Source organism: Spirosoma agri (genome assembly GCF_010747415.1).
Classification (GTDB): Bacteria; Bacteroidota; Bacteroidia; order Cytophagales; family Spirosomataceae; genus Spirosoma; species Spirosoma agri.
The window spans coordinates 1,614,803-1,730,145 of the sequence record NZ_JAAGNZ010000002.1 but is presented as its reverse complement, the minus strand read 5'-3'; the positions used below and the strand labels follow the sequence as shown (position 1 = coordinate 1,730,145).

Genomic DNA, 115,343 nt, shown 5'->3' with positions numbered 1-115,343 from the left:
GCACCGCGTTGTAGCGCCCTACGGCTTGAACGGGGGTGAACCAGGCGCAACAGGCCGCCAAACGCTGATCTATGCCGATGGACAGGAAGCCGATCTGCCCGGCATTTTCACAAGGGCGATGCAAGCGGGCGAACGGGTCCGGATCGAAACACCGGGAGGTGGGGGCGCTAACGAGCTTTGACGAATCAACGATGTCACGCCAACGGCCTACCGAATGCAGTCCATCTACGAACCCGCGTTTGTTGAGCAGCTTTTTAACCAGATGAGCCTGACTTACGAACGCATGAACACGATCACCTCGTTTGGTTTCTCCAATCGATGGCGTCGCCAATGCGTGTTTGAACTCGACATAAAACCGGGTCAGACGGTGGTCGATTTGATGACCGGCATGGGCGAAACGTGGGATTACATCTGCGAACGAATGGGGCCGGACGGAACACTGATTGGCGTTGACTTTTGCGAGGGCATGCTCCGGTATGCCAGTCAGAAACGGCAGCAAAGCCGGTTTCGACCCTACACCATCGCCATTCATAAGCAAGACGTATTGGCGGGCACGTTGCCTGCCCAATCGGCTGATCATGTGGTCGTTTCTTTTGGCCTAAAAACATTCAACGCGGAGCAGACGAGCCAACTGGCTCATGAGATACGGCGCATTCTCAAACCGGGTGGTCAATTCTCATGCATCGACGTATCCGTACCCAAACCAGCGTTTCTCCGCTTTCTGTATCTGTTTTACTTACGCCGGGTAATTCCTGTTCTGGGTGCTCTGTTTCTGGGTAATCCACAAACGTATCGGATGCTCGGTATTTATTGCACAAATTTCAGGAACACGAAGCAGGTCTTACCCTTCTTCGAGGAAGCCGGATTATCGTGTCGGACAACTACCTATTTTTTCAACTGCGCATCCGGCATCGTCGGTTCCAGGTCAATCGACTAACGCATTTTGTTCAACATGTGCCCCTAGATACGTAATTGGCCGGCAATGGTGCCTATTAAAGTTTGACTTCAGAACAAGGTACAGAGAAGGAATACCCAATCGCAGGAGGGATGGTTGACGCCCCAAAACACGATATGATTTACGTGGCAACGGTACCCAACAGGTTGATCAAATAACGAAACAAACGGTTTGATTCGTGGTTATTGGAGTGAGTAGCCTGCACAAAGCAGTCCACGAACGAATTAACACTATACCAAACTCACGTTATCATGCAACCCAATATTGGTCTTGATGAAGATGTCCTCAAGCAGGACAATACACTACTGAATGAGTTCTTATCTGATCTGCACGTCCTGTACATCAAAACGCGCAAATATCACTGGAACGTTGCCGGACCGAATTTCATGGAATACCATAAATTCTTTGAAAAGCAGTACAAGGCAATAGAAGCCGAAATTGACGAAGTGGCGGAACGAATCCGTCAGCTGGGCGGCAAACCGCTGGCAACGATGGCTGAGTTCATCCACAATACAAGCCTGAAAGAAGATGCCGGTACGCCTGGTAGCACATCCGACATGTTTAAAAACTTGCTGTCCGACCACGAGCAAATCGTTCGTGAACTCCGTGACGATGTTGAAAAATGCGACGAAGAACTGAATGACGCGGGCACCGCCGACTTCCTGACCGGCTTGATGGAAGCTCACGAAGCTATGGCCTGGATGCTCCGGAAATACCTTTCGTAGGCCCGAATAACGCCTAGTATACGCGAATGATGCGTGGTAGATGTGATTTGTAAGGAGTTTTCTTTACATTCATCATTTATCACGCATCATTCGTTTTTCCACTTCGTGCCCAAATCGCTCTCCCTACGTGCCGGACTTGGCAGTGTCTTGTTCTGGTCGGTTATTTCAGCCGCTTTTATCGGTCCCGGATCCGTTACAGCCTGCGCCATTGCCGGATCAAAATACGGATTACAGTTGCTCTGGGTACTTACCTTTGCCACTCTGGGCACCGTCTGGTTGCAGGAAGCTGCCGCCCGGATCACCATCGCTACCGGCAAAGATCTGGGCCAGGTCATCACGCAAACGTACGCGGGAGCAGGCGGACGCCGAATTGCCTGGGCTTTATTTCTGGCTATTTTTCTTGGTTGTGCGGCCTATCAGGCGGGTAATATTCTTGGGGCCGTTGCCGGTCTGGCCTTGCTCACGGGTTTTCCGGTTCCTACGTTGACGATCATCGTCGGACTGGTTTGTACTGCTCTGCTTTGGATAGGTTCGACGCAGGGGTTAGCCAACATGCTGGGCCTGGTTGTCTTTGCCATGGGCGGTGCGTTTATCTACGTAGCGTTTGGCACACCCGTAACTCCGATGGCATTGACTAAGGCCCTCGTTACTCCCTCTTTTCCGGATGGGTCACTCCTGTTGATCAACGGCTTGATCGGAACGACAATTGTTCCTTATAACCTCTTTTTTGGTTCCAGCATCGTTTCTGGTCAGTCGCTCGGCGAAATGAAGCTCGGCATCTGGGTCGCGGTTGTGTTAGGGGGCATTATTTCAGTCGTTCTGCTCCTGGCGGGGCTGCTCATTCCTAACGATTTTTCGTACCCGCACATGGCTCAGGTACTGACCGATCAGCTCGGCACCTGGGCCGGATCGTTGTTTGCGTTTGGGCTATTTGCGGCCGGATTTGCGTCTTCGCTCACCGCTCCCCTCGCGGCATCGGTAACGGCGCAGAGTCTGCTGGGTATTCGTAAGAATTCGCCCGTTTATCGGGGTATATGGCTTACCGTCATGGCCACCGGGCTAACATTCGGCTTATTGAACGTAACGCCAATTCCGGTCATCGTAGCCGTTCAGGCTATCAATGGTATTCTGCTTCCTTTCGTAACGATCTTCTTGTTTGCCGCTGTCAATAACCGGTCGATCCTGGGTGACAACTACTGCAACTCGATGAGCCAGAATCTGGCGATGGGACTCGTGGTCGTCGTAACGGCGGTGCTCGGTCTCTGGAATGTCTGGCTGGCCATTCAGGCTGGGTAGCTTACAATAACGCATACAAAAGCAGTGATCCGCCTGGTCTACAGATTGTACCGGACGGATCACTGCTTTTTTTGTGGGTATGCCAGCAAAGAACGAAATCGGCGCTACCCCAAGTCTGTACCATCCATTGGTAACCTCCTCCGAACAACCGACTCGTCGCTTAACGATACAGCAAATAAGGCAATTAGGCAAAGCACCCTAAGTGACTGCAAATCGAAGTAATAACTGCCTACTCGTTGAGTAGGCAGTTATTATCGAAAGAATATGTATTCATTTTTTCGAATTGTTGTTACTATGTAGTTTACAAATCGTCTATGACCATGGATTAAACATGGGTTTTAGTCCTATGGCTTCTTCCAACCATTTGTGTTAACCGAAAGCGTGCTATGAAAATCAACAACACCCCATTACTAACCTTGTTCCTGGTCACAGCAAACCGTGGAAAAATGGTGCTTGATCTGATTGGAAAACCTGTCTAGCTAACGGATTAATTCACCAGCCAGGCAGTCTCTAATAGCTATACGTACCGATGTATGAACCTTAAACGTTACGCTTACTTCCGGTTATTGAGTACCCTGATCCAGCGACATTTTTGCTTGGTACCAGGTACTATTTTGCTCGTCTGCACTAGTCTTATGGGAGCCGTGACAGGCTGTGTGTCGGCGAAGAAGATCGTTTATTTCCAGGGCGACATGGAGACGGAAAACTTCGTTCGTATGCCGGAGCCTTATGTGCCCCTTATCAAGGCGGGCGATGTACTCTCCATACAGGTAAGCAGTCTTAATGCCGAAGCCGCCACGTTTTTCAACCCATACACCGCAATGGTCATGGCGACCAACGGGCGTATTACCCAACCGACCAACACGAATGGACTTCCCGAAATGTCCGGTTACCTGGTAACGCCCGATGGAAAAATAGACATTCCTATGATCGGGGCCGTAAGGGTAAGTGGGCTGACTACCTCCCAAACCCGCGAAGTGATCCGGGAAAAACTAAAAGTGTACCTAAAAGAACCAACGGTTAATGTACGCAATCTCAATTTTCGGGTTTCAGTGCTCGGTGAGGTCATCAAACCGTCGCTTTTTACCGTTCCCAACGATCAGATAACACTTATCGAGGCCCTAAGCCTGGCGGGTGATGCCACCATTTATGGCCGGCGGGATAACGTACTTGTCATCCGGGAGGAAAACGGTCAGAAGACGTTTGCCAGGCTCGATATTACCAGGCGAACCTTATTCCGCTCTGCTTATTACTACCTCCATCCGAACGACATAGTCTACGTAGAACCGGGTAAGGCCCGCGTATCTAGTGCCGATCGATTTTATCAGGTGATGCCCGCCATTCTGAGCGCGCTGTCGTTTGCGGCCATTATTCTAACCCGTAGCTACTGATCTTATATGGCAACAACGTCATCGAACTATTCCTACGTTCCTTACCAGGTCATGGACGTTGGCAACACCAATCTCCGGGCCACACTGCTGCGTTATATACAGCATTGGTACTGGTTTCTGTTATCGGTTGGGGTCCTGCTTGCCATCGCGTTCGTTTACTTACGCTACCAGCAGCCTATCTACCGAAGTCAGGCAAGTCTGTTGGTGAAAGACGAAAAAAAGGGGCTGGACTCGGAAAGTATGCTCAAAGAGCTGGAAATCTTTGCGCCCAAAAAGGTTGTCGAAAACGAGATTGAAGTTTTGAAGTCCTACACCCTGATGGGACGGGTTGTGAAACAGCTTCACCTCAACGTGTTCTACTATCAGGATACACCGTACGGTAAACGGGAAGTGTATAGCCAGTCGCCCGTTCGCGTGATTGTCGAACAGGCTAGTCCTGGGTTGTATAGCGATGATACTCCCATAAAAATTTCATTCACTAATACCAAGACCGTACAAATCGGCGAACAGTCCTACCCGGTCAACACCAGCATTCAAACGCCGTACGGGCGATTACGCATCTTTCCGCGTCAGGCTATTTCGGCGGCCACTGAGCCCGTCTTTATCCGTGTTCTCCGGGAGCCCAAAGTCGTTAACGGTTACCTGAGGGTACTCAAAGCCGAACCAACCAGCAAAGCCTCCACCGTCATTATGCTTTCGCTGGAAACCGGAACCGCCGATAAGGGGGAAGCTATTCTGAATCGCCTGATCGATGTTTACAACGAGGCTGCGGTGCTGGATAAAAATCGGGTAGCAGCCAACACGCTCAACTTCATCGAAGATCGGTTACGACTGGTAGCGGGTGAGTTGGAATCTGTTGAAAAAGGGGTCGAGCAGTACAAATCCGATAATGGCATAACCGACCTGACCACCCAGGCGCAGGGATTTCTGGAAACGGTTCAGCGGAATGACGCCGAACTCAGTCAGGTTTCCGTTCAATTGGGGGCGCTACGCGAGATCGAAGAGTACATTCGCCAGCAGCCGGGCAATCGAAATGGTACACCCGCCACGCTGGGCCTAAGCGACCCGACACTCATCAATCTGATTCAAACCGCCACTAAACTGGAAGCCCAGCGTAATGACCTGGCGCAGACCGTTCCGGAACAAAATCCGTTGCTACGGACCCTTGATGCGCAAATCAGGAGTGTGAAAGCCCACATGGCCGAGAACGTGAGCACCATGCGGTCTATATTAACCAAAGCCCAGAATCAGTTTCTTCGGACCAACCAGAAAATGGAAGGAACGATCCGAACCATTCCCAGCAAGGAACGCACCCTGCTGAACATTACCCGGCAGCAAGCCATCAAGAACGACCTGTACACGTATCTGCTGCGAAAGCGGGAAGAAACCGCCGTATCCTTTGCGTCTACGATTTCCGACTCCCGCCTGATCGACGTTGCCCGCAGTGACGAAAAACCGACCAAACCGAATCAGCCACTGACCTATTTTTTATTTCTGCTGGTTGGTTTGCTCATTCCTGCGGGTGCTATTGCTACCCGCGACGTGGTTCACAATCGGGTGATCAAACGAACCGACGTAGAAGCACAGACGCAGACACCGATCCTGGGTGAGATCGTTCGTAAACGATCCCCCGAATCGCTGGTCGTGTCGTCACGGATGCATTCGGTCATTGCCGAGCAGATTCGGGCCTTACGCACCAACCTCAGCTTTCTGCGCGAGAACCGCACGAGTAGTCAGGTCCTGCTATTCACATCCAGCATCAACGGCGAGGGAAAATCATTTCTTTCCCTGAATCTTGGCGCTAGCCTTGCCCTGGTCGGATCGCGTACGGTGATTCTGGAAATGGACCTGCGTAAGCCACAACTCCGTAATTCACTGGATCTTGACGACGGGCCCGGTCTAAGCAACTACCTGATTGGCGAAACGACCGTCGATGCCCTGATTCAGCCCATTGAGGATAACGAAAACTACTACATCATCCGGAGCGGCCCGCTCCCGCCTAACCCATCTGAATTGCTGAGCAGCAATCGGCTTGAGAAGTTGATTCTGGAGCTACGGGAACGGTTCAATTACGTCATAATCGATGCGCCACCAATTGGTTTAGTTACTGATGCACAGCTCATTGCCCCCTACGTAGATGCTACGCTTTATGTCGTCCGGCACGATGTAACGCCCCGAAATTACCTCAAACTGATCGAGATGTTACACCGTGAAAAGCGGTTCAACAAGCTCAACATTGTCCTGAATGGCGTAGGCGATGGCGAATCGAACTATTACAGTTACGGCCAGACCGGCAACGCCTACAGCCAGCATGATACCGGCAAAAAAACGCTGTTAAGCCGCTTACTCTCCAATACCTAACGTGTCTTTGCTATGGTTCTAGATCCCCTTCCTATCAAGGCCCGCGTTAAGCCTCCCTTTGTTGTTGGGTCAGCAGCTCATACGGGTAAACGCGCATTTGATCTCGTCGTGGCCAGCCTTGTTACGTTATTACTGCTGAGTTGGCTCATACCACTCATCAGTCTAGCCATTGTACTCACCTCGCGAGGTCCGGCACTATTCATGCAGACCCGCTCGGGCCAGCACGGACGGCACTTTACCTGTTTCAAATTCCGGACGATGCATTGGTCCGATGGTAACGATCCGTTTCGGCAAGCCTCAAGAAACGATACAAGGGTCACCCCGATTGGTCGACTTCTGCGACGCACAAACATTGACGAACTTCCTCAGTTTCTGAACGTTCTGCTCGGCCACATGAGCATTGTCGGGCCCAGGCCCCACCCTATTCAACTTGATGCTGAGTTCTGGTTCAGTATGCCGGACTATCCTTCCCGCTATCAGGTACGACCAGGCATCACAGGGCTGGCACAGGCTAGAGGCTGCCGGGGCGAAACCAGTAGCCCATTGAAAATGAAGCATCGTTTGCTGTATGATCGTTTTTACATTCGAAAGGCATCCGTACTCCTGGATTTTTCCATCTGCCTGCGAACGCTGGTTACCATGCTAACAGGAAATACTGACGCTTTCTGATACCGATGAAAACAGGTTTATTATTCGCTAAATTTACCAGGTCTGGAGGCATCAGTGCCCGCAGTCTGCTTATCTATCAGAATGTGTTCCAGTCCGTTTTTGTAAAAGGGCTGGGTATCGTGATCGGCTTTCTAACCATACCCCTTACGCTCAGTTACGTCAGCGTTGGTGACTTCGGCATCTGGATGACAATCACCTTCATGACCTCCTGGTTCAGCCTGGTTGACGTTAGTTTCGGCAACGGACTACGAAACAGTTTGGTCTTGTTTTTCAGTACCGGAGACACAAAAACGGCCCGAAGCTACGTCAGCACGATCTATTTCTTATCGGGTATAATCGCATTAGTGCTGATTGGTGGGGTTGTACTTATCGGCCATTATCTGAGCTGGACAACGTTACTGACGATTCGTAGTGACAACCCGGACCAGGTCAATAGGATCATTACCTACACCCTTGTTAGCTTCAGCGTTCAGCTTTTCTTCAAGCCAATCAATTCCATTTTACTGGCCGATCAGAAAGCCGCACTGGTTAGCTGGATTTTGCTGATCATCAACCTGCTTACTATCGCTATCATCTATATTGGAGCCAGTTATCTGGACAAATCGTTGGTAACCATTGCGCACATTTACAACCTGATCCCCATTGCGGTATTCAGCCTGATTTCGCTGTATTTTTTCACCCGGACATACGCCGATATTGCTCCCGACTTCGCGTCGGTCGACTTGTCATTAAGCCGGGAGCTATTCAGCATGGGCGGCCAGTTCTTTGTTCTTCAGCTGGTCAGCGTTCTGGTATTCACGTCGGGTGGCCTGTTTATTTCTTACTTTCTGGGGTCAGATCGTGTAGGGCCTTACAGCATCGCCAACAAGTATTTTAGCGTGATAACAGTACTGTACAGTATCATCATTACGCCCTACTGGTCGGCGTTTACCGATGCGTACGTGAAACAGGACAGATTGTGGATACAGCATACCCTTCGCCAGTTGAACCGAATCAGTGCTGGTATGACGGGTCTGGGCGTCTTGATGCTGCTGGCATCCAACACTGTATTCAGCCTCTGGATTGGTCCACGAATCCACATTCCCTACGATCTTTCGGTCTCCCTCCTGTTCTACGTAGCCAGCTTTCTGTTTCTGAGCAATTATAATTCTCTGATTAATGGAACCGGCAAAATTCGCGCCCTGGTGTATGCGTCGGTGGTTGGTGTGGTCCTGTACCTACTTGTAAACGTTGCGCTGTTCCGTTGGCTTGACGTTGGTCCGGCGAGTGTCGTGATTGCGGGTACAATCTGGAACGTTGCTCTGCTTCTGTTGTGCCTGATCGAATACAAAAATTTGATGCGTTCTATGTCGTCGGGACGTATCAACGATCAGGCTCATGCCTAAAAAGACAGCTTCTTCGATCCTCCTTGTTCGCCAGCGTATGCCTATGATTTTCTCCTGTATTCGACTCGCTTTCCGAACCCTTCGCTTTGTGTGGCGACGCTGTCGGCGGATTGTGGGCGCGGTGATAACCCGTATCATTTTTTACCTTAATAACGTCACCTATGGCCCCGGCTTGAGAACCTACGGTATCCCGGTAGTTGACATCAACGATGGGTGCCAGCTGAACATCGGCTCATCGTTCAACGTCAACAGTGGCCGACATTTTAATCGAATCGGGCGGCAGCAACCGAGCTTCTTCATTGCCGATCTGGGCGGCATCATTCAGATTGGCGATCGCGTTGGTATGAGCAGCACGGCGCTAGTTTGTCATCATGCCATTACCATTGGCAACGACGTAACCATTGGGGGTAACACCGTTATCTACGATACAGACTTTCATACGCTGGATTCGATACAACGAACGAATTTTCAGGATAATAACCTGGCGAAGACGGCACCCGTCATCATCCGGGATCGTGTATTTATCGGTTCCCACGTAACCATTCTCAAAGGAGTAACCATCGGTGAAGATGCCGTCATTGCCGCCGGATCAGTCGTCACAAGAAACGTGCCTGACAACCAGCTGTGGGGCGGCAATCCCGCTCAATTGATCAGATCGCTCACTGCCCAACCCGCCTATGAGTAGAAACATACTGATGCTCGTCTGCTGTACGCTCGCCCAACTGACACCGCTTGCCTACAAGTCTATCTTTGGCTACAACGAGTACTACATCTACCCGTCTATGATGAGCCACACGATGCTTATCATCCCAATTGTTGTGCTTTTCCTGCTAAAGAACCGCTACAGCAAAGCCTTTCTGATCATTTGGATCGCCTGGTTGTACGTCGGTGAGCTGAAAATTCTAACCTATTTCGCTATCAACCCGTACTATATTTCCATGGACGAGGGCTGCATCGTGTACACGGTTTTCCTGATCTTTTTGAGCCTGGGCATGCTGTTGCACGATGCCAACACCTACATACCCGTGCTATCGGAGGAGGTTCGGACGGTGGGCAGGCCTTTTTACAACGATCTGGCCTGGTTCGAATACATTATACTCGCATTCCCGCTGATCTGGATTCTTGATTTTGTACGCAATGTAGGCTTTATCCCCATTCTCTCCGGCGGAGACGTAACCGATACCATGTATGGGCTAACCTATGGGTACATCTACAATTTTGGCTTTTTCAACTGCCTGTCAGCCGTTTTGTTATACGATAAATTCCTGAAAAGTACGGGCCGGGGCGGTAAGCTAATCTGGCTGGTCATGCTGGTAATGGCGATGCTTATCATGTCGGCGGATAGCAAGCGGCTGTATCTACTGGTATCACTACTGGCCATCTTCGTCTATGACAAGCTCATGGCGGGCGAACTGACCATCGACCGTAAAACAATCATTATGCTGTTCAGCGGTGTGTTTCTGTATGTGCTGTTGCAGAATATCCGATTAGGGAACGCGACCGAGTCTCCTTTCCAGCGCGATGGGTTTCCGCTGGGAGCCGAATTTCGGGAGTATGTACGAGCGGTCAACGAATTTAAGCCGGGCGAGATTCCGGGTTACGATCTGGCAGCCAGCACGGTAGGGGCTTTTGTCAATTCGTTCCTGCTCCGGCTGGCGGGTTTCGACAAATCGGAATTAGTCCATAAAGACAGTGCTTATTCGTTTATGAAACTCTTCGATGAAGAAAACACCCTGGGTATTCGAACGGGCCTAACCTCCGAACTCTATTTTGCTTACGGCTTCTACGGCTTGATCGTTATCACCTGTTTCGGATGGCTCATCAGCTACCTCTCGTACCGACTGGTGTGGGTGACAAAGAAATCGACACTGGTCTTTTTGAGCACCGTTTATGGGCTACTTGTCTTGACGGTATTCGGTCAAAGCTCAGTAACGGTCGGCTGTCTGTGCGTTTTGCTGTATCTATACGGACTACTGGCACTGGTGAAGCAACTAAGTCGCAGGCTGACAGATACCCAGCCATCAATGCCATGATCTACATCATTATTGCGGTTCATAATCGGCGGGCATTGACGCTGGGATGCCTGACCTGTCTGGCGCAGCAAACGCTAACCGACCAACGGGTCGTTGTCGTAGATGATGGCTCTACTGACGGCACGAGCGAACACATTAGCGCACAGTTTCCGGACGTAGTGGTACTGCCCGGCACCGGGTCACTCTGGTGGGCGGGCGCTACAAACCTCGGCATCCGCTACGTGCTCGATACGTTCAGTCCCGGTGCTGATGATTTTATCCTGACCCTGAACGATGACACGAAAATTCAGCCCGATTATTTAGCCAGTTTATTAACAGCTTACAGGGTGAACGCGCCCTGCCTGGTCGGTTCCGTATCGGTTGATGTCAACGCACCGCAAAGACTGCTCTACGCCGGTACGCACCTGAATTTGCGTTTCCCAAACATTGAGAACTGGGCCGATACCCGCTTCAACAATAGCTACGCGTTGCTGACGAAGACAGGTTCTTATTTTGTGTCAGAAAGTCTTCCGGGACGGGGCATGTTGATTCCTCTACCCGTATTCAATGTGATCGGTCTTTTCGATGAAAGTCATTTTCAGCATCACATGGCCGATCTGGACTTTTCAGTCAGTGCCCGCAAAGCAGGCTTCCAACTGGTGATTTCCGCAGCAAGCGTTGTGCATGAGTACACTGATGCGACGGGGATAAACGTCATGAGACCAATGTCGCTGAACCAATTCTGGCAGGCGCTCTCTGCGACAAGATCACCCATCAATTGGAAGACTCGCTATCATTTTGCGCTGAAGCAGGCCCCCTACACGTACCTCTACTTCGGCCTCGATATGCTTCGAATCATTGGTGGCTATGCTCTTCGGCAAATAAGAGGTCATTTATACGCACTCTGTAATTCCAGTTCGTTCGCAAAAAAGATGAGTCCATGAAACAGAACCTTAAATCGATCGTGAAGAGCAACCAAGCGCTTTACACTCTGGCCCAGCATTGGCTGGCAGTGAAGAACAGACTGGCAAGGCCCATTCGTGGTAATAACAACCGAATCGTCAACAAAGGCGTTTTCGTAGGCGTAAAGATCGATATTGTTGGTCATAACAATCGGGTCGAGGTTGGTCCGGGCACCTGCCTATCGAACATGATGATTTACATCAGGGGTGACAATCACCGGCTACAGATCGGGGCCAACAGTAAGTATAAAGGGGGGAGCGTTTGGTTTGAGGATTCGGACTGCCAGATTAGCATTGGCGACAATACCACCATCGAGTCGGCCCATCTGGCCGTAACGGAGCCCCATAAACGCATCACGATAGGAAACGGTTGCCTGTTTTCAGCGGGCATCGACGTACGAACCGGCGATTCGCACAGTATCCTCAGCACCGAAACTGGACAGCGGATCAATTACGCGCAGAACGTCACGATCGAAGATCACGTCTGGGTAGGATTCAACGCTGTCATTCTCAAGGGGGTAACAATTGGCCATAACTCTATTATCAGTACCAATGCACTTGTCACCCGAAGCATTCCGAGTCATTCCATCGCTGCGGGCGTTCCGGCAAAAGTCATCAAAAGCAACATCGACTGGTTGCAAGAACGCATCTATGATACAGAGTAACTAACTGTTTTCCAACACACTAACCGCTTCATTGACAGTACCAACCAGTTCTTCGTATAAGGCCAGCGTTGCCTTGAACGAGACGGTTTTCGTGTATCGTGTCAGAAACTCATCGTACGCCTGTTGAGCCAGGTGATGAAGATGGTCACTATGCAACGTAAACGTCTGGAGAACCCGGATCAGGTCAGCACTGTCACCCGTCTTGAACAGCAGTCCAGTCTGGCCATTTTTCACAATCTGATTCAGATTCTGCTGGTCCGAGCAAATGACGGGTGTAGCAGACGCGAAGGCCTCCAGAATTACCGTGGGTAGCCCTTCGTACCAAAGCGAGGGAACGATCAGGGCACGGCATTTCTTAAGCGCAGTCAGTACAACTTCACGAGGTTGTTTACCCCGGTATCGAATCGTTGCCGTACGCTCAGTCGCCCGTAAGACGTCATCCATCAGTGGTCCATCACCAATGATGTCAAGCCGAAACCCCTCTTTTTCAGCCGCCTGAAGCAGCACCGAAATACCTTTCTCTGCCGTCAGCCGACCCACGTACAGAAAGAAATCAGCCCGTTCTTCCGGGTTTGTGTACCCCGCATCAGCAACAAAATTTGGCTTGACACACACCTGTTCGGATCGTAGCCTGAGCGATGAACTGAGTATTTTCTGCCGGGCAAAATCAGTAACGACCATGAACCGATCTACACTTTTCCAGATTCCTGTCACCTTATGAAGTAACGTAATGGCCGACAAATGAGCCGACTGTGCCATCGAGCCCCGAAAGCAGGCATTTCGGATACCGGCCAGCGGCACTAATTGAGTCAGACAGGTTTCGCAGGGCGTTATTCCTCCGCGCATCAACAACCCATTGACGCAGACCAGACGGTAGTTATGCAACGTCATTACGACCGGAAGATGCCTTTTTTTGGCCATCCAGATTACCGCTGCCGAGGCCGTATAGAACAGATTATGAATGTGCACAATATCTGGCCGAAACTGGCGAATGACCCGATCCAGCCGACGAGCTGATTGGGTATTATAGAGTGACCTGACCGCCGACAGCGCATTACCTACCAGGGTTCCGTCGAAACTGTCGTTATCAAAAATCAATGTTTCTACGGTAACGCCGTTGTCGCGAAGCAGATTAATCTCCTGCTCGAAGACTGTGTCCTCTCCTCCCCCCTGCTGGTAATAGTTGTGGATCAGTAATACGCGCATGATTCGGCAGGTGTAGTGATTGTGATTGAACAAGTCCTGATAGAGACGGGTACTGACTGGTTTATGACCGCACGCCAACCCGAAAAAACGGTATACTATAGGTCAGCAGTTTATTCCATGCCCGCACCGGAACGCTGAATTTCCACCGAAAGCGTCGATCGTAAGTGGGGTGAGGCTGTACCTGTTTTGGAAGCGTAAACTGCGTTTGCTGCCCGCTGTCCAAAACAGGTCGATAGCGGTCATAGACGATTTCCGTGGTTGAGTCGGGTGAGTCAATGCCAATGTTGAGCACTTTGGAAACTGTCGGATAAATCGTCAGTCCCCCGGCCTTGAACGCACTGTAACACAGTCGAATATCCCAGGCATCAATCTCCCGACTTTTCGCCCGTTGCAACATTCGGACCCGATCGCTTCCACCGGCATTAAACTGTCGTCGGGCAATGGGATCAGCCATAAAATCGTCAAAATCAGTCAGTGCCCAATCGACACCTTGCCAGCGATCGGCCCAGATAGCCCATCCCCATGCGCAGGTTCTTGGAAAAAAATACCCGTCGACGGCATAATCGTCCGGTTGCCTGAAGGGGAACGTATAGCCTCCTATGGAAAAAACGTTCGGTACGCCGGCGTAGTGACCGAGGCACTGGTTCATAAAATTCAGGAAATTAGGCGTTGTCACAATGTCGTCTTCGAGGACAATCACCGTCGAATGATGCTGTAGAATCTGCGTTACCCCGGCAATGATCGAGTCGGCACAACCGATGTTGCTTCTGCTGTAAAACCGATGAATCGTTTTGAACCCGCGAATAGTGTCCACGACAGCCCGAACCGCTTCGACCTTACCTACCTCGTGAGCATACCGGGGCCCATCGACAAAAACATAGAGTTCAGTCTGGGCAGCCAGGTAATTAGCTTGCAGTGCAGCAAGCGTCCGTTGCAGTTCGTGAGCACGTTTAAAGGCAAAGAGAATAACCGGAGCAGGCATGAGAGCAGGGAGCAGCAGGTGAGGTAGATCGGATTGTGAATTTCTGTAAGTTCATGACCGACCAGGCTGCCGGGCAAGTTGGCGCAGGAAATAATAGATAAACCATAGATTCGTAACGACGTATCGTTTCACTAACCGGTGTGGCTCCTGACCAAGCCGAAAAAGCCATTCTAAACCCCACTGCTGCATCCAGTGGGGAGCCCGCCTGAAATCACCGATCAGCACGGGCAAGGCTCCACCAATGCCCAGCAGTACGGCTGGTATTTGGGCAGACATGGCAGCCATCCATTTCTCCTGTTTTGGGCACCCGAGGGAGACAAACACCAACGCAGCCCCGGAAGCTGTAATTTCGTCGACTACGCGTTGCTCTTCGTCGGGATGCAGGGGCCGGAAGGGTGGAGCATAATGGCCCACGATGCGTAAGGTCGGATGATGGTTTGCGCAGAAGGCCGCACATCGCGTCAACACATCCGATGAACTACCATAGAAGTACACCGGCAACTGCTGCCGTGCCGCTTCAGCAAGCAACGTGGGGAGTACATCAAGCCCTGTAATACGCTCCTGTTTAATTCCGTAGAAAGCCCGCAGCGCCCAACGCAACGGAACGCCGTCGGGCGTTATCCAGGTAGCCTTGTTCACCTGTTGCGCAAACGTTCTGTCGTGCCTAGCCTCCACCAGCATGTGTACGTTGGCAAAGCAACAGTAGGCTGATTTACGCAGACGGGCAACTCGTAAAACATCCTGAATGAACGCGTCATATGTCTGAAGGGTAAGATTGAGACTGATTACTGACTCCCGCAGTAAGACCGACGCTGATTTATGAAGCCTTTCGTCCTGATTGGCTGTCATAGAAGACCATTGCTGGGTATTAACGGACATACGATGCACGGGAAAAAAGATAGAGTTAGCGACGAAATAGCCCGATCGAACTCCCCATTCACTTCGCTCTCCGCTTAGACGCGCATCAAAAAAGGCAAGTAACTTTTATTACACGAACAGCTAATTATAGCTACACCAATAGTAGATTTCTAATTGCTTTATTAACTATGAACTGAGTCGATGTGATTGGCGCTGGTACGCGTCCGAAGGAGGTTAATTTGTCAGCTTACCCCTAGCTATTCTATCTTTTCTACTCAACGGTCGTATTGATTGACAGCCGGTAAAAAGTAAATTTGGTTTAGACAGTACGAAACCATTCTGCTATGTAACTTTACGGCTGGCAAAATACTTTTTATGGCTTAAACTTTCTGGCTATGAGGCATCTTTCCACTTTTAATGCGGTGATCGTCGTCGGCTTTCTCGTCGGCTCACTGAGCAGTTGTGCCCCAACGATCACGACGTCTTACGATCTCAAACCCGTTTCGGGCGATGTTGCCATGATTGATGGTCGCCCAGTTACGAAGGCTGAGCAAAATGGTGTGGGCGTTGTGGCTTCCTTCGAGCGGGAAGACATGGAATTCATCACCCTGGATATTGAAGTTAAGAACCGCACCGATCATCCAATTCAAGTTAATCCAGCCGATTTTCACTTTGTTGGGCTTGGTGCAGCCCAGGATACCCTCCCTGACCCCAACAACACCGGTCTTGCCCTTACCCGCACAGCCGCCGACCCGGCGTATGAGGCCGGTCGGGTAAAGCTAAAGCGGAAACAGGAAGAGCAACGTCTGAAGCGAGCTAAGATTTTCAATACGGTCCTAATGGTAGCCGCTATCGCTTCCGATGTGTCGTCATCCGGTAGCAGCCGGTCTTATCGGGAGTTTGCCAACAATCGGGCTGGACACTACCTGGCCTATCAGGGAATTGCGGTCAAACGCGCCATCGATCACAGCACCTTTGCCGATCGGATGCAACGTTACGACTACGAAGACTACCGCTGGCGGGAATTAGCCCTGAAAGCAAACACGCTCGCACCCGGTGAATCCGTTCGGGGTTTTGTTTTTATGCCTAAGGTGGCAAAGGCAACTTATCTGGCCATGACGTATGAACTACCTGAACAGCAGACAACAGTACCGATTCTGTTCAAGCAGGCATTCATTACGCAAACAAAACGTAACCGACGTTGACGTCTCAATACAGATTTTAAAAACAATGCCGCAGCTATCCATAGTTGCGGCATTGTTTTTACCTGTTATTCTTCGTCATCGTCAAACGCCTGTTGCGCCCGTTGCAACTCCTGAAGGGTTTTCTGGTTAGTCTGCTTCCGAGCCAGGTTGATGCCTTTTTCGTATAGCGCTGCGGCTTTGTCCCGTTTATCAAGATCAGCGTATAAGGCTGCTGCATGATAATACGTCGGCAAATAATCCGGATGTTCAGCCAGTAATTGATCGAAATAAATTCTTGCCTGATCAGGTTTACTGCCTAGAAATTCCATAGCCAGCGCATAAATATTAAATGGCTCATTAGGTTCTTCCTGCACAAATCGAATTAATTGTTGGATACGTTCGTTGTTCATTCGTCAATAAAAAAATAGTATGCTTGCATACTTTTAGTGAAGACTGTTTGTAATTTAGCCGCCAAGTTAGGAATTTGGTTGTGGTTCATCAGGTAATCGAGCGAGTAAGTTTGTATTCCTTGTTAGTTTCGGAAGTGCCCAGTTACCTGATTGCACCATAGCCACGGCTATCCAAAGTACCTTCAACAAAACCCCAATTAGCATGAAAATTTTAGTGTGCGTGACGAGTGTTCCCGACACCACCACCAAGATTGCCTTCACGGACAATAACACCAAATTGAACAAGGCAGGGGTGACATTCATCACCGGCCCCTATGACGACTATGCGCTGGCACGGGCCGTTGAACTGAAAGAAAAAATGGGCGCGTCGGTAACCGTTCTCAACGTGGGCGAAGCGGATGCCGAGCCGGTTATCCGGAAATGTCTGGCCATCGGTGCCGACGATGCCATTCGGGTGAACGCCGAACCAACCGACGCTTATTTCGTAGCCGAACAAATCGCGGCAATCGCCAAAGAAACAAGCTATGACCTGATTCTGATGGGCCGTGAATCCATCGATTACAATGGTGGACAGGTACACGGTATCGTGGGTGAAATGCTGGGTATACCGTCTATTTCGCCCGTTATGCAACTGGACATCGATGGCGATACCGCGAAGATCACCCGTGAGATTGAGGGTGGAAAGGAGCAGCTGGAAGCGAAACTGCCGCTGGTTTTGGGTTGTCAGGAGCCAATTGCCGAATGGAAGATCCCCAACATGCGGGGCATTATGACCGCACGGACAAAACCCCTTAGATTGGTTGAACCAACGGGTACCGACAAACTCACTACGGTTGCCAGCTATGAACTTCCGGCACCACGGGGTGCGGTCAAAATGATCAAGGCCGACGAAGCCGAAACGCTTATTCAACTCCTGCGTACCGAAGCAAAAATCATCTAATATCAGGCGGTACACGTTTCGACTCGCCTGGTCGTGACGTCGCTTGTATTCCTATTGCAACGACGTTCTGACAGCTAGTTACTGTGTACAGCTTCTAACTCCTACGAACATGTCTGTCCTCATATTTGCTGAATTAGACGAAGGTAAAATCAAGAAATCGTCTCAGGAAGCCCTATTTTATGGTGCTAAAGTTGCTGAGCAAACCGGCACATCGGCAACCGCCATCATCATCGGTGCTGCCGACGATAGCGAATTGGCATCGGCTGGGCGCTTCGGTGCTACCAAAGTACTTCACGCAGCCGATGCCAGGCTCAACGAGCCCAATGGCATGGCCTATGCTACCGTTGTAGCCGCAGCCGCTCAGCAGGAAAGTTCGACGGTGATTGTGCTGGCAAAATCGTCACTGGCCGATGCCATGACGGCCCGTCTGGCCGGAAAATTGAAGGCGGGTCTGGCAGCGAATGTTATCGAATTACCTGATCTGTCAAACGGATTCCGGGTGAAGAGCAGCATTTACACCGGCAAAGCGTTCGCCTTTAATGAGCTGAAAGCTGACATAAAAATTCTGGCAATCCGCAAGAACACGATCACGCCCGAAGAAACAGAAGCAACAGCTCCGGTTGACTCATTCAGCCCATCGCTAAACGACGCTGATTTTGCTATTTCCGTCAAAAGTACCGAAAAAGCGTCGGGCGATGTGTTGCTTCCCGAAGCGGATCTGGTTGTATCGGCAGGTCGTGGTCTTAAAGGACCCGAAAATTGGGGCATCGTGGAAGAGTTGGCACAGGCTCTGCACGCGGCTACAGCTTGTTCAAAACCCGTTTCGGATCTGGATTGGCGCCCACACGCTGAACACGTTGGACAAACTGGCCTGAAAATCAGTCCAAATCTGTACATAGCTTGTGGTATTTCGGGCGCGATACAACACCTGGCGGGCGTAAACTCCTCGAAGGTAATCGTTGTTATCAATAAAGATCCCGAAGCACCGTTCTTCAAATCAGCGGATTATGGCATCGTCGGCGACGTATTCGATGTACTGCCACGCCTGACAAAAGCGGTGAAGGCGTTGTAGGTTAGGGCCATTTGTGGTTCGTCGTGACTGATCAAAAGTCACTGGTGAATAGTTTTCTTAAAAACTTACGATTACTGACGGCTTTTGACAGACGACAGACGCCTAAAAATTGCTAAATTCGCACCGTGGATAAGATTAAGCTGGAAATATTAGGACTTTCACCCAGCCAGTCGCAATCGGGCTCGTTTGCTTTGGTACTAGGTGAAGAATACGGTAACCGACGGTTACCGATCATTATTGGCATGTTTGAAGCGCAGGCTATTGCCATCGAAATCGAGAAGATTGTGCCAAACCGGCCGATGACGCACGACTTGTTCAAGCAGTTTGCCGAGCAATTCAAATTTACGGTACGTGAGATCGTAATTTCTGATTTGCGCGAAGGCATCTTCTTCGCAAAGATAGTTTGCTTCGACGGTGTTCGTGAATCGGTTATTGATGCTCGCCCGTCCGATGCCATTGCAATCGGCATTCGGTTCGACGTACCTATTTATACGAACGAGTCGATCTTATCCGAAGCCGGTATTACTGCCAGTTCGAACGATGAGGAGGAAGAACAGGAAGAACTAGTTCGTTCATCGAGTCGCTCGTCAGCCCGCTCGTTTGGTGATCAGCTGAAAAACGCATCGTCCGAAGAACTACAGCGTATGCTTGAAGAAGCCTTAGGCAACGAAGAATACGAACGTGCCGCCAAGATTCGGGACGAAATGAGTAAGCGCAACTAATCAAAGTACATACAGAACAAAAGCCATCTTGCGGGATGGCTTTTGTCGTTAACAGGGGTACTTATTTTTTCCTGCGTTTTTTCACTACCAGTTCCTTGTAACCAAAGGCCGGGTCCGTTTCCCGGACGTAATCCAGATCAGCCATCACCCCAATCACCAGTTCAGCGGTCGTGTAGATTTTACATCCTTCCAGCAAATGTCCGCCAAGTGTTCGGCCCGTCGAATCCGAAACTGACATATGGATGTGGCTGCCGTTCAACGAAAGCGTCCCCACGAGCGATACAATTTCGAAATGACCCTTCCAGACGGTTGGCCCCTCCTGGTTCGCCAACCGTAACGTTACATCCGTCAGGCTGCCAACACAGGTCAACAGTGCCCCGGCACCGATCCGCTCTCGTTGCACCAACGCGTCTAATTCCTTCTTCAGATCCTGACCGGGTCTCAGACGAAACGAGTAGGTAAACATGGTGCTGCTAACGGCGGCAATAGTAGACGGAACAGGTTGCGATTGTGCATCAGGTATTAGCATAAACCAATAGAAAACGATCAGCAATAAAAAACTTCGCATTTGTGTTATCAACGTGTGAGACAGAATCGAGGTATGCAAAATTACACAATTCGGTCACGGCGGTTTGCTACCGGCATGGCCCTTTTCCTTTTATTTTTCAGCACGGCTCTAACAGTTCCCAGTCAACCCGGACCGGGTATTCCGCGGCCATCAAAATTTGTTGCTATTGACTATAGCACAATTGACAGGTACGCACAGAACGCCCCCGAGTCCGCAGCCAAGAATCTGAACACGCTGAGTGATTATTTGACATCACCCGCGAAGACGGAATTGGCAAAAGCGCGCTCGGTATACGCCTGGATTACATCCCATGTTCGTTACGATGAATCGACGTTCAGCGGTCGTAAATATTCATCAGAAGTGGAGTATGCCAATCGGGTCTTACGAGACCGTAAAGGCGTGTGTACGGGTTTTTCGCTCCTGTTCAAACACCTATTAGGTCGCACCGGCATTCCGGTCGTTACCATAAAAGGGTACTCACGAACCAATGACAGCGAGGCAGGCCAGCCTATTCAGCGTGTCGATCACGAGTGGAACGCGGTTAATCTCGACGGCGAGTGGTATCTGCTCGATATTGCCTGGGCACAAACAACGGCGAAACCGGGTCCCGATGGCGAACTTCGCCCCAACGATTTTTTCTTTCTAACCGAACCAGCTGCTTTTGCCGCTAACCATTTTCCGACTGATCCACGTTGGCAGCTGTTAAATCCGACTGTTAGTAAAACACAGTTTGATCAGTTCCCTAAGGTGTACGATGCTTATTTTCGGCTGGGATTCGATCCGGACTTTCCCAAAACAGGATTAATTCGTACCAATGACGTTCTTACTGTATCGCTGCAAAATGACAGCGAGGTTGAGTTCTTATGTTCCATGGGTCGGCAGGGTGGCTCAACGGCTACTGATCTCCCTGTCACTATCCGTCGGTCAGGCAGTACTTATCAGCTATCCGTTCCCGTTTCGCAACGGGGAAACTCTACATTGTACATTTTCGCTAAGTCGAAAGGCCCCCGTTCAGAACGCGTAAAATCGTACGAAGGGATTGCTTCGTTTACAGTAGTTAAAAGCTAGCTTGTTTGCTGTAAGTAATCCACCGACAAGGGGATTATCTCATCTGTACAAAAGACCCCGATAGAACAAATTCGCGATCGCGTTGATGTTCTATCGGGGTCTTTTGTTTGCTGACCTTGTGACTAGTACGTTAAGAGTTCTGGCAGAACGAATGGTATTTGTATTTAATACGCCGAATCCGGGAAATAAGGCCTATTAAATGCAAACAACACCTGCTCGTTCTTACCTCCTAAACACAGAAGCCAGATCAAGCTGAACTCGGATAGTGAGGCTGCCATCAACGAGCGTATGAATACCTTCTTCTGTCCTTTCGATCTAGTGACTGATTTTAGTTCACTGTTAAACCAAAAAAGCCGGAAGCGTTGGCTCCCGGCTTTTTTGGTTTTAGTGCTTTGACTATTCTACACCGAACATTGCATCTGAACGACGTCCGCTGTTACCAGCCCGACGACGGGTTGCTTTTTTCTTAACGGGTGCAGGAGGAGCAAGCAATTTCGCTTTCTGCTCATCCGTCAGTGGCTTCAAGTCAGTGATCGAGTAGCTGTTGTCGCTAATCGTCGTGTTGAAGCTACCCACTGGTTGCTCAGGCTGACCGTTGCAAGGCAGTTTCGTGACAGTGAATACGGCGCGGAAGTACTGAACCTGTGGACGTACCCGGCGACCCTTGTAGCGAATTGCGTTACCGCTTTCAATTTTAGCTTTTTCAGCCTGTAGCTGCTGAGCCAGACCACCTGGCAGATCACGCAGGTTCAAGATAACGGTGTTCGTATCGAACTCGATTGCGCTGCCTGCTAGACGACGGTTCAGACCACGGTAGCGTAAGCGGGTAACGGTGTCACCAACTGATGTGATCGTTCCGTTACAGTAGCAAACATTAGCCACTTCACGTGTGTACGGCGTACGGTAGTATACTTCCAGACGCTCCAGTTTGTGACGGTATTCGCACTCAGCAATAGTGTTTTTCGGACGAATAACTGAGAAGCTTGTTGTTGCTACCTCACTCATGCAGGAACCACACTTAGCCGTTTGACGATTGTGAACCGTTACGTAGTAGAACCCTGGGTTTGCCTGACCATTCGAGAAGTAAGTGGTCGGGAACGTCAGCGTTGTGTCGGTCGTGTTCTCTAACTGAGCGATCACCTGATCCGATGCACCAGCAACTACCGAATCCGGACGATAGTACAAACGAGCCGTAAAGGTTTCGTTCTTTGGGTTCGGTGTCGTACTACGCCAGCTGATAACAGGAGCGGTTGCTGAAGTATTAACTGGAGGCAGTTGCTGAGCGTTCGTGCTATCAACATAGGCCAGCGATACACCTTTGAGCGAGTTGCCGTTGAACTGTACGCGTAGTTCTGGAATAGAATCGCAAGTTGGACAAACCGTTGGTGTTTTTGGGATCAGCTTTTTCTGAACAAATCCTTTACGAACTGCCAGACCAGCACTGAACCCACCGTGGGTACGCTTGAACTCATACAATACATCCTGCTGACCGTTTACGATCAGGTAGTTCAGCTTGGTGATGAAACCCTGTCCCTGAATACCGATGTTCCAATTGTTCCGTCCAATCGGGAAGAAGATGGCCAGATTTCCGATCGCACCTAAGTGGTACAGATTAGAACTAGGGTTAACAGAGCGAATCAGTCTACCACCTTCTACAAGTGGTCCGCTTTGAATAACCCCACCCTGCGATGGAATGAACGCAGAGATCGTAGCCGCTTCGGTACGGAATAAACCACCACGGGCACCCGCTTCGATAAACGTCGTTGCATCTGGATTCTTGCGGCTCCGGGCTATCGTGAATGTCACAACGGGTCCAACCGTTAGGAACATATCCTCAGAAGCACGCTGGCGAATCGTAACCTGATCACGATTGATACCCTGTGCTGCTGCCAGCCCATAGAGATAATCGCGATAGATGCCGCGTGTAACATAGTTCTGGTAGCCAAAAGCAGTTCCCACACCGATACGGAACCGACGGGTAGCCGGCGTAAAGAAGTAATCGATGTTGGCTGTAATGTTGAAACCAGCTCCGTTATACAGCGTGTTATCGCGTTTGGTAGGACCAAACGTATTTTCCCACGTACCGCAATAGGCGAAGTTTGGTCCAGCATACAAGCCGACACGCCAGGGCGAGAGTCGGCGTACTAGAACAAAGGTTTGGAATGTGGTATCGCAATCGTCCAGCTCAGCAACATCGCTAGCCTGAGCCTTGAATTCGTCCCGACGTAACGTGTCAGTAAAAACTCCTTTGCCCAGGCGATAGATATTCTCTCGCGGATAAGATTGATTCGTTGTTGTCCCGGAGGTAGTCCGGACAGTGTCAGCCTGTTGGGCCTGTGTGCCAAAAGGGGCAGCAAAACTCAGCAACACGAGTCCAGCCAGCATCCGCAGGGGGTGTCGTTGGATAAATGTTCGCATAGGTACGTAATTAATTTTGACGCAATGTTTCAAACTAAACTTTAATTCTCCCAAAAGCCATTAAAGAAACTTATGGAACGGTCTGACTGCTTTTCTAGCAGGTTTACTACTTCTTTGGCCAAGTGCCTAGGCTACAATATTCTGTAAGTGGTTCTGAGACGAATAAAGACTTCGTTTGCCACACAAAACTATCATAACTTTATCACAAAGACCGCCGAATTCACTTTAAATCACTATCTTTTCCTTGTGACACTTTCTTTCGAGTAAGCAATATTTGCTCAAGCGTCTTTCAGTCAGTCTATTGCTTTATGATTCCTAAGAAGCCTTGTCCGTTGGAACACTGCTACAAATTGGTGTGGGATGGTCCGCTCAAAAGTGATAGCTGATTTTTCCTATTTTACAGGCTTACTCAACTATGTGTATCGGCTAAATGTAGATGTTATTTTTGAATAACAGTCTATTGTATTTGACCGGCCAATTATAGGTATTAACTGGTAATTCCCCAACAAAAGGTTTCATATAACACTAACTTTCCTAGCTTCTTCCCAATTCTTCTAGGATTTCTTCCATATTACGATCATTTTCAATCGGTTGTTGGATAGCTTCCAGCTCCTGCTGCACCATCCGAAGGATACGCGCCACGTAATCTGCATGCCAGCGCTGTCGTACGTATGCCTGTTCGGGTGTCGGCTCGAAGCGTTCAATTTCTTCCTGAGCCAACACACCTTTGGTAAGCAACAATCGTTCCAGGGTATCCAGTCGCTCGTGTGTAACAGCCAGTTCGCCAGCCACTGCCATCGTGATGTTCAGCACTCGCTCCACTGCCCTGTCATCAAAAAAGTAGGGACGCTGACCTTTAGCTTTATTGCCCGAAAGCAGGATGTCATTAATCATAAGTTCTTTTTATGATTATTGTTTTTTGAGTGACTAGAAAAACTGTGCCTATCATTATTTTATTTTTTCCAGGCTCCAAATACGTTTTGTTTTACCGGCAATCGATCCGTGTTTGTATCATTCTCAGGCAGGATGCCAAATTGCAGTAAATCACGCTCCTGAAAACCGGCCGATTTCATCCAGTCTGCTTTGTTCATCCTGTGCATAACTCCCTCAAAAGGCTGGTTGTTATTGAATGTGTCCCAGTCCTGCGTAAACTCGTCGAAGAGTGAAGTGCCGGGGGTATATTGTGCCTGTTCGATATGAAGCATGAGACCGTTCGGTGACAGTACCCGATAGAGTTCCTGAATGATCGTCTGCATAGCACTGATTGACGTTTCATGGAGCACCATCGTCGATTGAACCCAATCAAACGAATCGTCCTCGAAAGGCAGTTCTTCTCCGTTAGCCTGTATAAACTGCACATTCGTCACGCCCAGCGATACCGAACGGGCATGACCGTAGCGCAGCATTGGCGCACTAACATCGAGACCGATCACGGTAGCCTCCGGATACATGATCGCCAGTGGCAGCGTGTTGTGACCAACGCCACAGCCTATATCAAGAATTCGTTTCGGCTTAAAGTCAGGATAGTTGGCCGTCAACCATGTGGCCAGGGCTTTTCCCTTTCCATCGGAATAGGGTCCAGACTTGCCGCCAGTGGCCACAAACGTGATTGCATCACTGGCGGCAGCATTGGCGACATCGTCAGGAATATAAGCGGTATAGTAACTACCGGGCAAACCACCATGGTCGACCATGCGCAGATAACTGGGTATTTCTAGAGCCGGGTCAAGCTGAAGTGTTTCGGGACGCTGACTAGTATAGTATCGGGTCTTATCAGCAAGGCTTTCAATCTGACGCAACACCAGCGAACGAGCCGCCTGCTGGGCCATTTCCTGAGCAGAACGTTTCAGAGATCCCCACATCTGATAATGCGGGTCCTGGTTCATTGCTGCTCTAACCTCATTCACAGTACCGAAATCACGACCTTTGGCAGATTGAAACAGGGGCTTTATCCGCTTGTCAAACGCTATTTTGTTACCCGGCTTGACAACAGCGTCAAGATGACGGTTCAAGCTTGTCAGAAAATTAAAACGCGCCGTTTCATCGTGGGCAACTTCAGGAAAAACACCGTGCTTGTCGACGTGATTATAGACCGGAGGCAGGTTAAAAACTTGAGCCTTCTCGTCAGATCCATTCATTACCGTGTTCCATTTTTCTTGATGCTGCTTGATTAACTGCCTGTTATCCGAAAGGTTTAATACTATTTTATTTCGTCAAATAACTACAATTTTCCTTCAATTCGATCAATAAATCCGATTCGAAAGACGCCATTTTCGGGCTTACATCCATCTTTCTCTTGGTTCAACGTCCTTTCATGAAATCACCAGCGGCTGACTTCAGAAGCCCCGCGAAGGAATTCAGGCACAATAATACACCTCGATCGATCAAGGCTTTTGCCTGATCGCCGGTAGCAGCGGTAGTCCCCGCAATCAATCCGGCCTTCCGGATTTTCTCCACAATGCCAGCAATGGTCCGCTTTACTTCATCATGACCAGGGCCATCGTAATAGCCCATCGACATAGCCAGATCACGTGGCCCAATCACAAACCCATCGACACCCTCAACGGCGAGTAGTTCATCCAGGTTATCGATGGCCTCCCGGTCTTCAATCTGTGGTAAAATCAGCGTATGTTCGTTGGCAAATGCCACGTATTCGCCCTGGTTCATGGCACCCAGCAAATAGTCCGACGAGCGCGTCGGGGCAAACCCTCGTCTACCCAATGGCGGGTATTTTGTGGCTTGCACCAGCGCTTCGGCTTCGGCAGCGGTATTGACTCCCGGCATCATAATACCCATCACGCCTGAATCCAGATATTGGAGAATCAGCTTGGGGTCATTGCTGCGGACACGGGCCAATGGGGTAATCCCGCTCAACTCACAGGCACGCACGATATCCAGCACCTGCGCCGTCGTAACCGGACTATGCTCGCCATCGATCATATAGAAGTCTAGCCCCGAAAAGCCACAGAGTTCAGCGACGGTCGGATCGGGACTATTCGACAGAACCCCCAGTACGGGCTGGCCATTTTTCAGCCGGGTTTTAACGATATTTTGTTTCATAGTGGTTCAAATCGAACGTTATCATACGCTCCGGCAAATAATCATTGGTGATCACGCACGAACGGTTTGCGAAAAATAAGTATAACGATACCGTGTCCCGTTCGTGCCAGCAAGATACGACCGAATCAATTCCGAATACATAACTTCCGTCCGGACGCGGCAAACGTCATCCCGATACAAAAGTCGCGCGTTGGCAATAATACCGGGTTCCGGGTATTCATAAACTCCTCATTCCCGCTTAGCTTTATCGTTCCTTTGTTTGTCTGTTATGCGCTGGCTATTCATCCTCTTTCTCGTTGTAACGCAATCCGGACTGGCGCAGCAGCCGTTCGCCATTCGTCACCTGACAACGGCTGACGGTTTATCACAAGGATCGTGTTTTTATATCCGGAAAGGTTCGCGCGGATTCGTCTGGGCAAGCAGTCAGAATGGTCTGAACCGATTCGACGGCGCACGATTCACCAAGTACCAGTTCAATGACCGCGATTCGACAACGATCGGCAAAGGCGAAGTACGCGGCATCGTCGAAGCACCTTCCGGCGACCTCTGGGTAGGAACAGAAGAATGCCTGAATCAGTACGTTCGACGAACCAATTCGTTCCGGCGCATCTACGCCACCGATCGCCAGGGTCGCCGTCAGCCAGCCCTCCAGGAACCTTTTTTTGCCGATGACTCAACCGTTTGGTATGCCAGCAATCGGGAGGGGATTATGCGCCTGAATTACCGCACCGGTCGTAAAACGTGCATTAACCCGTCCATAAAACCAAAATTCAGCGTTACGACCGATTGGATTGAACACCTGCCTGATCAGCAGAGTCTCCTATACCTGCTGCCAATGGGGTTTGCCCGTTATAATTACAAAACCCACCAGATAAGCACATTTCTGACCGGTCAGTCTACCGATCAGTCCGTTACCAATCGTTCTTCCGGGCGCTTTCAGCCGGAATACCTGTTTCAGTCCATTCACCGATGCCACGTCCGGGGGTCACACTACGGCAATTACTGCCTGACTGGTCCACAGGGCATTTTCGAGTTCGATGCCAGTTTGAGCCGATTGATTCGCCACCACCCATTGCGGTCGGGCACGTCTGTGTTTCGTTTTGTGAGTATGGATGACGATGCGCAGGGGCGCTGGTGGATCGGCGTCGAAGGATCGGGCGTGTGGTTATATGACCCGGATAAGATGACGCTGCTTCGTGAAATAACGCCAGGAGCGGCTAAAAGCAGTTCACTATTAACCAATCAGGTAGCCGAAGTGTACGTTGACGATCTGGGCCTTGTCTGGGTCAACAGCGACCCGTTTGGCATCGACCTGATTTACCCCAATGCCTCTACCATCTCAACCTTACCGGATGATCCCACTGACATGACGGACCTCAACAATCATCCGATTCGGGGTTTGTACGAAGATCCACAGGGGAGCATCTGGATAGGCACTACGGATGGTGGCATTCGCCATTATGACCCGGCCACCGGCGCGATGAAGGCTTATACGGCCCAGCAGGGCGTTACCACGGAGGGAAATGTTCGGGAAATTATTCGTACGCGCAACGGCCGACTGCTCGTTGCCAATTTACAGGGGCTGCTTCAATACGATAAAAAACAGGATCGATTCACCCAGATTCCCAATGCGCTCTGTACCGATCCTGATTGCCGCTTTGCCAGAGGCATCCTCGAATTACCCGACGGCAATTTCGTGGTCACTACGTTTGGTGGCCTATTCCTGTTAAGTCCTGATCTGAAGCCGATTGACCGCATTGATCGTGAGGGTACTTATTTTGGGGCCTCTTATTTCGACCCGGCAACCAATTTGCTGTATACGGGCCGGCGGGATCAGGACCTGATCGTCTACAAGTATCAAAAAAATAAGCTGGTACAACAGTACGTGACGCTGGCCGGCCATAACATTATGGATTTTTACGCCGATCCATCGCGGCATTGTTTATGGCTTTGCACCGACCGGGGACTGGTTCAGTTCGACCCTGCCACCAGAAAGACGATCCGTACGTATACGATTCGGGATGGTCTGCCCGACGATGTTGTCTACGGTTTGTTACCGGACCGGAAAGGACTTTTCTGGGTAAGCACAAACGACGGACTCGCCAAATTCTTTCCGGATAAGGGAAGTGCCAGCCCCGTTGTGTCGACAAAAGGACGTGAGTATAATAGTCACGCAGCCCTGATCAGCTCCGATAGTGTTTTCTATTTTGGTGGTGTACATGGTCTCGATCGGTTTCTTCCCGATCAGCTGGATAAGTATAAGGCCAATGTACCGGTGCGGATTATAAACTTTCTGGTCAACGACCAGCCTTACCAGGCCGACGGATTTGTTGGCGAGACGGGCATTGTCAACCTCAATCACCGGCAGAACACCTTTTCGATCAGTCTGGCGGCCTTAGATTATTTCAGCAATGGAAAAAATCAATTTCTCTATAGTTTATCTACCGTCGATAAAGGATGGGTGCCCCTCACGAATGCCAATCAGGTTCGCTATGCTGACCTGTCTCCCGGTGAGTATGTTTTTCGGGCGAAGGCGATCGATGCCCGTGGTCAGGTTACGCCCGTAACCGAGCTGCACATTTCTATTCAGCCGCCGTTTTGGCAACGCTGGTGGTTCTGGCTGCTTAGTTTTCTGCTCGTTGCGTCACTTATTACATTTCTGGTCATCAATTATAACCGTCGGAAACTTGCCAGCCAACGGCGGCTGCTCCAGAATTCACTGGCTACGCAGGAAGACGAACGTCGGCGTATTGCGCGTGATCTGCATGACGATGTAGGCAACACGCTGGCCGCCATAAAAGGTATACTTGGGCTAGCCAAAGAACGTATAGACGTCACCGCTGAAGTGCCCGAAGTGACGCGTGCCTACGAGCTTCTGGATAAAGCCAGCCAGGATCTTCGGACCATCACGCACAATCTGATGCCCATCGAGTTCGAGAAGTATGCCTTGTCGGATGTTGTCTCGCAGCTGGTAGACCGGGCCAACCGCTCGTCAAAAACCGACTTTGAATTTATTCTTTTTGGCGATGTTCGTCGGTTAGAGCCGGAGCGGGAACTGGTCACGTACCGCATCATTGCCGAGCTGGTCCAAAATGCGCTTAAGCATGGTGGACAGGGACTTGCCATTGTTCAGTTGGGGTATCTTCCACACCAGTTAAGCATACTTATTGAAACGCCACTGGATGCAAAACAGGATAACTTTGCTTTTTCTGACCGAACAACGACGGGAATCGGGCAAAAAAATATAACTTATCGGGCTGAATACCTGCATGCGCAACTAACGACGGATAGTAACGACCAGAGTTATACCGTCATGCTCGACGTTCCCTATGATACAGTCGGCTCAACATCCTATTAGTCTTTTAATCATTGACGACCACCGTCTGTTCAATGATGGCTTGAGGCTAATGCTTACCGATGTACCCGACCTGCATATCGTAGGCCAGTTATACCACAGCCGTGAAGCCATTGAGCAGGTGCGTCTACTCCAGCCGGACCTGTTGATTATCGACTTCAATATGCCCGACATAGACGGCCTCGAACTCACCCGCCAACTGACCGCTACCCTCGGACCGCAACGTATCCTGATCGTGAGCATGTACGGTGAAAATCGTCATATCGAAGAGTTTCGCAGAGCAGGCGCGTCGGGTTATATGTTGAAAACATCCAGCAAAGACGAACTGCTGACGGCGATCCGGTCAGTAGCCCGGCGAACGCCTTATTTTGATCCTAAACTAGCCGACGAGAAGCAGTTCAGTAATCACGCCGACGATGTCTTTCTGAAGAAGTACAAGCTGTCGCCCCGCGAGGTCGAAATCATCCGTCATATCAAAATGGGGCTGAGTAGTCCGCAGATAGCCGAAAAAATAAACCTTAGTCAGCATACCGTCGATACGCATCGTAAGAACATTCACGCCAAACTCGGTATCAGTACGGTTGCGGAACTTGTACGATTTGCAATAGAAATGAACCTATAGTCGGCTAAACGGATAAATATACCCGGATTCGGGTATTGCCCACGTCACGAGCGGAGCGTAGTTTTGTTTACTTTCTATCCATACTATACGGAATCGCCCTCCTTCTTATCGGTCGTCTCGTTCATACGGGACGACCGTTTTTGTTTTGCGGTCAGAAAAATCGATCGGAAGCTACCCGAAAGGTGTTGCAGTGCGCTTCTACGATATCGGTCAGGCGGGGCGAATACCCGCCACCCATCGAAACCGTGATCGGCAAACCGAAGTGAATAGCCTGGTCAAATACGAAGGTATCACGCGTCTTGCACCCCTCCCGACTTACACCCAGCTTGCCCAGACGATCCGACTCCAGAATATCCACGCCCGATACGTAGAATAGGAAATCAGGCTGTTCGCGTCGGATCAGGCCGGGTAGTGTTTCGTAGAGTTTGTTCAGATAGGCCTCATCAGCCATACCCGTTGGCAGTTCAATATCCAGATCGGATTGTTCCTTTTTGAGCGGGTAATTGTCTTTCCCGTGCATACTGAACGTGAACACGCGCGGCTCCTGCTGAAACAGTACGGCGGTACCATTTCCCTGATGCACGTCCAGATCGATGACCAGAATCTTTTTCGACTGTCCGGTTTCGAGTAAATAGTGGGCTGCCACGCCAACGTCATTGAGCATACAGAACCCTTCGCCCCGGTCCGGAAAGGCATGGTGCGTACCACCCGCAACGTTCATGGCAACCCCATCGCGGTAAGCAATCCGGGTGCAGTCGATCGTGCCCTGCGTAATGATCCACTCCCGTTCGACAAGTTCGGGCGTCAGCGGAAACCCAATCCGGCGCACCATGGCCGGGGCCACCGTGAGGGTTTTCAACGCGTTTACGTAATCGGCGGTATGTACGCCCAGCACCCAGCGGTCGTCAACGGGTGACGGTGCAAAAAAATTGTCATCGGTACAGGTGCCTTCGTAGAGCAGTTGCTCATGAATCAATTCATACTTAAGCATCGGAAAGCGGTGTCCCTCAGGCAATCGGAGCCGATAAACCGGCGAAAAAGCGATTTGAAGCATGTAAATAACCGAATCCCGTTCGATAAGGATACGGCTTAGTTAACCCCGCGTTGTCCGATTGTGTTACCAAACCGCGTAGTTTGAGCGTTTCTAGGGTTTATCTAACATCTATGAAAACAGCGATCATTACGGGCGGGGGCCAGGGCATTGGCCGGGTTATTACGCAATATTTACTGACACACGGCTATCGGGTTGCCATCTGGGAAGCCGACACCGACGCGCTGGCCGAACTCCGCGAAGCCTTCAAAGCATCTTATGCCCAAATTTTGTTCGTCTCCTGTGATGTATCAAGTGAAGTGAACGTTCGCAAGGCCGCCGAGCAAACCATTTCTCACTTTGGCCAGATCGATGCGCTGATCAATAATGCCGCCATCATGATCGAAAAACCACTCGATAAGTTAACGCTTGATGAATGGAACCGGGTCATCGGCACCAACCTGACCGGGGCGTTCCTGTGCGCGAAACACATCGCTCCGTACCTCGCTTTGCAGAAAGGAACGATCATTAATATGTGTTCGACGCGGGCGTTCCAATCTGAGCCCGACACCTTCCCCTATTCCGCCAGTAAAGGTGGATTATTGGCCCTGACTCACTCGCTGGCGGTTAGCCTCGGGCCGGACGTTCGGGTGAACGCCATCAGTCCGGGCTGGATTGACGTTTCGGCGCTGAAGAAAAAAGCCAAAGCAAAGCCCGACGAACTTCGGCCTGAAGATCATGAACAGCATCCAGCCGGTCGCGTCGGTCACGCCGACGACATTGCCCGCATGGTTCTGTTCCTGATCGCGCCGGAAAATAATTTTATCACCGGACAGAACTTCATCGTAGACGGTGGCATGACCAAGAAGATGATCTATGTGTAGACAAGACCAAACAACCCCTACCTTTGTCTGGTTACTATCACACATTATTCATCATCGCCCTCTATGAACATTGAGTTCTCTACTGCATCTGATATTGCTCCGCTTGAAGTACTCGATTTGCAGGTAACAACCGGCCCGGCATCGGGAAAATCGCGCTTGTCCCTGAGTCTTCTGCTGCGCAACGAACGAAGCACGAATCATCTGCACATACCAACGCTATCGTGGTTTGATGCGAACCAATTACAGCGTTTTTCAAAGGAGCTGGCCGTTGCTCAGTACCCCGAAACGTGTGAAGTAGAGTTGATCGATGCGGGTATCCGGCTGTCGGGGTCTGTCCGTCGCCTGGCAGGCCGCTGGACAACGGGTCGGACCATTCGCATTGAGCCGTTGCCCTCATCAGCCAATCAGTTTGCTGTTTTTACCATACACACCTCGAACACGGACATCAAAACGTACGCAGGCAAATTGAACAACCGGCTCTGGGAAGTATTCACGAGGGGTTAACAGGAACCAGCATCCGGTAAGCCAAACGCTGGTTCAGTGAACCGGATGCGACAAACTTTTTTCAGACAAAACCACATGGAAAACACGAATCAGGATGCGATGCTGAACGAGCAGGGACAAACGTTCCGGCCCGACACCGGTGGCCCGATCCAAACGCCCGATCAGGGAACAATGCTGAATAACGAGTATGACCCGACCGATTTATCGGGTGATGCTCATTCAGCCCCTACTACGCCCACCGACGAAGAGGAAGCTGCAACCGGCAATGACGGCACTGGGGCTGTTTCGGGCAGTCCCAATATGGAGCCTGACAATTCGAATTACGGAAACGGGGATACCCTTGGCAACAATGACGGTACGGAAGACAGTCCGGAAGAAACCGATTATTCCAATTAGTCGGCTTCGTCAATAAACGAGTCACAGTAAAAAGCGGTACGCTCAATTTGGGCGTACCGCTTTTTACTGTGACTCGTTTCCGTACACAGACCTATAAACTGAAAGTACTTCCTGACGTGTCGGTACGGCCATAGCCCAGGGTAGACGAAGTACCGGCAGCACTGTTATCGGAATAGCGGGTGCCATCGGAGTTAACTACACTGCCACGACTTACGCCATCGGTATACTCATCATTACGGTCCAAGCCATTATCACTGTCATGATCCGACTCCGAAGCGGCACGGCTGTTGATAAATGACTCCGCGAGAGTCGTGAGTTTCTTATCGGTGTTCTTCTCCTCATCCAGCGTCTGCTGAAGAAGTCGGGCGGCTTCCGTGTAGCCAAGTACTTTTGCTAATGTGACCGCCGAACCGTACGAAGCGATCTCGTGATGCTCTATTTTCTGACTGGCAATGATCAGCCCGGCATCACGGGTCAACGAGCCCGATCCTGTGTTCGAAACAACGCGTTGCGCGTCGTCAACCAAGCCGTCGATTGCATCACAGGAGCCTTCTTCTACGTCGATGCCTATACTACCGAACACCTGTTCCAAACGTGATACCTGATTCCGGGTTTCGTTCTGGTGTTGCAAAAATGCGTTCCGAACTTCATCCGTTGTGGCGGCATCAGCCTGCTCACCCAAGGCGTCTACGGCCTGTTTTTCAGCGTAATATATATTTTTTAGCTCAGTGGTGAACAAACCGTGAAGTCCTTCCTTCGTCTCCAGATCATTACCACCAAAAAAATTCGCGATGCTTTCTCCAAACGTTGCCATGATTGCTGTGGTTTTGCGTTTAACTAGTTTGCTTTGCCTCCTTTTCGACCAATATCATGCCAACCGCTGATACTCTGCTCGTTATAGTTTTATCATAAAATATTGTGTTTATCTTTTTCTACAAATTCTGTGGATTATAAAGATAATTACCCATACCAGCCGATATTCCGCAATGTCGGATAAGAGCAAACGGTAACAGAAGGATAATACTGGGCTGCTCACCTCAACAACTTCGTCACCGCATCGTCGCCCACCACGGCACTGGCCGGTCGTGGGTGATCGACGGAAAAGACCTGTAAAGCGGCAGGCTCAAGCAGCGTAGTCGGGGTCTCGTCAATCTGCCCATTTTTCAGAACTCGGTTCAAATCCAGTTTGAGGTGCTTGGCCAGAAATCGGTAGGCGGCTTCGCGTTTGCTGGGCCCGTAGTCGTGACCTTCGTTGGGCAGGTGCACGTTTTCGAGCCGGTCTGTGGCTCCGTAATAGTCGTAAATTTTCCGGATGTAGGGAAACTCCACGTCAGGCGTGTTTTTTGTCCAATCCTTTCCATCAGAAACGAGCAACATCGGTCGGGGTGCAGCCAGGGCGGCTATTTCAACATTACTCGTCTGGTGCGTAGGCCGTTTGTGGATCGGCATACCGCTTTCGCAGACGCACCCGCCAAAAAAGTGAGCGGACACCATCACAACGGGAATTGATACCGCTATCCGCTGATCGAGCGCTGTAAGCAAAAACGTCTGCGTTCCCCCACCCGATTCGCCCGACATCCCAATCCGTTTTGCATCAACATCGGGTAAACTAAGCAGAAAATCCAGCGCCCGGATGCCGTTCAGGGTTTGCAGTTTCAGCGCCTGCGGTAGTTTATGCGCGCTTTGCTTCGAATCGCCGTAGCCCACCATGTCGTAGATGAACACGACCGCTCCCATGCGGGCCATTGTGGCACACCGTTGCTGCGATTGTTCGACAAAGCGCGCGTCCAGCTTAGGGGTATGCCCATGCGGACAGATAATTCCCGGCGATTTTCCGACCGGATTTAGTGGCCGATACAGATTGCCCGTTACCCAAAAGCCCGGTAAGCTCTCGAACGCTACATTTTCAACAGTGTAGCCATTCAGTTTTTTCAGGCTGTGGTAAATGGGTTTGAGCGGTGCAAACTGCGGCTTGTCCGGCAAGCCCATCCCCTCGCGGATTCCCCGTCGGATCAGCGAAGCACGCGTCTCCCACGTTGCACGATCCTGGTAGGTGCCGGCAAACGTGCGCAGGGCCTCAGCACCCTGTGCCTCGGTAAAATACGCACCCTGGCACAAATCGGGTCGCTCCGGATTGGGTTGGGCCGTCGCACTTAGGGTTACGAAAATACTGGCAACCGCAATAAGCTGTCGGATTTGCATGGTTGATCGATCGTAAAATCGTTTGCAGAAGATAAACCGGTTACTGACCTGGTTTTTCCAGATCGGCCAGTGTCCAGGCCTGCGTCCGGCCTGCGGTTTCCTGCCGTATCTTCTTCACCTCATCGGCTTGCACGAACGGCTTAAAATTACGTCGTTTCAGGACTTCGGGTGGAACGTCTCCATTGGCAGGTCGTGGCGTAGTGGATGGCGGACTGGGGGGAAAATTACCGGTATATCCAAACTCATAACGGATATAGCTCAGTACGGAAGCAATCCATTCGTCGTCGTTGGCGGCCATCGACGGCATCACATCCGGGTAGTTTTTCTCATCGACCGGACCATGCAGACCGTGCAGCAGAATTTTGATCAGCACATCTTTGTCACCAACGATCCGTTTTGAGCCGAACAAAGGCGGAGCGACCATACTGCTGCCACCAACCGCCAGTCCTTTCCCATCGGGACCATGACAGGTTGCGCAGAGCGTCTTGAACGTGGACGCTCCACCCATAACCAGCTTCCGATCCGCATCGTCCAGACGGCCCAGACGAAGTCCGTACGTTTTAACCGCATCATTTTTGAGCTGACTTTTTCGGACGCCAACCAGCATGTCGTTGGTAGCGTTCTGTGCCATGATTTCGCCGTTGAGCGTTCTACCCGCTGCCAATTTGCTATCGTGCGTTGACAGTAAGAGCTGCGTACGAACGTCAAAATCGGGGTCGTTTTTCAGGTCGCTCAGCTTGCCAAGTACCTGCTCGTCGCCCTGCTTTAGGTAGCGTTCACTAATCCAGACAGCCGCCCGTCGGAGTTGCGGATTCTCGTCCGTCATCATTGAAAAGAGCATGTCCTTATCAATGGCATCCAGCCCTTCCAGCGTCCACAAGGCATGGAGCCGTCCCAGGGCCGATGGCTTTTTGTTCGATGCTCCCGGCTGCCCCATTGCCAGCTGTTTCAGTGCCGGAACGACCGATTTGTCGCCCAGGATGACGAGTTGTTTTTGAGCGTTATCGCGCCACCAACCATTCGGATGATCGAGGTACGTCACTAGTTTATTGCTGGGTTCATCGAGCATATGCGGTTGCGGACCCGGTTTCATGCCATCGTGTACCAGTCGGTAAATGCGGCCGTGCTGTACGTTCTTGTCCAGTCCCAGCCGCTGAATCTGCGGACGCAGGTAACTCCCTTTTGGCGTCCACTGCGACTCCTGAATGATACCCCGGTTCATATCGACAATGTACAGGCAACCATCGGGCCCGGTGTAGGTATTGACGGGCCGGAAGTTCATATCTGTCGACGCGATGAACTCCTGTTGTTTATAGGCATTCTCCAGTGTCAGCTTTCCATTGGTGTTGATCACTTTGGCGCGACGGATGATCCGGGCTACGGGCTCGCCAACGAGATAATCGCCAACAAGATCGGCAGGGAGCTTATCACCTCTGAAAATAGATTGTCCGTTACTGGCCGTGAAGTGGTTAAGTGTACTGTCGGGGAGCCGCAGCCGCCGTAAGCCACCCTGAATATCAGGCGTCGCGATAATGGGCCAGACCGCCGTAAACTCCTCACTGTATTGATCCGGAAATTCGAGCCCCCCATAAACGGGATTGATCTGAAAGCCCGACGCCGGGATTTCACCACCCGCCCGGGAGAAGAACAGACGGCCATAATTATCATGCGTCAATCCCCACTGCCCGTTCGAGCCGCTGGTCAGCGAATCGACTTTCAGCATTCCGTTGGTATACCGAAACCGCACCGGATCGACCGTAACGTAAATCCAGTTATCCAGATTCCAGTCCAGACCGCTCCGCTGGTGCTCCAGATTGCCGGGTGCTTTTTTACCAACCTGGTAAACGATCCGCTTGGCATCGGCGACACCATCGCCGTTCGTGTCTTTGTAACTCCAGATATCGTACGTATCGGTTTCGTTGACCAGCAATTCGTGATTGACACACAAGATCATCCGGGGCAGGAGCAGCTTATCGATGAAGACCGAACTCTTGTCCATTTTGCCGTCGTTGTCGGTGTCTTCCAACAGCATGATGCGACTAACCGGATCGTGTTCATTGGACCCGTCAACGTCCTGCATGTACGTATCCATCTCGGCCACATACATTCGGGCATTGCCATCCCAGGCAATCGCGACGGGCTCCTTGATCATAGGATCACTGGCCACCAGTTCCATGTGGTAGCCTTTGGGCACCCGGAACGAACGTAAACTTTGCTCGGGTGTCAGCTGCTCCGGCGACGGATTTGACGTAAAAGCAGGGACCGTATCGGGCGGGGCGGCTTGCTGAGCGATTGCTTGATCAGCCGTCGTTGCTGTTTTCTGGGCGACCCGACAGGTAACGACCAGCATGGAGAACGCAATCAGACTCACGATCGGGAGCTTACGTTTCATTGAGTATGTGTTTAGGACATACGCAAAAGGAAATTATCCTATGCTCTTACTTACTCAACAGTGACCGCCCTCGGTAAAATCGTCGTTCGTCGGGTGCTTACCACTCGGAGTGCGATAAGGAATACCGACCAAAACCGGCCACGGCGTTTCCCAAAGAGGCAGGGACAGGTTCTGAGAAGCAAAGCGTGGTATTTGAGCCGTTCCGCTTGACTAGCTGTGCGAACAGATCTATTCCCACAAAGGCACAACGGCAATAAAGTATAATTATCTAAAAATCATCACCTTACTCTACACTTTTGCCTATTATCCGTGTTCAACCCAAAATTCAATCTCATTCACTTCATAGGTACTTTAGAGGCAGCGGCAAATAGCCCTAACCAGGATAGCAGACCAGTAACAAAGCAGCCAGACTAAAAAGCGTTGAGGAGTACTTTCAACGCCTGTCAAAGCTTCGTTGCGAATGGGCAGATTGAACGAGGCATGGCCAATTGATGTACACCTATGGACAGCACGTTCTATCAATAACTAGGCAGTGTGTCTAAATAGGTCAGTTTTACAAAAAAAGTAGCTTGAACCACTGGCACTGAACACGCAACTTGGGCTGCGTTTGGTACTTTTATAGACGTGAAGATATCCGGACTAACATCGTTGTTAGGCTCACTTAAGATGAAGCAACTACGTCAGGTAGGTATGAAACAACTCATTTATGTAGTCAGTCTGCTGACGCTTGTCAATTGCTCGACGAAAGAAAAATCAACCCATTCCGTTGTCAACGACACGACCCAGGTACCGATCAATGCCAGCGATGTACGCGCTGCTAACGCTTCGGTGAGTCAGGCTCAGGCAACGACCACTCTCGCTGTTGGTGCCCAGAAATGGATCTACCAACGAACGAACGATAACGTCGGTCAGCCCGTCTATAAGGCCTTAATTACGTCGTCCAATCGGCTCGAATTTCCTTTTCCGTACGGAGGTGGATCATCGGCGACCTTGACCATTCGAAAACGCAGCAGTGGTACGAACGTATATCTGGAAGTATCGAAGGGTCAATTCAACCGAAGTTTTCAGGGCGGAAATGCGCGCATCCGCTTCGACAACAAGCCCGCTGGTTCTTACGCTTTTTCGGCGGCTGAGAACGGCAGAGGGAACATCATCTTCTTCGATGCAGAGCAAAAACTGATCAGTCAGCTGAAAGCCGCCCGACAAACGATCATCGACGTAGGGTTCGATGGGCAGGGCTCGCGCGAGATCACGTTCCGAACGGCTGATCTGCGCTGGGATCACTGATCCTGTGAGTCACAAAAAAGGCGCAGAGGGCGTAACGATCAATTCGCCGTGTTCTCTGCGCCTTTGATTTTCGTGTCCTGAACGTTACACTTTCCTGAAAACAACGATACTGTTATGTCCCCCGAAGCCAAACGTGTTGCTCATGGCAATAGCCACGTTGGCAGGTAGTGCTTCTTTGGTCACGATGGTCAGATTATCCGGAATGGCCGGGTCCAGCACCGTCGTGTTTATTGTGGGTGGAATAACGCTGTCACGCATCGACAACAGACAGATGATCGCTTCGATGGCTCCGGCGGCTCCCAGCAAATGGCCCGTTATCGACTTGGTCGCACTGATTTTAAGTTTCGTCTTTTCGGTTCCGGTCAGGCTCAGCACCGCTTTGATCTCCGACAAGTCACCGACCGACGTTGATGTGGCATGAGCGTTCAGGTAATCGACATCCGCCATCGTGATGTTCGCTTCCGTCAGCGCCAGTTGCATCGCTTTGGCTGCCCCAATACCTTCGGGATGGGTAGCGGTCATGTGGTAGGCATCGGCAGTCATCGATGCACCCGTGATCTCACCGTAGATATGCGCGCCCCGCTGAACGGCATGATCATACTCTTCAAGTACCAGCGCACCGGCCCCTTCGGCCATCACGAAGCCGTCGCGGTCTACGTCGAACGGGCGCGAGGCAGCCGCAGGATCGCTGTTCCGCGCCGACATCGCCTTCAAGGCACTGAACCCACCGAACGAAGCGGGCGTCAGCGGAGCCTCACTACCACCACTGATAATGATTTTCGCTTTGCCAACCCGGATGTAATTGAAGGCATCCATAATGGCCGTGTTCGACGTTGCGCAGGCTGAAACCGTCGTGTAATTGATGCCCATGTACCCATTGCGAATCGAGATCATGCCCGACGCCATGTTGGCCAGTAGCTTGGGAATAAAAAACGGACTGAACCGGGGCTGGCCATTACCCAACGCGTATTCATTAACCTGTTCTTCAAAGGTTTCCATTCCTCCCTGACCCGTGCCCCAGATAACACCAACATCGAACGGGTCCATCTTATCGAAGTCAAAACCAGCGTCTTTAATGGCCTCATCCGACGCGATTAGGGCGTATTGCGTGAACAAATCCGTCCGCTTGATGTCGGCTCGGCTCAGGTAGTTGGTGGCATCGTACCCCTTGAGTTCACTGGCAAATTGCGTGCGAAACAGGGATGCGTCGAAACGGGTGATCGTGGCCGCGCTACTCTGCCCGTTTACAACATGTTGCCAGAATGTCTGCACATCGTGACCAACGGGAGTCAAAGCTCCCACACCCGTAATAACAACTCGGCGTAACATTTCTTTTTTTGATTAATGACTCATCGATTGCACATCCAACAGTCGCCTGCTTTGAAAAGCATCGCCTAAAAATGCGTGGCAAATGTAGGAACATTTAATACCATTCGGTATATTTATACGATCAAATTAGTTGAGCAATAAGTTCAGCGGATCGCCGTAAATCAGCAATTACCAGTTAACCAGCCCCGTTGGGCCTGCCGGGAACGATCTGGCGTGCTAGTATCAACCAGCCCATATGCTTCATGTAGTACCGAAACGTATCGTTGACCTATGACAAATAAAGTATCCAAGGCCGAACGAACCCGCCAGTTCATTATCGAAACGACGGCAACTATTTTCAACACGAAAGGGTACGCCGGCACGTCGTTGGCCGATCTGACCGAAGCCACCGGGTTGACGAAAGGCAGTATTTACGGCAACTTTGACAGCAAAGAGGACGTGGCGCTGGCGGTTTTCGATCACAACTTAGCCAAAGTCAAACTGGCCGTTCAGCAGCGTATGGAGAAGGCAACGTCGAACGCCGAGAAATTACTCGTTTATGCCGACGTGTACCGAAGCTTTATTCGCACGTCATTTCTGCCCGGCGGGTGCCCCATCCTAAACACCGCTACCGAAGCCGATGACACGAACAGTCTGCTGAAAGATAGAGCGGCAAAAGCCATTCTGGACTGGAAGAAAACCAATATCGACCTCTTGAAAGCAGGCATTAAAAGCGGAGAATTTCACGACACCACAGAAACCGAGCGGATTGCCTTGTCCATTATCGCGCTGATTGAAGGCGGTGTTATGATCGCTCGGGTTACCAACAACCCCGCCAGCCTGGACAAAGTACTGAAAACGGTCGAACTGCTGATCAGACAGGCACAGGTAGTCAACGAATAGGCAGCTGTGCAACGCAAAGATGCGATAAGTATTCAGCGCGTTCCTCAACAACAAATCATCATTGGTAATAGTAATCCGTTGCTGTCCAGAAATAAGGTTTCCCCTGATTGTACCACGAATCCTGATGATACTCGATCTGCCGGGTCATTCGCTCCTGCGAGTCGTACTCGTTCCGGTAGGTATAGGTAGTTGAACGAACGCCGGTAGCATAGGAATAATCGAGTGTCTTCATTGTAAGCAAGGCATTTCGGTTGGTTTCGCCCAGAAAAGTAAACGGGGCGGCTGGTGCCCTGTGGCCAGTATCATAGGTGAACTCGGTGACCATTTCCAACGTACCCGTTCGGGTGCTAAATTGCTCAATACGAACAACATTGCCATTTTCGATCGTAAACACCTGGCGATTCCCCTGTTTCTCGACGGTCGTCAACATACCTTCAGAAGAGTACTGTCTCAACGTGTCCACGTCAATGTAGGAACCACGCCTTTTCGTCCGATTCAATACCCGACGTTGTGCGTTGTCAAGACTGAATTCGAAACGGGAGCCTGTCCCTCCTTCCAGTTCCTGAAAGCGTCCGTTGTTGTACGAGAATAGACTTTTCTGGGTTCCGTTCGTAAACGGTCCCATAGCAGTAGCGGTATATTGCGTTCGGTTATAGCTGACTAATCGGTCCTCGGCGTCGTACTGAAAACGCAGGCTATCCTTACTGGACAGCGCCTGCACTACGCCATCGATTTGCACCGTATCCAGCGAAGGTTCCTGATCAAGAATCCGCACATACTGGATCGACTGGCTGGTTATCCGCTGGCTTGGTGTAGCTACGGGAGCAAGGTCGGTAGTCTTATCCCGACAGGTTGTCAGGCTGCCAATCACCATAAAGCAGAGTAGTAAATTTCGCATAAACGTCAGGCAGAGCTGTCTCTATAGTATGGTACAACCTCGTCGTAAAGTCCGGTGTTCACTGTAGCTCCGAATTCACGTTAACTATACTGTTCTTTACAGGCACTCAAACAGAAATGCTCGTCACCGTGAACGTGATTGGTGGACCGAATAAACCACTGAAACTGCTTTTCATCAAGTCGACCCTTCACCGATTTCGCCGGTTGGCTGTTTGCTTTTTTACGATACAGAAAGCCAGCGAACCGCTTAGGCCAGGTTTTCTTTTAATCACTTCTATAAACATTCGTGAACGATATAATGTACTGTTCTTGAAAAACAAGCTCTGTTGCATAACAAGTTTGTTTTGGTGTGGATAGAAGCAGAAAGCCCGGTTCATGTTGAAACCGGGCTTTTTTTGTTATCAAGGTCCGCACCAATTGAGAAATAAAGCTTATTCCTGACTTATAAAGGTCAGCTAGAGCGACGTTGTCAACCAACTTTGCTGTGACGGTTTTTCCGGAAATCAGTCCTATAAATGAAATAAAGGTAAACACTACTCACTAAGCCAGACTCACCTTGAAGTCTGGTTTTTTAGTTCAGCGATACCCTGGCAAGTTGACCAGATGTTATTGAGAAGTCAGGGGTGATTCACCGAGATGTTCCAGATAATAAGACAGGGCATCCTGAGCGGTCAGGCCACGTTGCTGGGCAATGATAAGGATTCGGTACGTGATGCTACAGACTTCGGGCAAGGCACAGAAATGCTTCCAGACGTAGTAGGTATCGTTATAGTTTTGACCAGTCAAACTCATGATGTGAGTCAGTCCGGTTTTTTGGTGACAACTTACTTTCATAGTGCATGTGAAATTGGCGGAAAAATGCACAAGTATACCGTTGCGTTTACCTCAACAAATTAAGGAATAATTAAATCGACTGTGAAAGCGTCTGACGCGACCAAATCTCCCCGATCGGGTTGTTTTGTCGTCGCTTCTTCACTGATAGACAAGCCATAGGCAGTAAAACAAGAATACCCACCAGCAAACGCGAGTGGGTATTCGAATTATCCTTTTCAACTTTTATTAGCTACTCAACGTATTGTTGTGATCGGAGTATATGAGACCGGATGGCTCTTCTTAGCGCGGCTAAAGGCGATTCGGCTTATTGTGTTTTCTTAGAAAATGATGCTTACAATTCCAACTGCCCACAAAACCGAGATAGCCACTATAGATAGCCAGGTGATGGCGTTGGTTGGATCGAAGGTGTTTGTTTTAGCAGTCATGGTGATCATTGCTGGTTGAACGGGTATGCACGTCCTGATCGACAAGACAAAGTAAAGCAATCGCCATTAAAACTGGCTTATTACTTAAGTAATTATAACCATTTTTTAACCTCTATAAAAATACGATTAAAATGATATAATCACCAGTACGTCCGAAAGTTCAATAACTTTACTGGCGCTACTTAAAACTGAATCAGCGGATAAACGACTAGTTATATAAACAACTAACAATCTCAACAGCAACAATATAGTACTCAAAACAAGCAATGCATCTTTTCAAGGCCTTTCTTATCCCCTGCCAAACTAGCTACTGATTAATTTGTACTTTACCCCTATCTTGTTACTACTATTATAGCCTAAATTAACAGGCAGTATACGGTGAGAAATAACCATTAAATCGAAACGTGTTTCGAACTGCTGATTTCGGCAAACAGATGGACTTCCTAACTGAAGGAAGCTACCACGTTTATGCGGCAAGCCGAGCCTCAACAGTAAAAAGCTATCTATTTTACTGACCGAAATCGATCGGGCTCGGGACCCCTATAACCGCAGTATTATACCGGTTGGACACAGTTGTAAGGTCGCAGTTGAACCGGCGCTAAACTAGCTTGTTCATGAATGGTAAACTCCATTTTCGCTCGTTTACGGACCCAAACAATATTTTATCCGATTAGCCAATTGAAGCCTGATCGCTCGAAAGCCTAACTTACGATCGAGTCATCCAATGATACCGGTTCGATAGCAAGTCGTACCATTACACCCAGCTCATTCCAGTACAGTGCGATCAAGCCATCGGGCCGCTCAGCCAGCAGCGTAAACCCATTGGAATCAGCATAGTGCCGACGGGCGGCCAGCATGTCCCGTTCAGCATCATCGACCAGTAGCGTTCGTTTTACGCCGAAAGGCATGTTTGTGGGCCAACTTTGAGAACTTATCTGACTCTTCATAATAATTGCTTATTGGTTGAGAAAGTAGACCCTAAAGGCACTGGTTGAGTTGGAAAGGGTCAGCAAATTGATTGCCTTCTGTTAACATTCAACAGTCCTCCTGCCCTTGAATGTGTCGTGTGGCCACTGTTCTGCCCTACAAGTCGGCAGTTGACCCTTATTGGTGGGGAACGAGTGCTTCCAATCGGACTATGCACTCACGCTGGCGTCGACGTTTTCGACAAGCTGAATTACGAACGCCCTACATCAGATAAGGTCTCAAGGTACTGATTTTACTCAGTCTACCACAATATATTCCACGAGTGGACGAAAGAACACAGATACGGGTTTAAGCTGATGGGCGATTCAGTGCGCTAAATACCACGTTAGAAGCCTAGTGGCTATATTTGCAGACTACCGTATCAATTCCATCGGCTGCAATGCGTCTGCTCTACGTCCTGATTTTCGCTTTGGTTGTTCTGGTCTTTTATCTGAGCTGGATTCCTAATCCGAGATTAAACGATGTCTGGTTCATTCCCGGCTGGTTGGCGCGCTGGACAGATACGCCCGCTAATGAGGATATCCGAACGGCTGTTCCTTTTGTATTTTTAGGGCTGTGCACAGGTGTTTTATTGCCTACCCCCGGCCGATCGTACTACCGCTGGTTCATCGCGTGGCTGCTTCTCGTAGGTGTTGTTGCACTGGCCGAAGCGGGTCAGTTGTTACTTCCGCGCCGGGCGTTCCGATTGGCTGACATTGCCTGGGGTGCTGTTGGCGCGCTCGTCGGTATGCTCGCGGCTTTTGCGCTGATCAGCCTCAAAAACCGGTTCAAGGCTTAATCTTTACACTAAAAAAGGCATCCAGCGAACGAAAAGTCGCTGGATGCCTTGCTTTTGCTCGACTTATCTAGCGGAATCGCTGAATACTGAAGTCCCGCGCATTACCAACTTCACCAATGCGGGCGTTGAGCGTATAGATCTGGTTATTGACGGCCACACTCGTTGTGGCACCGGTATATACATCGGCGTCGTATTTGACAATAGTAGCCGTTTGCCAATTGTCCGTACTGCGCACTTGAGCCACCCGATTACCACCAGTCACAACGTATAGGTCATTGTTGAGAAATGTCAGACCATCACCGGGTAGCGCCCCCGTACCACCGACTTCCGTAATGGCATTACCATTCTGTAAATCCACTTTGTATAACTTCCCCTGTCCCGTGTTTGCCACGATGAGATAACCGTTCGGGTGGTAAGCAATGCCATTTAGGCCGAACGTCGGGCTGGCGAACCGCACATCATCGCGCACCAGAACGCTGGCAGTCCCACTTGCGGTAACTTTGTAGATCACGGGCGAAAACGAATCCGTCACGTAGGCCGTACCATCCGGCGCAATCGTCACGTCATTCGCGAAGTTCGGTTCGGCAGCCGGGATCAACGCAGCCAGATCGGTCCGGCGTTCCAGCTGGCGAGTGCTCAAATTGAAAACCAGCAACTCTGCCGTTTGACGCGTGGTGGCAGTGGTACTCTTGACCGAGCGACCCTGATCACTGTTGCAGACAAACACGCGACCATCGGCGACTTTCATACCGATACCGGCAATGAATCCGGGAGCGGTCAGCAAATCTTCGTAACGCCCATCAGTATCGACCGTACCCACTTTACCCAGCGGAATCGACGTGACCAAAAATTTTGCCAGTTGCGACGAGTAAGCAATACCTTCCGGATATTGACGGTCGGCAACAAAATTAATCCGCTCCGGGAAAGGTGCATTTGGACTGTTGCGATGATCTTCGCAGGCGGTTAACCACACAGCGGGCAGCACAAGCAGTGCACAAGACATAGACGATACGTTCATAACAAAAATTTTTACTTGGTTAGTTAACTGATTAGCTGTCAATAGATCATTATCGACATTACTATAGGAAGTATCGTTTACGCAATTTGTTCAGTCCTCCGACCGGATTGGCTATATTCTTATTTACCGACGGCTAAACTCGCTGCTTATGGACGCTACGATCAACATAAACTATCCGTTACAGCGCTGATCAATTTGTGCGCGTGAACCCGCTCGCACTGCCATTTACTCAGTTCACCGGATAAGAAAAGGATTTTCGGACCCGTATGTCGTTAACGATGAAAACGCCTGTAGCCGAACCAGGAATTGCCGTCATCACTGGCCGTTTTTACCGGCCTGAATGAGTCTCATTTAACGGAGCAAATCAATGAACCAGCACCAGACAAACCGCCATTGGTGGCAGGAAGGAATCATTTACCAAATATATCCCCGATCTTTTCAGGACAGTAACAACGATGGCATTGGCGATATACAGGGCATTTTACAACGGCTCGATTACCTGAACGATCTTGGCATTTCGGCCATATGGCTTTCGCCCATCTACCCGTCGCCCATGGCCGACTTCGGCTACGATATTGCTGACTATCAGAATATTGACCCGCTATTTGGCACACTGAACGACTTCGATACGTTGGTAGCAGCTGTCCATTCACGCGGTCTAAAGCTGATCCTGGATTTTGTCCCAAATCACACCTCCGATCAGCACCCCTGGTTTCTGGAATCCCGCTCCTCACGCGACAACCCCAAGCGCGACTGGTATCTGTGGCAGGACAAACGGTCCGATGAATCGGTGCCCAATAACTGGCTCAGCGCGTTTGGCGGCAGCGCGTGGGAATGGGACGAACTCACCCAGCAGTACTACTACCATGCTTTTCTGAAAGAACAACCCGACCTGAACTGGCGAAACCCGGATGTGCAGAAAGCCATGCTCAATGTCATGCGCTTCTGGCTGGACAAAGGCGTCGATGGTTTTCGGGTGGATGTCATGTGGCACCTGATCAAGGACATACAACTGCGCGATAACCCGGTCAATCCTGATTATCAGCCGCACATGGCCACCTACGATCAGCTTCTCCCCTTGTACTCTACCGACCAGCCGGAGGTTCACGATCTGGTCAGGCAGATGCGGCAGGTTCTGGATAGCTATCCGGATCGGATGATGGTCGGCGAGATTTATTTACCCATTCAGCAGCTGGTTACCTACTATGGTATCGACGGCAACGAAGCTCATTTGCCGTTCAACTTTCAGCTGCTGCTGCTGCCGTGGGAGGCCCGTCCGATTGCTACAGCCATCGATCAGTACGAAACTGCCTTACCGGCTGGAGGCTGGCCAAACTGGGTACTTGGCAACCACGATCAGCCACGAATTACGAGTCGGGTTGGTAAAGAGCAGGCGTGGGTGGCGGCTATGCTGCTGCTGACCCTTCGCGGTACACCTACCCTCTACTACGGAGATGAAATTGGCATGCGGGATGTTCCGATTCCGTTCGACGAAGTGCAGGACCCACAGGGCCTGAACATGCCGGATAAGAACCTGAGCCGGGACCCCGAGCGCACGCCGATGCAGTGGAACGAAAATCTGAATGCAGGCTTCACGGAAGGAAAGCCGTGGCTCCGACTGGCGAGAGACGTTGTGCGCGAGAACGTCCGGCACCAGCAGGAAGATACTTATTCCATGCTGTCGTTTTACAAGCGCCTGATCAAATTGCGGCAACAGGAACCTTCACTCATGGTTGGTGACTACATACCCGTTCATGCCGATACGCAGCTTATTGCCTACATCCGGCAATTCGATACGGATTCGCGTTTCCTGATTGTCTTGAACCTCAGCCATCGTCCCGGTTTTTTCAAGGCGAAGGATAGTTCTCTCAAGGGCGTTGTCGAAATCGCAACAACCCCCGAATGGGAAGGTAATCCAGTTGGCAGCACAATCGGTTTGCGTGGGGACGAAGGGATTCTGGTGCGTTTAGACGATTGAGTACAAGAGCGAGATAGCGGCAAATGACCCCACGCGCAACGGTATCGTTCGGACTATTTAAGAGCCGTGACCCACTCATCACTCCCACACGTCGTGCAGGTGTCGGTTGCCCGGTGAGGATCCGGCTGTGCATTGCCGCACCGATTACACACACGCTGATCGGGCGCTTTTTCCTGCTGACCGACGAAATCAGTATCCCAGATGGGCAGAATTGAAAGCCCCGGTTTAGGCTCGTCTTCCTTGATCAGCGTAAACGCGCCATTAGCCTCTAAATAAAGCCGTTTTACGTATCCCAAATGAACCAATCCACCTGATCTGAGCTGCGCAAAAAGTAATTCACGGCTTATACGGGCGCTTTCCATATTCGCCAGTTGAATGACTGAATTTTCCACAAGAGTGCTTCGGTCCCCCTGCGACAGGGCCTCGAACGATTCACGTTTGGCGGCCCAATAGGACACGATCCGCTGCGTGAATACGACAACAAGCGCAATAATGTAAGCTGGCAGCAAACCCCGGCTGGCATCCAGAATGGGTATCCCGATCGCAGCCGCCAGCGAAACCATCGCGGCCATTTCATTACGACTTAGCTGAGAAGCCATCCGTCTGCCCATCAGACGCATCGCCAGAACCAGCAGCAGATAGATCGCAGCCGCCCGAATAAGAATTTCGACGTAAAAGATTCCCGGCACTTCACCGACGAGAATCCGTTGCCAGTCGTATAAATTGATGTCTTCTTTTTTCATGATTGACTACAAGATCGCGTCTGACCACTGATTGGTCCGGCAAACAGAGCAAGGCCCCGGTTTAGGTTGGGCGGGAACGGTTTTCCCACAATTGGTACAGGCAAGGATTTTTTCGTCGGGATACCCGTGGATCGATTGAATTTCAGCATCGGAGGGCGGTAAGACGGACAAGCCAGGTTTGCCTTTTTCGTCCTCGTAGATACTGAACATCCCGTACGCTTCCAGGTACAGGCGCTTCACGTTGCCCAGGTTATAGACATTCTTACTGCGCAAGGCCGCGTAGATCTGCTGGTGCGACAATCGGTTTTTGGCCATTGCCTCCAACTGGATAATGCCGTCTTTGACGACAACCGTTTCCGTTCCCTGAATTAATTTCTCGACGTTAGTGCTTTTGAATCCAAGCCAGTTGGTGCCCCGTAGAAACACGAGCGCACAGAGTAAGGCCAGCATTCCCGACAGCAGACCACGGTCTGGTATCTGCATAGCCGGAGAGATCAGGGCTCCCATTGTCAGCATAACGGCCAGCTCCAGATTAGTAAGCTGCCCGTTCATTCGTTTACCGAGCAACCGCATCACAACCAGAAGAGCCAGATAAATCAGGAGCGTACGGACAAACACCTCTACCAAAAATCCGACGGGAGCATCACCGATCAAAATCCGTTGCCAATCCTCTAAATGGATTTCTTCCTTTTTCATGCTTGCCTAACTTTTCGTTACCCCGAATTGATTACTCATACCGAAAAAATCTAACTGTATCCCTGATGGATGGTAAATACTGACGAGGGAAAGGCCCGGCAATGAAGAAAAGGATGCGAATGCCAACAGGAGGCTCCCCAAACGTGTTGGATTTGACAGGTAGTTATCCGCTCAACTCATAGTCATGAAACCACTTATTCTTATGCTGTGCCTTGGCCTCCTTGCGTCCTGCCAGCAGAATACGTCCGAAACTGAATCAGAAAAAGTACCGCCCGCTCCCACGCCAACTGATTTTATGAACGAGTTATGGTACAAAAATACCCTCATCTATAGCGTTGATGTTGAGGTGTTCCAGGATTCTGACGGCAACGGAATTGGTGACTTCACGGGTCTCACCCAACGGCTGGATTATCTGAAGCAGTTAGGCGTTGGTACGATTTGGCTGGCTCCGTTTCAGCCTACCCCGAACAGGGACGACGGGTATGACATCGCTGATTTTTACGGCGTTGACCCGAATCTGGGCACACCGCAGGATTTCGACAAATTTATTCGTCAGGCCAATCAGCAGGGCATTCGTGTCATGATGGATCTGGTCACCAATCACACGTCCGATCAGCATCCGTGGTTCAGGCAGGCCAGACAACGTACCGATTCACCCTATCGTTCGTGGTACGTCTGGGCCAAAGAAAGGCCGGAGAAATGGAACAAGGGCATGGTATTTCCGGGTGTTCAACAGGCGATCTGGACATTCGACAAGCAGGCTGGCGAGTACTATTATCACCGTTTCTATGACTTTCAGCCCGACCTGAATATGCAGAATCCGGCTGTGCAGCGGGAAATGCGCAAAATTGTCCGCTACTGGCTGGACAAAGGCGTTGCCGGCTTCCGCGTCGATGCCGTTCCTTTCCTGATCGAGATAGCGGATGCTAACTTCGACCCGGAAAAACCAAGCCATCAGTTCGACATCATTACGCAGCTGCACCAGTATATTCAATGGCATAAGCGCGATGCCATTCTGCTGGGCGAAGCCAACGTTGATCCGAAAGAACAGGAACCTTATTTTGGTAAGGACGGCCAGAACATGCAGATGATGTTCAACTTTTTTGCCAACCAGCACCTCTTCTACGCGCTCGCAACGGCGGAGACTGCGTCGTTGAAGAAAGCGCTGAACGAAACCAAAGCCATTCCGCCAACGGCCCAGTGGGCCCAGTTCCTGAGAAACCACGACGAAATTGATTTAGGACGACTCAGCGATTCCGAACGGAGCAAGGTATACGCCAAATTCGGCCCTGACACGACCATGCAACTCTACGACCGGGGTATTCGTCGCCGACTGGCTCCTATGTTGGGTGATCCCCGTTTGATTGAGTTAGCGTATAGCCTGCTGTTTTCGCTGCCCAGCATGCCGGTCATTCGCTACGGCGAAGAAATTGGCATGGGTGATGACCTTACGTTGCAGGAACGTCTGTCAGTTCGGACACCCATGCAGTGGTCGACCAGTACAAACGCCGGTTTTTCGACGGGGACGAAGATGGTACGTCCGGTGATCAGTCAGGGACCATACGGGTATTCGAAGGTCAATGTGGCTACCCAGCGTTCAGACTCCGCTTCACTCCTGAATCGAGTGTCCCGATTTGCCCGTTTGCGCAAACAATGCCCCGAAATAGGTTTGGGTGCCTGGAAAGTACTTGATACAAAATCGGACCATGTACTGGCTATCCAATACAACTGGCAGGGTCGTACCTTAGTCATAGTCCACAACTTTAGCCCCGAGCCGCAACAGTGCGCCATCAATGCGACCACTAAAGGTCAACGCAAGCTGGTCAATCTGCTCGATAACCAGTCGAGTGCAGTCGGCGCCACTGGTATCTACACCGCTCAGCTACCGGCCTATGGTTATACGTGGTATCGGCTGTCCAGTTAAAAAGATCCTGTTATCAACTACCGGGCGCTGAATGATCTACTACGCGTTAACACCAGACTTTCGGCTGGACGTTGCATCGTGACTGCTTCTTCAAATGCCTGGAGACACTGATCAATGCGAGCGCCAAGTACTTTTTCTGTCGTAACGAACACGTTGATTGATCAGTCAAGAAACCCAGGCGGGCAGGCAACCGCGAGTGAAGTGAAGCCGACCCTTCCTGTTTGGGGCCACCCGGAACAAAAAATAGTAACCGAAGTAAATCAGAATGAATGTACTAACCCGCAATCGAAAAGGGACATCCCGTACGCGGAAACGAAAAAGACGTTCTACGAAGCGACAGTATAACGGAAGTCTATTTAGCCGAAGCCTTATCAACCGTTGTTTCCGTTTAGTCAGACGCTTGCTGCGCATTATCGGCAGCTACCTGATTTATACAACCTGAACCGTCAGCAGATCGTGACAGCGGCTTGCTTGTATGGCACCAACTGCTACAAATCGGCTTCAGCGCAACGTCCGACCCGCTATTTTATGCTCAACTGATTGCCTTACAACCCGACTCCAGCGTCATCGATGCGCAGTGGTGTAGCGAATTAAAACCCGATTCTCCAGACCAATTACACGACGGCATCACACGTTCGTACCCCCGGGCGATGGTCGCCACAACCAGTCTGTTTTCGTGCAACTACCGAATTCATGGGTCGATTTGCCTTACCTGAACCGTTAAGTTACAGACTGCGTAACAATCATCGGAACGACACAACGTTCTCTATAAGACAGCGTATATACGGACGCGTGAATTGCTGAACGGAACGTTACCCGCAGAAGGGTATATTTCTTGATTGACTTGCATTAACTAGCTGTCAGATAGCTTAGTTACAGATTGTCAGCCCGACCGATCAGCCAGATTCGTACGGTTGATTTGTCAGGCGATCGAGCGATCAGTGTGAACTATACAGGATTCGCCAGCTGTTGCTAAATTCCGTCCACTGGTAAGGGTATGTCGAAGTAATAATTTCTACTTCTATCCAGCATGGTATATACTGAATTTATTATTATCTACCTTTGTGTTATAAACATAAGCAAACCACTATGCCTACAGGCAATCTACCTACTCAACCCGCTTTTACGATTACCGCACAGGCAGCCAGTAACAAACAGGGTATTATTAACGTGCCCGCCAGTGTTGATTCGTACTTTGGTGAACATGGTAAAATTGTCGTAATAACCCTACCCGACGATCAGCGTATCCATTGCACCATCGAGCGCAGAAATACGGCCAAAAGTGGAGCGCGGTTATCGCACCCCTTACTCAAGGAGTACTTCGGTAATAAGTCCCAGCGAGGATGGGAGTATCGGGCCAAAATTGTTGGTACCAACGCAATCAGCATACGACCCATTGAACCGGCTACGGAACCTGTGGATGAATTGGTTGGTGACCCCGCTGATGAGTCGATCACCAAGTCCATCGATGAGTCCGTGGCTGAACCGACTAATGAGTCTGTGGCTGAACCTGCTGACGAATCGGTCGTTGAACCCGTTGACGGATCTCAAAAGTAGTCATTGACAGGATTTATAGCCCAATTCCTGCACAACGCATCGCCCGTTCAGCCAAAGTACGTTCAGTAGTGAGCCTGATCAAAGCGTAACTGTTGTCAGACTTTGCGGCTGAGTTTACCATCGAAATCAATTTGTAAAAGTCAGTAGCGGCTGATCTATCTGTATAATCGATCGATCAGCCGCTACTGACTTTTATGGCTATTATGGTTCACAATCCGGACCATTCACTGCCCCATTTAAGCGGTTCGGATCGACCCGACGAACTGTCAATTTTTACTCGCTCGGTATAGTAACCCACCCGAAGTAGCTCCACGTTTCCCCGTGAGTCGCCTTACGATATCTGCTTACAAGTTGTTTTGGGCTAAAACAGGTACTTTCTTTAGCGACTTCATTTTTGGACGAGAATCGTAAACAAGCCGGGAAGGCTCTGTTAGCTCAATTACCTGATAGGTCCCAACCTGATGCTTTTTCTTTACGGAGCCTGTAGATAAGAGATTTTGTGTGTAGCCCAAATTAGAAATTATACACGAATACGAGTCCGTTAACCGGTTGTAATCAAGCTGGTTAAGTACAGCAGGGAAATAGACATAGTTGATGGTGACAGGCTGGTTAAGCGCATTTTTCGTCAATGTCCATAATGGGTAAACAAGATCTGGCCCTTCGATCATGATTCCAATGGATGTATGATTTCCTTTTTTCAGAATCGCCACGATTTGATCCCATTCCGATTTTTTCGATTCAGTCAGTACGAAGAAGAAGTCCTGCCGTTTTTTTACAGTCCATATGCTGGGCTCACTGGGCGGTAGATAGCCTATTTCTTCGAGCAGTGCGTATGCAGGATGTTCGTTTAGCTTACAATCATACCAGTCGGGGTCAACAGGATTGGGTTTATAGCCAATTTCAGCCAGCTTTTGCGTCAGCCTTTCTCTGGACAGATACGACGGAAAACTGGCCGAACTAACCGACGCCGGCGAATAACCGACAATCTGTTTAACCAGCGATCGAACAGGAATTATATTTTTTCCATTGTTGCTGTAAATGTAGGGCAGTGCCGTAACCAGCAACACTACACTAAGGAAACTTATCCAGCGTGAATGATTTGTCAGTTGACTGGCTACTACCTGTGCAGTGAAGGGAGCCGCTAACAGAAAGAGTGGTAGTTGTGTCCGGGAGTGAAAGTATTGCCATTTGAAACCAGCCGAGTACATCAATAAACCGCCTACAAGGCAAAGTCCGTATGTACGAATCACGCGGTCTGTAGGACGTACGCAAACGATTATCCCGGATACGATGGCCAGGAGCAGATGAAGGCAGTTCGTCGATGTATCCTCATTGATTGTGAACGTGAGTTTGTAGTCTCCCATCGTCGTTGCCGGATCGCTTATATTAATGCCTAGGTAGCGATGGAAGGAATACATCCCAGACAGTAGCGCATCGTTGTAATTCTGGCTGGGCAAGGCCAGATGCATAACCAGATTTTTGCTTAGACTGGACAGTAAACTTTGCCCGGTTAAGCGCTCATTACTGTAGCTATCCAGAAATAGCGGAGAGTCAGAAGAAGGGCTCAAAATAGAGCCTAATACCTGGTAGTTTCGGTACCAGAAGGGGCCATATATAGCGAGTAAAACGAGTAAACACACGACTGCTAAGTTGACTCCTGCCCACCACCCATAGCGATAGATGTATTCAATACCAAACCAGGCAACAAAAGGAAAAGCAATCAGGAAAAAGGAATATTTGGTGAAGCCCCCGAGAGCGATTGCCAAGGCTAAATAGCCTATATAGGCTTTCTGATGAGGACCACGTCTGATTAAACGAATACCCAGATAAATAGCGGATAAGGTAAAATAGCCGGTCAAATAGTCATTCTGTGTCGTCGTACTTTGCAAAATACCCATCGGCAATGTAAGCACGAGTACTGCTGTTAGCCATTGTCCACGCGTTGTAGCTCCTAACTCTTGTGCAATCAGTGATGCGGCCAGTAATGAGCTTAGCATAGCCAAACACTGGATGGAATTCATAAAATAGTCTGAACCGCTCAGTAATTGACTATGCAGAATAGTGTACTCCGACAAGACATTGTAGTAATTCTGAACAGTGAAGTTCGTCGGATAATAGGAGACATTTTTGTTCTGAATCCAATGCTGTATTCGCACAAGATGATAACTAAGTCCATCCTGATTATTGGGCATACAGTAGAGGGCAAGAACTATAAGGGGCAACACCCATGTGACAACAATTAGTAAAAAGCCAGGAGGTAACTGCTTATAGCGGAGAGAAATGCTGGATGGAAACGTAAATTTTCTTTTTCTATACAGTGCAGTGGCGAGTACGCTCACTAATAACGCCCAGCTTACACACACCGCACTACTGGTGAGCGAGTGACTGACAGACAATAATTCTGTTGACAGTGCCGTGTATAAAACAAGCAAGAGTGTTGCCTGTAGATAACTTATACGCCAGTCAATTTCACGGTTCCGTAGAAGACAGAACAGGCAGTACAAGCCAATCATGGGTAATAGTATACACATAAAAAGAGCAGATTATACCTTGATGAATAACGATTATGGGGAATCGAAACCCTTCAGCAAGGTATAATCTGCTCTTTGGTCGTGCTTTTCAATTTGGGACAACTTATTGTCAGTTTGAGACATTATAAAACTTTAACTGGTAAAACAGCTCTGTTTTAAATCAATAAGTTGTCGATTGGCAATCTGTATATATTCCACAGTAGTATAATGGTAAAAAACCTATTGTGGAAAGTCTAGCCCACAGCTTCAGAAGGGACACATCAGCATGATGTATGCGCGGATGTGGACGGAACGCTTTTTGACGGGAACGGGTAAAAACACAAAACCCGCTTTATGGGCGGGTTTTGTGGAGCTGTATACTCTGTTAGTGACCGATACGGGAATCGAACCCGTGTTACCGCCGTGAAAGGGCGATGTCCTAACCGCTAGACGAATCGGCCATCTTGTGTCCAAGACCCAACGTTTTTGCGTTACCGCTGCTTCGTTGTCGAATCGTGGTGCAAAGGTAAAGCGATGTTTTAATAATGCAATACCTATCGCCAAAATTTTTTCAAAAAAAGCGTTCCTCCGCGATTTACTGCTATTTTTGAGGACGTTAGCTTTTTTATTTTTTTCAACCTGATTCATGAAACACCTTTTGCTGCTGGCGGGCCTTCTGGTCGCGTCGCTGTCAGCGTCATCGCAAACGACCAGCCCGGCCTCCTCCCGGCTGGATTCACCCGCTCAATTTCTCGGCTACAAGATCGGTGAACGGTTTACACCGCACTACCGGGTCCTGGCTTACGCTGAACAAGTTGCCCGACAAATGCCCACCCGCGTTAAACTCCTCCCCTACGGCACAACGCACGAGGGACGCCAGTTGATGGCGGTGGCCGTTGCTTCGGAAGCGAATCTGGCCCGGCTCGAGGAGATTCGGACGAACAACCTGAAACGCATCGGTATGGTCGATGGCCAGCCCTCAAACGCGACTCAGCCCCCGATTGCGTGGCTCAGCTACAACGTTCACGGCAATGAGGCTGTCAGCTCAGAAGCGTTTATGGAGGTGTTGTATCGCCTGTTGAACACATCCGATCCGGTCTCACAGAAAATTATGAATACGTCGGTTGTCATTCTCGATCCCGGCCTGAATCCTGATGGGCACGACCGGTACGTGAACTGGTACAATCAGATGATGGGCCAGAATCCGGACCCTACGCCGTTTGCCCGCGAACACAACGAACCCTGGCCGGGCGGTCGCTATACGCACTACCTGTTCGATCCAAACCGCGACTGGGCCTGGCAAACGCAGGAAATTACGCAGCAGCGCATGGCGCTCTATCAGCAATGGATGCCGCACCTACACGGTGACTTCCACGAAATGGGCGTTGAAAGTCCGTATTATTTTGCGCCATCGGCTAAGCCGTATCACGAAGACATTACGCCATTTCAGCGGCAGTTCCAGCAAACGATCGGTCAGTATTGCAGTCGTTATTTCGATAAAAATGGCTGGCTGTATTACACACGTGAACGCTTCGACCTGTTTTACCCAAGCTACGGGGATACCTATCCAACCTATAATGGGGCCATCGGCATGACCTACGAGCAGGGTGGCAACACCCGCGCGGGACTCGCTATCGAGAAACGAGACGGGGATACGCTGACCCTTCGCCAACGCATCGACCACCATTATGTGGCCAGCATTGCCACGCTCGAATCCGTGGCCGACCGTCCGGCGGAAGTCGTGAAAGAGTTTGGTCAGTTTTTCGACAAGTCGCGCAACTCGCCCGTCGGCCCATACAAAAGCTATGTCGTCAAATCGAATGGCGACGCTGGACGACTAAAGGCGCTTCAGCAACTACTGGATCGCAACAAGATTACGTATGGCTATGCCGGAAAGGGGCAAACGCTGACCGGATTCAACTATACGAGTCAGAAAAACGAAAAAAGTGTATCAGTCGCTGCCGAAGACATGGTCATCAGCGCGTATCAGCCGAAATCGACGCTGCTCAAAATTCTGTTCGAGCCAAATTCGGCACTGGAAGATTCGGCGACGTATGACATTACGGCCTGGTCTCTACCCTACGCCTTTGGCCTGCAAACGTATGGCCTAACGACCCGATTAACGCCCACCACCTCGCAGTCGGCAACGACCAGCGCACCCGCGTCTACCACGATTACGAAGCCGTATGCCTATGTGGCCCGGTGGCAGTCGCTGCCAGCCGTACAGTTGCTGGCTGGCCTGCTGAAACAAAAGGTACGGGTCAGGGCCGCCGAAAAACCGTTCGAGTTGGAAAATAAGACCTATCCATCGGGAACCCTGATCGTGACGCGGGCCGGTAACGAGCGGTTCGGGGATCGTTTCGACGCGCTTATTCGGGCCGAAGCCACCAAAGTAGGGGCCGACATAACGCCCGTACAGACCGGTTTCGTCACTAAGGGCTCTGACTTCGGATCTGATTTTGTAACGGGCCTGAAAGCGCCCCGCGTGGCTGTTGTTGTGGGTGAAGGTACTCCTCCTCCGGCAGCGGGTGAAGTCTGGCATTTTTTCGATCAGGAACTCAACTACCCCATCACCCTGCTTGATGGCAATTCGCTGGCAACGGCCGAATGGAATAAACTCGATGTGCTGATCCTGCCAACGAACTACAATTACGCTCGCTTTCTGAATGATAAAGTACTGACTTCGATCAGGGAATGGATTCGGGCCGGGGGTAAGCTCATCGCACTGGAACGGGCTACGTCGTTTCTAGCGGGTAAAGAAGGGTTCGATCTGAAAGAAAAAGAGGATAAGGGCGGCAAGGACAAGCCTAAAGACAAAGGGAATCAGGCCGATTCGCTGAAACTGTACGGCGATCGCGAACGGGCAACAATTTCCGACGAAACACCGGGTAGTATTTACCGCGTTAACATCGACACCACCCACCCGCTGGGCTTTGGTCTGACGGGCGGTTATTATACACTCGTTCAGAACACATTGAATTACGATTTCCTGAAAGACGGCTGGAACGTTGGCTACCTGAAAGCGGACAATTACGTAGCTGGCTTTTCGGGAAAAAATGCGAAAGACAAGCTGAAAAATACACTGCTGATGGGCGTTCAGTCGTATGGCCGGGGCAGCGTAGTTTATCTGGCCGACGACCCACTTTTCCGAGGCTTCTGGTACAACGGCAAACTGCTCTTTGGCAATGCCGTGTTTATGGTTGGTAACTAAACAAATTAATTGAGCCACGAAGAGCATCCATAGGGGTGCTCTTCGTGCTTCGTGGCTTACCTACCTGTTACTTCACGGGAATAGGTTTCTCCAGATCGGCCTTCATGTCTGTAGGCAATTGAAAAACCGCACCGTTCTGATCGCAGAAATAAAGAAACGATGCTGATGGCTGACGGGCATTTCCATCGGCCCAGAAGGCATAAAACCCAGGATGCACATCAACCGGACGCCGGGGGTAAGTTTGATTCCGGACGGTGTTGGCCGTGATAGCTTTCGTCTTTGTCCAGCGTTTTCCCTGATCGCGGCTTTCCAGCAGGACCAGATTACCACCCGTGCCATAGGGTTGCGGACCTGCTTCGGCGGGGCCAATAATTCGCCAGGTATTGCCTTCCACATAAAGCGAACCCATGTCGTAGTTGTGATCTGACTGAACCACGTCATAAATACCCCATTGGCTCCCCGTCCAGTGAGCTACGTGCCAGACAAATGGCCCATTCGCAGGACCAGGTTCGGGCCCTTTACTGGTGATGTAGAGAATGATCGGTCGCCCGGCGCTATCATACGCTACGTCGCTGATGTACGCATTCAAGCCCATACTTTTGTAGTCCTTTACCAAGGCCGGATTGCTAATTTCTGCCAGTGGCAGCTGGACCGATTTACCATTCGCCGAATGCCAGGTTTTGCCAAAATCGTCTGTTTCGACGTAATACACGTTCGTGCGGTAATCCAGGCCAGCACCTACTTTGGTGTTTGGGTGGTAATTGAAAGCGCTACCTATCTTGTTTTTCCAGTATCCACTGGTCTGGTAGTGCCCTTCTTCGATCGTCGCCAGATCGTGCCATGCCGACCAGGTGACTCCATCCGGACTCGTGATGAACGCGATCGTTCGACGGGGTTTGTTGGCTCCGTATACCAGCACATTGCGGTCGTAATGGGTCATCAGGTTGAGGAATCCCCTTCCTTTCTGGTAGTAGGTTTGCAGGTACGAAAAGTTGTCGAACGGAATCCGCTGCCCTTTCTCATCAAGGCGCGTCGCCGGAATCGACTCGAAGGCGCTTATGTCGTACGGTTTACGGCTACGATGGATGAACGAGGGTCGTTCGGTACCATGTGAAGTTGAAAACACCCAGACATAACCCTGCCCGTCGAGTTGAATAACTGGGTTATCGTGGGCGTCGTCAGTCCCTTTTTTCAGCAGAAGCGTAGGTCGGCAAACCAGCCCTGTCTTATGATCGAAGTAGCCAACCATGTGGTACAGCTCACGGGATGTCGAATCTGTTACGCCACCGTAGCAGAAGAACGTTCGGTCGACCGCTGGTGCATAGACCGAAAACGGGTAGTGATTCGCCGGATACGTCCCTAACCCTCCGCTGTATTTGTAGGCATACTCATTTTTGGTTGCCCCGATAAAATACCAGATACCGCGATAGCCAGTGGCCTTTTCATTGAGCGTCTGCGCGTAATCCGTACGTGGTAGAGACAGACACAATACGATCAGGATTATACGTATCATTCGGAAAGATAAAGTAAACCAGTTTTCGTGTTCACAAAGCGGTTTATTGGATCGCTTCTACCCAAATAAAGAGAGCGGTTGCCTACCTTTACGCCGTTTGTATCCTAGTAACTTCTTTTGGTATGCCACGCATCATCGACCTGTCTAAGCCGATTCGTTACAACGCAACTGACCCGTGGTTTATGAAGGTCAAGATCAAGCATAAACCCCACCACAAGGCCAAATGGCTGATCCGGCTGCTGGGGCTCCCCTTCCGCCTGTTTCCCAAAGACTTCATGGGTTGGGCCGACGACACGATCCAATCAATGGGCGTTCATTCGACGACACACCTGGATGCACCCTGGCACTACGCGCCCACGGTGGCTGGACAACCGGCTAAAACGATTGATCAGGTGCCGCTTGACTGGTGCTACGGCGATGGCGTTGTCATCGATATGAGCCATAAAGCGGATTTTGACCCGATCACCGTCGCCGACCTACAAGATGCGCTTCAAAAGGCAGAAACGGTTCTTAAACCGGCGATGATCGTCCTGATCCGCACGGGTCGCGACAAATTGAACGGCACGAAAGAATTCCCGGAAAAGGGAACCGGCATGAGTTCGGAGGCTACCCGCTGGTTGATCGATCAGGGCATTCGGGTGATGGGCATCGATCAATGGGGCTGGGACTTACCGCTTCCTTACATGATCAAACAGGCGAAACAAAGTGGCGACTCCGAACTATTCTGGCAGGCGCATCTGGTTGGCCGGGAGCAGGAATACTGCCACATGGAGCAGCTCGTCAATCTGGATGCCTTACCCGCTTCTGGTTTTAAGGTTTGTGTGTTTCCGCTCAATATCGTTGGGGCCTCGGCCGCTCCTGCCCGCGTGGTAGCCCTATTGGATGAGTAAGTCGAAACGCACTATTAGCGACCTTTGTTGATACGCGTCCGATTGGATTTGGTGGGTGTATTTGTTGTGGTACTACTACCACCCGTCTGATCCGGCAGCCGCGATGTAACGGGAGACCGCCAATCGGGTAGTTCGTCCCGGGTGATGACATCGGCGTCAGTAAATACCGCTTTGAGTAAATCAGGTGACTGTTTTTTGATATAATCCGTTCCTGTCCAGGCCGAAAACCAGGCCCAGTACGTCTTGAAACCACGAATTTTTTCCGGGTTAGGCAGATTTCCCGTCTCCGATAGCGTCACAAGCTTCTTCCCGTTTAGTTGGGCTTGTGCGCTGGCCCAGCTTCCGCTCATGTTGGCCGTTGAGTCGGCGTAAATATCCATCCCAACAATATCGACATACTGATCGCCGGGATACCAGTCAGCGTTAAATGTATCCGTAGCCGTATACACCCAAATTAGGTTATGCAGCTGGTGGTACTTGGTAAGCCGGTTGTATACAATGTGCCAGAGTTCTTTGTAGGGCCCGGCTCCTTTAGCCCCCCACCAGAACCACCCCCCCGGCGCTTCGTGGAGCGGTCGCCACAGGACCGGCACATCGGCCGCCTGAAACTTCTTTAGTTGCACCGCAATCGTGTCAATATCCCGTACTAAAAGCTGATACTGCTCTGCGTTCGTATCAGCCAGCACAGCCGCGAGGTCGAAAGTCGTCGCGTCGGTATAAAAACCGCGCCACCATAGTTTACCCGGAGCCTGATTGATTAGATCGGCCGGAGCGTTCCAGTGCCACAACAGGCTAACGATACCCCGACCGTCCCCTTTTTTCGCCCAGTCGATGATGGCTTCGCTGGTTCGCTGGGGTTTGACGCCGTGTTGAATACGCGTCGGCGAGTAGTCCATCAGATCGAACGAACCGATGGCCGGTTCTTTACCCGTTTTTTCCACAATGTATTCTACATCATCCTGTTGACCGGCGATAGTCTTATTGCCATACTGATCAACCAAAAATGAAAATAAACCCTTGGTCGACAGCGTGGCTTGAGCATCAACGAGCGCCTTTGGTGGCTTGGCGGGCAAGGTAGCCGTCGTGGGCGTCAATTGAATGTAGTCGACGTCGAAATGACCCCACCCGCGATAGATCGTGATGGTATTTAACCCATCGTGCAGCAGCACTTTACCCAGTTCGTTCGCCTGAAAACCGGTCGAAGTTTGCCGGAGCGTCCCCTGTCCTTTTTCGTCATTGATCTGAAAATTGACACCTTTATTGCCACGGGGAGACGCGTAACCGATGGTCAGCTCATAAAGGCCAGCCGACGCACTGAACGTCATACGTAACTTATCCGTCAGACTATCGATACCCGTTACATAGCCGGTTCCCGAAAAGCCGGGATTTGCAAAGGCCACCTCGACACCGGTCAGATCACCTAATTCAGCCTCAGCCCGACCGTTTACTAACGGAATAACCGTAGGTGATTTCCTAGCCGGGGTCCTCGAATAACCGTTTCCCGACGAGTCGGATAACGCCTGTACGGCCTGAACGGGGCTGAATTCTTTATGCTGACTGGTTTCGGTGTCGATTCGAATTGGGTTAGTCGCAAAGCCGGTCGAGGCAGCAGTCAGGCATGAAGCCAGGGCGAACGCCCGCGTTTGCCAGCAGGCGCGAACCGTTTGCCGTAACCAGGTACGTAAACTGATAAGCATAAAAAAGTAAGATAAAGCAGTAGCTGGAAAGCTGCGAAACACAGCCTCTAAACTACCCACTAAGACGTACTATTGGATCAATTCGCGCGGTGAAGTCAGCGAAACTAGGTGGAGAGGTATACTAACGCGAGAGGCAAGTTTTACCTGCCTCTCGCGTTGACTACTTTTTATTTAACCAACATGATGTCGTCGAAATAGAACGTTTCATCCTGGTTGTTCGGTCCCTGGATTCGGAAGCCAACCTGCGTCAGGTTTTTGCCGGGTATCCAGAAATCGATGTCGGAGATCTTGAATTTGAAGTAGGTCCAGGTCCCCGCCTTTACGTCGATCTTATTCTTGTCATTGAAATCGCCGAAACCGCCTTTGCCTGCATCCGTTGTCAGGTAGAGCGAATAATCAGCCGAACCGCCCTTGATCCAGCCCGTTACGTACGTGTAATCGGCCGAATACGGAATGGCTGATGACCAGTTGGCAAAGGCGATCAGGTGCCAGTTGCCCTTCTGGAAGTTTTTGCCAATCGAAGCCTTCCCGGTTTTGAACTCCTTAGTCGATACGACAGCCGCATCGCCCCACGAACCGTCCTGGAAGCCAGCACCGTAGGCATCCGTAAAGATTGTATACGCCTTGTCGATGTTCACAAACTCCTGTTTAGTACGCATACGCCCGGTGCTGTTCGTTATGGTCAGCGTAGCACGGCTCAGCGTGGAAGCTGGCATTTTGACAACCAGTTGTTTTTGACTCTTGGACACAATCGTAACCGGGTCCGAAATACCCTTGACCGAATCGGACAGCATCACCGCGCTGACATCGCTCAGGTTATTGCCGGTGAGCGTAATCTCGGTTCCCGCCGAGAAATTGTAGTTCGTCGCATCGGCAACGGTTGGGTAGGCCAGTGCTCGGAACGGAACGGTCAGCGTTCGTCCGGCACTGTTGGTGAACACAATGTTCTGCGCACCGCCCACCACTTCGTTAGGAACCCGGAACATGATCGCATTATCGGTGTTCAGTGTCGACTGAAACCCAGCCGGTACGTTCTGTTTATCGAACATGATCGTACGCATATCGCCCAGCCCCGAACCGGTGAGCGTAATCAGGGTTCCGCCCGATGCCGAGTCGGGAGAGAGTGCAGTGGCCACCGGATTACCCGGCGCAATCTGCGGGCTTCCATCCGTATCTTTTTCGCAGGCGCTTATCACAAAACCGGTCAGTACCGTCAGTACCGATAAGCTCGCTATTCGCGTGAATCTATTGACTTTCATTTGTTTGTTTCGTTGGGTGATTGATTACGTGGGGGTTAAGACGACCTATTTGTAATAGGGAACAGGCTCTTTACCCAATTCTGGGTCCTGCACGATCTCACCGGACGGAATGGGCAGATACATCTTGTCTTCGGTGAAGTTGGTGATGTAATTAGCCCCGGTCACGGTGCCCCGGTTCTGTTTCTCGATCATCGTTTTTGCCTTCGCAAAACCCTGACGCTGAATGTCGTACCAGTAATCCCCTTCGAATGCAAACTCAACCCGGCGTTCGTGCAGAATATCGTCAAGTGTAAACGCCGTTTTAGCTGTCAGGCCAGCGCGGGTCCGCACTTTATTCAACGCATCGAGCGCTTTGGCGTCACTGGTCGACTGTCCGCCCGCCAGCGTTGCTTCGGCGTAGATCAGCAAAATATCGGCGTACCGCAGCAGCACCACGTTGTTTCCTGAACTTTGACCCAGAACGGCCTCACTACCAAAACTTTTACCGGGACCGGCGAAGTACTTGGCAATGTTGGAGCGGGTAGCGTTCAGGTTACCACCATCTTCGGTAGGCTGTAGGGTATCGTATTTGAATCCATTGGCCATGAACGCATTGTACTTCGGTGCATTGGCCCGTTGTGGTTTCCAGTTCGGATTAGTCCAGCCGTGTTCCATCACTGACCATTTCCGACGCAGATCACCAAACTCGTATTCTTTCAGGATGTCGAGCGACGGCACATACATCTCCCACGCATCGGCTTCAGCAGTGCGCAGATTGCCCGCGCCCCGGTCCGGATTCTTCAAGTTGCCGGTTCCCCAGGGGTCAGAGGCCAACTGATGCTGAATCGAGAATAACGACTCTGAGTTGTTGTTCATGCTCATTTTCGTGAACATGCCGTTGTAGTCACTAACCAGACTGTACCGCCCGGAGCTGATTACTTCATCGGCTTTCGTTTTGGCATTCGCGTAGTCTTTGCTGTACAGATACAGTTTCGACATCATCCCTTTAGCCGAATATTTTGTCAGCCGTCCTGCCGCATCCGACTCGGGCAAACCCGTTTCGGCCAGTTTCAACTCCTCCAGAGCAAACCGCAACACGTCTTTTTGCAGATAACGCGGGATGTTGAAATTACCCGACAGGGCCGTTTCACCAGGATCGGTAATAATGGGAGCCGCGCCCCAGGTCCGGGCAATGTAGAAATAGACCGTACCGCGAATGAAATGACACTCCGCAATGGCCGGGTCCAGATAAGCCGCGCTACCACCCGCAGCTTTCTTTTCTTCAAACGTTTTGATCATCACGTTGGCATAGCCAATGATCTTGTAAAACGCACCCCAGGCGGCACCGATTCGCTCGGAAGCCGACGAAACCGTGAAGTTCAGGTATTCGACGTCGGTATACGTAAACATGTTGCCCGACATCACGTCGCCAATGGCGTCCTGCGCCCGGCTTTCGTAGTTGCGCCAGGGCAGACCGCTGTAGAGCGTACTGGTTGCAGCCCGTACCTCTTCCGCGTTAGTATAATAGTTTCCGGTTGTGGTGCCGGACAGCGAAGGCCGCTCGATGTACTCTTTCGAGCACGCCGACAACAAAGCTGCCGGAATCATCAACGCATATAGTGGCTTGAGTTTCATCTTTTAAAAAGTGAAAGAGTGAATGAGCGAACGAGTGAACCCGTCTATGGTGAAATAGGTCCGGCGCAATAAAGCGTTGTGCTTCAGCCCGCTCTTTCACCCTTTCGCTCACTAATTTTAGAATTGCAGGTTAGCGCCTACGGTAAACGTACGCGGGTTTGGATAGTGACCCGTGTCCACGTTCATCAGTTTGATGCTGTTGTTGAATGCACCGATCTCAGGGTCGTAGCCAGAGTATTTCGTGAATGTTTTCAGGTTCTGAATCGATCCGTAGATACGCAGGTTAGACACTTTCACTTTGTTCAACAGCGTTTTCGGTAGCCGATAGCCAAGCGTGATGTTCTGAATGCGCGCATACGACGCATCTTCCACGTAGCGATCTGACATGGCGATGTTGTTCTTGTTGGTATTCGTAAAGCGGGGCAGTGATCCGTTTGGGTTCGACTCAGTGTAGCGATCCGTTACAGTTTTGAGCTGGTTGGTGTACGCGTTGTTCAACCCTTCCAGCTGCCAGCGCAGGAAGTTGTACGCTTTTCCGCCCTGACTGCCCTGTAGGAACACCGAGAAGTCGAAATCGCCATAGTTCAGCGTGTTGGTAAAGCCCCACGTAAACTTGGGTATCGGGCTACCGATAAAGGTCAGGTCCTGCGCATCGATTTTCCCGTCGCCGTTGATGTCTTTATAGCGAATATCGCCCAGCCACGTTTCGTTCTGATTGACTTTGTAGCCAAATTGGGGCAGACTAGCGTCCAGATCAGCCTGTGTACGGAACAACCCGTCCGTTACCAGTCCCCAGAACGAGCCAACCGGCCGGCCGGGTGTTGTGTGCGTAATCAGGTAATTGTTGTAATACACTTTACCATCCAGCGCCGAAGCTGCACTAGCGGCCTTTTCGTAACGGTTGGTGAATTGGGTAAATACAACGTTCGTTTTCCAGCTGAAGTTACCTTTCTTGATGTTGGTGCTTGTCAGGCCAATATCAACCCCGGTGTTCGTCATCTGACCGGCGTTCCCCAGCGGAGCTTTCAGGTCATCCCACTGATCGCCGACGCCAATCAGGTTTGGTCCCGTCAGGAAGATGATCATATCGGACGTTACTTTCCGGTACACGTCGATGGTCGCGTCGACACGGCCATTCAGGAAGCCCAGGTCAACCCCGGCGTTGGCCGTTTTGACGGACTCCCATTTCAGGTTCGGATTCGGAATGCCATTGATCATGTTGGACGAGCCAAAGCCGACCGGACCCGAGAAGAACTGAACCGCACCTACATACGCTGGATTGGGTGCGCCACCCGGAAAGTTCTGATTCCCCACAATTCCGTAGCCTACCCGAAGTTTTGCGTAACTCACCACTTTCGACACATCACCTTTCATGAACTTCTCATTCGACAATGTCCAGCCAGCCGATACGCCGGGAAAATAACCCCACCGGTTGTTGGGTCCGAAGTTCGACGAACCGTCCGTCCGGAAGCTGGCCGAAAGCGAGAAGCGATCATCGTAGGTATAGTTGGCGCGGGCAAAATACGACTCCATCGCCCACTGGCCTTTACCGCCACTCAGTCCCCAGGTCGTCTGATCAGCACTACCCGTGTTCAGGTCAAAAATGTTGGCCTGCAAATCGACTTTAGTACCCGAAATCGACTGGTAGTATGAATTTTGAACCTGATGACCCAGCGTTGCCTGAATGCCGTGCTTTTTGATGTACTTATTGTAGTTCAGGTAGTTGGTGATCGAGTAGTAGTAGTTATCGGACCGCGAATCGATCAGTTTGCTACGAAACGATGTGCCGCCTACATTACCCGCTTTCTGAAAGGCGACGTTGTTATCCTGCCCCAGCGTGTACGACAACTCATTGCGCAACGACAGGTCTTTGGTCAGTTGCAGTTCGGCGTACAAACTGCCAAAAATGTTGTTGGTCGTTTTCGTATTACCCCGGTACTGGCTGTTGCCGACCAGGTTGGCGTTGTTGTATTGCACACCACCCACCGTCTGACCGCCACCCCAGGTGCCGTCCAGGTTTTTGACCGGAATAAGCGGACTGGTCGAGGCACCCCACCAGATCGTTCCTTCGGCGGCATCGGCCAGCGACACGTTCTGAATGCTGCGCGATACGTTAGCACTGATGCCGACTTTCACCCAGTTCTTCAACTGTGTGTCCAGGCTAAAGCGAGACGCGTACCGCTTGAAGTCCGAACCCAGCAGAATCCCTTTGTTATCGAAGTAGTTTAGCGACAGGTAGTACGTCGTCTTATCCCGACCACCCGAAAAACTCAGCTGGTGGTTATTGATAGCTCCGCGCTGAAACATAGCCTCCTGCCAGTCGGTCCCCGTTCCTAACAGATCCGGATTTTTAAATTCGTCAGCCACCGGATTACCGATGATCGGCAGCACCTCGTTCTGGTATTTGGCAAAGTCCCGCAGATTCATCAAATCTAGTCGGCGGGCCACTTCCGATACGCCCGTGTAGGTCTCGTAGTTGATCTTGCCTTCGCCCTGTTTGCCTTTCTTGGTGGTGATCATGATGACCCCGTTGGCCGCCTGCGAACCATAAATTGCCTGCGCCGACGCGTCTTTCAACACGTCGATAGACTCGATATCATTCGGGTTCAGCATGGCCATCACCGAGTTGCCGGTCTGTCCGTCGCCACCGCCAAGTCCGGCATAACCCGTGCTTGACGAGGTATTGCCCCCCACAAACGGCACCCCGTCGATCACGAACAATGGGTCGTTGCTGTTGATAGACGTTACGCCACGAACCTTCACCGACACGCCACCGCCGGGCTGTCCGCCGTTGCTGGTAACGGTTACGCCAGCGGCTTTCCCCTGAAGCAATTGGTCGATACCTGCCGCCGGAATGTCCTTTAAGTCACTCGCCTTCACCGTCGTGATCGACGAGGTAACGTCCGACCGCTTTGCCGTGCCGTAGCCAATGACCACCACTTCATCCAGTGACTGATCACCGGTTGCCAGCGTGATGTTCAGCGTAGTACGCGTACCGACTTCAACTTCCTGCGTTTTCATGCCGATAAACGAGAAGACCAGCGTTTTGGCCCCAGCAGGCATGTTAATCGAAAAGCGTCCTTCGACATCGGTCGTCGTACCGAGCTGCGTTCCCTTGACGGATACCGTTGCGCCGGGTAAGGTGTTTCCCTTTTCATCGGACACAACCCCTTTGATGAGCGCTTTTACGTCCGATGAGGTGTTGATGCTCGTTTTAGCATCTTTGGCCGTAGCCAGAATGGGCCGGTTTTTTTCGGAACCGATTCGGGTAGTGGTTCGATCCTGAGCAGAGACAGCTAGCCAGCTACTCAGGACGAACACGCCTGAAAGCATATGTTTAATCATAAAGGAAAGTTAAAAAGTCAACTAAGTTTATAGAAGTAGTAGGAAATTTCGAGTGTACTGATCTATGACCGGCGGATGGTTTACTAAATTACACGACGGCTTCGGCTGGTTGGGGTTGTTTTTGGGTGGGTAACGAAATCATTACGGAGGTGCCTTTGCCTGCTTCGCTTTGCCACATTACCTGACCACCGAGGTAAGCAATCCGTGAGCGAATATTAGCGATGCCGTTGCCTCTTGCCGGTGTAGTATCAAAATCGCCACCTTTCCCATCATCGTCCACACTGATCAATGTTGTTTCATCACTGGCCATAATCTGAACCGTAATCATCTGGGCACTAGCATGTTTGAGCGCATTGTTCAGCAGCTCCTGCACAACCCGGTAGATCATTACAGAGGCTTCGTCGTCCAGCGCCGGTATCTCCCCGTAATGGTCCAAAATCAGCGTCGTCTGATTGACGAGGTTTAACTTCTGAATCAGATCCTCCAGCGCCGGAATGAATCCGAACGTGGAGAGCGCATAGGGTCTTAGGTCATTGGAGATCAGGCGGGTTTCGGTACAGGCTTCATCTAAAAACTGGTTTAAGGGTTCCTTGACGGACAAGGGCAATTGTTCCTGGTGCGCTTCCACAAACAGTTTGATCCGCGACAATTGAATACCTAGTCCGTCGTGCAGATCACGGGCAATGCGGGTGCGTTCGCCTTCCTGCCCTTCGATCATCGCCCGCAGCGACTTCAGTTCCAGCTGTCGAATCTGCTGCTGGGCAATGACGGTTTGCTGGTGCGCAATTACTTTTTGCTGACGTCGTAGGTAAACCAGTGTACCAACCCCTAATACGCTGATGGTCAATCCAATTGCCAGCATTAGATTCAGCACGTGCTGACTTCGGCTCTGCGCTTCTACCAACTGCTTTTCCACGGCCAGGGTCTTGATCTGACTGTCCAACGCCTGCAACCGGATACTTTTTGTCTGTTCGGACGAATAAAACTGACGCTCGAAATCCAGCGTTTTTAGGGAAGCCACATACGCATTTTTATAATCATTTATTCGCGAGTAGCTATCAGCCGTATGCCGCGATAATTCGCGAAGCATAGACAGGTTATTTTCCGCTTTCGCTATATCGAAACTCCGCTGATAGTCGGCAATTGCTTCTTTCGATTGATTCCTAAACTGTTTGACAATGCCCAGATAAAAGTAATTCAGGGCAATCAACCAGTTGACATTCAACTGCCGGGACATGACCAGACTCTTGTTGGCGAAATAATCAGCAGAATCCGGCTTTTTAACCCGCGAATACGTATTGGCCAGCAAATTTAGCGCGTAAGCCTGCGAATAGGCCTGTTTGTAGCGCGCGCTCAACCGTTCAGTTTCACGCAATTGCGTCAGCAGATCCGCCGGAATAGGTGCTTTATTTTGTGCGATGTTGGCAAATCCCAGTCGGCACTCAATGACCTTGGGCATATTGCGGGTCCGCTCAAAAAACTGCTGTGCCTTCCGTAAATATTTCTCCGCGTAGGGCTGCATGAAGTAGTCATGCGTATAGTAGTCCCCAATCACAATGTGCTCGTTGTAATACCCCAGCGAATCGCCCATCAAACTGTAGTATTTCAAACTGTTGAAGTAGGAATCCATTGTGTATTTGTTGTACCCATACCGCTGGTGGTACCACCACCCTAGCTTTTCGTACGACTTGGCCGCTTGATCATAGTTCTTATCCTGAACCAAACGCTTGATCTGCCGTTTCAGACTATCAACCGGCGATGGTTCCGACAACGCCATGACCGACTGGACATAGCCGCCTGCGCCAATGAGCAGGATAGCCAGCATCCATCCCCTAAACCGTATGGAAAGCGTAACGCAAGCGTTCATCTGTACATCGTAAAATCCGGCATCGATCAATCGATATAATGCATTTCCATGGCGGTCTTAATCAGCAGGGCCGTATTCGGAACGCTAAACTTCATGAGCAGACTACTTCGGTGAAATTCAACGGCTTTGGCACTCACGAATAACTGGTTAGCCATTTGCTGCGTCGTAAGCCCCTGCGCAATAAGGATCAGCACTTCTGATTCGCGGGGCGTCAGGTTGGGCTTCACGCCCATGCCAGCGGTCGACTTCCGGGTTCTCGGTCCATCGTTCAGCAGAATTTGCGTAATCGTTTCATTAAAGTATTGCTTCTCGTGATGCACCGTCTGAATCGCCTGTAGCAACTCCGTTTTAGTTGTATTTTTCAATAAGTAGCCCTTTGCCCCCTTCTTCACAATGCGTTTGATGAGGCTGGCATCGTCGTGCATAGTTAGGGCAACCACTTTTGTCTTCGGATACGTACGCGTGATGTGTTCGCAAAGGCCAAGTCCATCGTCAATCTGCGGGAACGAAATATCCAGCAGAACCACGTCGATGACCGTTTCGCCCAACCGCTCGATGACCGACTGAACGGTAAAACAACGCTCGGTCACTTTGATATCCGGCGATCCCGAAATAAGCGACTCAATGCCTTCCACGAAAACATTATGATCATCGGCTATAAGTACTCGTATCATTTACTCTTTTCCTAAATTTGGATGCGTGGAAAAACGATCGAGCGTAATCCCAACGTAGTTCAATAGGGCGATAGACTTTCTATTTTTACCAATAAATTGAATTTTGTTTAGCAAAAGTAGGACTAACAGGACTAGTTTTGAAATAGTGAAAACCCAATTTTCTATAAATTTAGGGAAAACCCTATAGAGTTACTAATTGCCACTCAGGATGGGAACAAGGGCTGCTAAACCTGTGATTTGGGCCGGGAATAGTGGTGATCAGCGGTTAACTTTACGCCCGAAGGAAACGCACAAATGACTAAAAAACACACCCTTTATTTTTCGGCTACCCTTATTTTTTTAGCGCTTGTCTGTTTGTCCATTAGCGCATGGATTCGCAAACCAGACCCGAAAAAGCCAAACATCGTTTTATTCTTCATCGACGACTTGGGCTATGGTGATCTGTCTTGTACCGGGGCCATGGGATACACAACCCCCAACCTGGACCGCATGGCTGCGGAAGGGAGCCGGTTCACTAATTTTCTGGCGGCTCAGGCGGTTTGCAGCGCATCACGCGCGTCTCTACTGACGGGTTGCTACCCAAACCGCATCGGCATTTCGGGTGCTCTGGGACCCAATTCACCCATTGGCCTGAACCCTGCGGAGGAGACGCTGGCTGAATTATTGAAAGAGCAGGGGTATGCTACCGGAATTTTTGGCAAGTGGCATCTGGGCAACAAACAGGCTTTTTTACCCCTACAGCAGGGGTTTGATGAATACTACGGTGTGCCTTACTCCCACGATATGTGGCCGCACCATCCTGATCAGGCCCGCGCTCAGTACCCTCCGCTGTTCCTGATCGAAGGCAACCAGCCCGCCAAAGAGGTGAAAACCCTCGACGATGCCAGCGAACTTACACCCACGTTCACCGAGCGCGCCCTTTCGTTTATCCGCAACCACAAGAAAGAGCCGTTTTTCTTGTACATCCCTCATCCCCTACCCCACGTTCCGCTGGCGGCTTCGGCGCGATTCCGGGGTAAGAGTCAGCGCGGCCTTTTCGGCGATGTCCTGATGGAGTTGGACTGGTCGGTGGGCCAGGTCATGCAGGAACTGAAGCAACAGGGAATCGATAAGAATACGCTGGTTATTTTCATCAGCGACAATGGCCCCTGGCTCAACTATGGCGACCACGCGGGTTCGGCAGGTGGGTTCCGGGAGGGCAAAGGAACGTCCTTCGAAGGCGGTCATCGGGTGCCTTGTCTGGTTCGCTGGCCGGGGGTGGTACCCGCCGGTCGAGTGTCGAACAAGCTACTGACGACAATGGATATTCTACCTACGGTCGCTAAACTGTGCGGAGCCCGGCTACCGAAACAGACCATCGACGGTGTAGACTGGCTTGCGCTGCTGAAAGGAGATGATTCGATGACACCCCGCGATCACTTTTTCTACTACTACCGAAAAAATAGTCTGGAAGCTGTGCGGCAAGGGGACTGGAAACTAGTGTTTGCGCATCCGGGTCGTACCTACGAAGGATTTCTGCCCGGTCAGGGTGGCAAGCCCGGTCCCAACACCGAGAATCACGCGTTTCCCATGGCGTTGTATAACCTTCAGCGCGACCCCGGCGAACGATACGATGTGCGTGAGCAAAACCCCGATATCATTCGTAAACTGGAAAAACTAGCCGAAGAAGCCCGAACCGATCTGGGCGACGATATTCAGAACCGCACGGGACGCAACGTACGGGCCGCCGGAATAGTCGATACGACGAAGTAAGGCGGGTAAGTAGGTAACGCGGGTGGGAACCCGCGAAAGGGATTAAGCTTGTAAATAAGCTTCTACAGGCTACTCTCTTTCGTGGGTTCCCACCCGCGCTACTTACTTATTTTTTGCTCGCTGACATCAGGCGCTTTTGGAGCAGTTTGATATAATAACCGCCTACCACTGACCGGGCCTGAAAACCAACCTGCTTAGCATCCGTTGTTTCGTGCCAGTCGGTGAGAGGTACACGGCTCGGCGTTTCGTTGGCAAATTTCCAGATCGGTTTAATTAGCGCCTGAAAATCAGCGTCTGATTCGGCCAAGGTAGCGGTCCAGATGATCCAGTCCGATTTGGTGTATGTTTTGCGGCTATCGAGCGGCAGTCCGTAGGTGTTCTGGTGTTTGAGATAGAACGCGATCTCCTTCTTCGCCACTTCCGTCGGGAACACATTCAGGCCCAATAGCTTATCCCAAACGATATTGTACTTTTGGCTCCAGCTGCCAGGGGTTTTGTCAAATGTCAGGGCGTAGTGGTCGCTGTCCGAATCGAGCTGCATCCACCGGCGGGCCAGATCACGGGCCAGCGCCAGATGTTCGTCCGCCGTTTTCTGATCGCCCATCATCTGCGCCATCTTGCCGTAACAGGCAATGCCCATAATGGCCTTTGCCGATAAGTTGGCATTCCGGGCTAAGTGACCCGCAAAATCATCCGTACACAACTGATTGGTCGGGTCAAATCCATCGCGTTTCAAAAAGCCAACCCATTTGGTTAGCGTCGACCAGTGCTCACGAGCAAAATCGGGTTTACCATCCATCTGAACCGCAGCCGCCGTCAGGATCATCATGTTCCCCGCTTCTTCCACCGGCATATCTTCGCCGTAGGTTTGTCCGTTCGCCAGTGGATACGTACCCACGTCGTGCGCCGGAAAGTCTTTTTTCCACCGTCCCGACTCACTGTAATCGAAAATGAATCGTAGCAATCCTTTGGCTAACTCATTGTTGTAGAGGAGAAATAACGGAGCCGATGGATACGTTACGTCGACGGTGCCAATCGATCCATTCGAAAAGTTCTCCTTCGAGAAGAACAGTACCGGCGCATCCTTACCATTCCCTTTCGGTCCAGCCACGATCTTGTGGGCTGATATGGCCTGCCGATACGCCAATACGCACAAATCAGCATATTCCTTACCGCCAGCCTGCTCGGCATCGGCACGAACTTTAGCGTCGAACGTGGTGCATTTCTGCCGAAGCCGGGCGTAGTCTTTTTCCGCTGTCCGGAGCAAATCCGACATGGTCACCTTACCATCCCGGTTCCACCAGGGTCGTAAGTTCTGTTTGAAATATTGAACCGAATAGAGGTCATCGTAGGCCAGCATCAAATGCCGGGCAACCGGTTTCGTCAGGTTACCCAGATCCAGTACCGTTGCCAGCGCCACGTTCTGCGCGGGTTCCGATCCGGTTGTATTAGCTGCTGCCGGAAGTTGCCCTTTGTCCATGAACGACTGTTTCAAATCGGTTGTCGGGCCCGACGCCGTTCGGCTGGCGACCGATGGTTGCGGAACCGCCAGATAAGCATACCCCCAGTCGATCCGGACGTTATCGCCCGTTTTTCCCAGCAGCGGCTGAGCCTGCGTACCCACCGTTTGGTACGAGATTCCGGGTGTCTGGCCCGCTTTTGTCACAACCGTTTGCCCCGCCGTGTTCGTCGCCATGGTGGCCGACTCGCTGAAGAAAATCTGAACCGAGTGCGGCTTCCCATCGCTCGATTTCGCGTTGAACGTCACGTAGGTTACGGGACGGGCGGCTACCTCGAGTTCGTCGAGCAGCAGGGGCGACAGAAAATTGACGGTCAACCCGACTGGTCCAGCCGTAAAGGTGTAGTCAGTTTGCGTCGCCGATACGGTCACGGCGGTTTGGGTAGCGGTCGCTACCGCCGACGATTTGATGGGGTTAACGATACCGACGTCGATAAACGATCCACCCCGAGGGCTGACGCAATGAACGGCCAGTACGTTTTTACCCGTCCGCAAAGCCCGTTGCCCCTCGGCTGACAAGGGAACGTTCTGGTACTCGTTCATGTAGCCGGTTTTATCGAGGATTTTCGTGCCATTGAGGTAAATCACCACATCGTCATCGTGATTAAGTGACAACAGCAGATCGGCGGGGTTCGCTTTGCCATCGTACGTAAATTCACGACGGACGTAAATACCCTCTTTCATGGTGTCGCTGTTCACCCAGCGGGTTTTCGCTTCGGGGGTGTCACCAAATGGACCGGGGGCCGTCGTCCAGCCGGCCGCGTTGAAGTCTGGTTTCTCCCAACCGTCGCCGGGCTTCGTCGTGGTGTACAAAGCCGTGTAGGGCTTCAGTTCGGCAGTTGGCAGAATGGGCTCATAGGTGGTTGGTACGGCCCCCAGAAATTGATAGGCCTTGCCATCAACCCGAATGATTCCTTCCAGCGATTGCGGTTTGCCGGTCCAGTGGCGGGTGGGCGAATCAGTCAGTTTGTCGGTATTGCTCCAGACGCTGAAATAGGGGTCGTGCGTTACGAGTGGGTAAGCGGGTGGTCGAAGCGATTGAGCATATACTCCGTTTAGAAGCAGCGACGTGGCCAAGGTAAACGCTGAACAGATCAGTCTTTTTCGTTGCATTGAGGCTAACTGGTTTTACTCAGAATAAGGTCTTCCGTGTATACAAACCACTTTTCGGAGAACCTTTACTTACGCGTTTTACTACACGGCCATCAGAGAACGGGTTTGCCGCGAAGTTCCCTGCGAAATGAGGTTTGTCAGGGAGGAGTCCGCTTTCGACGCCCGGAAATAAAAAAAGGGCAGGAAGAATTTCTCCTTCCTGCCCTTAGTAGATTATAAACCAGTCACCTATTCGCCAACGGGCATCGGTGCTGACGACTGGCTTTCGCGCGATCCGGCAGCGCCATCCTCGCGTTTTTCACCCTTTGGTCCGCGCCGACGTTTTTTCCGACGTTTTGGCTTGTCCGATGCCGAACCATCAACAACGGGTTGAACACTTCCTTCAGTCGGGCTGCTTACCGTTACCGATGCGTCAGCCACTGGTTTAGCACTTTCAGGACGAGGTCGGCGGTTGTCCCGCTGTGGCCGTTCGGCGGTCGATGCGCCGGTTTCGGATCGCGGTTGACCGTCGCGTCCTTTACCTCGGCCCTTACCCCGATCGAAACCCGGTTTCCCGCGAAGGCCACTAAACCGCCGGGGATCGAACACGGGTGATTTTCCCATGCCTAACTCTTCGGTTATCGACCGTTTCTCGACTTCCCGCTCAATGAGTTTCTCGATACTCACGATCCGGTTCTGATCCTGATCGCTGATGAACGTAATAGCCGTGCCCGTAGTGGCAGCCCGCGCCGTCCGACCAATCCGGTGTACGTAATCTTCGGCATCACGCGGAATGTCGTAGTTCACAACGTGCGTAAGGTTGTCGATGTCAATTCCCCGCGATAATACGTCGGTGGCGACCAGTATCGGGAAGGCTTTGTTCTTGAAGTCGCGCAGCACAACTTCGCGGTCGTCCTGGTCGAGATCGGAACTGATTCCCCGCGCTTCATAACCAAGTTTACTCAATGCCCGAACGATACCGTTTACTTCCGATTTCCGGGATGTGAACAGAACCATGCTCTGCACGGGTGTCGCGCTGTTTTTGATCAGATGCGCCAGCAAGGGTAGTTTCTGGTTATCGAAGGCCAGATAAAATTGCTGATCGATACCCGCAGCGGGTTTCGATACGGCTAACCGAATCTCTTCGGGTTCGATCAGGATACGACTCGAAAACTCCCGGATCTTATTGGGCATCGTCGCCGAAAACAGCAGTGTCTGTCGCTTGGTGGGCAGCTTGTTGACAATATTCAGAATATCGTCGGAGAAACCCATATCCAGCATTTTATCCGCTTCATCGAGTACCAGGTAATCGATTTGATCGAAGTTGACATAGCCTAGCTGCATGTGGGCAATGAGCCGGCCCGGTGTGGCGATGATAATGTCGGCTCCGGTTTCGAGCGCTTTGCGTTGTTTGTCCCAATCGTCGCCTTTGCCTCCACCATATATGGCAATGCTATTAGCCTGAACGAAATAACCGAATCCTTCGACCTGCTCATCAATCTGCTTGGCCAGTTCGCGCGTGGGCACCAGAATAAGCGTGCTGGTATGATCGTGGTCCGTGTGCGAGATTCGGTCGAGGAGCGGGATCAGATAGGCCGCTGTTTTGCCGGTGCCCGTCTGCGCACTGGCGATCAGATCACGCCCGGCCAAAATTTTGGGGATAGCCAGCTCCTGAATGGGCGTGGCCTTTAAGTAATTCATGGCATCCACGCCGGCCAGCAGGTCGTCGTGAAGATTAAATTCCTGAAATGTCAAGGTATCAGCTAGTGAGGGTGAAAAACAGCTGACCTTGATTTCCTGGTCAGCAAACCGCTTGATTTGAAACAAATATAACCAAAAGCCTGATAAGATTATCAGGCCATTTTCAAGATGTAATCGGCTCTGATATGAAGCTTATCGTACAAGCGCTTTGTCAAATCCATGTTCACCTTACGTTTCCCGGCCAGGACCTCCGAAAGTCGCATTTCAGTAATACCTAAAACGCTGGCCGTATCACGCTGGTTGAGATGCTCCTGAACCATTTGTAGTCAAATCATTTCTGGTAATGTAGCTAGCTCAACAGGCATTGGGTAATGCTCCTCTTCATAGTGTTCGGCTAGTAGTGAAAGGCGTTGCAATTCAGCCAGATCGGTTTCGGTCATGTTGGCCGAACCCTTCGCTAACTGTGTTTCGATCACCGCCATAACCTGCTTATAGTCGCGGAGTGTTTCTATGGTTAGAATCATGACAGGCTCGGTTGACTAACTTGTGAACGTAGTATAGCGTGCGTGTAAATGTACTACTAATGAAGTGAAATTGCGGGTTTCCACCCGCGCTACACTAGTATTCGCAGATCGATACTATGCTACGGCAGGTGAATGAAAAAAGGACTATAAACGCAAAAGTCTTGTTCTTTTCCGCCTGTCCGTTTACTTTTGCCCCCATGATTTCCCAACGGGCCATAGCATCTACGTTTCGACATCGTCGCTCCCATCTGGGCCGATAAGCTTCTGTGCTGGTCTGCCAACGCGTTCTTCCCCGTTTTTCGCGTACTTTTGCCCCCAAATCAATTAGTTGTATCCTGATGCCACTGTGTTCAGCGGAATGGCAGTAGTCATGCTCACCAAACGCATCACGATCTGTATGAGGGTTCTCATGCATCACACATCATACATTCAGTAATGTCCTCTGTATTACGCATTGCCTTACAAAAATCCGGTCGGCTGAGCGAAGATTCGTACCAGCTTTTCAAAGAATGCGGGATTCGTTTCGATTACGGAACCGGCAAGCTCAAATCGGTTTCTTCCAACTTCCCCGCTGAATTTCTTTTTCTCCGCGACGACGATATTCCTGGTTACGTTGAGGATGGCGTGGCCGATCTGGGTATCGTTGGCGAGAATGTAGCCGTCGAAACAGGCCGCCCGGTGCAAACGATTCATAAACTGGGCTTTTCGAAGTGCCGCCTGTCGATTGCCATTCCGCGGGGCAGCGACTGGACGGGAATCGAGAGTCTGGACGGTAAAAATATTGCGACATCTTATCCTAATCTGCTTGGCAATTACCTCGCTGGACAGGGCGTTCGGGCGGAAATTCACGAAATTAGTGGATCGGTCGAGATTGCGCCGAGCATCGGATTGGCCGAGGCTGTTTGCGACATCGTTAGCTCCGGCAGTACGCTGTTGAGTAATGGCTTAAAGGAAGTCGAAACCATTTTTCGGTCAGAAGCCATTTTGATTGCCCGCCAAGAACTGGATGCCGACAAACAGGCGTTAGTCGATAAGCTCCTGTTCCGTATTAAGTCGGTGCAGGCCGCCAAGAATAATAAATACATCGTTCTGAATGCGCCAAACCACGCTCTCGATCAGATTACAGGCTTACTGCCAGGCATGAAAAGTCCGACGGTAACCCCACTGGCGACCGAGGGCTGGAGTTCGGTGCATTCGGTGTTGAACGAAAATGAATTTTGGGAAAACATCGAAGCGATTCGGGCCGCTGGTGCCGAAGGAATTTTGGTGATTCCCATTGAGAAAATGATTTATTGAGAACAAGTAGTAACGAATGAACCGCGTATACGCGTCTCGGCATTCCTTACCGCCCACTCCTGAAAAAAAATGAAGATCATCCCTTTTCCCGATCGCTCCGAATGGCCTGATTTACTGGCCCGACCGGTGCAGTCCACGCAGCAGATCGAAGCGGCCGTTGCTCCAATTTTGGCGCAGGTGCGTGCTGGGGGCGACGCGGCTTTGGTTGAGTTAGCCAAAAAGTTTGATCGTATTGACCTGTCAGTCAAGGGTCTGGAAGTCCCGCTGGACGAACTCGATGCGGCAGAAGCGCAGCTGAGCGATGAGTTAAAGGCAGCCATTCAGCAGGCTTACCTTAACATCTGGACGTTTCATGAACGGCAGAAACAGCCAATCGAAAAGATCGAGACGATGCCGGGCGTAACGTGCTGGCGTCGAAGCGTGGGCATCGAAAAAGTCGGGCTCTATATACCAGGTGGTACGGCTCCCTTGTTCAGTACGGTCCTTATGCTCGGTGTCCCTGCTCAACTGGCGGGGTGCCGTGAGGTTGTACTTTGCACGCCCAGCAATCACCCGGCCATTTATTTTGCCGCCAAATTGGTTGGTATCACGAAGGTGTTTCGCATCGGTGGCGCACAAGCCATTGCCGCAATGGCTTATGGAACAGAATCGATCCCGCAAGTTTATAAGATCTTCGGGCCGGGGAATCAATACGTGACGTCCGCCAAGATGCTGGTTGCCAAAGAGGGCATAGCCATCGACATGCCCGCTGGCCCAAGCGAAGTAGCCGTGTACGCGGACGATTCAGCAGTTCCAGCTTTCGTGGCCGCTGATTTGCTGTCGCAGGCCGAACACGGTGCTGATAGTCAGGTATTGCTGGTTTCGACCAGCAAACGACTGGTCGAGTTGGTCAATCTGGCGTTACCAACGCAGTTGGGGAGACTGTCCCGACACGATCTGGCAACCAAAGCTTTGGAAAATAGCAAGGCAATTCTGGTCGATACGCAGGCTGACGCGATTGATCTGTTGAACGCCTACGCTGCCGAACACCTGATTCTGAGCATCGAAAACGCGGAAACGGTGGCAGAACAGATCGTGAATGCCGGGTCTATTTTCCTTGGCAATTACACTCCCGAATCAGCCGGTGATTACGCGTCAGGGACGAACCATACGTTGCCAACCAATGGGTTTGCCCGAGCCTACAGTGGCGTTTCGCTGGACAGTTTCGTAAAAAAGATCACAGTGCAGCATATTACACCTGCTGGTTTACAGGCTCTAGGCCCCGTAGTCGAAGCCATGGCCGAAGCTGAGTCGCTCGACGCGCACAAACGGGCCGTCAGTCTCCGGCTCGCGAGTCTGGCCGAAGCAAATCCAGCCTGATTTTGTTATCTTGCTAAAAACCGGAAACCATGAGTCAGCTATTGATCGAAATTGACACGCCTGAAGATGAAGCCCTGCTGATGCAACTGCTGCCCAAGTTGAACGCAAGACTTATCGATAAGCGGAATGAGGAAAGTCGAAACCAGACATTCGCTGATATTGCCCGGCAAATTGCGTCTCGGGGTGGCGTAGTTGATTCATTCGGAGATCCATTGGAATGGCAACGCGAAGTACGCAGTTGGGATCGTGTACTTGACGGGCGCGAGGAATGATAATTGATAGTAACATTCTCATTTACGCGGTTAACCCCGATTACGACCGTTTACTGGACTTTCTGGCCGGACGACAGCTCTATGTTTCGTTGATTACAAAACTCGAAGTTTTGGGTTATCATCGTCTCAAACCAGTCGATAAGGAAGAATTGGAGCAGCTGATACTGGCAACGTCTATACTTCCAATTACCAATGCCGTCATTGCCGGAGCCATACGGTTACGTCAGCAGCGGAAACGCTCGCTTGGCGATTCGATCATTGCCGCTACCGCCAGTCTCTATAAGCTACCCATTCTGACGAATAATACCGCTGATTTTGATGACATCGCTGGCCTGGAGATTATTCCGATGGCTTCCGTTTTGTGAATTCTTTTCACCGCCCACTCATGTTCGATCTTTCTACTATCCGCGCTGACACACCCGGCGTTCAGCATGTTGCCCACTTCAATAACGCCGGGGCTGCACTCATGCCAAAGCCGGTTATTGATGCAATTACCAGCCACATTTTGCTGGAAGCCGAAATGGGTGGGTACGAAGCGGCTGAACGTCGAAAAGAAGCCATTCACGACTTTTATAGGTCTACGGCGGATTTGCTGAACACGACAGCCGACCACATTGCCGGAACAGCCAATGCCACGGATGCGTACGCCCGAGCCCTGTCGTCAATTCCGTTTGAGCGGGGCGATGTGATTCTGACAACCATCAACGATTACGTCTCGAACCAGCTTGCCTTTCTGTCATTGCAGAAACGATACGGAATCAAAGTCGTTCGGGCTATTGATGATCCGCTGGGCGGTGTTTCGGTGAACGACATGGCGCAGAAAATAAAAACGCTTCGTCCTAAACTCGTTGCCGTTACGCACATTCCAACCAACTCGGGCCTGATCCAGCCGGTTGAAGCCATTGGGCAGCTTTGTCAGGAACATGACGTACTCTATCTGGTCGATGCCTGCCAGTCGGTGGGCCAGTTGCCCGTCGATGTATTACAGATTCACTGCGATTTTCTGACGGCTACCTGCCGAAAATTTCTGCGGGGTCCACGCGGCCTTGGCTTTCTTTATGTTTCCGACAATGTACTGACCAGCCAACTGGCACCGCTATTCATTGACCTCAGTGGCGCGTCCTGGGAAACGGCCGATACCTTCCGCGTAGCGCCAACGGCCAAACGGTTCGAAGACTGGGAATTTTCCCCCGCGCTGATGCTGGGTGCTGCCGAAGCAAATCGGTACGCGCTGAACATCGGCCTCGACGTGATCGCCAGGCGTAACACCGAACTAGTCGAGTTATTAACACCCCGACTGGCCCAACTTCCGGGTGTACGGTTGCTGGACGAAGGTGAACGACTCGCCAGTATCATCACACTGACCTGCGATCGTAAACCAGCTGCCGACCTGCGAACTGCCTTACAAACTGAGCAAATCAACACCTCACTCAGTACGCATGGTGCGGCCATTCTGGATTTCGATCGCAAAGGAATGACAACAGCCGCCCTCCGTATTTCGCCCCACTATTACAACACACAAGACGAAATCGATTCGCTCGTTGACCAGTTAACGCGTATATTGGGATGAAACACCTCGCCGATCTGTTACTCTTGGGCGACCCGCGCCTGTACGAGACCTGCGAGCCGGTTTTGGAATCGGACTTGCCGCTGGTGCCAGCCTGGGTGGCCGATCTGCACAACGTGATGGAAGAAATCCGGGCGAAATACCAGTTCGGGCGCGGCATCGCGGCCCCGCAATTGGGTATCCTGAAACGATTGATCTACCTGAACGTTGATCGCCCGCAGGTCATCATCAACCCAGAATTAATAACGGCCAGCGATGAAATGGATGAACTATGGGACGATTGCATGAGTTTTCCAAACTTACTGGTGCACGTACGCCGACACCGTAGTTTGACGTTGTCGTATCGGGACGAGAACTGGCAGCCGCATACGTGGACCATAACGAATTGGCATTTATCCGAGTTAGTCCAGCACGAATACGATCATCTGAACGGCGTACTTTGCACCATGCGGGCCATCGATGCGCAATCATTCCGGTGGCGACCAACGCCAGCCTAATCAATTTTCAGCTAGTTACTCTCTTTCATGTTTACGCTTACTACTCTCCTCCGCCCTCACATTCTGAGCATTACGCCTTACTCCTCGGCTCGCGACGAGTATACCGGCAAAGAGGGCGTTTTTCTGGATGCCAATGAAAATCCGCTGGGTTCGGCAACGCCCCAGGGTGACTACAACCGTTATCCGGACCCGCACCAGTGGGCGATCAAACAAAAGCTAGCTCCGATCAAGGGCGTTCGGCCCAATCAGATTTTTCTGGGTAACGGCTCCGACGAGCCGATTGATCTGCTCGTTCGGGCGACCTGCACACCGGGTACGGATTCGATCCTAATCATGCCCCCGACGTACGGCATGTATGAAGTTTCGGCCAATATTAACGATGTCGAGATCATCAAGGTCCCGTTGACACCCGATTTTCAGGTGGACGTGGACGCGGTGCTGGCGTCGATCTCGGAGACGACGAAACTGATCTGGCTCTGTTCGCCCAATAACCCGTCCGGTAATCTACTAAAGGAGTCGGCTATTCGTACCATTCTGGAAGCCGCCAATCATTCACTGGTCATCGTGGATGAGGCCTACATCGATTTTGCCGATTCCCGTTCCTGGACCAGTGAATTAGACAACTACCCGAATCTGGTCGTTTTACAAACGTTTTCGAAAGCGTGGGGACTGGCGGCTTTGCGGCTGGGCATGTGCTTTGCCTCGGACGAACTGATCGGCATACTCAACAAGATTAAGCCCCCGTATAACATTTCGGCTCCCACCCAAGCACTCGCGCTCGAAGCACTGAATCAGGAAGCCAAGAAGAGCGAAATGGTTACTGCCCTTCTGACCGAACGACAGGTCTTGACCGAGAATCTGCGTTCTTTGTCGTCCGTTCAGCATATTTATCCATCAGACGCCAATTTTCTTTTGGTTCGGTTCGACGACGCGAAAGCAACGTTTGAGCACCTGATCGACCAGCAGGTTATTGTTCGTGACCGATCGAAAGTGAAACTATGTGATGGCTGTCTGCGTATCTCCGTTGGTCTCCCCGGCGAAAACGAGCGTTTGCTGGCTGTTCTGCATACGTTTGCCAGTGTACCACAGCCCGCTAATTTGCCGTTAGGAACAGGCGAAGTGGCCACCAAACCGGAATTTGTATCTAATTCGTAACCTGAACGCATTTCTATGAGAAAATTAGTCCTGATGACAGCCCTGCTCCTTGCAGGTTGGGTAGCAACGCCAAACAAGGCACACGCGCAGTACAACAACTGGGCCGTCGGATTTCGGCTTGGTGATCCATCCGGCATAAACGTCCGGAAATATTTCGGCAACAACCACGCCTTCGACCTCAACGTCGGAACGTATGGCGGCCTGTATGGGACAAACCGCAGCTATCGTTCCGGCCAGTACAAAAGTGTGGGACTGGCCGTTCAGGGTCATTATCTGTGGCATACGGCATTGACCAAAAGCGAAAGCATCCGGGGGTATTACGGCTTCGGAGGTCAGATCAATTCACGTCGCTATTACCCGCCACGGCTTAATGGTGATTATGAAAAAGCCCTGTCCATCGGTGGATCGGGCATTGGTGGTCTGGAGTTTTTTCCGACCGGCAAACCGTATTCGTTTTTCCTGGAAACCGGCGTTTACGTCGAGCTGTTACAGGCCCCGTTCTTTCTGAACCTGAATTCGGGATTAGGGCTGCGGTACAATTTTTAGAAAAGGAGCTGGCAACTATTCATCAATGCCGGGCTTCAGCTTGCTATGTTCAAGATTTACAGTTCGTCGGCCGGGTCGGGCAAAACGTATACGCTCACCAAAGAGTACCTCAAACTGGCTTTGCGGCCAACTGAGCAGGACGGCTATTTTCGGCATATTCTGGCCGTGACGTTTACGAACGCGGCTGCCAACGAAATGAAGAACCGTATTCTTGAACGCCTGTCCGACATTGCGGGCGGGAAAGAGTTGCCGCTATTGAACGAGCTGGTCACCGAACTGTATGGTATTCATGCTGCTACTGACGAATCGTTTGCGATAGCGAAAGCCGATCTGCGCCGGAAAGCCGACGCGGTGTTCAAGACCATCCTGCACCACTACGCCGATTTCAGCGTCACCACCATTGACTCGTTTACCCAGCGGGTCGTTATGGCGTTTACGGACGAGTTGGGCCTACCCTATTCGTTCGAGGTAGAGATGGACACCGACGAAGTGCTGGAACTGGCCATCGATAACCTCATCGAAAAGGCGGGCACCGACGAAATGGACGAGATTACGACCATTTTGAGCGAGTATTACACGCATACGGCTGCCGAGGGGAAAAGCTGGAATCAACTGCCCGAACTGCTGAAAGAGTTTGGTCGGAACCTCACGTCGGATCAGTTTTACGAGGCCGTCAATGCCGCGCAGGAGCTATCGCCCAACGCATTACGGCAAATTCGAACCCAGTTACTGACTCATAATCAGCAAGTCGAAACAACCATTATCGGTCATGGACAACGGGCCTGGAAACTGATCACCGATGCGGGACTCGACGAAACCGATTTTAGCTACGGGGCCAGCGGGGTCGGTGGGTATCTGAAAGCCGTTGCCCACGGGAATGCGAAAAAGGAAGCCGGGACGCGGGTTCACAACGCCCTCAATAACGGCGACTGGTACGGCAAGAAAACGCCGAAGCCCGTTCAGGCGATGATCGATGCGATGACCGCTGACTTGTGCGACTGTATCACGCAGATCACGACCACGCGCGACGAAACCGCGCAGCAGGTGACCCTGTTCGATTGCCTGTTGCCGCACCTCCAGAAACTCGCGCTCCTGAAACAGATGCGTATCGAATTCGATGATCTGCTGCGTAAAGACGGGCGGGTGCATATCTCGGAGTTCAACAAGAAAATTCTCAACATTGTCGCGTCCGAACCAGTGCCGTTTCTGTACGAGCGACTTGGTACGAAATACAACCACATCCTGATCGATGAATTTCAGGATACGTCGCGGCTGCAATTTGCGAACCTGTTGCCGCTGATCGAAAACGCGCTGGGCGCTGAGCACTTTAATCTGGCCGTTGGCGACGGGAAACAGGCAATCTATCGGTTCCGGGGTGGCGATATGGATCAGATCGTGGCGCTTCACCGCAAAGATCTGGAGAGCCTCAAGCTAGCCCACAATCCGGGGTCGTGGACCGCCGACCGTATCGACATGCTCGACGGGCATTTACAGGATGAAATGCTCGATACGAACTGGCGCAGCGCCGAGCCGATTGTGGTGTTCAACAACGACTTTTTCGAATTTACCGCCCGTAAATTCGAACACCAGCACGCCAAACTCGCTGACGTATTCGACGCGACCAAACAGTTTCATCAGAAAGCGCAGCCAAATGCCCGGAAGGCCGGTCACGTTCAGATCGATTTCGTTGCCAAAGACGAGAACGACGATACCGACCTGACCGCACTGATGCTCGAACAGACCATCAAGCATCTGGAGCAGGCACTGGCCGATGGTTACGGGTACGGTGACATCGCTATTCTGTGCCGCAAAAAAACCCACGCCAAAGCGCTAGCCAATGAGTTGAATGCCAAGCGAATTCCGCTGGTTTCGGCCGATTCGCTGTCGCTGGAATTCTCGGACCCGGTGAAGTGGATCGTGACGCTGATGCAACTGCTTCAACAGCCGGACCTGAAATTACTGCGGTACGAGTTACTTTACCTCTTCCACCGCGTTGTGCGGGGGATTTTTCCGGACGATGCGCTGACCGAAGAACTACGTCTTGTGGCTGAGGGCGATGCAATGGGCGTGTACACCTACCTGACCGACCAAGGATACCCGCTCGATCCGTATACGCTGGGACAACTCAACCCCTATGAACTGGCGGAGCGGCTGACAGCTCAATTCGATCTGTTCAGTCAGGCGGAGCACAACCCGTTTTTGTTCCGTTTTCTGGACGAAGTGCTGACGTTCAATCAGAAGCGAAGTGGTCACCTCAGCGATTTTCTGATCTACTGGGAGGGCGTCCGGCAGAAGGTGTCGGTCGAAGGAAATGCGCACAATGCGGTTAGCATCCAGACCATTCACCGGTCGAAAGGGCTCGAATTTCCCGTCGTCATCATCCCGTTTGCGAACTGGCGGGTCGAACCTATCAACGACAGTACGATCTGGCTCGACCTGACTTCGATCCGGACGGACATGCTGACTCACGAGAGCGGTTCCGGTCAGCTCGCCCGGTTGCTGTCGGCCCCAGCCCATACAACCAGCAAGCTACGCGGCACTCCCGAACCGATCGCGGCTCAGTACGAAGAAGAGCTGACGCGTACGTTTTTGGAGAACATGAATCTGCTCTACGTAGCCTTCACGCGCCCTACCGACCGGCTCTACATTGTCAGCGAAGCCAAGGATTTCACGAAGGGCGCACAAAATACAATTAGTCATTGGTTACACGCTTTTTTACGCGATAGTGACGTTGCCCGCAACTGCGGCTGCGCGTGGCAGGATGGTCAGTTGAGCTACGAGATCAGCCTGTGTGCCGACTCGTTCCCGCATTCAGTTCGCATTGCGGACAGCGACGAAATTTTGTTGGACGATGTGATCAGCGGTCACCGGGGGCAGGATTTACAACTCCGTCGGCAGGCTGACCGGGTGTTTGATGTCGCCACGTTTGAACGCACGCGCGAACGGGACCGTAAACTCTGTGCGGCTCTGAGCCTGATTAAAGGACCGGAAAGCATTGACCAGACGTTGCGCCAACTCGTCAGCGAGGGGCTGGTGCGTAACGCCGAATGTGCGGACTTGAAACAGGCGCTGATCGCAATTATCACGCATCCCACGTTGTCAGCCCTGTTCAATTCGGCTTTGCGCATCGATACCGATCGCAGCATTTTGAGTAAAAAACGCATTCATGGGGCTCCGCACCGCGTTGTTTACTACCCCGATGGTAGCGTCATCCTGGTGCAGTACGAATCGGTACCGGGGCCTTCTGCGGAGCCAGTGCCTGATCCGGCGAACTCACTCAAGTATTTTACCAGCTTATATCGTGATATGGGCTTCCCCGAAGTGGAGGGCCGGTTGGTTTTTCTGGCCGACGAGCCAACCGTCGTACGGGTTGTTTAACAGTTTATCGCATTCAATTTATGGCTTTCGGTTTCCGGTTGACTCGCTCAACACCCCTTTTGTTTGTTTGGCTGACCCTGCAATCGCTGGTTGGTACGGCCCAAACGACCAGTTCCCAGCAACGGACAACGCAGTATTCCGACTCACCGTACCAGCTCAGCACGGGTCGAGAAGCAATCCTGCTCGGGGCTGGGGTTGCCACGTTTGGTACGTCGGTACTGCTCGACAAAGCCGTTGATCCGCTCACCCCCGCCGAGGTGGCCGCGTTGAATCGCGATGATATTAATGCCTTCGATCGGAGTGCTACACGCAACTGGAACCCGTCCATTGCCAAGGTCAGCGACATTACCCTATTCTCGAACGTGGCACTGCCCGTTCTGCTGACACTTGGCACCAAACCGATGCGGCAGGATATGAAAACGATTGGGGTCATGTACCTCGAAACGCTGTTATTTGCGAATGGCGTCGAAAGTACGGTGAAAGCGATTTCGCAGCGGCCCCGCCCCTTCGTTTTCAATCCCGATGTTCCGCTGGAACAAAAACTCAACCGCGATGCCCGGCAATCGTTCTTTTCCGGGCACGCCACTACGGCTTTCGCCACCGCCGTTTTTACGAGTGAGGTCTTCCGGCACTATTTCCCTGAATCAAAGCTAAAGGCCGTTGTCTGGGTTGGTACGCTCGGACTGGCCAGTGCAACGTGTGTTATGCGCTACGAGAGTGGTCGGCATTATTACTCGGATCTGCTGGTAGGCGCTGCCTTCGGCTCGCTGGTCGGTTGGGGAATTCCCAAATTACACGAAGTCAAGAACCGGAGCGCCCTCGGCCGTCGGCTCGATGTGCAACCGTGGAGCAGTGGTTCGGCAACCGGCGTCTATGCTCGACTCCGGTTCCGCTAGTGTGTTGGGTTTATCCGTAGATTTGCGCAATAAATACCAGCCCCGTTGAGAGTCGTATCCCCTCTTTTCTCCCTCCTGCTCGTCTTGCAACTATCAGTTACGCAGGCCCAGGATACCCTTTCGGAACCAGTACCCCGACTCAGACCCAATCCGTACCAGCTCAGTTGGAAGACCGATGCTACGCTGCTGGGAATCGTTGCGGTCTCAGGCGCGGCCTCTTTTCTGCTGGAACAACAGGTTCAGCCGTTTAGCCAGGGTGATCTGAGTCGTTTCGACCGGAGTCAGGTCAACGCCTTCGACCGAAGTGCTACGTACAAGTGGTCACCGAATGCATACCGATTGAGTGATCAGACGCTCACGGCCAATTTCGTTGCGACCGGATTGATTGCGGTACCAACCCTGATACGCCATAAAAGCTGGGCAACGATCCCGTTGATGTACGTTGAAGTGCTGGCCTTACCAACGCTCATTCAGCAGACCGTCAAGAATATTGTTCTGCGCACGCGTCCTTATGTATACAATCCGGACGCGCCCTTGGATCCGAAGCTGGCCCCCAATGGCCGGCAATCGTTCTTCTCGGGCCATGCCGGAACATCGTTTGCTTCAGCCGTTTTTGCCGCCGAACTATTCCGGCATTATTACCCGAACTCCAAACTCAAACCCGTCGTCTGGATCGTCATGCTTGGATTGGCCTCCACGACGAGTCTGATGCGGTACGAAGCGGGCTACCACTTCCCGAGCGACATCCTGGTTGGGGCGGCCTTTGGCTCACTGGCGGGCTGGTGGATTCCTAAAGTACACGAAGTCAGCAAGCAGAATAGCATTAGCCGGCGACTGACCATCCAACCCTGGAACAATGGCTCAGCTACTGGAATCAACGCACGACTGTTGGTGTTTTCGCGCTAAGCCTAACACGTTGACCGATGGCTGTCATCTTTCTGATTATTGGCCTCTTTATCGCCTTGCTCGGCTGCATCGTCTGGCGTTTCGAACGAACGGATTTACTGTCCAACGTGGACCAGACGAGGGTTACTGACAAAAAAGGACTGGCGGGATGGGCTGGTAAATGGTTACTGGCATTGAGCGCAGCCGCTTTTGCCACGGGCATCGTCTCGGCTAGTGTGACAACCGAACGCGGGCAACTTATTACCTGTATCGCATTCATTCTATCGTCGCAGCTACTCATCGTCGTTTATCTGGCAGGGCTTCGACGCTATACAAAATAAGGGGTAAGCAGTTTATTTGAATGACTAAGATTTCCGATCACCTGAAAGCCGCGAACGGCAAACCAATTTTTTCGATTGAAGTGATTCCGCCCATCAAAGGTGATACGCTTAAAAACCTGCTCGACAACATCGAGCCGTTGATGGAGTTCAAGCCGCCGTTCATTGATGTCACCTACCACCGGGAAGAATACATTGAGCGTCCGATGCCCGATGGCACCATTCAGAAGATCGTGACGCGCAAACGGCCTGGTACGGTCGGCATTTGTTCGGCTATAATGCACCGGTTCGGGGTCGACCCCGTTCCGCACGTCCTGTGTGGCGGTTTTTCGCGCGAAGAGACCGAAGATTTCCTGATCGATCTGCACTACCTCGGTATTGACAATGCACTGGTTCTGCGGGGTGATCCGGCCAAACCGTTCTCGACATTCAAGGCCAAAGAAAACGGGTATACCTATGCCAGCGAACTCGTAGAACAGGTTGCCAATATGAACCGGGGCATTTACTTACACGAAGAAGATACCCCACTGGCTCCCAGCAACTTCTGTATTGGTGTAGCGGCTTATCCCGAAAAACACTTCGAAGCCGCTGATCACGACACCGACTTTCACTACCTGAAGCAGAAAATTGACAAGGGAGCCGATTACATCGTGACGCAGATGTTCTTCGACAATCAGAAGTATATTGACTTTGTCGAACGGTGTCGGCAGGCCGGTATCACGGTACCGATCATACCGGGTCTGAAGCCGATCAGCACCCGCAAGCAACTTCAGGTACTGCCCCGGATTTTTCACCTGCACCTGCCCGATGATCTCGTAAAAGCCGTCGAATCCTGCGAAAATGACCAGCAGGCCCGACAGGTCGGCGTGGAATGGAGTATCCAGCAATGTCGTGAATTAGCCGCTTACGGAGTCCCAGCGCTTCACTTTTACACTATGGGAAAATCCGATAACATCGTTAAAATCGCCCGCGAATTATTCTGACGAAAATAACATTGCCAGTTGATAATTTAGTTGTCAGTAAGACGGGGAATATTGACAAATTGCCGAGTTGTTCAACCGAATGACCTGTTCTATTGACGTAACTAGTTATGACTCGTACCCTTGTGGTATTGCTTGTGTTTGGCTTGATGACTCCCGTGCTGGCTCAGCGTGCAACCGGCGACACAACCTATAAACAGCCCTACCGTCCGCAGTATCACTTTTCAACCCGCGCCAACTGGATCAATGATCCTAATGGCCTGGTCTATTACGATGGGGAGTATCACCTGTTTTATCAATACAATCCGTTTGACAGTCACTGGGGGCATATGACCTGGGGACACGCCATTAGCCGGGATCTGGTTCACTGGCAGGAGCTTCCGCCGGCCATCGCCGAAGAGGGATCAACGATGATTTACTCCGGTAGCTGCGTCGTCGATAAGGCGAATACCAGCGGCTTCGGTCAGGCCGGGCAAACACCGATGGTCGCTATTTACACGGGGGCTCAACCAGACAAACAAAGTCAGCATATTGCTTATAGTCTGGACAAAGGACGCACCTGGACGAAATACGCAGGGAATCCGGTCATCGATCTGAACCGGAAAGATTTCCGTGATCCGAAGGTTTTCTGGTATGAGCCGACCCAAAACTGGGTAATGGTCGTGCTGCTGCCCACCGACCGGAAAGCCTTGTTTTATAAGTCGACCAATCTAAAGAACTGGGTCAAAGGGGGCGAATTTACCGCGACCGACACACCAGCTACGGTCTGGGAATGTCCCGATCTGGTAGAAGTCCCGGTCGATGGCACAATGGAACGCAAGTGGGTACTTTTGCTGTCGATGGGAAACAATGCGCCCGCTGGCGGTTCGGGCATGCAGTATTACGTAGGCCGTTTTAATGGATCAACCTTCATCAACGAATCAAAATCGGGCGACCTGCGCTATGTCGATTGGGGAAAAGATTACTACGCGGCTATCACCTATAACAATTTACCGAGACGGGGCAATCGGGGGGCCATCAGTATTGGCTGGATGAACAATCTGCAATACGCCAACGATATTCCAACAACCCCTTTTCGGGGAACGATGACCTTGCCGCGCGAGCTGCGGCTAGCCAAAGTGCAGGACCCTATGGTCCGTTATGAACTGCGTCAGCAACCCATTCAGGAATTGAAACCGCTGCTTGGCACGAGTTTCCAATGGACCGGAACGGATGTTGCCCAGTTGAACGAGAGTCTGGCCAGTAACAACCTCACGGGCGATACGTACTGTTTACAACTCGAACTGGAAGCGGACAAAACCGGCGTGGGTGTGCGGGTAAAAAAAGAAGAGGCTCTGCCGGGAAAAGGCGAAGAAACGGTGATCGGTTATGATCCCGCGAAGCAGCAACTCTACGTTGACCGCAGCCGGTCGGGTCAGATAGCGTTCAAAAAAGAGTTTTCGGGACGATTTACGGCCCCGCTTAAACCACAGAACGGCCGAATTTCGTTACAGATCTGGGTGGATCGTTCATCAGTGGAGGTTTTCGGCAATAATGGCGAAGTGACCCTGACGAATCAGATCTTCCCAAAACCCAACAGTCGGGGTATTGAGTTTTTCGGGAGTGGCTTACGCTCGGTCCTGATTCGCTCCGTGGAGCCGATCTGGAAATGAGGGGTAGACCATTGGCCGGTCGATACTGGCTAGTGACCCATTCGCCAGCGTCTATTGCCCGATATCCCTTAAATTTTCTTAAATTGGGCGGTTCACCCGTCGAAACCGTTATTTTTGTCTCAATAAGACGAACCCCTGAATGGCTCGTACAAAGAAAAGAGTAGGTACGTATCCCAGCGGCATGATTTTGTTTAGTCTGACGCTGGCTTTGTTTTTGATTGGGTTCTGCGGTATGCTGGCTATTCAGTCGAAACGAGTAGTAACATACATTCGTGAGAATTATGAAATGAGGGCATTCCTCGACAAGGGTCTCAGTGACAGCAAGATGACGAAGTTGTCTCAGACCATAGCCGAGAAACCGTATATTCTGAAAACCAACGGCGCGGCTCAGGTGACGTTTGTACCCAAGGACGTTGCCGCCAAAGAGTTCATTGCCGAAACGAAAGAGGATTTCTCAAAATTTCTGGGTGAGAATCCCCTGCGCGACAGCTACCGGATCAAGTTAACTGAAGAGAACTTCGAAGAAGCGAAGCTTCAGCAGGTAAAACAGGATCTGGAAGAAATCGATGGTGTTTTTGAAGTCGTCTATCAGGAAAATCTGGTCGACAGCATCAATCGAAACATCACAAAAATTTATGCCGTAATGTCGGCCTTTGCGCTGATCTTATTGATAATTATTGTTGTTCTGATGAACAATACCATCCGGCTGGCGTTGCATTCGCAACGGATGTTGATTCGCAGTATGCAGCTGGTTGGGGCAACGAATGGGTTTATAACGCGGCCATTTCTGGGTCGGGGTATGTGGCAGGGGTTGCTGGCGGGGGTCATTGCCGTTGCATTACTGCTGGCTGGTTTGCAACTGGCGATTCATAACCTACCCGAACTGGCTATGTTTCAGGATACGCAGAAACTGATTTTCCTGCTGGCAGGAATCGTTGGCCTGGGTGTTCTGATTGGTTTTTTAAGCACGTTTCAGGCAGTCCATCGGTATCTTGGTCTGACCCTGGATGAGTTGTATTAATATTAAGCAGACGGATTCAATGATTACACAAGACGTATAACTGACTTACGAACATGGCAAAAGATAAAGTATATAGCTCGGCTACACTGGCTCGTGAAGAACCAGTCAAAAAGGCTCCGGTCGTTACTACGCCCGCCCCTAAGCCAGCCCCCCTTCGCTCGTCGATTTCTGAACCGATCCGCCGGGATACAGCGGCTGCGCTGCCATTCGGTCGGCAAAATTACGTGTTGATGTTGGCAGGTATTGCAACGATTCTGGCCGGTTTCTTCATTATGAGCCTCGATAAAGAAGAATTTGGTTTTGGCTTTCTGGGTCTGACACTCGGGCCAATCGTTGTCATGAGCGGCTTCGTTCTCGAAATTTTCGCGATTCTGGCCCGGCCCAAAGCCTAAAAAAAGTAATTGTGTACGGCGTTATCCACTTGTAAAGTTTCGCACTTACAATCGGATAACGCCGTACATTTGTGGCTTTACACCTGTATAATGGATCTGATTCACGCGATTGCGCTGGCTATCATTGAGGGATTGACTGAGTTTTTGCCGGTTTCCTCAACGGGCCACATGATTATTTACTCCTCTTTGGCTGGCATTGCCGGCAACGAATTTACCAAACTCTACACGGTCGACGTTCAATTTGGCTGTATACTATCGGTACTGGTGCTCTATCACCGCCGTTTTATGGTCAATGCGCGTACCGGCACCTTTACCATTCCGTCTTATTTAAAGTCCTTCCCGCCTAAGCTGCAGCCGATGTTGGACTTTTACAGCAAAATTCTGATTGCGTTCGTGCCAGCCGCCGTTATTGGTTTTATATTGAATGACTTCATTGATTCCCTGCTCGAAAATGTGGTTGTTGTAGCGATCATGTTGCTGGTGGGCGGTATCATTCTGGTTTTTATCGACCGGATCATCAACCGGCAACCTAAAGATGGGGAGGTCACGGTTCCGGATGCCATTCGTATTGGTTTCTTCCAGTGTATTGCGATGGTGCCGGGTGTGTCTCGGTCAGCAGCAACCATTATTGGCGGTGTTTTTCAAGGACTTAGCCGTACCCAGGCCGCTGAATTTTCGTTCTTCCTCGCCGTTCCAACAATGGCAGCCGCTTCGGGCTATAAACTCCTGAAAACATACAAGCTTCTCCGTCCCGAAGATTATCAGACGCTGCTAATTGGCAATGTCATTGCGTTTATCGTTGGTATGCTGGCCATTCGCGCGTTCGTTGGTTTCCTAAACCGCTACGGGTTTAAGGTGTTCGGCTATTACCGCATTGTCCTCGGTTTGGTGCTGCTCGGTCTGGTGGCTGCGGGCGTTAAGCTGGACGTTATTTAACCTATTCGTACGTAAGTACAGCAAGAAGCACGGTGGTGCGCGGAGAATCAACTCCGTGTATCTTTGTGCTTCTTTTTATTTTCAGTTCGTGTCGCAACCAAACGCATCTCCATCACCCGGTCAACCCGATCCGGGTCAGGTTATATTAATTGACAAGCCGCTTACCTGGACATCATTTGACGTGGCCAATAAGCTTAAATATGCCTGTAAGTTCAAGAAAATTGGCCATGCCGGCACGCTCGATCCGCTCGCAACGGGTTTGCTGATTCTTTGCACCGGTAAAATGACCAAACAGATCGACCAGTATCAGGCGCAGGAGAAAGAGTACACCGGAACCCTTGTTCTGGGAAAAACAACCCCGTCAGTCGATCTGGAAACGGCCTTCGACGCTGAATTCGATACGTCGGGTATTACGATTGAACACATTCAGGAAGCCGCCCGACAGCTTACCGGCGATATTCTGCAAGTGCCCCCGATTTATTCGGCGATTCGGGTCAACGGCGAACGGCTCTACGAAAAAGCGCGACGCGGTGAAACCGCCGAAGGCGTAGATGGCGGAATCAAATCCCGTCATGTTACAGTGTCGGTCTTTGAGGTCAACGCTGACCGGTTTCCGGAGATCGATTTTCGTATCGTGTGTTCCAAAGGCACGTATATTCGCAGTCTGGTACGTGATTTGGGGCTGCTGGTGAACAATGGCGCGTACATGAGTAGCCTCCGCCGGACACGCATTGGTGATTTTCGGGTAGAAAACGCCGATACGCTCGACAGCTTTATCGCCAGATGCCGTCCAGACATTCTTCCATCAACGCTATGATAGTTCACCGCGGTCTCGACGAGATTTCTCCCCTTCCCAATGCTGTTGTTACCAGCGGCACGTTCGATGGTGTCCACCGTGGACATCAGACCATTCTGACCCGCCTAACCGAAGTTGCTCAGACCAGCGGGGGTGAATCGGTGCTAATCACCTACTGGCCTCATCCCCGTACCGTAGTGTCCAACGACAGTCAGGACCTTAAGCTGCTGACTACGCTGGACGAAAAAATCGACCTGATCGAACAGGCGGGTGTCGATCACTTGGTTGTCATTCCATTCACGCGTTCCTTTTCCGAGTTGACGTCAGCCGAATACATCCAGCAGATTCTGATTGATAAAATCGGCACCCGGAAACTGGTCATTGGCTATGATCACCGGTTTGGCCGCGACCGGGAAGGGGGCTTTGATTACATCAAGGCTCACCAGAGCGAGTATGGTTTCGAGGTCGAAGAGATTCCCCGGCAGGATGTCGAAGCGGTGGGCGTTAGTTCGTCCAAAATCCGTCTGGCCTTGCAAGAGGGTAATGTTCATACGGCAAATCTGTTTCTGGGACGGCAGTATACCCTGACCGGAACGGTTGTGAAAGGGCAGCAGCTTGGCCGTACGATTGGTTTTCCAACGGCAAATCTACAAGTGGATGACCCGATCAAACTCATTCCGGCCAATGGCGTCTATGCGGTTGATGTCGTTCATGCGGACCAGACGTATGGTGGTATGCTCAATATTGGTTTTCGGCCAACCGTTGCCGGAACCCACCAGACGATAGAAACGTATATTTTCGACTTTAACAAGGACATTTACGGCGAACACATGACCTTGCGGTTCCGCGAGTTTCTTCGCCCCGAGCAGAAGTTCGACGGTCTACCGGCTTTAGTAGCCCAGTTAAAGCGCGATGAAGAGTCGGCGCGGGCGGTGTTAGTCGGTTGAGCATTATTGTATAATATTGTAAAACTGGTAAACAATAAGATTATGCAGACTAGTCAGCCACTGTCGAACCTTCAACTTGAATTATTGAAAGTTTTCTCTCGCCCAGTCTCCAATGACGACCTATTGGAAATCAAGCAACTACTTTCTGATTACTTCGCGCGAAAAGCGGCTAAATTAGCCGATGATAGTTGGGATGAAAACGGATTCACTGAGAAAACTATGACTGATTGGCGTAAGAGGCACCTACGCACAGAGTATAAGGTAGACAAAAGCGATAACACGCCTACATGAAAGTCGTCGTTGATACAAACCAACTCCTTAGCTCAATTTCTACAAAATCATCCTCTCACTGGTTATATCAGGCAATCTTTTCAGGGAAATTTACGCTCTGTGTTACTACTGATATTTTGGCGGAATATGATGAAATTATCGAGTGGGGATTCGGGCGACGAGATGTAGCAGATACTGTACTGGAAGCATTGATTAATTCACCGAATGTAGAACTGGTCAATGTTTCTTTTTACTGGTGGTTAATTACCGCTGACCCCGATGACAACAAATTTTCTGACTGTGCAATTGCTGGTGGCGTTGATTATTTAGTAACTGAAGACAAGCACTTCAATGTATTAGCCACAGTTGAATTCCCTAGGATTAACGTTATTGGTCTTGAAGAGTTCTATGAGATTCTAAAGAGTCAGAGTTCCTAGTAGCTTATTGACGAGCGGGCAATTCATCGTTTAATCGCCAAGCTCAATAAAGAGTTGGCACCCGCCGTTCAACCAATAAAACTCATAACCCTATGTCATTAGCATCTCAGGAAGACCTGATGGGTATGCAGGCCATCAGCGAGGTTGTCGGATCGACGCTGAACCTGATGCAGCAGTATGCCAAGCCGGGCATGTCGACCAAAGAACTCGATGAATACGGTCGCCAGCTGCTGGACCTGCGTGGAGCCAAGTCAGCTCCTAAGCTGACGTATGGTTTTCCCGGCTGGACCTGCATCAGCTTGAATGATGAAGTTTGTCATGGTATTCCTTCCAGCAAACGCATTCTTCAGGATGGCGATCTCGTTAATATTGACGTGTCCGCCGAACTGAATGGCTACTGGTCGGATAATGGCGGTTCCTTCGTGGTGGGGCAGGATCTTTTTCAGCATACGGATCTGGTGAATGCTTCCAAACGAATTCTGGCAAAAGCAATCAGTCAGATCAAGGGAGGAGTGCGCATAGCCGAGATTGGCCGGTTGATCGAAACGGAAGCTAAGCGATCCGGTTATCGAGTGATCAAGAATCTGGCAGGGCATGGCGTTGGCCGGAGTTTACATGAGGAGCCCCACGAAATTCTTTGTTATTACGATCGGACCAACACGACCCGGTTCAGAAAAAACTCAGTCGTAGCCATCGAAACGTTTCTATCGACCAAAGCCACGTATGCGCACGAAAAAGGCGATGGCTGGACATTGGTTGCCAAGAACAGTTTTGCCGTACAGCATGAGCAGACCATTGTCGTTACGGATGGTCAACCGATCATACTGACCGAAGCGAACCACATGTGGAATTGATCACCCGTTTCCGCTGCTCGCACCTTTTATTCTCAGCTAGTTGACCGACAAAAAAATCGGCAGTACCCCCATCATCTGACTCAGCGATACCAGTCACATTCACGTAGTAAATCAGGGAAAGCCGGTTTGCTCCCGGCTTTTTCCGTACCTTCGCGCTCCAAACTGTACAACAAACGTTCATCAACCAAGCTGTTATGCAACAGAAAATCCGGCGCGAAGATGCCCTTGATTACCACGCCAAGGGGCGTCCGGGTAAACTTGAAGTCATCCCGACGAAAGAATACAGTACCCAACGCGACCTCTCCCTTGCTTATTCACCAGGCGTGGCGGAACCGTGTCTGGCTATCGAAGCCAATCCCGACGACGCCTACAAATACACCGCAAAAGGCAATCTCGTGGCCGTCATCAGCAACGGAACGGCGGTTTTGGGCTTGGGCGACATTGGCGCTGCGGCTAGTAAACCTGTCATGGAAGGCAAGGGCTTACTGTTCAAGATCTATGCCGACATCGATGTTTTTGACATCGAGCTGAATACCAAAGACGTTGACGAATTTGCCCGGACCGTTAAGATTCTGGAGCCGACCTTTGGCGGGGTAAATCTCGAAGATATCAAAGCACCCGAATGTTTTGAAATTGAAGAACGCATCAAACGGGAACTGAACATCCCGGTTATGCACGATGATCAGCACGGCACCGCCATTGTCAGCGGGGCAGCTTTGCTGAATGCACTTGAACTGGTCGGCAAAAAGATTGAGGCCTCACATTTTGTTTTTCTTGGTGCCGGAGCAGCCGCTATTTCCTGCGCCCGTCAATATGTAGCACTGGGCGCGACGTACGAGAACATCGTTATGTTCGACGTAAATGGACCGCTCCGCGCCGACCGTGCCGACCTCAGTGATATTATGCGGCCTTTTGCGACCACCCGCAACATTCAGTCGCTGGCCGATGCCTTTGCCGGAGCCGATGTGTTCGTTGGTCTGTCGAAAGGCAACATTGTTAGCCAGGAGCTGATTCGCTCGATGGCCAACGATGCGATTGTGTTTGCGATGGCGAACCCGACTCCCGAAATCAGTTATGATGATGCTATGGCCGCTCGCCCTGACATCATCATGGCTACGGGTCGGTCAGACTACCCAAATCAGGTCAACAATGTGCTGGGCTTTCCTTATATTTTTCGAGGTGCCCTGGACGTTCGGGCCACGGAAATCAACGAGGCTATGAAACTGGCAGCGACTTACGCCCTGGCGGAGTTAGCCAAAAAGCCAGTACCTGACATCGTTAATTTGGCTTACGGCCAGGATAACATGATCTTTAGCCGGACCTATATTCTGCCCAAGCCAGTCGATCCACGCTTGCTGGCAACCGTTGCGCCAGCCGTAGCCAAAGCCGCTATGGACTCGGGTGTAGCACGCCAGCCTATTTCAGACTGGGATGCGTATGAGCAGCAACTCGCCCGAAGACTCGGACAGGACAACCAGATTTCACGGGTCATTCTCACCAAAGCGAAAACGAACCCGAAACGTGTTGTTTTCGCCGATGCTGAAAATCTAAAGGTGCTCAAGGCGGCTCAACAGGTCCGGGACGACGGTATCGCGTATCCGATCTTGCTGGGAGAAACGGCTAAGATTCAGCAAATCATCAAGGACAACGGACTGGATCTGGGTCAAATTCCGATCATCGATCCGCGCGCACCCGAGCAGGATGAGTTAATCCAACGCTTTGCCAATATTTATTTCGAGAAGCGGAAGCGCAAAGGTGTCAACGCCACCGAAGCGCTGAAAATGATGTATTACCGCAATTATTTCGGGGCAATGATGGTCGAAACGGGCGAAGCCGATGCACTCATTTCGGGTCTGACACGCAGCTACCCCGATACGATCCGGCCCGCGTTGCAAGTGATCGGTAAGGAGCCAGGTGTGCAGAAAGTGGCGGGTATGTACATTTTGCTCACCAAACGCGGTCCTTTATTTTTCTCCGATACAACGGTCAATTTCAATCCGACAGCCGAAGAAATCGTTGAAATCACGGAGATGACCGCGCGTACGGTTGAGCGGTTCAACATCAAACCCCGCATTGCACTGGTAACATACTCAAACTTTGGCAGTGCAAAAGGGGACGACGCGGAAAAGATGAATCGGGCGGTCGAAATTCTGCAACGGAAACATCCCGACCTCATCGTCGATGGGGAAATTCAGGCGCACTTGGCGTTCAACACGGAGTTGCTTCAGCAGAATCACCCATTCAGCACACTGGCCGATGAAGGCGCGAATACACTTATTTTCCCCAATCTGTCAGCGGCCAATATCGCCTATAACTTGATGTCGGAAGCAGCCGGTTTCGATGCCATCGGCCCTATTCTGCTCGGTATTCGTAAACCGGTGTACGTATTACAACTCGGCTCATCAGAACGCGAAATCGTCAATATGGTGGCCATTGCGGTGGTAGAAGCACAGGGTAAGTAAGACATAGACGGGCAGCCGGGAGCGAGCTGAAGAAGGTACACGCGTTAGCAACCACTCTTCCCTCGCTCCTTACTCCTACTACTAAATATTATGGCACGTATTTTAACGGGAATCCAAAGCAGCGGCCGACCGCATCTGGGCAACATTTTAGGGGCCATCAAGCCCGCTATTGAGTTATCGAAACACCCTGATAACGAATCGTTTCTGTTTATCGCAGATCTGCATTCGCTAACAACAATTAAAGACGGCCCGACCCGCCGGGAATTTACCAAAGCGGTAGCGGCTACGTGGCTTGCCTTTGGTCTGGATACCGCTAAAAACACCTTCTGGCGTCAGTCGCGGGTGGCCGAACATACGGAGTTATGCTGGTATCTGAACTGCTTTACGCCTATTCCGATGCTTAACAACGCTACGTCGTTCAAGGAAAAATCGGATCGTGCCACGGGTGCGGTGAATACGGGGCTATTCGTTTATCCGGTGTTGCAGGCGGCTGATATTCTGCTGTACGATGCCGAAATTATTCCCGTTGGAAAAGATCAGCGGCAGCATATTGAAATGACCCGCGACATTGCCAGTACCTTCAACCGGCAATACGATGATGACATTTTCGTGTTGCCCGAACCGCGTATCGACGATCGGCTCATGACCATTCCCGGCATCGACGGGGCGAAGATGAGCAAGTCATACAATAACTACATTGACATTTTTCTGCCCGAGAATGAGCTATGGAAGGTGATCAAAAAGGTTAAATCTGACTCGACACCGCTGGAAGAACCAAAGAACCCGGCTACGGACATCACGTTCCAACTCTATTCGCTGCTGGCCTCCGCCGAGCAAACGGCGGAACTACGACGCCTGTACGAAGGGGGCAATTTTGGTTACGGCACGGCGAAAAAAGCATTATACGAACTCATTTTGAGCCAATTTGCGACAGAACGCGAACGATATAACTACTACATAACCGAGAATCCAGACGCGCTGGAAGCGGAACTTCAGGCCGGAGAAGAAAAAGCCCGCGCTGTAGCCGGAAAGACCATTACGCGGGTGCGGGAAAAATTAGGGTTCAATTAAGTAACGCGGACTGGAAGTCCGTAGAGCCGAAGGCTAACTGTGAGAAAGTAGCCTTCAGCTTTACGGACTTCCAGTCCGCGTTACGGGTTATTTGGCAAGTAATGCGGCTGCCTTCTCATCGACCATCCAGACGAGCTCGCCATCCGTTGGCTTGATTTCCTGTGATGGGTATTTATTTGGATTGTAGTCTCCTTCCAGTACTTCTTTCAGCGGTTCGGCTTTTTTAGGGCCTGCCACCAGAAATAATACACAGGCCGCTCGATTCGTGATGGGTGCCGTTAGTGTCAACCGATACATGTCCTGTTGCGTCAGGAAATAGGCTTTTGTCCAGGCCGTTTTTTCATTAACAACATCCGTACCGGGGAAGAGCGAGAGGGTATGTCCATCGTCGCCCATACCGAGCAGTACAAGATCGAAAGATGGGCCCGTTTCGCCAAAGTACTCGTGTAAAATCCGATCGTAGTCAGCCGCGGCCGCTTCGGGTTCGAGTTCGGTGCGCCAGACATGAATCTGATCTTCGGGTGTGTACACATGGCCCAACAGCGTGTCGTAAGCCATGCCTGCATTGCTCTGCTCATCATCGATGGGCACATACCGTTCATCACCCCAGAAAACATGCAACTGCGCCCACGGAATTTGTTCACGGTAAGGCGATTTAGCCAATAATTCGTGCAGTGCTTTCGGGGTACTCCCACCCGACAGGGCAATGGTGAATCGATCCTTTTTTTTCAGAACGTCTTTAATGCGTTTCGCTATAAAATCAGCCGCTTTCTTTGCCAGATCGGCAGGATTTTTCGTGATAATGAGTTGCATAGGTACTAAATTCAATGGCTATTTTGTCGTCCAGTGAAACCCGTCTTTCTCGATCAGGTCCATGGCAGCCTGTGGACCCCACGAACCCGGCGCGTAATTCGGGAAATCGGTCGGTGCCTCATTTCCCCAGGCTTCGATGATGGGCGTTACGACTTTCCAAGCCGCTTCCACCTGATCGGCCCGCATGAACAGCGTCGCGTCACCCGTCAGGGCGTCCAGCAACAGCGTTTCGTAGGCTTCCGGTTCCTGACCATCATAGGCCGTTTTGTAGCTGAATACCATCTCGACCGGATCGATAGCCAGCGTCTGGCCGGGCCGCTTGGCCTGAAACCGGAGCCGGATATCCATAGCAGGTTGTATGCTTATGATCAGTCGGTTGGCCTCCCAGTTACCCGTTGCTTCGGCCGGGAATGCGTAACTTGGTGCGGGTTTGAACTGGACCGTAATGACCGTCGTTTTTTCGGGCATCGACTTACCCGTACGCAGGTAGAACGGTACATCCTCCCACCGCCAGTTATCAACGAAAAGCTTAACGGCAGCAAACGTTTCGGTAGCTGAGTTGGGATCAACGCCTTCTTCTTCGCGGTATCCGGGAATTTCCTTGTCCTTCACCTTACCCGGACCATACTGCCCCCGTACGGCAAATTCGTTGACCTGATCGGGTTGGATGCGACGAATGGCGTTTAGTACGTCTACTTTTTTATTGCGGACTTCATTGGCCTCAAAACTGATGGGAGCTTCGGTAGCTACCATACACAAGACCTGCAACAGGTGATTCTGGATCATATCGCGCAGTGCGCCAGACCCCTCATAATAACCGCCACGCCCTTCCAGGCCAACCGTTTCGGACGCAGTAATCTGAATGTGTTCAACGTAGCGACGATTCCAGATCGGTTCGAAAAGTGAGTTGGCGAAGCGCAGGGCCAGAATGTTCTGGACAGTTTCTTTACCGAGATAATGATCGATTCGGTAAATCTGCTCTTCGGCAAACAAACCTCCCAGAAGCGCGTTTAGCTCCTGAGCCGTTTTCAGATCGTGACCGAATGGCTTTTCAACCACAATCCGGACGTGTATTTTATCGCTGCACAGCGGTAGTTTAGCCAGATTCGTTGCGATGCCCGGCACGAGTTGAGGAGCGACGGCCAGGTAGAACAGTACGTTGGGTGATTCGCCCCACTCCGCTCTCTTAGCATCGACAAACTCCGATATGTTCGAATAGGCTGCGGCATCGCCCCCGTCCATTTGCAGATACGAGATATTGGGTGCAAACTCATTCCAGGGGCCATCTTTCCGCCGGGAGAACTCGTTTACGCCCTCAAGCAGCCGTTCGCGAAAACTATCGTCGGTATACTTACTTCGCCCGATACCAACCACCGCAAAGTGTTCAGGCAGGTATTTATCGATAAAGAGATTGTAAAGCGCGGGGGTGAGTTTGCGCAAATTAAGGTCTCCACTGCCACCGAAGATAAAAAGAACGGTAGCCTGGGGCCGCTGGTTAGTTGCTGGAATCATTGGTAAACAGGTTGTTGTCAAGCCGAAAGTCGGTGCAAGATACCGGCGTCCGTTCTGATGAACAAGTTTCGTTCAGTAAGGATTCAAGATAGTCTGCGATTCTGCTACTTTTGAGCTTTGTTATCACGTATCAATCACGCTATGAAAATCGCTATTGGCTCCGATCACGCCGGTTTCCGCTATAAAGAAGCCATCAAAAAATTCCTGACTGACCTCGGCCACGAGGTCATCGACAAAGGAACCTACGCCGAAACACCATCGGTCGATTACCCCCTGTTTATCCGGCCCGTTGCCGAAGCGGTTGCGGCTGGCGAGGTTGAGCGGGGCGTTGTGCTGGGCGGGTCCGGTAACGGCGAAGCCATCACTGCCAATCGGATCAAAGGCGTTCGGTGCGCGTTATGCTGGAATGAAGAGTCGGCCCGGCTGGGACGTCAGCACAACGATGCGAATGTTATCTCCATTGGTGAGCGGATGATGTCGGAAGAAACGGCCCTGAAACTCGTTCAGATCTGGCTCGACACGCCGTTTGAGGGCGGGCGGCATCTGGCTCGTATTCAGGAACTGGACGAGTAACAACCGCACCATGACCATTTTGTGGAAGTACCTGAAGCCATACCGCTGGTTGGCTGTGGTGGCATTGCTATTGGCTGGCGTTGCGCAAATCCTTGCCTTGGTTGACCCGATCATCTTTGGCAAACTCATTGACGAATACGCCACGCACCCCGGCTCAAAAACCGATTCCGAAAAAATCAGGGGTGTCTTGCAGTTACTGGCCCTGGCCGTTGGCGTTGCCATACTCTCGAACGTGACGAAAGCCTTTCAGGAATACATGACCCGGCTGGTTGTTCAGAAATTCGGGACCGACATCTTCAATGATGGCCTTAAGCAAACGTTACGGCTGTCATATCAGGAATTCGGCGATCAGAGCAGCGGTGCTACGCTGTCCATTCTGCAAAAGGTCCGTACCGATACCGAGCGGTTCATCAACTCGTTCGTCAATGTCCTGTTTTCGTCCATCGTGGGTATGGGCTTTCTGGTCTGGTATGCGATTACGAAACATTGGGCCCTAGTGCCTGTTTTCGTGATTGGCGTGCTCCTGCTGGGTGGTCTTACGGGGCTGCTCAGCAAGCAGATCAAGACGACGCAACGGTCGATCAACCGCGAAACGGCTCTGTTGTCGGGCGTCATTACGGAATCGCTGCGCAATATTGAACTGATTAAAAGCCTCGGCTTAACCTTTCCCGAGATTCGTCGGCTACGCACACAAACGGGTCGAATTTTCGAACTGGAGATGTTTAAGGTACGGCGCGTCCGGCTGCTGTCGTTCTGGCAAAGCACAACGCTCAACCTGCTGCGACAGTCGATCCTGTTCATTCTGTTATGGCTGATATTCCGCCATGTGCTGAGTACGGGTGAGCTGATCTCGATGCAGTTCATTTCGGTCTCTATCTTCAATCCCTTGCAGGAGTTGGGCAACATTATTCTGGCCTATCGGGAAGCCGAAGCCGGGCTGAACAGTTTCAACCAGTTGATGCAGAAACCGATCGAGCGTAATCCGGAGTCGCCCGTTGAGGTCGGCCCTGTCGAACGGTTGCGCTTTGCCAATGTGGTATTTCGGCATAAGGGAGCCAATCAAAACGCTATCGATGGTGTTTCGTTTGAGGCATCACTCGGCGACACGATTGCCTTCGTTGGGCCGTCGGGTTCGGGGAAGTCGACGATGGTAAAATTACTGGTGGGCCTTTACCGGCCCCTTGGTGGTGAAATTTATTACAACGACATTTCCACCCGAGATATTCGGTTCAACCCAATGCGTCGCCAGATCGGTTTTGTTACGCAGGACACGCACCTCTTTTCCGGAACAATTCGGGAGAACCTGCTATTCGTCAAGCCGGACGCGACCGAAGCCGAATTACTCGATGCGTTGGAAAAAGCGGCCTGCGATCATTTGCTGGCTCGCTCCGAAAAAGGGCTCGACACCCAGATCGGCGAAGGCGGGTTGAAAATGTCGGGGGGTGAGAAGCAGCGATTATCCATTGCAAGGGCGTTGGTCAGGCACCCGCGCCTGCTCATTTTCGACGAAGCAACATCGGCGCTCGATTCGCTCACGGAGGAAGAAATTACGGATACCGTACGCAGTGTCTCGGCGCTGAATGAACAGATTACGATCCTGATTGCGCACCGCCTTTCCACCATTCTGCACGCGAACACTATTTTCGTGCTTGAAAAAGGAAAAATCGTCGAAACCGGTAGTCACGATGAACTGGTTGCGCAGAAAGGGCTTTATTACGCCATGTGGCGGCAACAAATCGGCGAACGCAGAGCGGTATAATTAGTTATCTTGACCGGCCTGGTAACACAACGATTCATGAACAGACGCACACGGCAAGTTAATTATTTTTTGTCCGGCCAGTACTTTTCGTACGGGTTGCGGACTACCGTGTCGATTCTGTTGCCCGCTTTGGTATTGGCTCAGTTTGGGCAGCTAGTGCCCGGTATGGCCATGTCGATGGGTGCGCTGAGCGTGAGCCTGAGCGATGCCCCCGGCCCCATTCAGCACCGACGCAATGGTATGGCCGCTACGGTTTTGCTGGGATTTCTGGTGGCCATCGTGACCGGCTTTGCCCGAATGAATGACTACACACTGGGTCTTGAAATTCTGCTTTTCGGCTTTCTTTTTTCTATGCTCGCCGTGTTCGGCACTCGTGCTACTTCCGTCGGGACGGCAGCCATACTAATCATGATCCTTACTCTTGATCGACCGCTCAACCCCGTTGGGGTGTTGCGGGAAGCGGGGTTAATTCTGGCCGGGTCGGTCTGGTATTCAGCAATTAGCCTGCTGGTTTCGCAACTTCAACCCTACCGTCCGGCGCAACAGGCATTGGGGCTGTGTATTCACGAGATTGCCAAATTCATGGGTATCAAGGCCGACTTCTACAACACGGCCACCGAACTGGATACGGACTACCGCCGGTTGGTTACGCAGCAGGTAACCGTTAGCGAAAAACAGGACGAAGTTCGGGACCTGCTCTTTAAGAACCGGCAGTTTGTGGCCGAATCGACCACCACCAGCCGACTACTGGTGCTCACGTTTGTCGATGTTGTTGATCTCTACGAGCAGATTGTCACGATGTATTACGACTACGCAGCCATCCGCGAACGGTTCGGTCAAACGGGCGTGCTGGATACGATAGCCCGGCTCATCCGTCGGTTATCGACCGAGCTCGATCACATCGGTCTGGCGATTCAGGCCGTTGTTCCCCACCGCCGAAAATCGATCGACTTCACAGAAGCGCTGAACAAACTAAAAGGCGAAATTGACTTGCTGGGCGATCAGGAAGGCAGCACGTTGGTACTCAAGAAAATTCTGGTCAGCCTACGGAATATAAGTCAGCGGCTGGCCACCATGCAAGCGCATATTGCCGAACCAGACACGAACCCAACCTCGCTCGATGACCTGCAATATGGTCGCTTTGTATCGCATCAGGCGATCGATCTGCAATCGTTGCGAAACAATTTAACGTTGGCTTCATCCGTTTTTCGCCATTCGGTGCGGGTGGCACTGGCCATGCTGCTCGGCTATGTTGTTACGCAATTGCTCGACTACGGCCACCATAGCTACTGGGTATTGCTGACCATTTCGGTCATCCTGAAACCAGCGTTCAGCCTGACGAAGCAACGGAATTTCGAGCGAATCATCGGTACGTTTGCCGGGGGACTGATCGGCCTTGCCATTCTGACGTTCATACCGAACAAGACTACTCATTTTGTGCTGATGGTGCTGTTCATGCTTGGCACCTATAGTGCGCAGCGGGTCAACTACATCATTATGGTCATCTGCCTGACACCGTACATTCTTATTCTTTTTAACTTCCTGGGAATTAGCTATTTCGGAGCAGCTGAAGAGCGATTATTCGATACAATTCTGGGCGGGATCATCGCCTTCACGGCCAGTTACCTTATCTTTCCCCGCTGGGAGTCCGAGCAACTCAGCAAACCGCTGCGGGATATTCTGGTCGCCAACGTTCGGTACCTTCAAATGCTGCTTACCGTTCTGTCGGGCAAACCCATTAGCGTCGTGGACTACAAACTGGCCCGCAAGGAAGTGTATGTTACATCGGCCAACCTATCGGCAGCCTTTGAACGGATGGTATCGGAGCCAAAGCACAAGCAGCGGAACGAACGGCTTGTCTATAATTTCGTGGTGCTGAACCACATCCTATCGGCCAATGTCGCTACGGTCACCTCAACCTTGCTCACCGACGAACCAAGGTCCTACGCACCGGCCCTGCTCCGCCCCATCAAGCGGGCGCTTTTCACCTTGTCCGAGAGCCTTCGCCGGTTGGATGATACGATCGAGAAGCCGTCAATAGAAGTGTCCGGGACTACCCTATCAGGGGTCGATGCCCCCCCTGCAACGGCGGATGATCGATTGTTTATCGAACAATTAAACTTCATTCAGCAGGTTAGTGGCGACATCAGTAAACTAGTTGACCAGCTCAAGACCAGCTAACGTACCCGATATTCCCTGTTATTAGGGGTATGCTTCGTTATGCCAAGGCAATCCCATCGCTCTGCAGAACGATTTTCCGTTCCTTGTAGAGAACACCAACGGCTTTCTTAAACGTTTTCTTACTCATTTCCAGGGTCTGGTAGATGAGTTTGGGATCGCTGTGATCCGTTAGTGGCAGAAAGCCTTTGTTTGCTTTTAGCTCGTCCAGAATACGTTGCGCGTTGGGTTCGACATTCTGGAACCCCTCCTGTTGCAGACTGACATCGATCAGTTTATCGTCGCGGATGTGTTTGATAAACCCCGGCATACGATCGCCGATTTGTATTGGACGAAAAATGCTACTATGGTATAACAGCCCCTGAAAACGGTCATTGATGATAACGTTGTAACCAAGGTCAGTGGCTTCGTAGGCCAGCAAGTCGACTTCGTCACCTTTGACCAGATCGGACGAATCATCGTCCAGAAAGCGGCTTACCTTGCTGGATGCCACCAGTCGGTTGGTATCTTCGTCGAGATACATGTACACGACATACCACTGTCCCACTTCCATGGGACGGCTCTGCTCCCGATAAGGAACGAGTAAGTCTTTTTCCAGTCCCCAGTTCAGGAAAGCCCCCGCACTTGAGACAGCAACAACCGGTAACGGAGCGAACTCATCGCGCATGATATGCGGTGTCAGCGTGGTGGCTATGGGTCGATCCTCGGAATCCGTGTACAGGAAAACGTCGAGTTTATCGCCGACCGCCAGCGACGTTGGAACGTATTTGTTGGGCAATAACACATCATCCTGAGGATTCTCGGAGTCGGGCTCACCCAGAAAAAACCCAACGCTGGTTTCACGCAGGGCCGTAAGCGTATTCATGCGACCGATGTCAATCATAACTAAAGTTTACTGGTATCGCTGGAACAAAAGTAGCGATAATTCATGGCGCTTGAGCCTATATTCCGTTCTTCCAAAACGAATGACCGGGCGCTTACTCTGTTTATCAGCAATAAATCCGTTAACTTTTCACCAAAATCGTTAACGAATTACGTATGCCTTTCTTAGTCCTCGACCTTGAGATGACCGGCCCTGAACCGGACTACAACGAAATAATTCAGGTTGGTGCCGTTCTTTTCGACGACAACTGGGTCGAAAAGGGTCAGTACCTCACTAATGTGTATCCCGAAAACAAGGACGCCTTTTCGTCGTCTTCCGAAAAGATTCATAACCTGTCGCTGGCTGATCTGGAAGACGCCCCAATGATCTACGATGTGCTCCCCGAAATGGAGGAGTGGATCTGTCAGCAGCTGGGTATTCGTGTGCCAAAGGGACAACTGGACCGGACACCTTTTCTGCGCGATGTGATCATCTGCGGTCAGAGCGTGATCAATGACATCAATTTTCTGAAAGAAGCGTATCGCTACGAAAAGCTCAAGTGGCCGTATTCGCGGGTGCTGCTCGACCTGCATACGCTGGCTTATTTCTCGTTCCGGATCTTAAAGGCAAATGGGCGTAAAACACCCGACCGACTAAGTTTGACGGCAATTGCCAGCTATTTCGGCTTTGCCCGCGAAGACGGTTTCCATAATGCGCTGGAAGATGCCGTCTTGACCGCTAAATGTCTGAAGGAGGTGTTTAAACTCAGCGAAGGATTGAAATTACTTGCCTAGTAGCGTAACCCGGACTTCCAGTCCGGCTCATCGAGCTAACTGGTAGAGCCAGGAATACGAACTACAGGTTATTGTTCGGCTTCCCGGCCCGGAAGTCAGGGTTACATTTTTGTTGCCGTCGGTTCACGATAAAGAAACCAACCAGACCGAGCAACCCCTCAGCCAGACACAACGGAAACCAAACAAGTGCATTTTCGCGGTTGCCGAACAATGAAGACGTGAGCAGAATCAACAGGCCAAGTCCCTGCCAGTAGCCAGGCGAACCGAGCTGGTCGGACCTCAATTGAATAAGCATTTCGCCAGCGCGGTTGGGATAAAACAACGGAGCTATTTTTTGGTAATCCCACAGAAGCAGACCAAGATTAGCGGCTACAATAAGCCCGGTGAGGACTGGCGTAAAGTGGAAATCCATGGAGATTGTAATCACAAAGACGTTCAGACTAATGGGCAAAAAGGCAACGGCCCCCAGCGTGGCGAACCGTTGCGTAACCAGCAATGCACCCGCGATAACCTGACCAACCCCCAGGAAATTCCACCAGATACCCGTTCGGTAGAGTGCCTCGAAAAACAGATCGATCGAAATCCCATGATCGGGCGGCAACTGCAACGTACCGGCGGGCATAAATCGACCGCCGAGGGCCTTCCCCCACCCGGCGTAGACAAACGCACCACCGATCAGATAACGCAGAAAAATGACGAAAAGGCAGGCCCAGGTTTTTGAACGTAGTGCGTCGATCAGCCGAAACATAAACAAATCATTTCGCGCTAGTTAACTGAATTTACGGTAATCGAGAGTCGAATTGTGAAGAGCGGAATCAGGCACTGACCAGTTTTGTGGGTCGCTTTTGTACATAAAGCCAACATCCAAAGACAACGAGGCCCGTTAACAATACGCCCCCAATCCACAACCAGTGATTGGTTCGCGACAACGGTTCGGTATCGCCGACAATGATTAGCCCAGCCCAATAGTTGGGCAACTGGTTAATACCTTCCGCATTCGTGAGCCATTCCTGTTTAGCCCGTTGCAGCGCTATGTCTTTAGGATGGCCTTCATCCAGGTATTTGTAAAAGAGCGTAGTCAATTGATAGGTAGCCTGATTCTGAACGCTCCACAGCGTCGTCAATACACTGGGTACGCCTAGTGCCGAGAAGCCCCGCGCCAGACTGAACACCCCTTCACCGCGCTGATTGGTACCAACACCCGTTTTACAGGCAGCCAGAATAACCAGTTCCGCATTAGGCAAAGCACCGTCGCCCAGATCCGACAACCGCATGGTTGAGTCAGCAAAATAAAGCATCGGTTCCTGATCGGTGCTATCGGCGTTGGCATGTGTGAACAGGTGAATGACCCGATGTAATGGGGCCTGGGTCAGAAAAGCCCGGCGAGTGGCAGCCTGACGGATCAGCATGGTTGACGAATTAAACCGGTCCGCAATGGGCTTCAGCGCCACTTCTGAACCGGATAGCATAACCTGTCCTAGGCGGGAAAACTCTACGGGTGCAATACCCAGAAAATCACGCGTTTTGAGACGTGGCATCCGGGCAAGTTTGTCGTTATTTTTCATCAACAGGCTAGCGGAATAGGCGTAGCTAAAGGCATAGTCATTGATGGCATACTCAGGCTTGGTCCCGGAACGGCTCAAGGCATCGAACGGGACAAAAAAACCATCGGGGGAAATAACGACGCGGCCTTTCGGCAAATTCAGAGGAGCCAGTAGCTGTTGGTATAAGCTATGACTGAGCGTCAGAAAACGGTTTACATTGGTCATCTTGCTCATAGCTTCCGGGCTTGCCAGCAAAGTTGCAAACTGACTCAGCGTCTGGTTGTAAGGCTGGATCGACTGCTTGCGCAACCTGGCTTTTTCACTCGTAACGCTCATGATGTAGAGGGCACTATCGCCCACGAAGTACGTCACCAGTGAACCCGATTGCTTTTTCAGGTATCGCTGTAATTCGGCGAGGGTAGTCGTGGCGTTGTCATACTTATAGCGAAAGTAAGCCGGGTTCGACGCTTCCAGTTGCTTCAGAAAGGTGTCTAAACTATCCTGTTTGCTCAGTAAAATGCCGCGAATTGATGCATAGCTGGCACTATCGGGCGACAATCCGGCGAGTTTGTTTTGCTGATCATTAACGGCCTGTCGCAATCGCTGTTCCTGTTCAATTTGCGAGGGTGCTAATTTTTGCCGGGCACCCAGTTCATTTAGCTTGTCGGCCAGCAGAACGGCTCTACTTTTCTCCAGGAACCGGAACGCCTGTTCGGTATCATTGAGCCGATAACAAGTTTCGATGGCCCGCTCGTAAAGACCACGCGTTTTTTGCCGCCAATACAGTTTTGACTGCTGGCCGGTATGCTCCCACCGCATGAAATCAATCATCTGATCGGCGACTGCATACGTGTCGAGTGCGTGTCGAAATCGTTGTGGACTGGCGGTCGCTTTCGCGTAGTCGAGCCAGGTATCGGCTTTATCTTTAATCAGTGTCAGGAGAACTTCTTTGCGGAGCGCGTTACGAATCGTTTGAGCCGCAGGATTAGCCATGATCAGCGAGTCTTTAAACCCGATTGGCATTGAAAGAAAGCCCTGTTGATACGTTTTCAACGCTTTGTTATACTGGCCAATTTTCCACCAACAAGCGCCGAGGTTGTTGAAGAGACGGGCACGACTAAACGAGTTCTTCTGACTTAATAAAGCCTGCTGATTGTAGTTGATTGCTTCAGCATAGTCGGCCTGTGAGTAATGCAAAAAACCCAAATTAGTAAGTACCAATGCTTTCAGAAAGTCATTACCTGTCTTTTCACAATAGACTAACGCTCGTTTATAGGCAATTTTAGCCGCATTCGGTTGACTTTGCTTAGACTCCAGATCACCCAACAGTTGATAGTATTCGGCTAAGCCTGGTAAATCCTTAGCCAGATCAGCGAGTCGAATTGCTTCATAAATTAATGGAACGGCTTCCTTGTAATTCGTTAATGCTTTTAACGCATTCGCTTTTTCTCGTAAGAGTTGAGCCTGTAAAGCAGGATTTCGGCTTTCCTGTGCAAATCGTTGTCCGTTTTCAGCATAGGTTATCGCCTGCTGATAATCGCCATTGGAAAGACTCAGATAGGCTATATTTAAGCACGCACGTCCGCCCCACAGGCTATTGCCCGGCCATTGATGGACATTATCCAGAACGGTATGAAACGTCGCTTCAGCCAGATCAGCCTGGTTGTTATAGAGATAGCTCGTTCCCAACCAATGGTAGCTTTGCAGTAGAAGAGACCGGAGTTGTGGTTGATTCCGGCTTGCACGGATGGCTCGCTTGTAGTGATCGATAGCAGCCGGATAGTTCCCCGTATCAAAATAGGCATTGCCCGTAAATAACACAAGTTGTACAAAAGCAGAATCCTGGCGTTCCCGACAAGCGGCCCAACGATCCTGTAAACGAATCGCCTGAGTGATTGACTCAGAAAAACTCGCTGCCGGGTATTTACGCAACTGCAACGCGTCAGACCGCAATGCAGAACACTGAGCCAACGCATTGCAGGTTATAAACAGTGAAAACAGGCATCCAGCTACCCACCTGTAAGCGTCAACTGGGTATTGGTTATGTAAAGAGCGGGTCGGACTCAACAACAAACACGTAACCATCACAAATCTTAGAATTGAGTGCAAGAATTGCGAGATGACCAGATACGGACTGAAGAAATGCCGCTTTGCCAGCTGACATCTCAGGTCTTAACAGGCCAGCCAACCCACTGGCATAGGCAGTAGCATACGAGGAACCGATGATGAATGGGCTACTGCTGTCTGTTAGTAGCGATTCCTGAAATTTTCCATCCCGACCTGCTCCAATGCCAATGTCGGTAAACGTAGACGAGTAGTTTTCTACCACATCATACACCGTTCGAAATCCTCCCGGGAAAGTAAAACGCAACTTATTACTTACCGTCGTCACGGTCAGAACGCCCGCTTTCTTTTTCCCACCATAGCAGGCTGGATAGCGTATCGAATTGCTAAGATCAACAATCTCGTTTGGTATAATATCTCCCCGGTTTCCCGCTGCATTG

At 51.1% G+C, this 115,343-nt stretch carries 96 protein-coding genes and 1 tRNA gene (2 of these 97 running past the window's edge); 59 read left to right on the top strand and 38 right to left on the bottom strand.

Annotated features, from left to right (window positions below):
* From GK091_RS23760 to GK091_RS23705, 12 genes are all read left to right on the top strand, one after another.
* Positions 1–181, top strand: the final stretch of a protein-coding gene (locus GK091_RS23760; RefSeq protein ID WP_164042701.1) for a hydantoinase B/oxoprolinase family protein. It extends 3,785 nt beyond the left edge of the window; only the last 181 of its 3,966 coding nucleotides appear in the window; the start codon falls outside the window, past its left edge; the stop codon is at positions 179–181.
* 33 nt (positions 182–214) lie between these two features.
* Positions 215–937 carry a class I SAM-dependent methyltransferase gene (locus tag GK091_RS23755; protein WP_164042699.1) on the top strand — a complete coding sequence of 241 codons (723 nt, stop codon included), beginning with the start codon at positions 215–217 and terminating at the stop codon, positions 935–937.
* 269 nt (positions 938–1,206) lie between these two features.
* Entirely contained in the window at positions 1,207–1,680 is a 474-nt protein-coding gene (locus tag GK091_RS23750) for a Dps family protein (protein ID WP_164042697.1), read from the top strand.
* Positions 1,681–1,785: 105 nt separating this feature from the next.
* Entirely contained in the window at positions 1,786–2,976 is a 1,191-nt protein-coding gene (locus GK091_RS23745; RefSeq protein WP_164042695.1) for an Nramp family divalent metal transporter, read from the top strand.
* 635 nt (positions 2,977–3,611) lie between these two features.
* Positions 3,612–4,367: a polysaccharide biosynthesis/export family protein gene (locus tag GK091_RS23740; protein ID WP_246202368.1), complete on the top strand. Its 756-nt coding sequence runs from the start codon at positions 3,612–3,614 to the stop codon at positions 4,365–4,367.
* A gap of 6 nt (positions 4,368–4,373) precedes the next feature.
* Entirely contained in the window at positions 4,374–6,728 is a 2,355-nt protein-coding gene (locus tag GK091_RS23735) for a GumC family protein (RefSeq protein WP_164042692.1), read from the top strand.
* Between the two features lie 12 nt (positions 6,729–6,740).
* Entirely contained in the window at positions 6,741–7,397 is a 657-nt protein-coding gene (locus GK091_RS23730) for a sugar transferase (protein WP_164042690.1), read from the top strand.
* Positions 7,398–7,402: 5 nt separating this feature from the next.
* On the top strand, positions 7,403–8,782 hold the full coding sequence (locus GK091_RS23725) for a lipopolysaccharide biosynthesis protein (RefSeq protein WP_164042688.1): 1,380 nt from the start codon (positions 7,403–7,405) through the stop codon (positions 8,780–8,782).
* Complete coding sequence (locus tag GK091_RS23720; protein WP_246202367.1) at positions 8,775–9,467, top strand: acyltransferase; 693 nt, start codon at positions 8,775–8,777, stop codon at positions 9,465–9,467. Before GK091_RS23725 ends, GK091_RS23720 begins: the two co-directional genes overlap by 8 nt.
* A complete protein-coding gene (locus GK091_RS23715; RefSeq protein ID WP_164042686.1) occupies positions 9,460–10,815 on the top strand; it encodes a hypothetical protein in 1,356 nt (451 codons plus the stop codon). Before GK091_RS23720 ends, GK091_RS23715 begins: the two co-directional genes overlap by 8 nt.
* Positions 10,812–11,738, top strand: a complete 927-nt coding sequence (locus GK091_RS23710; protein WP_164042684.1) for a glycosyltransferase family 2 protein — start codon at positions 10,812–10,814, stop codon at positions 11,736–11,738. The genes GK091_RS23715 and GK091_RS23710 overlap by 4 nt, the downstream gene beginning before the upstream one ends.
* Positions 11,735–12,421 (top strand): acyltransferase, encoded by a 687-nt coding sequence (locus tag GK091_RS23705; protein WP_164042681.1) that lies wholly within the window; start codon positions 11,735–11,737, stop codon positions 12,419–12,421. The genes GK091_RS23710 and GK091_RS23705 overlap by 4 nt, the downstream gene beginning before the upstream one ends.
* On the opposite strand, the gene GK091_RS23700 is transcribed toward GK091_RS23705, so the two are convergent.
* The 3 genes from GK091_RS23700 to GK091_RS23690 form a co-directional block, all read right to left on the bottom strand.
* Positions 12,422–13,627 (bottom strand): glycosyltransferase family 4 protein, encoded by a 1,206-nt coding sequence (locus GK091_RS23700; protein WP_164042679.1) that lies wholly within the window; start codon positions 13,625–13,627, stop codon positions 12,422–12,424.
* Between the two features lie 61 nt (positions 13,628–13,688).
* On the bottom strand, positions 13,689–14,609 hold the full coding sequence (locus GK091_RS23695) for a glycosyltransferase family protein (RefSeq protein WP_164042677.1): 921 nt from the start codon (positions 14,607–14,609) through the stop codon (positions 13,689–13,691).
* Positions 14,610–14,660: 51 nt separating this feature from the next.
* The gene (locus GK091_RS23690; RefSeq protein ID WP_246202366.1) at positions 14,661–15,488 is read right to left on the bottom strand and encodes a WecB/TagA/CpsF family glycosyltransferase; all 828 of its coding nucleotides are present in this window, start codon (positions 15,486–15,488) and stop codon (positions 14,661–14,663) included.
* A 374-nt stretch (positions 15,489–15,862) separates the two neighbouring features.
* Here GK091_RS23690 and GK091_RS23685 point away from each other — a divergent pair, with 374 nt between their 5' ends.
* The gene (locus tag GK091_RS23685; protein ID WP_164042674.1) at positions 15,863–16,672 is read left to right on the top strand and encodes a hypothetical protein; all 810 of its coding nucleotides are present in this window, start codon (positions 15,863–15,865) and stop codon (positions 16,670–16,672) included.
* 65 nt (positions 16,673–16,737) lie between these two features.
* Here GK091_RS23685 and GK091_RS23680 read toward each other — a convergent pair whose 3' ends face one another.
* The gene (locus GK091_RS23680; RefSeq protein WP_164042672.1) at positions 16,738–17,061 is read right to left on the bottom strand and encodes a tetratricopeptide repeat protein; all 324 of its coding nucleotides are present in this window, start codon (positions 17,059–17,061) and stop codon (positions 16,738–16,740) included.
* Positions 17,062–17,263: 202 nt separating this feature from the next.
* On the opposite strand from GK091_RS23680, the gene GK091_RS23675 reads away from it, so the two are divergent.
* The 3 genes from GK091_RS23675 to GK091_RS23665 all read left to right on the top strand — a co-directional run bounded on the left by GK091_RS23675 (position 17,264) and on the right by GK091_RS23665 (position 19,795).
* Entirely contained in the window at positions 17,264–18,001 is a 738-nt protein-coding gene (locus tag GK091_RS23675) for an electron transfer flavoprotein subunit beta/FixA family protein (protein WP_164042671.1), read from the top strand.
* 109 nt (positions 18,002–18,110) lie between these two features.
* On the top strand, positions 18,111–19,073 hold the full coding sequence (locus tag GK091_RS23670) for an electron transfer flavoprotein subunit alpha/FixB family protein (RefSeq protein ID WP_164042669.1): 963 nt from the start codon (positions 18,111–18,113) through the stop codon (positions 19,071–19,073).
* A gap of 125 nt (positions 19,074–19,198) precedes the next feature.
* Positions 19,199–19,795 (top strand): bifunctional nuclease family protein, encoded by a 597-nt coding sequence (locus GK091_RS23665; RefSeq protein ID WP_164042667.1) that lies wholly within the window; start codon positions 19,199–19,201, stop codon positions 19,793–19,795.
* A 61-nt stretch (positions 19,796–19,856) separates the two neighbouring features.
* Here the strand turns inward: GK091_RS23665 and GK091_RS23660 are convergent, their stop codons facing one another.
* Complete coding sequence (locus GK091_RS23660) at positions 19,857–20,363, bottom strand: PPC domain-containing DNA-binding protein (RefSeq protein ID WP_164042665.1); 507 nt, start codon at positions 20,361–20,363, stop codon at positions 19,857–19,859.
* Between the two features lie 33 nt (positions 20,364–20,396).
* Here GK091_RS23660 and GK091_RS23655 point away from each other — a divergent pair, with 33 nt between their 5' ends.
* The gene (locus GK091_RS23655; protein WP_164042661.1) at positions 20,397–21,431 is read left to right on the top strand and encodes a transglutaminase domain-containing protein; all 1,035 of its coding nucleotides are present in this window, start codon (positions 20,397–20,399) and stop codon (positions 21,429–21,431) included.
* A gap of 396 nt (positions 21,432–21,827) precedes the next feature.
* Here GK091_RS23655 and GK091_RS23650 read toward each other — a convergent pair whose 3' ends face one another.
* The 4 genes from GK091_RS23650 to GK091_RS23635 all read right to left on the bottom strand — a co-directional run bounded on the left by GK091_RS23650 (position 21,828) and on the right by GK091_RS23635 (position 26,909).
* Positions 21,828–23,816, bottom strand: coding sequence for a hypothetical protein (locus GK091_RS23650; RefSeq protein ID WP_164043027.1), 1,989 nt, complete (start codon positions 23,814–23,816; stop codon positions 21,828–21,830).
* A 567-nt stretch (positions 23,817–24,383) separates the two neighbouring features.
* Entirely contained in the window at positions 24,384–24,743 is a 360-nt protein-coding gene (locus GK091_RS23645; RefSeq protein WP_164042659.1) for a hypothetical protein, read from the bottom strand.
* Positions 24,744–24,802: 59 nt separating this feature from the next.
* A complete protein-coding gene (locus GK091_RS23640) occupies positions 24,803–25,987 on the bottom strand; it encodes a class I SAM-dependent methyltransferase (RefSeq protein ID WP_164042657.1) in 1,185 nt (394 codons plus the stop codon).
* Between the two features lie 163 nt (positions 25,988–26,150).
* Complete coding sequence (locus GK091_RS23635; protein WP_164042654.1) at positions 26,151–26,909, bottom strand: HpcH/HpaI aldolase family protein; 759 nt, start codon at positions 26,907–26,909, stop codon at positions 26,151–26,153.
* A 268-nt stretch (positions 26,910–27,177) separates the two neighbouring features.
* On the opposite strand from GK091_RS23635, the gene GK091_RS23630 reads away from it, so the two are divergent.
* Both GK091_RS23630 and GK091_RS23625 read left to right on the top strand, forming a co-directional pair.
* Positions 27,178–30,267 carry a ligand-binding sensor domain-containing protein gene (locus GK091_RS23630; protein WP_164042652.1) on the top strand — a complete coding sequence of 1,030 codons (3,090 nt, stop codon included), beginning with the start codon at positions 27,178–27,180 and terminating at the stop codon, positions 30,265–30,267.
* A complete protein-coding gene (locus tag GK091_RS23625; protein WP_164042651.1) occupies positions 30,239–30,886 on the top strand; it encodes a response regulator in 648 nt (215 codons plus the stop codon). Before GK091_RS23630 ends, GK091_RS23625 begins: the two co-directional genes overlap by 29 nt.
* A 151-nt stretch (positions 30,887–31,037) precedes the next feature.
* Here the strand turns inward: GK091_RS23625 and GK091_RS23620 are convergent, their stop codons facing one another.
* Positions 31,038–31,940, bottom strand: a complete 903-nt coding sequence (locus tag GK091_RS23620) for a histone deacetylase family protein (protein ID WP_164042650.1) — start codon at positions 31,938–31,940, stop codon at positions 31,038–31,040.
* 110 nt (positions 31,941–32,050) lie between these two features.
* On the opposite strand from GK091_RS23620, the gene GK091_RS23615 reads away from it, so the two are divergent.
* The 3 genes from GK091_RS23615 to GK091_RS23605 all read left to right on the top strand — a co-directional run bounded on the left by GK091_RS23615 (position 32,051) and on the right by GK091_RS23605 (position 33,700).
* Complete coding sequence (locus GK091_RS23615; RefSeq protein WP_164042649.1) at positions 32,051–32,800, top strand: SDR family oxidoreductase; 750 nt, start codon at positions 32,051–32,053, stop codon at positions 32,798–32,800.
* Positions 32,801–32,863: 63 nt separating this feature from the next.
* Entirely contained in the window at positions 32,864–33,304 is a 441-nt protein-coding gene (locus GK091_RS23610; RefSeq protein WP_164042648.1) for a hypothetical protein, read from the top strand.
* A 75-nt stretch (positions 33,305–33,379) separates the two neighbouring features.
* Positions 33,380–33,700 (top strand): hypothetical protein, encoded by a 321-nt coding sequence (locus GK091_RS23605; protein ID WP_164042647.1) that lies wholly within the window; start codon positions 33,380–33,382, stop codon positions 33,698–33,700.
* Positions 33,701–33,791: 91 nt separating this feature from the next.
* Here the strand turns inward: GK091_RS23605 and GK091_RS23600 are convergent, their stop codons facing one another.
* From GK091_RS23600 to GK091_RS23590, 3 genes are all read right to left on the bottom strand, one after another.
* Positions 33,792–34,514 (bottom strand): YciE/YciF ferroxidase family protein, encoded by a 723-nt coding sequence (locus GK091_RS23600; RefSeq protein ID WP_164042646.1) that lies wholly within the window; start codon positions 34,512–34,514, stop codon positions 33,792–33,794.
* Positions 34,515–34,732: 218 nt separating this feature from the next.
* Positions 34,733–35,902, bottom strand: a complete 1,170-nt coding sequence (locus GK091_RS23595) for an alpha/beta hydrolase family protein (RefSeq protein WP_164042644.1) — start codon at positions 35,900–35,902, stop codon at positions 34,733–34,735.
* Positions 35,903–35,942: 40 nt separating this feature from the next.
* Complete coding sequence (locus GK091_RS23590; protein WP_164042641.1) at positions 35,943–38,294, bottom strand: DUF7133 domain-containing protein; 2,352 nt, start codon at positions 38,292–38,294, stop codon at positions 35,943–35,945.
* 690 nt (positions 38,295–38,984) lie between these two features.
* On the opposite strand from GK091_RS23590, the gene GK091_RS23585 reads away from it, so the two are divergent.
* Positions 38,985–39,581 (top strand): hypothetical protein, encoded by a 597-nt coding sequence (locus GK091_RS23585; RefSeq protein ID WP_164042639.1) that lies wholly within the window; start codon positions 38,985–38,987, stop codon positions 39,579–39,581.
* A gap of 84 nt (positions 39,582–39,665) precedes the next feature.
* Here GK091_RS23585 and fabF read toward each other — a convergent pair whose 3' ends face one another.
* Positions 39,666–40,910: a beta-ketoacyl-ACP synthase II gene (fabF, locus tag GK091_RS23580; RefSeq protein WP_164042637.1), complete on the bottom strand. Its 1,245-nt coding sequence runs from the start codon at positions 40,908–40,910 to the stop codon at positions 39,666–39,668.
* A gap of 270 nt (positions 40,911–41,180) precedes the next feature.
* Between fabF and GK091_RS23575 the strand changes: the two genes are divergently transcribed.
* On the top strand, positions 41,181–41,792 hold the full coding sequence (locus GK091_RS23575) for a TetR/AcrR family transcriptional regulator (protein WP_164042635.1): 612 nt from the start codon (positions 41,181–41,183) through the stop codon (positions 41,790–41,792).
* A 58-nt stretch (positions 41,793–41,850) separates the two neighbouring features.
* On the opposite strand, the gene GK091_RS23570 is transcribed toward GK091_RS23575, so the two are convergent.
* The 3 genes from GK091_RS23570 to GK091_RS23560 all read right to left on the bottom strand — a co-directional run bounded on the left by GK091_RS23570 (position 41,851) and on the right by GK091_RS23560 (position 44,856).
* Positions 41,851–42,690 (bottom strand): hypothetical protein, encoded by an 840-nt coding sequence (locus GK091_RS23570; protein WP_164042633.1) that lies wholly within the window; start codon positions 42,688–42,690, stop codon positions 41,851–41,853.
* Between the two features lie 605 nt (positions 42,691–43,295).
* On the bottom strand, positions 43,296–43,523 hold the full coding sequence (locus GK091_RS23565; protein ID WP_164042631.1) for a hypothetical protein: 228 nt from the start codon (positions 43,521–43,523) through the stop codon (positions 43,296–43,298).
* Positions 43,524–44,649: 1,126 nt separating this feature from the next.
* Entirely contained in the window at positions 44,650–44,856 is a 207-nt protein-coding gene (locus GK091_RS23560; RefSeq protein ID WP_164042628.1) for a hypothetical protein, read from the bottom strand.
* 458 nt (positions 44,857–45,314) lie between these two features.
* Between GK091_RS23560 and GK091_RS23555 the strand changes: the two genes are divergently transcribed.
* Positions 45,315–45,713 carry a VanZ family protein gene (locus GK091_RS23555; RefSeq protein ID WP_164042626.1) on the top strand — a complete coding sequence of 133 codons (399 nt, stop codon included), beginning with the start codon at positions 45,315–45,317 and terminating at the stop codon, positions 45,711–45,713.
* A 67-nt stretch (positions 45,714–45,780) separates the two neighbouring features.
* Here GK091_RS23555 and GK091_RS23550 read toward each other — a convergent pair whose 3' ends face one another.
* Complete coding sequence (locus GK091_RS23550) at positions 45,781–46,731, bottom strand: SMP-30/gluconolactonase/LRE family protein (protein ID WP_164042624.1); 951 nt, start codon at positions 46,729–46,731, stop codon at positions 45,781–45,783.
* A gap of 367 nt (positions 46,732–47,098) precedes the next feature.
* Between GK091_RS23550 and GK091_RS23545 the strand changes: the two genes are divergently transcribed.
* Entirely contained in the window at positions 47,099–48,709 is a 1,611-nt protein-coding gene (locus GK091_RS23545; protein ID WP_164042622.1) for an alpha-amylase family glycosyl hydrolase, read from the top strand.
* 53 nt (positions 48,710–48,762) lie between these two features.
* Here the strand turns inward: GK091_RS23545 and GK091_RS23540 are convergent, their stop codons facing one another.
* Complete coding sequence (locus GK091_RS23540; RefSeq protein WP_164042621.1) at positions 48,763–49,452, bottom strand: DUF421 domain-containing protein; 690 nt, start codon at positions 49,450–49,452, stop codon at positions 48,763–48,765.
* Positions 49,453–49,458: 6 nt separating this feature from the next.
* Positions 49,459–50,148, bottom strand: coding sequence for a DUF421 domain-containing protein (locus GK091_RS23535; protein ID WP_164042619.1), 690 nt, complete (start codon positions 50,146–50,148; stop codon positions 49,459–49,461).
* A gap of 184 nt (positions 50,149–50,332) precedes the next feature.
* On the opposite strand from GK091_RS23535, the gene GK091_RS23530 reads away from it, so the two are divergent.
* The 3 genes from GK091_RS23530 to GK091_RS23520 all read left to right on the top strand — a co-directional run bounded on the left by GK091_RS23530 (position 50,333) and on the right by GK091_RS23520 (position 53,629).
* Positions 50,333–52,072 (top strand): alpha-amylase family protein, encoded by a 1,740-nt coding sequence (locus GK091_RS23530; protein WP_164042617.1) that lies wholly within the window; start codon positions 50,333–50,335, stop codon positions 52,070–52,072.
* 378 nt (positions 52,073–52,450) lie between these two features.
* Positions 52,451–52,612, top strand: coding sequence for a hypothetical protein (locus GK091_RS23525; RefSeq protein ID WP_164042615.1), 162 nt, complete (start codon positions 52,451–52,453; stop codon positions 52,610–52,612).
* Positions 52,613–53,161: 549 nt separating this feature from the next.
* Positions 53,162–53,629: a hypothetical protein gene (locus GK091_RS23520; protein WP_164042612.1), complete on the top strand. Its 468-nt coding sequence runs from the start codon at positions 53,162–53,164 to the stop codon at positions 53,627–53,629.
* A 344-nt stretch (positions 53,630–53,973) separates the two neighbouring features.
* On the opposite strand, the gene GK091_RS23515 is transcribed toward GK091_RS23520, so the two are convergent.
* Together GK091_RS23515 and GK091_RS23510 are read right to left on the bottom strand one after the other, a co-directional pair.
* Positions 53,974–55,821: a hypothetical protein gene (locus GK091_RS23515; RefSeq protein ID WP_164042610.1), complete on the bottom strand. Its 1,848-nt coding sequence runs from the start codon at positions 55,819–55,821 to the stop codon at positions 53,974–53,976.
* A gap of 707 nt (positions 55,822–56,528) precedes the next feature.
* Positions 56,529–56,600 (bottom strand) — tRNA-Glu (locus tag GK091_RS23510).
* A gap of 185 nt (positions 56,601–56,785) precedes the next feature.
* On the opposite strand from GK091_RS23510, the gene GK091_RS23505 reads away from it, so the two are divergent.
* Complete coding sequence (locus GK091_RS23505; protein WP_164042609.1) at positions 56,786–59,350, top strand: M14 metallopeptidase family protein; 2,565 nt, start codon at positions 56,786–56,788, stop codon at positions 59,348–59,350.
* A 67-nt stretch (positions 59,351–59,417) separates the two neighbouring features.
* Here GK091_RS23505 and GK091_RS23500 read toward each other — a convergent pair whose 3' ends face one another.
* Positions 59,418–60,863, bottom strand: a complete 1,446-nt coding sequence (locus GK091_RS23500; protein ID WP_164042607.1) for a BNR-4 repeat-containing protein — start codon at positions 60,861–60,863, stop codon at positions 59,418–59,420.
* 122 nt (positions 60,864–60,985) lie between these two features.
* Here GK091_RS23500 and GK091_RS23495 point away from each other — a divergent pair, with 122 nt between their 5' ends.
* The gene (locus GK091_RS23495) at positions 60,986–61,753 is read left to right on the top strand and encodes a cyclase family protein (protein ID WP_164042605.1); all 768 of its coding nucleotides are present in this window, start codon (positions 60,986–60,988) and stop codon (positions 61,751–61,753) included.
* Positions 61,754–61,767: 14 nt separating this feature from the next.
* Here GK091_RS23495 and GK091_RS23490 read toward each other — a convergent pair whose 3' ends face one another.
* From GK091_RS23490 to GK091_RS23465, 6 genes are all read right to left on the bottom strand, one after another.
* On the bottom strand, positions 61,768–63,450 hold the full coding sequence (locus GK091_RS23490; RefSeq protein ID WP_246202364.1) for a glycosyl hydrolase: 1,683 nt from the start codon (positions 63,448–63,450) through the stop codon (positions 61,768–61,770).
* A gap of 167 nt (positions 63,451–63,617) precedes the next feature.
* Positions 63,618–64,709, bottom strand: coding sequence for an IPT/TIG domain-containing protein (locus tag GK091_RS23485; protein WP_164042603.1), 1,092 nt, complete (start codon positions 64,707–64,709; stop codon positions 63,618–63,620).
* 45 nt (positions 64,710–64,754) lie between these two features.
* The gene (locus GK091_RS23480; RefSeq protein ID WP_164042601.1) at positions 64,755–66,323 is read right to left on the bottom strand and encodes a RagB/SusD family nutrient uptake outer membrane protein; all 1,569 of its coding nucleotides are present in this window, start codon (positions 66,321–66,323) and stop codon (positions 64,755–64,757) included.
* 117 nt (positions 66,324–66,440) lie between these two features.
* Positions 66,441–69,668: a SusC/RagA family TonB-linked outer membrane protein gene (locus tag GK091_RS23475; protein ID WP_164042599.1), complete on the bottom strand. Its 3,228-nt coding sequence runs from the start codon at positions 69,666–69,668 to the stop codon at positions 66,441–66,443.
* A gap of 88 nt (positions 69,669–69,756) precedes the next feature.
* Complete coding sequence (locus GK091_RS23470; RefSeq protein ID WP_164042597.1) at positions 69,757–71,535, bottom strand: tetratricopeptide repeat-containing sensor histidine kinase; 1,779 nt, start codon at positions 71,533–71,535, stop codon at positions 69,757–69,759.
* Positions 71,536–71,561: 26 nt separating this feature from the next.
* Complete coding sequence (locus GK091_RS23465; RefSeq protein ID WP_164042594.1) at positions 71,562–72,209, bottom strand: response regulator transcription factor; 648 nt, start codon at positions 72,207–72,209, stop codon at positions 71,562–71,564.
* A 294-nt stretch (positions 72,210–72,503) separates the two neighbouring features.
* Here GK091_RS23465 and GK091_RS23460 point away from each other — a divergent pair, with 294 nt between their 5' ends.
* Entirely contained in the window at positions 72,504–73,961 is a 1,458-nt protein-coding gene (locus GK091_RS23460) for a sulfatase family protein (protein ID WP_164042592.1), read from the top strand.
* A 106-nt stretch (positions 73,962–74,067) separates the two neighbouring features.
* Here the strand turns inward: GK091_RS23460 and GK091_RS23455 are convergent, their stop codons facing one another.
* From GK091_RS23455 to GK091_RS23445, 3 genes are all read right to left on the bottom strand, one after another.
* Positions 74,068–76,593: a glutaminase family protein gene (locus GK091_RS23455; RefSeq protein ID WP_164042590.1), complete on the bottom strand. Its 2,526-nt coding sequence runs from the start codon at positions 76,591–76,593 to the stop codon at positions 74,068–74,070.
* Between the two features lie 228 nt (positions 76,594–76,821).
* The gene (locus GK091_RS23450; RefSeq protein ID WP_164043025.1) at positions 76,822–78,273 is read right to left on the bottom strand and encodes a DEAD/DEAH box helicase; all 1,452 of its coding nucleotides are present in this window, start codon (positions 78,271–78,273) and stop codon (positions 76,822–76,824) included.
* 326 nt (positions 78,274–78,599) lie between these two features.
* Positions 78,600–78,797, bottom strand: a complete 198-nt coding sequence (locus tag GK091_RS23445; RefSeq protein ID WP_164042588.1) for a hypothetical protein — start codon at positions 78,795–78,797, stop codon at positions 78,600–78,602.
* 435 nt (positions 78,798–79,232) lie between these two features.
* Between GK091_RS23445 and hisG the strand changes: the two genes are divergently transcribed.
* From hisG to trpS, 23 genes are all read left to right on the top strand, one after another.
* Positions 79,233–80,093, top strand: a complete 861-nt coding sequence (hisG, locus tag GK091_RS23440) for an ATP phosphoribosyltransferase (protein WP_164042586.1) — start codon at positions 79,233–79,235, stop codon at positions 80,091–80,093.
* Positions 80,094–80,162: 69 nt separating this feature from the next.
* Positions 80,163–81,452: a histidinol dehydrogenase gene (gene hisD / locus GK091_RS23435; RefSeq protein ID WP_164042584.1), complete on the top strand. Its 1,290-nt coding sequence runs from the start codon at positions 80,163–80,165 to the stop codon at positions 81,450–81,452.
* 29 nt (positions 81,453–81,481) lie between these two features.
* Positions 81,482–81,724, top strand: coding sequence for a hypothetical protein (locus GK091_RS23430; protein WP_164042582.1), 243 nt, complete (start codon positions 81,482–81,484; stop codon positions 81,722–81,724).
* A complete protein-coding gene (locus GK091_RS23425; RefSeq protein ID WP_164042580.1) occupies positions 81,721–82,089 on the top strand; it encodes a type II toxin-antitoxin system VapC family toxin in 369 nt (122 codons plus the stop codon). Before GK091_RS23430 ends, GK091_RS23425 begins: the two co-directional genes overlap by 4 nt.
* 20 nt (positions 82,090–82,109) lie before the next feature.
* A complete protein-coding gene (locus GK091_RS23420; protein WP_164042577.1) occupies positions 82,110–83,294 on the top strand; it encodes an aminotransferase class V-fold PLP-dependent enzyme in 1,185 nt (394 codons plus the stop codon).
* Positions 83,291–83,788: a peptide deformylase gene (locus GK091_RS23415; protein ID WP_164042575.1), complete on the top strand. Its 498-nt coding sequence runs from the start codon at positions 83,291–83,293 to the stop codon at positions 83,786–83,788. The genes GK091_RS23420 and GK091_RS23415 overlap by 4 nt, the downstream gene beginning before the upstream one ends.
* Positions 83,789–83,815: 27 nt before the next feature.
* Positions 83,816–84,943: a histidinol-phosphate transaminase gene (hisC, locus tag GK091_RS23410; RefSeq protein ID WP_164042573.1), complete on the top strand. Its 1,128-nt coding sequence runs from the start codon at positions 83,816–83,818 to the stop codon at positions 84,941–84,943.
* 33 nt (positions 84,944–84,976) lie between these two features.
* Positions 84,977–85,489 (top strand): hypothetical protein, encoded by a 513-nt coding sequence (locus GK091_RS23405; RefSeq protein WP_164043023.1) that lies wholly within the window; start codon positions 84,977–84,979, stop codon positions 85,487–85,489.
* Positions 85,490–85,534: 45 nt separating this feature from the next.
* Positions 85,535–88,867 (top strand): UvrD-helicase domain-containing protein, encoded by a 3,333-nt coding sequence (locus tag GK091_RS23400; RefSeq protein WP_164042571.1) that lies wholly within the window; start codon positions 85,535–85,537, stop codon positions 88,865–88,867.
* A 20-nt stretch (positions 88,868–88,887) separates the two neighbouring features.
* Positions 88,888–89,763: a phosphatase PAP2 family protein gene (locus GK091_RS23395; protein ID WP_164042568.1), complete on the top strand. Its 876-nt coding sequence runs from the start codon at positions 88,888–88,890 to the stop codon at positions 89,761–89,763.
* A gap of 84 nt (positions 89,764–89,847) precedes the next feature.
* Positions 89,848–90,669, top strand: a complete 822-nt coding sequence (locus GK091_RS23390; RefSeq protein ID WP_246202363.1) for a phosphatase PAP2 family protein — start codon at positions 89,848–89,850, stop codon at positions 90,667–90,669.
* A 17-nt stretch (positions 90,670–90,686) separates the two neighbouring features.
* Complete coding sequence (locus GK091_RS23385; protein WP_164042566.1) at positions 90,687–90,989, top strand: hypothetical protein; 303 nt, start codon at positions 90,687–90,689, stop codon at positions 90,987–90,989.
* Between the two features lie 20 nt (positions 90,990–91,009).
* Positions 91,010–91,969 (top strand): methylenetetrahydrofolate reductase [NAD(P)H], encoded by a 960-nt coding sequence (metF, locus tag GK091_RS23380; protein ID WP_164042564.1) that lies wholly within the window; start codon positions 91,010–91,012, stop codon positions 91,967–91,969.
* 107 nt (positions 91,970–92,076) lie between these two features.
* The gene (locus GK091_RS23375; RefSeq protein WP_164042562.1) at positions 92,077–93,618 is read left to right on the top strand and encodes a glycoside hydrolase family 32 protein; all 1,542 of its coding nucleotides are present in this window, start codon (positions 92,077–92,079) and stop codon (positions 93,616–93,618) included.
* 139 nt (positions 93,619–93,757) lie between these two features.
* Positions 93,758–94,639 (top strand): cell division protein FtsX, encoded by an 882-nt coding sequence (locus GK091_RS23370; RefSeq protein ID WP_164042560.1) that lies wholly within the window; start codon positions 93,758–93,760, stop codon positions 94,637–94,639.
* 53 nt (positions 94,640–94,692) lie between these two features.
* The gene (locus tag GK091_RS23365) at positions 94,693–95,031 is read left to right on the top strand and encodes a DUF3098 domain-containing protein (RefSeq protein WP_164042559.1); all 339 of its coding nucleotides are present in this window, start codon (positions 94,693–94,695) and stop codon (positions 95,029–95,031) included.
* A 90-nt stretch (positions 95,032–95,121) separates the two neighbouring features.
* Entirely contained in the window at positions 95,122–95,967 is an 846-nt protein-coding gene (locus GK091_RS23360; RefSeq protein ID WP_164042558.1) for an undecaprenyl-diphosphate phosphatase, read from the top strand.
* Positions 95,968–96,055: 88 nt separating this feature from the next.
* Complete coding sequence (gene truB / locus GK091_RS23355) at positions 96,056–96,784, top strand: tRNA pseudouridine(55) synthase TruB (protein ID WP_164042556.1); 729 nt, start codon at positions 96,056–96,058, stop codon at positions 96,782–96,784.
* Positions 96,781–97,710, top strand: coding sequence for a bifunctional riboflavin kinase/FAD synthetase (locus GK091_RS23350; RefSeq protein WP_164042553.1), 930 nt, complete (start codon positions 96,781–96,783; stop codon positions 97,708–97,710). Before truB ends, GK091_RS23350 begins: the two co-directional genes overlap by 4 nt.
* A gap of 287 nt (positions 97,711–97,997) precedes the next feature.
* Positions 97,998–98,417, top strand: coding sequence for a putative toxin-antitoxin system toxin component, PIN family (locus GK091_RS23345; protein ID WP_164042552.1), 420 nt, complete (start codon positions 97,998–98,000; stop codon positions 98,415–98,417).
* A gap of 92 nt (positions 98,418–98,509) precedes the next feature.
* Positions 98,510–99,271, top strand: coding sequence for a type I methionyl aminopeptidase (gene map / locus GK091_RS23340; RefSeq protein ID WP_164042550.1), 762 nt, complete (start codon positions 98,510–98,512; stop codon positions 99,269–99,271).
* Between the two features lie 194 nt (positions 99,272–99,465).
* Positions 99,466–101,733, top strand: a complete 2,268-nt coding sequence (locus GK091_RS23335; protein ID WP_164042548.1) for an NADP-dependent malic enzyme — start codon at positions 99,466–99,468, stop codon at positions 101,731–101,733.
* A 90-nt stretch (positions 101,734–101,823) separates the two neighbouring features.
* On the top strand, positions 101,824–102,804 hold the full coding sequence (gene trpS / locus GK091_RS23330; RefSeq protein ID WP_164042546.1) for a tryptophan--tRNA ligase: 981 nt from the start codon (positions 101,824–101,826) through the stop codon (positions 102,802–102,804).
* 87 nt (positions 102,805–102,891) lie between these two features.
* On the opposite strand, the gene pgl is transcribed toward trpS, so the two are convergent.
* Entirely contained in the window at positions 102,892–103,617 is a 726-nt protein-coding gene (pgl, locus tag GK091_RS23325) for a 6-phosphogluconolactonase (RefSeq protein ID WP_164042544.1), read from the bottom strand.
* An 18-nt stretch (positions 103,618–103,635) separates the two neighbouring features.
* On the bottom strand, positions 103,636–105,129 hold the full coding sequence (gene zwf, locus GK091_RS23320; protein WP_164042542.1) for a glucose-6-phosphate dehydrogenase: 1,494 nt from the start codon (positions 105,127–105,129) through the stop codon (positions 103,636–103,638).
* Positions 105,130–105,270: 141 nt separating this feature from the next.
* On the opposite strand from zwf, the gene rpiB reads away from it, so the two are divergent.
* From rpiB to GK091_RS23305, 3 genes are read left to right on the top strand one after another with little or no spacing between them, the layout of a single operon-like run.
* Entirely contained in the window at positions 105,271–105,702 is a 432-nt protein-coding gene (gene rpiB / locus GK091_RS23315; protein WP_164042541.1) for a ribose 5-phosphate isomerase B, read from the top strand.
* Positions 105,703–105,712: 10 nt separating this feature from the next.
* Positions 105,713–107,461 carry an ABC transporter ATP-binding protein gene (locus tag GK091_RS23310; RefSeq protein ID WP_164042539.1) on the top strand — a complete coding sequence of 583 codons (1,749 nt, stop codon included), beginning with the start codon at positions 105,713–105,715 and terminating at the stop codon, positions 107,459–107,461.
* Positions 107,462–107,497: 36 nt separating this feature from the next.
* Entirely contained in the window at positions 107,498–109,642 is a 2,145-nt protein-coding gene (locus GK091_RS23305; protein ID WP_164042537.1) for an FUSC family protein, read from the top strand.
* A gap of 37 nt (positions 109,643–109,679) precedes the next feature.
* Here the strand turns inward: GK091_RS23305 and GK091_RS23300 are convergent, their stop codons facing one another.
* On the bottom strand, positions 109,680–110,522 hold the full coding sequence (locus tag GK091_RS23300; RefSeq protein ID WP_164042534.1) for a CvfB family protein: 843 nt from the start codon (positions 110,520–110,522) through the stop codon (positions 109,680–109,682).
* 155 nt (positions 110,523–110,677) lie between these two features.
* On the opposite strand from GK091_RS23300, the gene GK091_RS23295 reads away from it, so the two are divergent.
* Complete coding sequence (locus GK091_RS23295; protein WP_164042533.1) at positions 110,678–111,295, top strand: 3'-5' exonuclease; 618 nt, start codon at positions 110,678–110,680, stop codon at positions 111,293–111,295.
* Positions 111,296–111,356: 61 nt separating this feature from the next.
* Here the strand turns inward: GK091_RS23295 and GK091_RS23290 are convergent, their stop codons facing one another.
* The 3 genes from GK091_RS23290 to GK091_RS23280 all read right to left on the bottom strand — a co-directional run.
* On the bottom strand, positions 111,357–112,043 hold the full coding sequence (locus tag GK091_RS23290; RefSeq protein WP_164042529.1) for a hypothetical protein: 687 nt from the start codon (positions 112,041–112,043) through the stop codon (positions 111,357–111,359).
* A gap of 67 nt (positions 112,044–112,110) precedes the next feature.
* Complete coding sequence (locus tag GK091_RS23285; RefSeq protein ID WP_164042526.1) at positions 112,111–114,810, bottom strand: CHAT domain-containing protein; 2,700 nt, start codon at positions 114,808–114,810, stop codon at positions 112,111–112,113.
* A 70-nt stretch (positions 114,811–114,880) separates the two neighbouring features.
* On the bottom strand, positions 114,881–115,343 hold the final stretch of the coding sequence (locus GK091_RS23280; protein ID WP_164042524.1) for a S8 family serine peptidase. The gene runs 986 nt beyond the window's last position; 463 of the gene's 1,449 nt are visible here — the last part of the coding sequence; its start codon lies beyond the right edge, outside the window; the stop codon is at positions 114,881–114,883.

Bases quoted from the DNA above. Each gene is read 5' to 3' on its own strand.
- GK091_RS23630 (WP_164042652.1), top strand. From the start codon at position 27,178: ATGCGCTGGCTATTCATCCTCTTTCTCGTTGTAACGCAATCCGGACTG.
- GK091_RS23420 (WP_164042577.1), top strand. From the start codon at position 82,110: ATGTTCGATCTTTCTACTATCCGCGCTGACACACCCGGCGTTCAGCAT.
- GK091_RS23715 (WP_164042686.1), top strand. From the start codon at position 9,460: ATGAGTAGAAACATACTGATGCTCGTCTGCTGTACGCTCGCCCAACTG.
- GK091_RS23545 (WP_164042622.1), top strand. From the start codon at position 47,099: ATGAACCAGCACCAGACAAACCGCCATTGGTGGCAGGAAGGAATCATT.
- metF (WP_164042564.1), top strand. From the start codon at position 91,010: ATGACTAAGATTTCCGATCACCTGAAAGCCGCGAACGGCAAACCAATT.
- GK091_RS23605 (WP_164042647.1), top strand. From the start codon at position 33,380: ATGGAAAACACGAATCAGGATGCGATGCTGAACGAGCAGGGACAAACG.
- GK091_RS23490 (WP_246202364.1), bottom strand. From the start codon at position 63,450: ATGCTTATCAGTTTACGTACCTGGTTACGGCAAACGGTTCGCGCCTGC.
- GK091_RS23700 (WP_164042679.1), bottom strand. From the start codon at position 13,627: ATGCGCGTATTACTGATCCACAACTATTACCAGCAGGGGGGAGGAGAG.
- GK091_RS23740 (WP_246202368.1), top strand. From the start codon at position 3,612: ATGGGAGCCGTGACAGGCTGTGTGTCGGCGAAGAAGATCGTTTATTTC.
- GK091_RS23460 (WP_164042592.1), top strand. From the start codon at position 72,504: ATGACTAAAAAACACACCCTTTATTTTTCGGCTACCCTTATTTTTTTA.
- GK091_RS23595 (WP_164042644.1), bottom strand. From the start codon at position 35,902: ATGCAAATCCGACAGCTTATTGCGGTTGCCAGTATTTTCGTAACCCTA.
- GK091_RS23610 (WP_164042648.1), top strand. From the start codon at position 32,864: ATGAACATTGAGTTCTCTACTGCATCTGATATTGCTCCGCTTGAAGTA.
- GK091_RS23680 (WP_164042672.1), bottom strand. From the start codon at position 17,061: ATGAACAACGAACGTATCCAACAATTAATTCGATTTGTGCAGGAAGAA.
- GK091_RS23480 (WP_164042601.1), bottom strand. From the start codon at position 66,323: ATGAAACTCAAGCCACTATATGCGTTGATGATTCCGGCAGCTTTGTTG.
- GK091_RS23570 (WP_164042633.1), bottom strand. From the start codon at position 42,690: ATGCGAAATTTACTACTCTGCTTTATGGTGATTGGCAGCCTGACAACC.
- GK091_RS23430 (WP_164042582.1), top strand. From the start codon at position 81,482: ATGAGTCAGCTATTGATCGAAATTGACACGCCTGAAGATGAAGCCCTG.
- GK091_RS23445 (WP_164042588.1), bottom strand. From the start codon at position 78,797: ATGATTCTAACCATAGAAACACTCCGCGACTATAAGCAGGTTATGGCG.
- GK091_RS23550 (WP_164042624.1), bottom strand. From the start codon at position 46,731: ATGAACGTATCGTCTATGTCTTGTGCACTGCTTGTGCTGCCCGCTGTG.
- GK091_RS23515 (WP_164042610.1), bottom strand. From the start codon at position 55,821: ATGCCCAATAATCAGGATGGACTTAGTTATCATCTTGTGCGAATACAG.
- GK091_RS23310 (WP_164042539.1), top strand. From the start codon at position 105,713: ATGACCATTTTGTGGAAGTACCTGAAGCCATACCGCTGGTTGGCTGTG.
- GK091_RS23730 (WP_164042690.1), top strand. From the start codon at position 6,741: ATGGTTCTAGATCCCCTTCCTATCAAGGCCCGCGTTAAGCCTCCCTTT.
- GK091_RS23415 (WP_164042575.1), top strand. From the start codon at position 83,291: ATGAAACACCTCGCCGATCTGTTACTCTTGGGCGACCCGCGCCTGTAC.
- GK091_RS23620 (WP_164042650.1), bottom strand. From the start codon at position 31,940: ATGCTTCAAATCGCTTTTTCGCCGGTTTATCGGCTCCGATTGCCTGAG.
- GK091_RS23470 (WP_164042597.1), bottom strand. From the start codon at position 71,535: ATGAACGCTTGCGTTACGCTTTCCATACGGTTTAGGGGATGGATGCTG.
- GK091_RS23345 (WP_164042552.1), top strand. From the start codon at position 97,998: ATGAAAGTCGTCGTTGATACAAACCAACTCCTTAGCTCAATTTCTACA.
- GK091_RS23335 (WP_164042548.1), top strand. From the start codon at position 99,466: ATGCAACAGAAAATCCGGCGCGAAGATGCCCTTGATTACCACGCCAAG.
- GK091_RS23505 (WP_164042609.1), top strand. From the start codon at position 56,786: ATGAAACACCTTTTGCTGCTGGCGGGCCTTCTGGTCGCGTCGCTGTCA.
- GK091_RS23560 (WP_164042628.1), bottom strand. From the start codon at position 44,856: ATGCCTTTCGGCGTAAAACGAACGCTACTGGTCGATGATGCTGAACGG.
- fabF (WP_164042637.1), bottom strand. From the start codon at position 40,910: ATGTTACGCCGAGTTGTTATTACGGGTGTGGGAGCTTTGACTCCCGTT.
- GK091_RS23450 (WP_164043025.1), bottom strand. From the start codon at position 78,273: ATGAATTACTTAAAGGCCACGCCCATTCAGGAGCTGGCTATCCCCAAA.
- GK091_RS23640 (WP_164042657.1), bottom strand. From the start codon at position 25,987: ATGAATGGATCTGACGAGAAGGCTCAAGTTTTTAACCTGCCTCCGGTC.
- GK091_RS23375 (WP_164042562.1), top strand. From the start codon at position 92,077: ATGACTCGTACCCTTGTGGTATTGCTTGTGTTTGGCTTGATGACTCCC.
- GK091_RS23645 (WP_164042659.1), bottom strand. From the start codon at position 24,743: ATGATTAATGACATCCTGCTTTCGGGCAATAAAGCTAAAGGTCAGCGT.
- GK091_RS23690 (WP_246202366.1), bottom strand. From the start codon at position 15,488: ATGTCCGTTAATACCCAGCAATGGTCTTCTATGACAGCCAATCAGGAC.
- GK091_RS23500 (WP_164042607.1), bottom strand. From the start codon at position 60,863: ATGATACGTATAATCCTGATCGTATTGTGTCTGTCTCTACCACGTACG.
- GK091_RS23685 (WP_164042674.1), top strand. From the start codon at position 15,863: ATGAGGCATCTTTCCACTTTTAATGCGGTGATCGTCGTCGGCTTTCTC.
- GK091_RS23290 (WP_164042529.1), bottom strand. From the start codon at position 112,043: ATGTTTCGGCTGATCGACGCACTACGTTCAAAAACCTGGGCCTGCCTT.
- GK091_RS23455 (WP_164042590.1), bottom strand. From the start codon at position 76,593: ATGCAACGAAAAAGACTGATCTGTTCAGCGTTTACCTTGGCCACGTCG.
- GK091_RS23495 (WP_164042605.1), top strand. From the start codon at position 60,986: ATGCCACGCATCATCGACCTGTCTAAGCCGATTCGTTACAACGCAACT.
- GK091_RS23540 (WP_164042621.1), bottom strand. From the start codon at position 49,452: ATGAAAAAAGAAGACATCAATTTATACGACTGGCAACGGATTCTCGTC.
- hisG (WP_164042586.1), top strand. From the start codon at position 79,233: ATGTCCTCTGTATTACGCATTGCCTTACAAAAATCCGGTCGGCTGAGC.
- GK091_RS23575 (WP_164042635.1), top strand. From the start codon at position 41,181: ATGACAAATAAAGTATCCAAGGCCGAACGAACCCGCCAGTTCATTATC.
- GK091_RS23520 (WP_164042612.1), top strand. From the start codon at position 53,162: ATGCCTACAGGCAATCTACCTACTCAACCCGCTTTTACGATTACCGCA.
- GK091_RS23660 (WP_164042665.1), bottom strand. From the start codon at position 20,363: ATGCGAAGTTTTTTATTGCTGATCGTTTTCTATTGGTTTATGCTAATA.
- GK091_RS23705 (WP_164042681.1), top strand. From the start codon at position 11,735: ATGAAACAGAACCTTAAATCGATCGTGAAGAGCAACCAAGCGCTTTAC.
- GK091_RS23670 (WP_164042669.1), top strand. From the start codon at position 18,111: ATGTCTGTCCTCATATTTGCTGAATTAGACGAAGGTAAAATCAAGAAA.
- GK091_RS23395 (WP_164042568.1), top strand. From the start codon at position 88,888: ATGGCTTTCGGTTTCCGGTTGACTCGCTCAACACCCCTTTTGTTTGTT.
- GK091_RS23485 (WP_164042603.1), bottom strand. From the start codon at position 64,709: ATGAAAGTCAATAGATTCACGCGAATAGCGAGCTTATCGGTACTGACG.
- GK091_RS23535 (WP_164042619.1), bottom strand. From the start codon at position 50,148: ATGAAAAAGGAAGAAATCCATTTAGAGGATTGGCAACGGATTTTGATC.
- pgl (WP_164042544.1), bottom strand. From the start codon at position 103,617: ATGCAACTCATTATCACGAAAAATCCTGCCGATCTGGCAAAGAAAGCG.
- GK091_RS23555 (WP_164042626.1), top strand. From the start codon at position 45,315: ATGCGTCTGCTCTACGTCCTGATTTTCGCTTTGGTTGTTCTGGTCTTT.
- GK091_RS23615 (WP_164042649.1), top strand. From the start codon at position 32,051: ATGAAAACAGCGATCATTACGGGCGGGGGCCAGGGCATTGGCCGGGTT.
- hisD (WP_164042584.1), top strand. From the start codon at position 80,163: ATGAAGATCATCCCTTTTCCCGATCGCTCCGAATGGCCTGATTTACTG.
- GK091_RS23725 (WP_164042688.1), top strand. From the start codon at position 7,403: ATGAAAACAGGTTTATTATTCGCTAAATTTACCAGGTCTGGAGGCATC.
- GK091_RS23365 (WP_164042559.1), top strand. From the start codon at position 94,693: ATGGCAAAAGATAAAGTATATAGCTCGGCTACACTGGCTCGTGAAGAA.
- GK091_RS23400 (WP_164042571.1), top strand. From the start codon at position 85,535: ATGTTCAAGATTTACAGTTCGTCGGCCGGGTCGGGCAAAACGTATACG.
- map (WP_164042550.1), top strand. From the start codon at position 98,510: ATGTCATTAGCATCTCAGGAAGACCTGATGGGTATGCAGGCCATCAGC.
- GK091_RS23625 (WP_164042651.1), top strand. From the start codon at position 30,239: ATGATACAGTCGGCTCAACATCCTATTAGTCTTTTAATCATTGACGAC.
- GK091_RS23530 (WP_164042617.1), top strand. From the start codon at position 50,333: ATGAAACCACTTATTCTTATGCTGTGCCTTGGCCTCCTTGCGTCCTGC.
- GK091_RS23755 (WP_164042699.1), top strand. From the start codon at position 215: ATGCAGTCCATCTACGAACCCGCGTTTGTTGAGCAGCTTTTTAACCAG.
- GK091_RS23405 (WP_164043023.1), top strand. From the start codon at position 84,977: ATGACAGCCCTGCTCCTTGCAGGTTGGGTAGCAACGCCAAACAAGGCA.
- GK091_RS23360 (WP_164042558.1), top strand. From the start codon at position 95,122: ATGGATCTGATTCACGCGATTGCGCTGGCTATCATTGAGGGATTGACT.
- rpiB (WP_164042541.1), top strand. From the start codon at position 105,271: ATGAAAATCGCTATTGGCTCCGATCACGCCGGTTTCCGCTATAAAGAA.
- GK091_RS23635 (WP_164042654.1), bottom strand. From the start codon at position 26,909: ATGAAACAAAATATCGTTAAAACCCGGCTGAAAAATGGCCAGCCCGTA.
- GK091_RS23590 (WP_164042641.1), bottom strand. From the start codon at position 38,294: ATGAAACGTAAGCTCCCGATCGTGAGTCTGATTGCGTTCTCCATGCTG.
- GK091_RS23385 (WP_164042566.1), top strand. From the start codon at position 90,687: ATGGCTGTCATCTTTCTGATTATTGGCCTCTTTATCGCCTTGCTCGGC.
- GK091_RS23305 (WP_164042537.1), top strand. From the start codon at position 107,498: ATGAACAGACGCACACGGCAAGTTAATTATTTTTTGTCCGGCCAGTAC.
- zwf (WP_164042542.1), bottom strand. From the start codon at position 105,129: ATGATTCCAGCAACTAACCAGCGGCCCCAGGCTACCGTTCTTTTTATC.
- GK091_RS23695 (WP_164042677.1), bottom strand. From the start codon at position 14,609: ATGCCTGCTCCGGTTATTCTCTTTGCCTTTAAACGTGCTCACGAACTG.
- GK091_RS23295 (WP_164042533.1), top strand. From the start codon at position 110,678: ATGCCTTTCTTAGTCCTCGACCTTGAGATGACCGGCCCTGAACCGGAC.
- GK091_RS23720 (WP_246202367.1), top strand. From the start codon at position 8,775: ATGCCTAAAAAGACAGCTTCTTCGATCCTCCTTGTTCGCCAGCGTATG.
- GK091_RS23650 (WP_164043027.1), bottom strand. From the start codon at position 23,816: ATGCTGGCTGGACTCGTGTTGCTGAGTTTTGCTGCCCCTTTTGGCACA.
- GK091_RS23735 (WP_164042692.1), top strand. From the start codon at position 4,374: ATGGCAACAACGTCATCGAACTATTCCTACGTTCCTTACCAGGTCATG.
- GK091_RS23465 (WP_164042594.1), bottom strand. From the start codon at position 72,209: ATGATACGAGTACTTATAGCCGATGATCATAATGTTTTCGTGGAAGGC.
- trpS (WP_164042546.1), top strand. From the start codon at position 101,824: ATGGCACGTATTTTAACGGGAATCCAAAGCAGCGGCCGACCGCATCTG.
- GK091_RS23300 (WP_164042534.1), bottom strand. From the start codon at position 110,522: ATGATTGACATCGGTCGCATGAATACGCTTACGGCCCTGCGTGAAACC.
- GK091_RS23710 (WP_164042684.1), top strand. From the start codon at position 10,812: ATGATCTACATCATTATTGCGGTTCATAATCGGCGGGCATTGACGCTG.
- GK091_RS23565 (WP_164042631.1), bottom strand. From the start codon at position 43,523: ATGAAAGTAAGTTGTCACCAAAAAACCGGACTGACTCACATCATGAGT.
- GK091_RS23675 (WP_164042671.1), top strand. From the start codon at position 17,264: ATGAAAATTTTAGTGTGCGTGACGAGTGTTCCCGACACCACCACCAAG.
- GK091_RS23370 (WP_164042560.1), top strand. From the start codon at position 93,758: ATGGCTCGTACAAAGAAAAGAGTAGGTACGTATCCCAGCGGCATGATT.
- GK091_RS23350 (WP_164042553.1), top strand. From the start codon at position 96,781: ATGATAGTTCACCGCGGTCTCGACGAGATTTCTCCCCTTCCCAATGCT.
- GK091_RS23585 (WP_164042639.1), top strand. From the start codon at position 38,985: ATGAAACAACTCATTTATGTAGTCAGTCTGCTGACGCTTGTCAATTGC.
- GK091_RS23425 (WP_164042580.1), top strand. From the start codon at position 81,721: ATGATAATTGATAGTAACATTCTCATTTACGCGGTTAACCCCGATTAC.
- GK091_RS23750 (WP_164042697.1), top strand. From the start codon at position 1,207: ATGCAACCCAATATTGGTCTTGATGAAGATGTCCTCAAGCAGGACAAT.
- GK091_RS23655 (WP_164042661.1), top strand. From the start codon at position 20,397: ATGCAAAATTACACAATTCGGTCACGGCGGTTTGCTACCGGCATGGCC.
- GK091_RS23475 (WP_164042599.1), bottom strand. From the start codon at position 69,668: ATGATTAAACATATGCTTTCAGGCGTGTTCGTCCTGAGTAGCTGGCTA.
- hisC (WP_164042573.1), top strand. From the start codon at position 83,816: ATGTTTACGCTTACTACTCTCCTCCGCCCTCACATTCTGAGCATTACG.
- GK091_RS23600 (WP_164042646.1), bottom strand. From the start codon at position 34,514: ATGGCAACGTTTGGAGAAAGCATCGCGAATTTTTTTGGTGGTAATGAT.